The organism is Bacillota bacterium (assembly GCA_040755295.1).
Taxonomy (GTDB): Bacteria; Bacillota; Desulfotomaculia; order Desulfotomaculales; family Ammonificaceae; genus SURF-55.
The window spans coordinates 1-102,029 of record JBFMBK010000011.1 but is presented as its reverse complement, the minus strand read 5'-3'; the positions used below and the strand labels follow the sequence as shown (position 1 = coordinate 102,029).

General features: G+C 53.9%; 77 protein-coding genes, 2 tRNA genes and 2 pseudogenes. 47 read left to right on the top strand and 34 right to left on the bottom strand.

Features of this window, described 5'->3' with window-relative positions:
* Positions 1-117: 117 nt before the first annotated feature.
* The 9 genes from AB1500_09470 to AB1500_09430 form a co-directional block, all read right to left on the bottom strand.
* The gene (locus AB1500_09470) at positions 118-462 is read right to left on the bottom strand and encodes a four helix bundle protein (GenBank protein ID MEW6183384.1); all 345 of its coding nucleotides are present in this window, start codon (positions 460-462) and stop codon (positions 118-120) included.
* Positions 463-573: 111 nt separating this feature from the next.
* The gene (gmd, locus tag AB1500_09465) at positions 574-1,659 is read right to left on the bottom strand and encodes a GDP-mannose 4,6-dehydratase (protein ID MEW6183383.1); all 1,086 of its coding nucleotides are present in this window, start codon (positions 1,657-1,659) and stop codon (positions 574-576) included.
* Between the two features lie 153 nt (positions 1,660-1,812).
* Entirely contained in the window at positions 1,813-2,889 is a 1,077-nt protein-coding gene (locus AB1500_09460; GenBank protein ID MEW6183382.1) for a glycosyltransferase family 4 protein, read from the bottom strand.
* Between the two features lie 26 nt (positions 2,890-2,915).
* A complete protein-coding gene (locus AB1500_09455; protein ID MEW6183381.1) occupies positions 2,916-4,085 on the bottom strand; it encodes a glycosyltransferase in 1,170 nt (389 codons plus the stop codon).
* Position 4,086: 1 nt separating this feature from the next.
* Positions 4,087-4,938: a methyltransferase domain-containing protein gene (locus AB1500_09450; GenBank protein ID MEW6183380.1), complete on the bottom strand. Its 852-nt coding sequence runs from the start codon at positions 4,936-4,938 to the stop codon at positions 4,087-4,089.
* A 98-nt stretch (positions 4,939-5,036) separates the two neighbouring features.
* Positions 5,037-6,191 (bottom strand): glycosyltransferase family 4 protein, encoded by a 1,155-nt coding sequence (locus tag AB1500_09445; GenBank protein MEW6183379.1) that lies wholly within the window; start codon positions 6,189-6,191, stop codon positions 5,037-5,039.
* A gap of 32 nt (positions 6,192-6,223) precedes the next feature.
* Complete coding sequence (locus tag AB1500_09440) at positions 6,224-7,519, bottom strand: nucleotide sugar dehydrogenase (protein ID MEW6183378.1); 1,296 nt, start codon at positions 7,517-7,519, stop codon at positions 6,224-6,226.
* A gap of 3 nt (positions 7,520-7,522) precedes the next feature.
* Positions 7,523-8,551, bottom strand: a complete 1,029-nt coding sequence (locus AB1500_09435; protein ID MEW6183377.1) for a GDP-mannose 4,6-dehydratase — start codon at positions 8,549-8,551, stop codon at positions 7,523-7,525.
* A gap of 149 nt (positions 8,552-8,700) precedes the next feature.
* Positions 8,701-9,465, bottom strand: coding sequence for a 3-oxoacyl-ACP reductase family protein (locus AB1500_09430; protein ID MEW6183376.1), 765 nt, complete (start codon positions 9,463-9,465; stop codon positions 8,701-8,703).
* Between the two features lie 507 nt (positions 9,466-9,972).
* Here AB1500_09430 and AB1500_09425 point away from each other — a divergent pair.
* From AB1500_09425 to AB1500_09390, 8 genes and pseudogenes are all read left to right on the top strand, one after another.
* Entirely contained in the window at positions 9,973-11,100 is a 1,128-nt protein-coding gene (locus tag AB1500_09425) for a tetratricopeptide repeat protein (GenBank protein MEW6183375.1), read from the top strand.
* Positions 11,101-11,544: 444 nt separating this feature from the next.
* Positions 11,545-17,631 carry a discoidin domain-containing protein gene (locus AB1500_09420; protein ID MEW6183374.1) on the top strand — a complete coding sequence of 2,029 codons (6,087 nt, stop codon included), beginning with the start codon at positions 11,545-11,547 and terminating at the stop codon, positions 17,629-17,631.
* A gap of 257 nt (positions 17,632-17,888) precedes the next feature.
* Positions 17,889-18,884, top strand: a complete 996-nt coding sequence (locus AB1500_09415; GenBank protein MEW6183373.1) for a hypothetical protein — start codon at positions 17,889-17,891, stop codon at positions 18,882-18,884.
* A 157-nt stretch (positions 18,885-19,041) separates the two neighbouring features.
* The gene (locus tag AB1500_09410) at positions 19,042-19,425 is read left to right on the top strand and encodes a GxxExxY protein (GenBank protein ID MEW6183372.1); all 384 of its coding nucleotides are present in this window, start codon (positions 19,042-19,044) and stop codon (positions 19,423-19,425) included.
* Positions 19,426-19,574: 149 nt separating this feature from the next.
* Complete coding sequence (locus AB1500_09405; GenBank protein MEW6183371.1) at positions 19,575-25,007, top strand: RHS repeat-associated core domain-containing protein; 5,433 nt, start codon at positions 19,575-19,577, stop codon at positions 25,005-25,007.
* A gap of 4 nt (positions 25,008-25,011) precedes the next feature.
* The gene (locus tag AB1500_09400; GenBank protein ID MEW6183370.1) at positions 25,012-25,467 is read left to right on the top strand and encodes a hypothetical protein; all 456 of its coding nucleotides are present in this window, start codon (positions 25,012-25,014) and stop codon (positions 25,465-25,467) included.
* Between the two features lie 90 nt (positions 25,468-25,557).
* Positions 25,558-25,683: pseudogene (locus AB1500_09395) on the top strand (transposase).
* A 127-nt stretch (positions 25,684-25,810) separates the two neighbouring features.
* A complete protein-coding gene (locus AB1500_09390) occupies positions 25,811-26,026 on the top strand; it encodes a hypothetical protein (GenBank protein MEW6183369.1) in 216 nt (71 codons plus the stop codon).
* A 311-nt stretch (positions 26,027-26,337) separates the two neighbouring features.
* Here AB1500_09390 and AB1500_09385 read toward each other — a convergent pair whose 3' ends face one another.
* The gene (locus AB1500_09385) at positions 26,338-27,258 is read right to left on the bottom strand and encodes a radical SAM protein (protein ID MEW6183368.1); all 921 of its coding nucleotides are present in this window, start codon (positions 27,256-27,258) and stop codon (positions 26,338-26,340) included.
* Between the two features lie 244 nt (positions 27,259-27,502).
* Between AB1500_09385 and AB1500_09380 the strand changes: the two genes are divergently transcribed.
* Positions 27,503-28,165 (top strand): superoxide dismutase, encoded by a 663-nt coding sequence (locus AB1500_09380; protein MEW6183367.1) that lies wholly within the window; start codon positions 27,503-27,505, stop codon positions 28,163-28,165.
* Between the two features lie 381 nt (positions 28,166-28,546).
* Here the strand turns inward: AB1500_09380 and AB1500_09375 are convergent.
* The 4 genes from AB1500_09375 to rph all read right to left on the bottom strand — a co-directional run bounded on the left by AB1500_09375 (position 28,547) and on the right by rph (position 30,602).
* Positions 28,547-28,622, bottom strand: a tRNA-Arg gene (locus tag AB1500_09375).
* Between the two features lie 232 nt (positions 28,623-28,854).
* A tRNA-Gly gene (locus AB1500_09370) sits at positions 28,855-28,928 on the bottom strand.
* Positions 28,929-29,268: 340 nt separating this feature from the next.
* Entirely contained in the window at positions 29,269-29,868 is a 600-nt protein-coding gene (locus AB1500_09365; protein ID MEW6183366.1) for an XTP/dITP diphosphatase, read from the bottom strand.
* Positions 29,868-30,602, bottom strand: coding sequence for a ribonuclease PH (gene rph / locus AB1500_09360; protein ID MEW6183365.1), 735 nt, complete (start codon positions 30,600-30,602; stop codon positions 29,868-29,870). The genes AB1500_09365 and rph overlap by 1 nt, the downstream gene beginning before the upstream one ends.
* A gap of 218 nt (positions 30,603-30,820) precedes the next feature.
* Between rph and AB1500_09355 the strand changes: the two genes are divergently transcribed.
* The 4 genes from AB1500_09355 to uppP all read left to right on the top strand — a co-directional run bounded on the left by AB1500_09355 (position 30,821) and on the right by uppP (position 35,512).
* Positions 30,821-31,303: a hypothetical protein gene (locus AB1500_09355; protein ID MEW6183364.1), complete on the top strand. Its 483-nt coding sequence runs from the start codon at positions 30,821-30,823 to the stop codon at positions 31,301-31,303.
* Between the two features lie 187 nt (positions 31,304-31,490).
* Positions 31,491-32,285: an IclR family transcriptional regulator gene (locus tag AB1500_09350; GenBank protein ID MEW6183363.1), complete on the top strand. Its 795-nt coding sequence runs from the start codon at positions 31,491-31,493 to the stop codon at positions 32,283-32,285.
* Between the two features lie 284 nt (positions 32,286-32,569).
* A complete protein-coding gene (acs, locus tag AB1500_09345; GenBank protein MEW6183362.1) occupies positions 32,570-34,549 on the top strand; it encodes an acetate--CoA ligase in 1,980 nt (659 codons plus the stop codon).
* Positions 34,550-34,729: 180 nt separating this feature from the next.
* Positions 34,730-35,512, top strand: coding sequence for an undecaprenyl-diphosphatase UppP (uppP, locus tag AB1500_09340; protein MEW6183361.1), 783 nt, complete (start codon positions 34,730-34,732; stop codon positions 35,510-35,512).
* A 248-nt stretch (positions 35,513-35,760) separates the two neighbouring features.
* On the opposite strand, the gene AB1500_09335 is transcribed toward uppP, so the two are convergent.
* From AB1500_09335 to bioF, 7 genes are all read right to left on the bottom strand, one after another.
* On the bottom strand, positions 35,761-36,222 hold the full coding sequence (locus tag AB1500_09335) for a bifunctional nuclease family protein (protein MEW6183360.1): 462 nt from the start codon (positions 36,220-36,222) through the stop codon (positions 35,761-35,763).
* A gap of 684 nt (positions 36,223-36,906) precedes the next feature.
* A complete protein-coding gene (gene bioB / locus AB1500_09330) occupies positions 36,907-37,902 on the bottom strand; it encodes a biotin synthase BioB (GenBank protein MEW6183359.1) in 996 nt (331 codons plus the stop codon).
* Entirely contained in the window at positions 37,899-38,669 is a 771-nt protein-coding gene (locus AB1500_09325; GenBank protein MEW6183358.1) for a methyltransferase domain-containing protein, read from the bottom strand. Before AB1500_09325 ends, bioB begins: the two co-directional genes overlap by 4 nt.
* A gap of 257 nt (positions 38,670-38,926) precedes the next feature.
* Positions 38,927-39,586 carry an alpha/beta hydrolase gene (locus AB1500_09320; GenBank protein MEW6183357.1) on the bottom strand — a complete coding sequence of 220 codons (660 nt, stop codon included), beginning with the start codon at positions 39,584-39,586 and terminating at the stop codon, positions 38,927-38,929.
* The gene (gene bioA / locus AB1500_09315) at positions 39,583-40,944 is read right to left on the bottom strand and encodes an adenosylmethionine--8-amino-7-oxononanoate transaminase (GenBank protein MEW6183356.1); all 1,362 of its coding nucleotides are present in this window, start codon (positions 40,942-40,944) and stop codon (positions 39,583-39,585) included. Before bioA ends, AB1500_09320 begins: the two co-directional genes overlap by 4 nt.
* A 268-nt stretch (positions 40,945-41,212) precedes the next feature.
* Complete coding sequence (gene bioD / locus AB1500_09310) at positions 41,213-41,980, bottom strand: dethiobiotin synthase (protein ID MEW6183355.1); 768 nt, start codon at positions 41,978-41,980, stop codon at positions 41,213-41,215.
* A gap of 265 nt (positions 41,981-42,245) precedes the next feature.
* Entirely contained in the window at positions 42,246-43,400 is a 1,155-nt protein-coding gene (bioF, locus tag AB1500_09305) for an 8-amino-7-oxononanoate synthase (GenBank protein MEW6183354.1), read from the bottom strand.
* A gap of 264 nt (positions 43,401-43,664) precedes the next feature.
* Between bioF and AB1500_09300 the strand changes: the two genes are divergently transcribed.
* From AB1500_09300 to rimO, 3 genes are all read left to right on the top strand, one after another.
* Positions 43,665-45,896: a DNA translocase FtsK gene (locus AB1500_09300; GenBank protein ID MEW6183353.1), complete on the top strand. Its 2,232-nt coding sequence runs from the start codon at positions 43,665-43,667 to the stop codon at positions 45,894-45,896.
* 110 nt (positions 45,897-46,006) lie between these two features.
* Positions 46,007-46,972 carry a RodZ domain-containing protein gene (locus AB1500_09295; GenBank protein MEW6183352.1) on the top strand — a complete coding sequence of 322 codons (966 nt, stop codon included), beginning with the start codon at positions 46,007-46,009 and terminating at the stop codon, positions 46,970-46,972.
* Between the two features lie 177 nt (positions 46,973-47,149).
* Positions 47,150-48,496 (top strand): 30S ribosomal protein S12 methylthiotransferase RimO, encoded by a 1,347-nt coding sequence (gene rimO / locus AB1500_09290; protein MEW6183351.1) that lies wholly within the window; start codon positions 47,150-47,152, stop codon positions 48,494-48,496.
* 121 nt (positions 48,497-48,617) lie between these two features.
* Here the strand turns inward: rimO and AB1500_09285 are convergent, their stop codons facing one another.
* A complete protein-coding gene (locus AB1500_09285; GenBank protein MEW6183350.1) occupies positions 48,618-49,160 on the bottom strand; it encodes a DsbA family protein in 543 nt (180 codons plus the stop codon).
* A 160-nt stretch (positions 49,161-49,320) separates the two neighbouring features.
* On the opposite strand from AB1500_09285, the gene AB1500_09280 reads away from it, so the two are divergent.
* The 8 genes from AB1500_09280 (at position 49,321) to recA (ending at position 56,924) form a co-directional block, all read left to right on the top strand.
* Complete coding sequence (locus AB1500_09280; protein MEW6183349.1) at positions 49,321-49,761, top strand: hotdog fold thioesterase; 441 nt, start codon at positions 49,321-49,323, stop codon at positions 49,759-49,761.
* 10 nt (positions 49,762-49,771) lie between these two features.
* Positions 49,772-51,238: an MDR family MFS transporter gene (locus AB1500_09275; GenBank protein ID MEW6183348.1), complete on the top strand. Its 1,467-nt coding sequence runs from the start codon at positions 49,772-49,774 to the stop codon at positions 51,236-51,238.
* A gap of 184 nt (positions 51,239-51,422) precedes the next feature.
* Positions 51,423-51,668, top strand: a complete 246-nt coding sequence (locus tag AB1500_09270) for a DUF1540 domain-containing protein (protein MEW6183347.1) — start codon at positions 51,423-51,425, stop codon at positions 51,666-51,668.
* Between the two features lie 348 nt (positions 51,669-52,016).
* The gene (locus tag AB1500_09265) at positions 52,017-52,574 is read left to right on the top strand and encodes a hypothetical protein (protein ID MEW6183346.1); all 558 of its coding nucleotides are present in this window, start codon (positions 52,017-52,019) and stop codon (positions 52,572-52,574) included.
* Positions 52,567-54,039 (top strand): AAA family ATPase, encoded by a 1,473-nt coding sequence (locus tag AB1500_09260; GenBank protein MEW6183345.1) that lies wholly within the window; start codon positions 52,567-52,569, stop codon positions 54,037-54,039. Before AB1500_09265 ends, AB1500_09260 begins: the two co-directional genes overlap by 8 nt.
* Complete coding sequence (locus AB1500_09255; GenBank protein MEW6183344.1) at positions 54,036-54,215, top strand: hypothetical protein; 180 nt, start codon at positions 54,036-54,038, stop codon at positions 54,213-54,215. The genes AB1500_09260 and AB1500_09255 overlap by 4 nt, the downstream gene beginning before the upstream one ends.
* Positions 54,216-54,365: 150 nt before the next feature.
* A complete protein-coding gene (locus AB1500_09250; protein MEW6183343.1) occupies positions 54,366-55,622 on the top strand; it encodes a competence/damage-inducible protein A in 1,257 nt (418 codons plus the stop codon).
* Between the two features lie 279 nt (positions 55,623-55,901).
* Entirely contained in the window at positions 55,902-56,924 is a 1,023-nt protein-coding gene (recA, locus tag AB1500_09245; protein MEW6183342.1) for a recombinase RecA, read from the top strand.
* Positions 56,925-57,075: 151 nt separating this feature from the next.
* On the opposite strand, the gene AB1500_09240 is transcribed toward recA, so the two are convergent.
* From AB1500_09240 to malQ, 4 genes are all read right to left on the bottom strand, one after another.
* Positions 57,076-57,480, bottom strand: a complete 405-nt coding sequence (locus AB1500_09240; GenBank protein MEW6183341.1) for a hypothetical protein — start codon at positions 57,478-57,480, stop codon at positions 57,076-57,078.
* Between the two features lie 305 nt (positions 57,481-57,785).
* Positions 57,786-58,394 carry a sulfurtransferase-like selenium metabolism protein YedF gene (gene yedF, locus AB1500_09235; GenBank protein ID MEW6183340.1) on the bottom strand — a complete coding sequence of 203 codons (609 nt, stop codon included), beginning with the start codon at positions 58,392-58,394 and terminating at the stop codon, positions 57,786-57,788.
* Positions 58,395-58,617: 223 nt separating this feature from the next.
* A complete protein-coding gene (locus AB1500_09230) occupies positions 58,618-61,059 on the bottom strand; it encodes a DUF3536 domain-containing protein (GenBank protein ID MEW6183339.1) in 2,442 nt (813 codons plus the stop codon).
* 307 nt (positions 61,060-61,366) lie between these two features.
* Positions 61,367-63,400, bottom strand: a complete 2,034-nt coding sequence (gene malQ / locus AB1500_09225) for a 4-alpha-glucanotransferase (GenBank protein ID MEW6183338.1) — start codon at positions 63,398-63,400, stop codon at positions 61,367-61,369.
* A gap of 476 nt (positions 63,401-63,876) precedes the next feature.
* On the opposite strand from malQ, the gene AB1500_09220 reads away from it, so the two are divergent.
* Both AB1500_09220 and AB1500_09215 read left to right on the top strand, forming a co-directional pair.
* A complete protein-coding gene (locus AB1500_09220) occupies positions 63,877-64,338 on the top strand; it encodes a universal stress protein (GenBank protein MEW6183337.1) in 462 nt (153 codons plus the stop codon).
* Positions 64,339-64,477: 139 nt separating this feature from the next.
* Complete coding sequence (locus AB1500_09215; GenBank protein MEW6183336.1) at positions 64,478-64,702, top strand: DUF5652 family protein; 225 nt, start codon at positions 64,478-64,480, stop codon at positions 64,700-64,702.
* Between the two features lie 316 nt (positions 64,703-65,018).
* On the opposite strand, the gene AB1500_09210 is transcribed toward AB1500_09215, so the two are convergent.
* Genes AB1500_09210 through AB1500_09200 form a run of 3 tightly spaced genes read right to left on the bottom strand, consistent with a single transcriptional unit; the run spans position 65,019 to position 65,945 of the window.
* Positions 65,019-65,318 (bottom strand): CopG family antitoxin, encoded by a 300-nt coding sequence (locus tag AB1500_09210; GenBank protein MEW6183335.1) that lies wholly within the window; start codon positions 65,316-65,318, stop codon positions 65,019-65,021.
* A gap of 12 nt (positions 65,319-65,330) precedes the next feature.
* Positions 65,331-65,630: a BrnT family toxin gene (locus AB1500_09205; GenBank protein MEW6183334.1), complete on the bottom strand. Its 300-nt coding sequence runs from the start codon at positions 65,628-65,630 to the stop codon at positions 65,331-65,333.
* Between the two features lie 51 nt (positions 65,631-65,681).
* The gene (locus AB1500_09200; GenBank protein ID MEW6183333.1) at positions 65,682-65,945 is read right to left on the bottom strand and encodes a CopG family antitoxin; all 264 of its coding nucleotides are present in this window, start codon (positions 65,943-65,945) and stop codon (positions 65,682-65,684) included.
* Between the two features lie 176 nt (positions 65,946-66,121).
* Between AB1500_09200 and AB1500_09195 the strand changes: the two genes are divergently transcribed.
* The 5 genes from AB1500_09195 to AB1500_09175 all read left to right on the top strand — a co-directional run bounded on the left by AB1500_09195 (position 66,122) and on the right by AB1500_09175 (position 71,999).
* Positions 66,122-66,364: a DUF433 domain-containing protein gene (locus tag AB1500_09195; protein MEW6183332.1), complete on the top strand. Its 243-nt coding sequence runs from the start codon at positions 66,122-66,124 to the stop codon at positions 66,362-66,364.
* On the top strand, positions 66,361-66,729 hold the full coding sequence (locus AB1500_09190) for a DUF5615 family PIN-like protein (GenBank protein MEW6183331.1): 369 nt from the start codon (positions 66,361-66,363) through the stop codon (positions 66,727-66,729). The genes AB1500_09195 and AB1500_09190 overlap by 4 nt, the downstream gene beginning before the upstream one ends.
* 802 nt (positions 66,730-67,531) lie before the next feature.
* Entirely contained in the window at positions 67,532-69,736 is a 2,205-nt protein-coding gene (locus AB1500_09185) for a copper amine oxidase N-terminal domain-containing protein (protein MEW6183330.1), read from the top strand.
* Between the two features lie 146 nt (positions 69,737-69,882).
* Positions 69,883-70,764 carry a copper amine oxidase N-terminal domain-containing protein gene (locus tag AB1500_09180; protein MEW6183329.1) on the top strand — a complete coding sequence of 294 codons (882 nt, stop codon included), beginning with the start codon at positions 69,883-69,885 and terminating at the stop codon, positions 70,762-70,764.
* Between the two features lie 104 nt (positions 70,765-70,868).
* Positions 70,869-71,999, top strand: a complete 1,131-nt coding sequence (locus tag AB1500_09175; GenBank protein MEW6183328.1) for a TolC family protein — start codon at positions 70,869-70,871, stop codon at positions 71,997-71,999.
* A gap of 85 nt (positions 72,000-72,084) precedes the next feature.
* On the opposite strand, the gene AB1500_09170 is transcribed toward AB1500_09175, so the two are convergent.
* Both AB1500_09170 and AB1500_09165 read right to left on the bottom strand, forming a co-directional pair.
* Positions 72,085-72,438, bottom strand: coding sequence for a spore coat protein (locus tag AB1500_09170; protein ID MEW6183327.1), 354 nt, complete (start codon positions 72,436-72,438; stop codon positions 72,085-72,087).
* 12 nt (positions 72,439-72,450) lie between these two features.
* On the bottom strand, positions 72,451-72,675 hold the full coding sequence (locus AB1500_09165) for a hypothetical protein (protein MEW6183326.1): 225 nt from the start codon (positions 72,673-72,675) through the stop codon (positions 72,451-72,453).
* A 236-nt stretch (positions 72,676-72,911) separates the two neighbouring features.
* Here AB1500_09165 and AB1500_09160 point away from each other — a divergent pair, with 236 nt between their 5' ends.
* The 11 genes and pseudogenes from AB1500_09160 (at position 72,912) to AB1500_09110 (ending at position 85,593) form a co-directional block, all read left to right on the top strand.
* Positions 72,912-73,553: a DUF4013 domain-containing protein gene (locus tag AB1500_09160; GenBank protein MEW6183325.1), complete on the top strand. Its 642-nt coding sequence runs from the start codon at positions 72,912-72,914 to the stop codon at positions 73,551-73,553.
* Positions 73,554-73,814: 261 nt separating this feature from the next.
* A complete protein-coding gene (miaB, locus tag AB1500_09155) occupies positions 73,815-75,128 on the top strand; it encodes a tRNA (N6-isopentenyl adenosine(37)-C2)-methylthiotransferase MiaB (GenBank protein MEW6183324.1) in 1,314 nt (437 codons plus the stop codon).
* Between the two features lie 577 nt (positions 75,129-75,705).
* Complete coding sequence (locus tag AB1500_09150) at positions 75,706-76,089, top strand: YlbF family regulator (GenBank protein ID MEW6183323.1); 384 nt, start codon at positions 75,706-75,708, stop codon at positions 76,087-76,089.
* Positions 76,090-76,378: 289 nt separating this feature from the next.
* The gene (mutS, locus tag AB1500_09145) at positions 76,379-78,994 is read left to right on the top strand and encodes a DNA mismatch repair protein MutS (protein MEW6183322.1); all 2,616 of its coding nucleotides are present in this window, start codon (positions 76,379-76,381) and stop codon (positions 78,992-78,994) included.
* Positions 78,995-78,996: 2 nt separating this feature from the next.
* Positions 78,997-80,748, top strand: coding sequence for a DNA mismatch repair endonuclease MutL (gene mutL, locus AB1500_09140; GenBank protein MEW6183321.1), 1,752 nt, complete (start codon positions 78,997-78,999; stop codon positions 80,746-80,748).
* Positions 80,749-80,766: 18 nt separating this feature from the next.
* On the top strand, positions 80,767-81,642 hold the full coding sequence (locus AB1500_09135) for a class I SAM-dependent methyltransferase (protein ID MEW6183320.1): 876 nt from the start codon (positions 80,767-80,769) through the stop codon (positions 81,640-81,642).
* Positions 81,639-82,577, top strand: coding sequence for a tRNA (adenosine(37)-N6)-dimethylallyltransferase MiaA (gene miaA / locus AB1500_09130; protein ID MEW6183319.1), 939 nt, complete (start codon positions 81,639-81,641; stop codon positions 82,575-82,577). The genes AB1500_09135 and miaA overlap by 4 nt, the downstream gene beginning before the upstream one ends.
* 136 nt (positions 82,578-82,713) lie before the next feature.
* The gene (hfq, locus tag AB1500_09125; protein MEW6183318.1) at positions 82,714-82,953 is read left to right on the top strand and encodes an RNA chaperone Hfq; all 240 of its coding nucleotides are present in this window, start codon (positions 82,714-82,716) and stop codon (positions 82,951-82,953) included.
* Between the two features lie 32 nt (positions 82,954-82,985).
* A complete protein-coding gene (locus tag AB1500_09120) occupies positions 82,986-84,215 on the top strand; it encodes a methionine gamma-lyase family protein (GenBank protein ID MEW6183317.1) in 1,230 nt (409 codons plus the stop codon).
* Between the two features lie 216 nt (positions 84,216-84,431).
* Positions 84,432-85,349: a thioredoxin-disulfide reductase gene (gene trxB / locus AB1500_09115; protein MEW6183316.1), complete on the top strand. Its 918-nt coding sequence runs from the start codon at positions 84,432-84,434 to the stop codon at positions 85,347-85,349.
* A 190-nt stretch (positions 85,350-85,539) separates the two neighbouring features.
* Positions 85,540-85,593: pseudogene (locus tag AB1500_09110) on the top strand (hypothetical protein).
* A 293-nt stretch (positions 85,594-85,886) separates the two neighbouring features.
* Here AB1500_09110 and AB1500_09105 read toward each other — a convergent pair.
* The 3 genes from AB1500_09105 to AB1500_09095 form a co-directional block, all read right to left on the bottom strand.
* Entirely contained in the window at positions 85,887-86,321 is a 435-nt protein-coding gene (locus AB1500_09105; GenBank protein ID MEW6183315.1) for a putative toxin-antitoxin system toxin component, PIN family, read from the bottom strand.
* Entirely contained in the window at positions 86,318-86,605 is a 288-nt protein-coding gene (locus AB1500_09100; protein ID MEW6183314.1) for a type II toxin-antitoxin system Phd/YefM family antitoxin, read from the bottom strand. Before AB1500_09100 ends, AB1500_09105 begins: the two co-directional genes overlap by 4 nt.
* A 94-nt stretch (positions 86,606-86,699) precedes the next feature.
* Positions 86,700-87,584 carry a complex I NDUFA9 subunit family protein gene (locus AB1500_09095; GenBank protein MEW6183313.1) on the bottom strand — a complete coding sequence of 295 codons (885 nt, stop codon included), beginning with the start codon at positions 87,582-87,584 and terminating at the stop codon, positions 86,700-86,702.
* Between the two features lie 394 nt (positions 87,585-87,978).
* Here AB1500_09095 and AB1500_09090 point away from each other — a divergent pair, with 394 nt between their 5' ends.
* The 5 genes from AB1500_09090 to AB1500_09070 form a co-directional block, all read left to right on the top strand.
* The gene (locus AB1500_09090) at positions 87,979-94,800 is read left to right on the top strand and encodes an Ig-like domain-containing protein (protein ID MEW6183312.1); all 6,822 of its coding nucleotides are present in this window, start codon (positions 87,979-87,981) and stop codon (positions 94,798-94,800) included.
* Between the two features lie 91 nt (positions 94,801-94,891).
* Positions 94,892-95,719 carry a hypothetical protein gene (locus AB1500_09085; GenBank protein MEW6183311.1) on the top strand — a complete coding sequence of 276 codons (828 nt, stop codon included), beginning with the start codon at positions 94,892-94,894 and terminating at the stop codon, positions 95,717-95,719.
* Positions 95,716-100,863, top strand: a complete 5,148-nt coding sequence (locus tag AB1500_09080) for an RHS repeat-associated core domain-containing protein (GenBank protein ID MEW6183310.1) — start codon at positions 95,716-95,718, stop codon at positions 100,861-100,863. The genes AB1500_09085 and AB1500_09080 overlap by 4 nt, the downstream gene beginning before the upstream one ends.
* Positions 100,864-101,329: 466 nt before the next feature.
* A complete protein-coding gene (locus tag AB1500_09075; GenBank protein MEW6183309.1) occupies positions 101,330-101,629 on the top strand; it encodes a transposase in 300 nt (99 codons plus the stop codon).
* Positions 101,630-101,686: 57 nt separating this feature from the next.
* A partial coding sequence (locus AB1500_09070; GenBank protein ID MEW6183308.1) for a transposase occupies positions 101,687-102,029 on the top strand: 343 nt, incomplete at its 3' end.

Here is a 102,029-nt window from a genome sequence, read left to right as displayed (position 1 = left end):
TGTTCTCTTTGATAAACTGCTTAAGTTGTTCACGGGATACCAGTTTCTTCTTTTCCATTTGCCTTCCTGCCTTTCCGTTTTATTGTACTTTCGGAAAGAGTAGAAGCACAATTTATTTTACACACTCGCAGCCTTCCTCTGTTTGAGGTATTTGATATACCCGTTCAACATGCGAATAATTTCAAAGACCTGCTTCCTATACCCTTTAAATTTCTCCTCATCGATGTATCCTTCATCATGGACCACTGTAAGGTGGTCCAACAATTCAAACAAGGAGCCTCTCGTTTGTCGGCAGAACTGGATATTCCCCTGATAGTGAAACCTCCCGTATCCTTCGGCTATGTTGGCGGTAACCGACCGTGAAGCCCGCAAAATCTGATCTGCAAGTCGGAACCTCTCGCTTGAGGGAAGTCTCTTGACTAGCTGCGAAAAGTCTTTTCTTAACTCTCTTCCTTTTGCCAGACTTCGAGATCTTCAAAAGTCGATATAGGGTCAACTTGCTGCTGCCCTTTATTGACCACCGTGCGGGACCTTCCTTCTTACCCACTTTACTACAAAACTACTTAACTATTGCTATTCCATTCCACGCCTTACGTTCTCATACACTGCCTTCACGCCTGTCTCCCACTGGTGCCAGCCCGAGAATTTCTCTTGAAGAATGCGCTTCCCTTCACCGGGCGGCGTGAGCCCGGCCGCTTCCATATCAGCGTCGACCATTATCCTTACAAGCTCCTTAAACCGGACCTTGGGATTCCAGCCCAGTCCTCCTCGGGCTTTTGAGGCGTCGGCGAGGAGGAATTCCACCTCTGTCGGCCGGAAGTAACGGGGGTCGGTTTCAACGTGTTGACGCCAGTCAACACCGGCGCAAGAAAACGCTTCTTCCAGAAACTCTCTTACCGAATGTGACTCTCCGGTGCCGATAACGTAATCGTCCGGTCTGTCCTGCTGGAGCATTAACCACATCGCTTCCACGTACTCCGGCGCGTAGCCCCAGTCGCGCCGGGCATCAAGATTCCCGAGGAAAAGCTTTTTCTGCCTGCCGGTAATGATATTGGCCAGCGCCCTTGTGATTTTTCGGGTCACGAATGTTTCCCCGCGCCGGGGGCTTTCGTGATTGAAGAGAATACCGTTGCACGCCCACAGGCCGTACCCCTGTCGGTAGTTGGCAACCATCCAGTAGGAATAAACCTTCGCGGCCGCATACGGGCTGCGGGGATGAAACGGAGTTGACTCGTTTTGCGGCGCAGGTGCGCCTCCGAACATCTCGGAACTCGACGCCTGGTAGAACCTTGTTTTTATCCCGCTCCGCCGGATGGCTTCCAGAAGCCGCGTGGTGCCGAGGCCGGTAATGTCGCCCGTATATTCGGGTATGTCGAAGCTGACTCTGACGTGGCTCTGTGCGCCTAGGTGATATATTTCTTCCGGTTTGAGGTTGTAAATCAGGTTGGTCAGTTGCTCCGAGTTCACCAAGTCCCCGTAATGCAGAAAAAGTCTGGCACCCGTCTCATGGGGGTCACGGTAAAGATGGTCGAGGCGGTCCGTATTAAACGTGCTTGCCCGCCGGATGAGTCCGTGCACCTCATAATCCTTGGAAAGCAATAACTCAGCAAGATAAGAACCGTCCTGCCCGGTAATGCCGGTGATTAAAGCGCGCTTCATCAGGAAACACCAACTTCCTTGTAATGAGCGGTTACATGGTTCAACAACGATACCACTAAGAGTATATAACGAACTTAGATTTCGACCAAAACGAATTTTTTGTCTGTTGAGGCACGGATTAACTATACATTCGCGTCGTGTATCTGTAATTCCCTACGCAATGGATAAACATAACTCTTTGAATAGGTTTACCAGACGGCCGGACAAACCGTCTAAGCTATGATGTTCAATAACATTGTTGCGCAAATAAGCGCCCATCTGTTCGAGTTCAGCCGGGGGAAGTGACAGGATCATCCTAAGTTTGGCTGCCAGGTCTTCGTAGTCCTCGTGGCGGAATAGAAGCCTGTCCGCCAGTTTCCCCAGAGTTTGCTTGAATCCTTCATTAGCCGCCAAACACGGTCTGCCGCAGCTCATCGCCTCCCACGCAACTTTATCCCCAAAGCCGGTAGGGGTCAGGTTAACGTGTACCGTACAGCGCCGGTACCAGACCGGAAGCGACGTGGTCGGAACCGCCGGTTCGAAGCTGGTGGTTTTCTTGAGGCCGAGTTCCTCCACCTGGTTTTGAAGCGACTGCGCGTACGTTTCACCCTGCGGGCCTGCGGGGGTGCCGATGATGACAATGCGAAACGCGCTTTCGGGGTTCCTGTTGAGTAATGCCACCGCCTGAAGCAGGGTCGGGTGGTCCTTCGCTGGGGAGAGGCGCCCCGCGCACAGAATCATCGGAGGTTCATCCGGTGCGGTTCCGTCCGGGCTGAAGAGGTCTGTATCAATCCCTTGGCCAACAACCGTTAGCTTGTCTTGCTTGTAAGGATAAGCCGAAGCCAGGCTCGCGACCATCCGGTCGGATAAGTGGTGGGCGATTTTCAGCCTGCGATTGGCCGTCGGGTGGGCGTACCAGGTGATAATAGGTATCCGTTTTACCCTTAATACCGGCGCAGCAAGGATGCTGAACTCTGGAATCATATGGGAGAAACATGCGTCAATACGGTTTTCTTTAAGAATTCGGGATAAGTGCCGGTAGAATTCAAGCATCCGCCGCGGTTCGCTGTAGCCCTTTTCCTTGCCTACCGAATAAACCTTTACATTATCAGGTACTTCAACGCGTCCCACGCGCATCGTAACAACGTTAATAGACTCAACCCGTTTGGCCAGTGCATGGATCCAACGGGTAGTAAAACCCAGGATCGGATCTTCAACGTCGGTAGCAAGGTTAAACAATAGAAGGTGCATTCTTTTTACCTCTTCAGAATAGCTCATTAATTGCATGCTGCTGCATTCTTCAAGGTTTTCCTTGCTTCTTCAAAAAGCTTTCGGTAACTGTCTACATAAGCTTTGGAAGAAAAAAGCTTCCGTGCAGATTCTCTTGCCTGTTTTCCTATTGTTTCCGCTCCCTCCGGGTGGGTAAGCACCCAGTGCAGCCGTTTCGTGAGGGACTCTATGTCTCCTGGGGGGACCAGGAAACCCGTTTCTTCATCTTGAACGAGCTCGGGTATCCCGCCGACGTTACTGGCGATGACGGGCTTTGCGGCAGCCATAGCCTCAAAGACCACACGTGGAAGCGCTTCAGAAAAAGAAGGCAGTACGAAAACACGGCAACGGGCCATATACCGGGCAAGTTCTTGCTGTGACACCTCTCCCGTGAAATGAATCCTGTCTGCCAGCCCGAGCGCTGCCGCTTTCTCACGAAGCTCGGCGGCGTACTCTTTGTTTTCATCCCGCCCCGCTATCCAGAGCTGCGCTGTGGGCAGTTTCCGGCCTACTTTCGCAAAAGCATCGATTAGAATATGTACACCCTTGAGAGGAGTCAGCACTCCGGCGAAAAGTACATCATCGCCGGCCTGCTCCGGCTGCGTGTTCAGAAACACATCCATATCCGTCCAGGCCGGGAATTGTATGATCGGCTTACCCGGCGACCAGCGCTGGAGTTGCTCGTGTGTAGAGTTGGAGACCGCCCGGAGCAGGTCCGCATGCTTCAATGCGAATTTCGACGTCCACCGCATCAAAGCCCTATATATATCGGGCACCAATACCCGCCGTTGCAAAAAAATGCTTTCCTCGAAGTTACCGTGGCTTTCCACAATTAATGCTGTTTCTAAACCGATGAGCCGGGCCAGTTTTTTGGCTGCCGCACCCGCAAATCCTTCGTAAGGGCTCTGGGCAACCAGGATGCGTACTTTTTGTACGAGTATGAACCACAAAGCCAACAGGGTACCTGACGTGAGCATAAGGAAGTATCTCAATACGGGCAGAGGGAGCTTCGGCATCAAATAAAAATTCGCGTGCTCGGTAAAACGATGCGGCTTTGGGTTTTGCGCGAAGCCGATCACATACAGTTCACCAAGTTGAGACAGTAGACGGAATTTTTTCGCACTGGTTTCGTCCAGCGGCAGGCTATAGCGTGTACCGCCGATAAAGCATATCCGCATCCTAAAGCCTACTGCCTCGTTTCTTTTTACAGACATACATGCACATGTGTCCCGCCAGCTTTCTTGTAAGTAAACCTTCTAATAAAAGAGCGGCGCTTCCCTTTAATAAACTCTTAATCGTTACTGACGGCCTGGGGCTGCTTATTTTAGCTTTTTCTAAATTACTTGCGTTGACGGCGGTTGCTCTCGCCATTATCCGGTCTGTAACCGACCTAAAGCCCGGTATCACTTCCCAAAAAGTTTTAATTGTTGCGTACGGGAAAATTCGGATTACCTCAAAACCTGCTGATTTAAGCGTTGCCTCCATTTCTTCCTTAGTAAAGCTCCATTGGTAAAAGCCGTAACCGGATGTATCTGACATGTTCGGGTCAAAGCGCTCCGTGAACATGATTCGGAGCAAATTTAAATAGGGAACACTGCAAAACAATAAACCGCCTTCTTTTAGTACACGATGGGCCTCTTTTAAAGCCAAGACCGGTCCTTCCAGAAAATGCTCTACTACTCCCAAAGAGACGTAAGCATCAAAAGAGTTGTCCAAGTATTCCAGAGCAAGGACGTTTCCTTCCCTGAGGATATCCTGATTCAGATTGTACAACCGGCGGCCGTTCTCTATACCGACCCTGCTCGTGTCAATACCGACCGCGTTATAGCCGCATTGTCGCAAGGCACAGACCCAATGTCCCAAACCACAACCGGCTTCAACAACTTTAGCTTGGTCGGGTAGATGGTTTGTGATTACTTTAAATACTCGTTGACGTGTAACCCAGGACGTTAACTTCTCCGGTGAAGTCTGCTCCAGCCAAGTATCATCCCATAGCCCGTCTAAGTCGCCTATGGGTTTAAGCCAGAGCAACCTTTTGTACCCTTCTTCAGTCTTTAAGAGCCGTACCATTCCGAATGGCTTCCTGCCCTTTCCTTGTAGTTACCACCACAATTAGTTCGACTCCGTACTCACTTGATCTTGATTTCCCCACTTTTTATGGCTTGCATAAGCGCTTGTTCCGTCTCGACCACCATAAACGGATAGCTGAACTGTTTAAGAACGGTTTTAGCGTTTTCAGCCAGTCGGGTGCGTAGATCGGTGTCCTTGATCAATAGAACAAGCGCCTTGCTTAAAGCATTGTTATCGCCTGGTGGAATAAGTAAACCTGTTTCGCCGTCCTTTATCACTTCCGGCGTGCCTCCCGCCGCTGTGGCCACAACCGGCAGTCCCAACTGCATTGCCTCTACAACAACGTGCGGCAGTCCTTCATAGGAAGAATTCAATACGAAGATGTTGCACGCGGCAATCAGCGATTGTGTTTCGTCCTTGCTACGTTGCCCCGTAAAATAAATACGATCGATAGACCCTTGGGCTTGCGCTATTCTCTCCAATCGCTGTCGTTCCGGGCCGTCACCGACCAAGACCAAACCGGCTTCGGTTAAACTCCTTAGTGAACCGATTATTCCGTCCACATGCTTCCAGGGAACCAGCCGCCCGACCGTAACAAGTTTAACCGGTGTTATCAATGGTATCACAGCCGGCGCGACAGCTTTGGGCGGTTCAACGGCGTTATAAACCACGATACAGTTGCCCTCGGGGACGCCCCAATCGACAACATTGCGCTTGAGATACTCGCTCGGGGCAATTACCCGGTCCGCCCGGCGCGTGACCCAGGAACGCAAGCGTTTATTGAGTTCGGCGGGCCATTTCTGGCGCCTGTTCTGGAAATCGTCGAAACCGTCCGTGGTCCAGCCTTTACGGGTGGCCCTTTCCCAGGCTTCGTCGCCGACGATTTTCATCACCAGCGGCTTGCGTACAAATATATTGGCGAGCACGCATTCAAGATGCATGCCGTTGGCATAGATAACGTCAGCGTCGCGTCCCAGCCGAATAACCCTCCGGGTGAAATCGACCGTCCGCCGCAATAAAGGAAGTCTTCTATTAACTCTTACAACGGGGAAAGGGAAAACGCCGTCATCATGCTTCATATCGTGCGGCTCGCTGGTGGTCAGCACTTTCACCCGGTGTCCGCGCTCACTCAGCGCCCCGGCCATAACCGGTACATAGGTGGCGGGTCCTCCGATATCCGGCGGGAAGATCCCGGTTACAAAGAGAACTTCCATTTCCTTTTTTCCTGCTACTGTCTTTCGATCCGTCATAAGCCCCAATACAGGACGTCCGAATCCGCCAGGTCTTCCTTGGGTATAATCCTGCGGACATCGACGAGTACGCCGGGTCCGCCGTTTTTCCTCAAGAGATCAACGAACTCTATAGTTCTTTTTTTCCGGAAAACCTTGTGCGGTACCGCCACAATAACCGCATCATAGCAGATTTTTTCTTTAAAAGGATCAGGAACGGGAACCAGTCCCATGGCGCTGATTTTTTCGGGTTCCACCAGCGGATCGTGAACGGCGACCTTAATTTCGTACCCTTCAAGTTCCCGGACCAGATCCGTTATCCGCGTATTGCGTACATCCCGCACATTCTCTTTAAACGTAACGCCCAGCACCAGCACATTTGCGTTTCGCACCGTTTTCCCGGCGTTAATCATGAGTCTTACGGTTTCGCGGCTGATATAATATCCCATCTCATCGTTGATCCGGCGTCCTGCAAGGATGACCTCGGGATGGTACCCGGTTGCTTCCGCTTTGAATGTCAGGTAATAAGGATCAACGGGGATGCAGTGCCCTCCGACCAATCCCGGTTGGAAAGGGATAAAATTCCATTTTGTACCCGCCGCTTTAAGAACTTCCTGTGTATCGAGTCCGAGCCGGTGAAAAATCATGGCCAGCTCGTTCATCAGGGCGATGTTCAGGTCTCGCTGAATATTCTCGATCGCCTTCGCCGCTTCCGCCGTCCTGATATCGGGAGCCTTATACACGCCCGCCTTTATGATCAGTTCATAAACACCGGCAACCTGCGCCAGTGTTTCCTCATCTTGAGCCGCCACCACTTTCACTACGTTTGCCAGGGTGTGCTCTGAATCCCCGGGATTAATGCGTTCCGGGGAGTAGCCGATTTTGAAGTCTTTTCCGCCACGTAGTCCCGACTCCCGCTCCAAAATAGGGACGCAGATCTCTTCGGTCACGCCCGGATATACGGTGGATTCGTAAACCACGGTTGTCCCCGGAACCAGGTTTCGTCCCACCAAACGGCTTGCTTCAACCAGATGTTTGAAATCAGGCCTATTGTGGCCGTCTACGGGTGTGGGTACGGCTATGATAATGAATTCAGCCTGGCGCAATTCCACGGGATCGGCAGTAAAAGTAAGATGGGGAGGACGCAGGTCCGCTCCTTTAAGCTCGTCATTATCGTCATATCCTTTGCGGAGTGCTTCAACGCGTTCCGGATTTATGTCAAAGCCGATGGTTTGGAGCGCCTTTCCAAACTCCACGGCAAGCGCGAGCCCCACATAACCTAACCCAACGACGGCGATACACTTAGGATTCATTTCTTACAGTACCCTCACTTCTTTAGCCCAGTTCCGGTTTTCCCGGTACCAGCGGCAGGTTTCTCTAAGGCCTTCCTCGATGGTTACTCCCGGTTCCCAGCCGAGCAGGTTCCGGGCTTTGTTGATGTCGGCCCATGTAGCCGTGACATCCGCCGGTTGGGGGCTTTGAAACTCCAACTTCGCCTTCTTGGCGAGAAGCTCTTCAATGAGCCGCACGGCGTCCAGCAGCACAACGGGTCTGTCCGATCCGAGGTTGATTGTTTCGTAGCCCAGCGGCCGCAGGGCGGCGATTGTGCCGTGCGCTATGTCGTCGACGTAGGTGAAATCGCGGGATTGTTGTCCGTCGCCGTAAATAAGCAGCGGCTTTTCTTCGTTGATCCACTGAATGAACCGGAAGAAGCTCATGTCCGGTCTTCCGGCGGGGCCGTAAACGGTAAAATAGCGCAGCACCGTCACGTCGATGCCGTAAAGATAATGGTAGGTGTAGCAAAGCGCTTCCGCCGCCTTCTTGGAAGCCGCGTACGGCGAGAGGGGATTATCGGTGTTGGCGTCCTCGCGGTAAGGCATGGCGTTGTCCTTGCCGTATAAGCTTGAAGTTGAGGCCTGGATAAATTTCTTAACGCCGAATTCCCGGCAGAGTTCGAGCAGGTTCAGGGTGCCGGTGACGTTGGTGTCGACGTACACCCAGGGATTGGCCACCGATTGCCGCACGCCTGCCCGGGCGGCGAGGTTGATGACGGCGTCGAACGGCGCGCCGACGGCATCTGAGGAGACGTATGCCGTGTTAAAAAGCTGTCTCAATTCTTGGAGACCAGAAATATCCGCCTGATAAAAACGAAATCCGTCAAGTTGTTTTAACCGGTTAAGACGCCATTCTTTCATCGTGACATCATAAGCGTCGTTGAGGCTGTCTATCCCGGAAACGGAGCATCCCTGCGCCAGAAGCAATTCCGTCACCCTGGACGCTATGAATCCGGCGCATCCCGTGACCAGAATTTTCGCGCCCGGTTTAATGGCAAAGTTTTCGTTCATTGCATTCTCCTGTTTATTGCTGCTGTTTTTTGAAAATATACGGGTTTTCTACAAGGTTCACCGGAAAATCTGTTTTTCCTTCTGGTATCTTATCGTTGCCAGTGTTAATTACTATCAGCTTTAGAACATTCCTGGGGAATGAGGATAGGCTACGTGGTCAGCCAGCCGCCGTCGACGCGCAGGACCTGCCCGTTGATGAAGGCTGCGTCCGGAGAGGCGAGGAAGGCGCAGGCGCCGGCGACGTCGCGGGGGGTGCCCAGTCTGCCCGCGGGGATGGAAGCGGCAAGTCCGGCGATTTCTTCGGGGGAAAGTCCTTTCGGGAGCATATCCGTCTGGACGGGGCCGGGGGCTACGGCGTTCACCGTGATTCCGGCGCTGCCCGCCTCGCGCGCCAGCGACTTGGTAAGGGCGATCAAACCTCCCTTGGTGGCGGCGTACGCGGCCTCACAGGAAGCGCCCGTGATTCCGAAGACTGATGTTATGTTAACTATCCGGCCCCAACGGCGGCGGATCATTCCGTCAAGAGCGCGCCGGCAGCAATAAAACGCCCCGGAAAGGTTAACCTCGACAAGCCTCGCCCATTCTTCGTCACCGGTTTCCACAACCAGTTTGCGCAGTCCCAGACCGGCGTTGTTAACCAAAATATCGACGGGGCCCAGCGATTTTTCCGCGGCGTCGAAAAGCTTTTCCACGGATGACGGATCTGCGACATCGGCCCGGAAGGTCATGGCGTTCCCGCCGTACTCCCGGCAGGCCGCCGCTACGTTCTCGGCGTCCCGGGCCGAAGTAAGATAGTTCACAATTACGCTTGCGCCGTGGCGCGCCAACTCCGTGCAGATCGCCGCCCCGATGCCCCTGCCGCCGCCGGTGACGAGCGTCACCTTTCCGCTCAGTGTCTCATTAGAAGTAAGCATCCATTACCCTTACCGGTGTAGATTTTTCTTACAATCATTAAGCATATCACGATTTCCGCAGGTTGCAAGAGATGGGGGCCGGACGTGTTATTTTTCAACAATAGGCGTGAAGGAAGCGGGGTTTTGTCGCACGGTTTATCCCAGTATCTGGAAGGATTTTTCTGGACAACGTACAATATTTCAGCCAGGCATTCATAACGCGGGAGCGTTCCGATCGATCATTCCACACTCATCACTATTATTTGAAGAGTCCTTGAGTATCGTTCACGGCGGAACAACGAAGGAAGATAAAATTATACCCGTAAGCGTGTTGCTCAGAAGCAATAATGTAACAAAAGCGGAACGCCGTGAGAAGTAATGCAGTGCAAGGCAGACCGGTTGAGACGAACCGGAGCGTACTGGGAGGTACGTGAGGATTCGGCTCAGGCGGTCTAACGCCGCAATGCGTTATTTATCGCGGTGTCTAACGAAAGATGTACTATCTATTTTTTGAGGGAGGATTACACTGTGTTTATAATATTCGGCAGCCCATGGGCGGCGTTGAAAAGGCATCTCGTCCGGCCCAGCCTGCTTTTGGGCGGGGCAGGCGCCTGCGAGCGGGCAGGCATGAACGAAGCTGCGCTCCGGTTGGTCAGGCGCGCTCTGAAGGCGGAACCCGGCAGTGTGGACCTGAACTTTCGGGCGGGCCGGCTTTGTTTTAAGCTGGGTAAGCTTGACCAGGCGGTTACGCATCTTCGGGTCGCCTGCCCGGCGGGATGGAAGAAAGGGAAGTTTAATCCGGCGCGTTTTGCGGATAGAGAGACGGGAGTGTCACCGAGAGACCTCGGTTGGGTGCTGGCGGCGGCGGGAAGCTGGCTGCTGAAACGGAATGAGCCGGCGCAGGCGTTGGCGTTTTTCAACCGCGCCCTTTCCGCGGGGTGTTACAACAGCACGGTGCTCAACCAGAAGGCTCTGTGCCTTCTCTCCCTGGGTGAGGCGGCGGAATCGACCCGGATACTTAAGGAAGCCGAAATGGCGGGCGGCGCCGACCTTTCCGTTACGTTGAACACGGCCCACGCGTTAAACCTGCTTGGCCGGTACGGCGAAGCGCTTGATCACTATGAACGCGGGCAGCGCCTAGGCGGGGGCGATAGCGCACACGTGCTCAACAACAAGGGCTTCAGCCTGTTTCACTTGAGGTGCTATGAAGAAGCCGCGGCCTGTTTTCTTCTGGCGCGGGAACTGGCCCCGGATGACGTTGTGGCGGGGACGAACCTGGCGGCCTGTTATTATAAGCTGCGCCGGATAAAAGAGGCGGAGCGGATTATGACCGATCTGGCGGCAAAGAGCGACGACGGGATAATAGTCAACAACCTTGCCGTGATCCAGGAAGCGGCGGGACAAAAGCAGAAAGCCCTGGATGCCTACACGAAAGCCGCGGATTCGGCCGGTCCCGGCAGCGAGGTCTTCCTGCTGAACCGGGCGGCGTGCCTTGCGGAACTGGGACGCTATGAAGAGGCCCTTACCGTATGCACTTGGCTCGACCAGAAACACCCCGCGGACCACCGGGTGTTAAGCCTTAAGGCTAGCATCATGGCGGAACTCGGACGGGAGAGCGAGGCGGTGGACTGCTACCGCCAGGCGCTCGGGATATAAAATAGTTTAGCCCTAATTTGGACGAGCGGGAAACAATATTTAACCACACACAGATGAACACGGATAGGCACGGATTAGGATTGGTTTATATTATCCCTTATCTGTGACCATCTGTGTTAATCCGTGGTTCAGATCCTGCCCCTGCCTCCCTGCCCCCATTCATCATTCCGCATTACTGGATTTTCCATCTGCTTCCGTGGTTCAAATTCTCTCTGTATCCTTTATTTTTCTTGCCATTATACGTATCTTGGCGTCAAAGAACCGGCTCAGAATATGTCGATGAGCGTCGTTATTTAATACCATAAATGGTATTATACTAAAGTATTTCCTAGTACTAAACTTATTGTGACAAATTATTCTTGACAAGCACAGCTAACCAATTATTAAATAAAAATACCCAGATAAATTGCCGGAATATTATGGAATTAGGGGGAGGAACTTTTTATGCGTAAGAGGTTTATAAGTGTTTTTCTTATCGTCCTGATGCTGACAACAATGCTTCCTATTACGGCTTTGGCGCAAACGCCGATAAACTACGCCTTAGGAAAGCCGTACACTACATCCGTAACCTGCCAGAGCAGTTTCGGGAATTCCAGCACTATTGTAACTGACGGCAATAAGTATTCATCGGCGTATATCACAGACAACGGCGCCGGCGGCTCTCCCGTTTCGCTGACCGTCTATTTGAAAAGCGTTTACACCCTTGACAAGATAAAGATATGGCACTATTGGGCCGACGGCAGGACCTGCCACAATACAAAGACCGAGATATCGGAAGACGGCGCCAACTGGACCACTGTTTTCGACTCGGCATCCAGCGGAGAATATAAGGAAAGCGAACAAGGTAAGACCATCACCTTCAACCCTGCCAGGGTCTGCTACATTAGGGACTGGATTAATGGTTCGGATAAAGACAACCAGAACCGCTGGGTAGAGATCCAGGCGTTCGGTCCTCCCCAGACCGGGCAGGACGTAAAACAAAACCTCCCTTTAAATGATCCCTTAGAAAGCACTACCAACATAACCGGATTGAGTCCCGGTACGGTATCCCTGACCCAGGACAAGGTGGGCGGGAACTATGCCGTAAAGGCTGCGGCGGGGGACAATACCACCCAAAACTGGGTTTATTACAACCTTTCCACCTCCGATCCTTTTGACATCACCCAGTATTCTCAGGTCCGGCTTTGGGTGAAACCGGGGCCTGGCGCAAAATGGGTAGAATTCTGGACAAGAGATAATACAGCCGGAGCCGATTGTAAGATTCTCAGCGACCGGGACGGAGACGGAGTCTTTAAAGTGGGTTCGGACTTGCAGAGCGGTAAATGGAATAAAGTGACGCTGGACCTAACCAAAACAACGAGCCCGGCCATGGTTCAGGCGAAAAACCTGTGGGTGCATACGAACGATAGCTCAACCTGGTATTACGATGAAATTTCCTCCATCTACTCACCCGCGTATAATTATGACCTTTCAAAGTTAGTTAATTCGCAAACTCAACTGGTTAACGGACAATTACGCTTTAAGCCAAACGGGGTAAACAATTATGATGCAACCCCGACGGTCCTCGGTTCCCAAAGCCAAGCGTTTTACACCAAGACGGACACCAGCCAGGCCGATTTCCAAACAGGAACGGCAGATGATGTCTATGCGGACAGTAGCGGGACGCTGAGATTGCAAGGTGTCATTGGGTATTCAAATACCGCTACGACAACCGCTGACTTCAACGGGACGCATGTTAATACTGTAGCTGACAACGACGCGGTAAAGTTGCCTGCTGCTCCTGCCTCAACTTTTTCACGCGCTTCGGTTAAGTACAAGAGCGACGGCACGGAAGTCGCTTCGGGGAATCCGTCTTACGAGGCGGGGAAGTTCTCGAACGGGTATCATTCAGTGGAAGGAACAACGAATCGAATGACGGTGAATCAGAGTGACGTAGAGACGGATACGACGGGGTTTCTTATATACAGTGCATCTACCCGAACCCGTGATACAGCGAATTCCTGGCATGGCACGGCCAGTCTGAAGGTAGAGACGCCAGGATATGGATTACAGGAGGGATTCCGTACCACCAGTAATCTCGTAACTGCGTCACAAACCTATACCGCAAGTGTCTGGCTCAAAGGAACCGGTACCATATTCCTGGGACTGAGAGAAATAACTTCGGGGGAGGCACTTGTAGGATATACCGCTAGTGCGCCTATAACACTAACTGGCTCCTGGCAACGCGTTAGTGTTACGCGGACATTTGGATCGACTGGTGCTAGAACGCAATTAATGGTAGTAACTACTGGTAGTGTTCAGGCTGCTACTTTTTATGCTGATGGACTCCAAATCGAACAAAAAGCCTACGCTACACCCTGGCACATCGGCGGCGGCACCCGCAACGCCGACAGCCTTTATTACACCTTAAACAACCCCCTCCCCAATGAGTGGTTTATCTCTGGCTTTTGGAAGACCGATCAGGCGAGTACAATAGCTCGGACAAACGCCCTTGTGCTAGCGGAGCTTTATTATGATGCCAATAACCGGGTTACTATTGAGTATGAGCCTTCGACGGACAAATTAAGGCTCCGAAAATGGTACAGCGGAACTAACGTCAATTTAGAGACAGTGGCAATTTCTTACTCTGCCGGTGATATTGTTGCTTTCGGCGCGGCGCAGTTAAGTAGCGCCCACAATGACCTCCCCGCAGGGATGCAACTTTGGTATAAGATTGGCACTAATCCTATCGTTTATGTTAGCAACATGGACACCAACCTGCCGATAGCCCCGACACGGCTTTACGTTGGTTGCAGCAATGTAGCAAGCTATGAAGCAAACGGCGTACTCGACGCCGTAAAACTCGAAGACATCACCGTCCTGGAAAGCGTTGGCACAACCGTAAATAACGCCTGGGCGGAGGCGCACCTGATGGCAACGAGTGCCCCGGCAAATGATGAAGGTACGCTATTACTCTGTAATTTTAATGATACGCTTGTTTCGTCCAGGGGACCTGGGTGTTACACCCATTCCGCTCAAGACGTATTTGCCGCATCTATAGCCGATAATTTCAAGATCACCTACGCGAAGACCACGCCGGCAAACACCTCAGTTTCGGTAGAGGTAAAGACATCTTCCGACGGCGGTACCACCTGGGGAAATTGGTCCGCGAAAAACAGCGGCGATTTGTTAGTGCCCAACAACACGAACTTGAGTAATTACCGCGTTCAGTGGCAGGCGAACCTATCAACGTCAGATCCGAGTGTTTCACCAAGCCTCGATGACGTAACCATCAGCAACGGCACGCCCAGCACTACAACTTCAACAACCGACTTTAACGGGACGCACAGCAATACCGAAGCGGTCAGTGACGCGGTGAAGCTGGTTAGAGGATCGTTTACCGATGAGTTCACGGGCGCCAGCGGCGCTCCACCTGACACAAATTACTTCAATACTTCCATTGCAGGTTCGGGTAGCGTCACCCGAGACGGCGCGGGCAGATTGACGGTTAACGCGGGGACGGCGGTAACGGGCGCCGGAATGCTTGTGTTTAATAAGAATTTGAATAAGTCTATAGCCCAGACGGTCAAGGTTAAAGGAAAATGTACCAGTGTTAACGCAACCGGTGCGTTCTACTTCTTGGGGGTTGTTCAGAATCCTACTTCGCCTGTATGTGACACGTTCAATAATTTTAACAACCTAAGGAGGCTTATAGTTTGGCAATCCGACACGGGCATATTTCGGTTTGCCTATATGGACAATAGCACTGGATCGTGGTATTACTGGAATAACAGTATCTGGACAACCACCACATCAGATGCTTTTGCAGGGTCGCTCAATACCGATTATGTTATTGTTCTTGAAACAAACGGGACGCAATTCAAGCTCATTTTGAAAAACGCCGACGAGTCGGTAACACATGCCACTTCCGCATGGGTTAATTGGTCGTCGGTAAGAGACTATGGCAACCCGCTTTGGGTAACTGTTGGTGAGCCATACACAGATTATTGGTACGGCTCGATGTCGGTGGATAAATTCATCGGGGATAACTTCGTCTATACCTCTTCCGGCACCTACACCCACACTATTCAGGACGTATCCGGCACGTGGGTGGCCGACAACTTCAAGATCAGCTACTCGAAGACCACGCCGGCGAACACCGCGGTTTCGGTGGAGGCAAGAACCTCATCGGACGGCGGGGCTATCTGGAGCGACTGGGTCGCCAGGAACAGCGGTGAAGTTATCATCCCGGACGGCACGAACCTGAGCAACTACCGTGTCCAATGGCGGGCGAACCTATCAACGTCGGACCAGAATTCTTCACCAAGCCTCGACGATGTAACGATCGGCAACAGCATACAAGGCTCGTACACCTCGCCCGTGATGGACATATCCTCAGGGAGCGCCGTTGCCGGCTCGATAATCAGTTGGAATAAAGCCGACGCGGCCGTGGGAGGCCGGGTCGTAGGTACCGCAAAGGTAGAGACGAAGCTTTCGACGGACGGCGGAACGACCTACGGCTCATGGCAGACCGCCGTTAACGGCGGCACGATCTCCGGCATCACGGCAGCCACGGATCTGAACAACGCGCGACTGCAGTATAGGGTAACTCTCTCCAGCAGCGACGCGATGGTTTCTCCGTTACTTTACGACATCACCCTGAGCATCAACGGGGCAGCTCCGGGGACTCCCGCCCTGCTGCCAAGCGGCAAGATCAGAGGGATAACCATCAACTCCTCATATATTGACAGTTCCGGCCAGTTGAACGCGTTGGTGGCGGAACGGCTCTTGCTGTCCGGTGTCTCTCCCGCCGTCATGGCCATGTCCGGCGACGGCAACTCCCTCTTTTACAAAAACCCTCAGGACGGGAACAAATTGTACCTGCTGAACCTCCTGACCGGTTCGAATACATTGATTTCAAGCATCGTTCCCGGCGACATCAAGCCAAACTATTCGGGCGCCAAAGTCGCCTTTAAAGACTGCTACAGCAACTTGTACCTGTACGACCGGGCGGCGAACAGCACAACCACGGTTTCCGCGTCGGTCGGTGTTTTTGCCTTTCAGGATGACGGAACAATATTCTATTATAGGTCCGACACTAATTATCTCCACCGGTTAGCACCGACAGCGGCGCCGCCCGCTCAGAACCTTGCAGCCGGTCCGTTTAGCTATCTCGACGTTCCCAGAACCGGCAACTTGGCGTTCTTCAGCAACACCACTCAACTATCCAAGCTTATCCCGACCCCGTCCGGTTGGAAGTCCAGCGCCTTAACCACCGCCGCCAAAAACATCACCGGGCTCTGGACAAACGCCGACGGGTCGCTGGTATTCTTCAAAACCGACGACGGCCTGTTTTGCTACCGGGTATCCGCCAGGTCCGTCAGGAAACTGGACGTCACGGCAACCAACGTTGTCAGGGTTACGGACGATAACGAACTGGCTGTCCTTGGTCCGAATTACGAATACCAGTTGTACGACGTCAACACCGATTCCGCCGCGGACATCACGCCCGCGGATGCCGTGGCCAACTATCCCTTCGTGATGGACAGCGCCGGCGCCAGGATGGCTTATGTAACAACCGGGGGTCTTTCTACATACTACCACAGCGATGTTCAGGGCTTGGATCGCTATCTCTTGTCCTTCGACGGAAAAGGCTCCTGGCACACTTACAAATCCGGTAAGTGGGAGCTTGTTACCGACTCGATTCCGACAGTGCAGCAATTCCAGGACGAGGGTATAACGGCGAATGAGATCAATTCCCTGACGGCGGATGATTTCAATAAACTTTACGTTGACGATAAAGAAATTTACAGCCTTGACATCGCCGTATACTTCGCCTCGGTCGACCCGTACACCACCCCATCCATCAAGAGCATAGTGGTTTCCATGCAGGGAAGCCTGAACAGCGGCGGGCTGGAAGAGACACCGCTGCAGAAGCCCCTGTACGCCAAGAAGCAGCAGGACTTCAACGCCTTAGGCTGGCGGCAGATTAAGCGGATTTACACGGTGGAACTGTATCCGAGGGACGGCGAGACCTACTATTTCATCACGACCGACGGTATAAGCTGCAAGTCCTATAAAAACGGTCAGTGGGTAACGGTCGACGCGGGGCTGTTCAACGATCTCGAAACCAACTGGATTACCCTTACCCAGCAGGGGATGACGGCGACCGCGCTCAGATCGGTTCCCGAGGACTTCCTTAACATGCTCCTGCCGGCCGACAACTTCTCCGTGATATATGTGCAGAAGGTGCAGGACGCCTCGACCGAGGGGTATACCAGCGAAGTCGATGTTGACTACGTCGGAACTGAATTCGTGAGCGCCAACCTTGTCTTAAAGGTCACCCTTACCGATGGAACGGTCAAACAGTATCAGGGCTTGACCAAATCGGAAGTGGAAGACTTCATGAGCTGGCTGAGCCAGCGGCAGTACAACAAGGGGCCCATCTTCTACAAACTCGTGATAGGTAGTGCAACTCCGGGTGTCACACAGGTAAACGAATATCTCAACTACTACCTGATCCAGTTCGTAAGCGTAGAGGAAATGCAGTAAAGACAATGCGGAATGATGAGTGATGAATGATGAATAAGAACCACGGATGAACGAGGGATAGAACCACGGATGGACACTGATAGACACGGATTAAGAAAATAAATAAATTGAGAGCTTATACCCTTATCAGTGTGCATCTGTGTTAATCCGTGGTTCATTCTCCCAACCGATGAACCGTTTTTAAAATCATAGGTTTTAGTGTCAGTTTAATTCTGAACTTCAAACGAAGCCAAGCTCGAACGGAAGAGAGTTGCATTATGAATATTTTCAAGAAACTATCCGAGTTAATTCGTGTTAATCTGTGTTTCGTTTCCTTAAAAAAGTGGCCGGTGGCACTGACAGTCTTTCTGCTCTTTCTTTGCTGCACCGGATTTGCGGTATACGCGGTGCAGCATCTCCTCAACCCTATCAGCGCCAATGACCCGAAAATAATACAGCTTTCACATCTGTCCGGGATCGACCGCAAGACGGTCGTGCGCCTTTATAAAGCGGTCGGTGACGAGGACAAACTGATAAAAAACATTATGGTGTATAAGCAGCTACTAGACCTGGTTGAAGGAATACGGGCCGAGAAACAGTTGTTTCATCTCATACCGGAATACGATTCCTCAGACCTTTATGTTGCGTACGATTATCTTGTCAGTGACGGATTGCCGACCGGTAGAATCGAAGAACTTTTGACGCAGCGGGCAAAAGGCGGCGACTGGGACGCAATCCTTGCCGGTTGCAACATCACCAAGGAATACAAGAAATACAAGGTGCTGGGTAAAGACGAGCTGCACCGGCTGCTTGGCCAGGGCTACTCGCCCGACGACATTATTCAAGCCGACAGTATCGCCAAGGCCAAGGACCTCCCTCTGGAAGACGTTTTAAAACGAAAAACACCCGACAAGACCTGGGATGAAGTCGCCAACGCCTTGGGATACAGGGGGCGGGCCTTTCACCAAAAGGCCAACCTTTCCGTGCCCGGGTTAGATAAAAATATCGGTGATAAAGGGTTTGCCGCCCTTGTTGCGGCCGGAAACCGTGACGCGGAAGAACGCAAGCGGGATGACGCAGCCAAAATTAAAGCCGGGTTGGGCCTGACAGATGTACAGATGGAATCATACCTAAATCAGGGATATAGCCCGTGGGATGTGCAAAACGCTTTCAGACTGGCAAAGGCCAACAATACAAGTCCGGAGGATGTCTTGGCCAAGAAAAAGACGGGAATGAGCTGGGAAGAGATATTGGCAGCATACCCGAAGAAATGATGAAAAGCGGGGCAGAACCACGGATGGACACTGATAAACACGGATTAAGAAAAGATATTTATACGGGTTTAAGGTCTGAATCTACAATATGGAGTCATGCACTTAAGATATTATGGCTTATCCAAGTCCATCCGTGTTAATCCGTGGTTTAAAGGATATGAGCATAAATAAACACAGATTGCTGCTTGAGCAAGAAACGCAGCAGATCATCGGCTGTGCAATAGAGGTATTGAACATCCTGGGACACGGTCTGCTGGAAAAACCATATGAAAACGCTTTGGTCGTAGAATTCGATATACAGAACATCCCCTATCGACAGCAGGCGCGTTTTGACGTGGTCTATAAGAGCGTCAAGGTTGGCGAATATGTTCCTGACCTGATCGTCTTCGATCGAATCGTTGTGGATGCGAAGGTGATCGAGCAAATCACCGACCACGACATTGGCCAGGTTCTCAACTATCTCAAGATCACGGGTCTTAAAGTAGGTCTAATTCTAAACTTTAAACGCGCTAGGCTCGAATGGAAGAGGATTGTTTTATGAAAATGATGAATGACAAACCACAGATAGATACTGATAGACACGAATATGGGATAAAACGAAATTTAGTATATAACCCATCCGTGTCCATCCGTGTTAATCCGTGGTTCTGTCTCCGTTCCGCATTCATCATTGGACTTATACTTCTATCTTTGCTTATAGCTACCAAACCCGCTGCGGCGGATACGGCACCTACCACCGTTTCCAACCTGATGTCCGTGCTGAGGGAGGATAAACAGAAGGCGGCTTACAACGTCAATCTAAACGCCCCTTTCGGCAAGGAAAGCTGCGGCATAAATGAAAACATCAGCACTGAGACTGGTGAGTTGAGCATCCTCCAAACGATTCTCGACCTGCCCGGACGGAACGGTATGGACCTTGTGCTCCAGGCGGAATACCGCAACCGGGACGCCAAACTGTTCAACGAAACAACCCGGAGCGCAGCGGTGCCGATCAGTTACGGGCAGACGGTGGTCGCTTATTACGACGTTTTTGACCAGAACGGTTACTGGCTGAAAACCGGGGCGCTGGAATACACCAACTGCGATAGTGTCCTCGCCGAGTGGCAGTATAACCAGGAACGATGGGTTTTCAACGGGTACCTTTCTTACGATGCGGGCGGGACCGTTACCGCTGCCGCGGGCATTTACAACGCCGCGCAAGAAAGGAGCAAAGCCTTAACCGGCAGGTACCTTCTGGGGGAAGGCTGGGCGATCGACCTCCCCTACCTGGATATTGAGGGAGACAGCGTATTTGTCCGCCTGCAGGACGGGTCCGTTTACAAGGCGGATTTCAATCCCGCCAACGGTTTGGAAAAGTACGAGCTGACCGACCTGCTCTTTGCAAGATACACCGATTTCAGCTACGGTAATGAAACCGCCGCATACCGCCTTTACTTTAAAGACGGCGATGAGTTTTTCTTTTCGGCGGACGGCTTCCTGATCGGCCAGCGTGACAGTCACCGCAACACCATCCGTTATTACTACGGGGATGTTTCCGGCATCAAGGCGCTGACCATGGTCGAGGATTCCGTGGGGCGGACCGTTAAGATCGGCTACAACGATACCGCCACGGTCATCAGTTCAGGATCGAAACAGGTCACGCTGATGAAGCGTCCGATCCCCGGCCAGTCCAGCAAGCACTACCTTGCCGGGTTCATCGACGCCGAGGGCCGCGAGGTCAAATACCAGTATTCCTTTGACGCCGCCGAGTTCGACATGGCGGGCGGGAAGCCGCCGGCGTTCAACAACTATGCCAACCTGGTGGAAATCCAGTATCCCACCGGCGCGCGAACGATTTACAGCTATGTCCGGGGGCGCAAAAACATTGGGCAAAGCGGGAGCATGGAATACTTCAAGGTCCGGGAGCGTTACGACCAGGACGGCGACCGTATACTCAACCGGTTGACTTACCGGTACGCCAACGAGCCGGACGGCTACCCGACCTATAAGGCGGACCAGGTACCGGACAACTACCGCTACGAAACATTTGCCCTGAACAGTAAGAACCTGACCGTCGGGTATACCTTCGACGGGCGGCACCTTCCCGTAACGACTAGAGTAACGGGAAAAAGGCTAATGGCGCAAACCGACACCGGCTATCACGAACGGTACAAGCTGCCGGTACGGGTGCGGGAAAGGGTTTTTAACGAAACCGGCAACGCCATGGAGAAGGTCGACCTCTACGATTATGACTCGCGCGGCAACGTAATCGTCGAAAACCACCCCACCAAACGCAGCGAGTATACCTCTTCCGAACGCAAGGTCTTTTACACCTACGACTTCAGATATAATCTTCTGGTAAGCGCCAGGTACAAGCAGAATGCCGACACCACCGTCGAGAAGAAAATGGCTCTTACCCGCGACGGCAAGGAAGTGGCTTCCGAGGCAATCTACGCCAACGGCCGCCTGATGAGCCGGCAAAGCTACCGGTACGACGGCTACGGCAACGTGCTTTCAGCCACTGCCAGGAAAACGTCTTCCGAAGACGTGACCACAAACTTTGAGTACGGGCCGGAGTACGGTTATGCCTACCTGACGAAGAAAAGCGTTGCCAGCAAAGACGCCGACGGCAACAAGTCCGTGGTTACGGTCCATACCGGTTACGATTTCGCCACCGGAAACATAACGAGCGAAACCGACGGCAACGGCAACGTTACGAGATTCAAATATGATTTGGTAGACAGGCTGCTTGAAAAAACCAACCCGGACAAGACCGCACAAACGTATGAATATGACGATTCAAAAAACATTGCCTATGTGACCGATGAGAACAAAAACCAAATTATTTACTACTTCGACGGGTTGGGCAAGCTTACCAGGGCGGTGGATAAGAAACAAAATATCGACCTGGTCAACATTAAGTATGACGACCAGTACAATGTGCTTCAGGAGATCAACCCGAACCGGAACTACGTCGAGTACTCATACGATCAGGCCAACCGGTTGATCAAGGTCGGCCACCGTGACAGCCGGGGTGAAAAATTGGCTGAAACCGGCGTGCAATACGACGAGGCGTTCCAGGACCGGTCGGGAACGGTGATGAAGATAACCGTTACGAAAGAATCGGGAAAAGGCCGGAAAGACCTGGTCGTCAACTATTACTACGACGCCAGGGAGCGGCTTGTAAAACAAGGCCGCGTGCAGGACGGCAAAGAGTATTCTGCTTCAAACACGTACGATTATCTCGATAACCTTATAGAGGAAACCGACTACAAGGACAACCGGACAAAGTACACCCTTGATGGTTTGGGCCGGCTGATAAAGAGGACAAACGCTCTCGGCAAAAGCCGGAAATACGAATACGACTACCTCGGCAACCAGGTGGCCGCCACCGATGAACTCGGCAATACCGCCCGGGTGGAGTACGACGCCTTGGGAAGGGTGATCGTTAAGAAGGCGCCTTTCGAGCCGGAGAAAGAGAGCGTAATTCGCAACTATTACGACGCCGCCGGGAACCTGATCCGGACCGTCGATCCCGAAGGCTATACGACCAGATACCGTTACAATGAGTGCAACCTGCTGACCGTAACGGAAAAGGTTATGGGCGCCGGTAAATCCGAGTTTACCAAGTATGAATACGACGCCGTAGGCAAATGCACCAAGGTTGCTTCGGGAATAAGCGCCATCTTCGGACCGGCCGGGGCCGAAACCCACTTCGAATATGATTCCCTGGGGCGAATCATCGCTTATACCGACCCCTCGGGCAAGAAGGAGACCTACCGTTACGACGCCGGCGGCAACCTGCTCGCGCTGACAGACCGGAACGGGAAAACCTACGACTACGAATACGACGGGCTGGACCGGCTGACCAAGAAGCAGATCGTCTTCGAGGGGCGGCGGGAAACCGTAGAATACAGCTACGATTTTCTGGGAAACCGCACGCAGATGAAGGACGCCGGGGGTCTCACCCGTTACGAATACGACAGCCTGAGCCGCCTGAACAAAATCCGCCAGGACAACGGCATCTCCCTGGCCTACGCCTATGACATTCTTGACCGGAGGGTGGGCATGACCCTCAGCCGGTCAAGCGACAAGCTGATGGACGTCAAATACTCATATAACAACCTGGGGCTGCTGACGCAGGTAAGGGAACAGGGGCGGGCGGTCAGTTACCGGTACGATGCCGCCAACCGCCTGACCGCGGCGATCAATGAAGTCACCGGCGTGACCACCGACTACCGTTACAACCCCGGCGGCATGCTGACCAGCCTGGTAAACCAGAAAGGCGGCGAAGTCCTTTCCAGTTACAAATACTCTTACGACCGGCGCGGCAACCAGACCAGGAAGGTCGATAAAAACGGGACAAGCCGTTACTATTACGACGCCCTTTCCCGCCTCAAGACAGCCGTACTGCCGGACAACCTCACCCAGAACTACACCTACGACAATTTGGGCAACCTCACGGAACTGGCCGAGAACCATGACGGACGCGTTAAGGAGACCTTATACAAATATAACCGGAACAGCGAACTCCTCCTGCAGGAAGAAACCGAAGGCGACGAAACCACCCGCTCCCTGTTCCGTTACGACCACAACGGCAACCAGACCGAAAAGAATAAACTGATCTACCGCGACGGGAAATTAGTAGCCTCCCAGAACTCAAACTACCGGTTTGACGACTGGAACCAGCTTCGCGAAGCTGTAACACCCGACGGCAAGCGCGTCTTTTACGAATATAACGGAAACGGGCTGCGCACAAGCAAAGACGTGGACGGGGAAATCACCAACTTTGCCTATGACGGCGGCAACCCGATTCTCGAGACCGACGAAAGCGGCCTGCCGAAGGCCAGGAACTTTTATGGCCTCGACCTGGTATCCAGGCAGACCGCCGACCATATTTACTATTACCTCTTCAACGGCCACGGCGATGTGACCCAACTGCTTGACAAACGTGGAGAGATTGTTAAAGATTATGAGTATGACCCCTTCGGCAAGGAACTGAATAATGAGCCGCAACTGGTTCCCGGAAAGCCCTTCGCTACGTTGTGGCGCGCCGAGGTGGAGCAGCTTGACAACCCCTTCCGTTACGCCGGGGAATATCTTGACCAGGAAACAGGCTACTATTACCTGAAAGCCCGCTACTACGACCCGCAGATACAGCGGTTCATCTCAGCCGATAGTTTGGCGAAGAACCCAAGCTGGAAACAGCACGCGTATGCTTATTGCGGCTATAATCCGATTAACTTCATTGATCCAAGCGGGCATATAAGCATAGGAACGATTGTAGGAGGAATTATTGGAGGAATTATAGGAGGAACCATAGGTGGACCGGCAGGAGGAGTAATCGGAGGAATTGTAGGAGCGCTTACAGGGGCTGGTGTAAGTGCGGCTGCATCATCCAGTGGTAGCGGCGGAAGTAGTGGTAATAGAAGTGGATCTATTTCAATAGCCTCTACTACGAGAAGCCCGTATAGTTTTGCAGCATTTAATATGGGAAGGCATTATCGAGATGCGAAAAATTATTATGGAGCTTATAAAGATTTCCGTGGCGCGGTAGACAAACTAATAGAAGCAATTATAGCATCACCAAATGGAGTTGCAGCTACTAGACCTGCACAGCGTGAATTTTGGACTCGTATAGCGGATGGTTTCAATAAGATTGATTGGAAAATATCCGAAATATTAGTTAGGGAAGCTTTATCTGATTGGCCACGTAGTTTCAAATGGGGTAATAGTACATGGCAAGCCCAGGAAGTTGCTTTAGATCCAACTTTTCTAGCATTCCATAATAGAATTTGTGAAAAGTATTTATCTAAAAGAGAAGGTCCTATTCTTCCTGATACCGTCGACAAAAATTTATTTTTCCCCCAGTCTGGTAATCCAGATTTGTGGTTTGGATTACATTTGATTACAGAAACGCATATAAATGCTACTAGGGACAATAAAACTCGAATGTGGACGGTCAACTACAAATTGATGGACGAATTTGATTTTACTGAGCTTATAAATCCTCTAAAGAAGGTAGGTATTGGAATAATAGGATGGACAGGAAATGATTTAGGATATATTTCAACGGCTTGCGGTGTACTGCACTCTGTTCCTGTTGAAATAGACATCACCTCATACTACCAACAGCGGTGGTAAAAACATGTTTAATAAAAAGTTATTAATAACTACAACGGTAATTATATTAATATTTCTATGTGCCTCATGCGAACAGCTGAAACATGGAGAGGGCAGGGATACCGTCATGTCTTTTGGGGATGGGACGTATCAGTTTTTTCGTAATGATATTTATTTACAATTATTTAACGTTGAGAAATTTGTTACTATAGAGTTAAAAGCAAAAACATGGAGACTGAAAGACAATAAACTTTACATTTATGGTGGTGTAGGTTATACCATTCTTGACTGTAAAACAAACAAGGTGAAACAATATCTAACTTTTGAAAATTATAATAAACAAGAGAAAGAGAGTTATGAGTACGACAGGTTAAAGATTTTGGCTGGAGAAATCACTGTTTTAGAAAAGTTCGAAGATTTTTCACCAGAAGAACGAGAAATTTTTATTAATTTGAAGAAAGAAAGTATAAAAAAAGAATAAATTGTATAGGGGAATTGGAATTCAATTGGAATTCGGGGGACACTATACAGAATTATTGTGCTGGGAACCGATACCAATTATAATACAGGCATGGCAAGAATAGCGCGGGTAGTGGCGCCCGGTGTACCCTATCATATTACACAGCGGTGTAACAGGCGGCAGCAAACATTCTTTTGCGAAGAGGACTATAGAGCATATTTGCACCTAATGGCGGAATAGAATATCCGAGACTTACAACATCCATGATAAGAATGTTATAATATAAATGGGTCTTTATGGTACAAGAAATGCGTAGGGTTGGTAAATGTAACCGCAAATCAGGACACTAGGGAGGTGCAAAGACGTGACGAAACTTGAAAAAGCATTTGCTGAGGCATCCAAGCTTCCCCTGGAAGAGCAGGATTTGCTTGCGGCTTGGATACTCGAAGAGCTTATTTCGGAAGAACGCTGGGGGGAAGCTTTTGACAAATCAGCTGTCATGCTCTCTAAACTAGCCAAAGAGGCGTTGGAAGAATACCGTGGGGGCCGGACCCAGGAACTTGATCCTGACAAGCTATGATTTCACATACGACAAACCGGTTTCGCAAGGTTTTTGCGGGACTTCCAGAAGATGTTTGCCGCCGGACTAAAGATGCGTATTAGCTATTTAAGCAGAATCCATATCATCCGAGTTTACGGTTCAAACAAGTACATCCGACAGAGCCTATCTTTTCGATACGAGCCGGTCTTGGTTATCGGGCGGTAGGGATTAAGGAAGGCGATATAATAGTCTGGTTTTGGATAGGCACGCATTCTGATTACGACAGATTACTTTCCAACCTGTGAATAACACATTTATTACCATCTACTAACTACCAAATCCACCCCGTCTTACAAAAATCCTTTCTTGCCGGTATAGACCCGGAGGCCGTGTTTCCGAGCGATGAGTACGGCGTCGCGGTATTCGGCGGCGGTCACCCGGCGGTTCAGCGGCGGGAACTCCCGGGCGCGGTAAGCGGGGTAATACTGCGCCATTACGTTGACGAAGCACCTGGGCGAGACCTCGCGGGCAAGGAATTTCATCGCTTCTTCGGTTCCCGCGAGATTTTCCGGCAGCACCAGGTGGCGCACCAGCAGGCCGCGGGTGGCTATTCCCTTTTTGTCGACGGTTAAGTCTCCCACCTGCCGCTGCATCTCTTTCAACGCTTCCTTAACCACCGCCGGGTAATCCCCAACACCGGAATATCTTGCCGCCGCACCGGGATCGGTGTATTTGAAATCCGGCATATATATGTCCACAATACCGTCGAGGAGCTTTAAAGTCTCCAGGCTTTCATAGCCGCTGCTGTTGTAAACAAGGGGAAGGTTGAGCCCTTCTTTGGCTGCCCGTAAGAGCGCCGCCAGGATCTGCCGCACGAAGTGGGTGGGGCTGACGAGGTTGATGTTGTGGCATCCCGTTATTTCGAGCTCGAGCATCATCCGCGCGAGCCGGCCTATGGTCACGACTTCTCCTTCGCCCAGGTGGCTGAGCTCGTAGTTCTGGCAAAATATGCACTCCAGGGTGCAGTATGCGAAGAAAATGGCGCCTGATCCGAAATCGCCCACCAGCGGCGTCTCTTCGCCGAAATGCGGCCCGTAGCTCGAAACAATGACTTCCCGGCCGCTCCGGCATGTGCCCCGTTCGTTTTTCAGGCGGTTGACGCCGCATTCGCGCGGACAGGTATCACAGCTTTTCAGGCGGCGGTAGGCTGCTGCAACGCGGCGCCTCAGTTCTTCCTCCCCCAGACGGCGGTAAGCGGCGGTAAAACCCAAATCCGAACCCCCCTCAGAAAATAAATCAACCGCCAGGACGCCAAGAACGACATGAATCAAGAAAATGATTACATGATAGCAGTTAATCGACGTTTCCACGTCGGTTTAACTCCTTTATATTTTAACCCCGCGCGCTGTATTTTGAATGAATGGTTTACAAAGGGCCAACATTCTTTCCGGTACCCCGGCGTACCGGCCGGCATAATGTGTTAATAACATATTATGTAAACAGGAGGTGGTCCTGATGAGAATCTGGCCCGGCAGTCAGGGAATGGTTCCGCCGGGAGGCCATAAGCTGCCGCCGCTGCCTTATCCATACGATGCCCTGGAACCGGTGATCAGCGCAACCACCCTTCGCGTGCATCACGACAAGCATCACAGTTCCTACGTCGATGGGCTTAACAAGGCCGAGCTGAAGCTTGTGGAAGCCCGCCGGACCGGTGATTTTTCCCTGGTCAAGCATTGGGAGCGGGAACTGGCCTTTCACGGTTCGGGTCATATCCTGCACAGCATTTACTGGACGGTCATGACGCCGTGGGGCGGCGGGGAGCCCGGACCGGTAACCAGGGAGAAGATCGGGAGTTATTTCGGCGGCGTACCGGCTTTTAAGGAGCAGTTTACCATGGCCGCGACAGATGTTGAAGGGTCGGGGTGGGCGCTGCTCGTATGGCAGCCGGCGTGGCGCCGGCTTGAGGTTTTGACGGCCGAGAAGCACCAGGACCTGACCCAGTGGGGGTGTATCCCCGTTCTTGTGGTCGATGTTTGGGAACACGCGTACTACCTGGATTATCAGAACAAACGCCGCGACTACGTGGACGCTTGGTGGGGCCTTGTGAACTGGGACGAGGTGGAGCGGCGGCTTTGTTTGGCCGTGAAGGCGGCGGTACCGCTTGCGTTAAATAAATAACTGTTCAGGACTCTCGTAGGGCGCAGCGATAAGCAACGCATTTTTTGGAGATTAGAGGCCGGAAGTTGGAGGTTAGATTAGAAGGAATTCACTACAGACAATTCCCGCTTCTTTTCCGACTTCCAACCTCTTGCATCCGACTTCCAAAACGGTTCGTCTCCGCTGGTCTTCCTTGCACTGTATTACTTCTCGCCGCGCTCCGTTTAAGTTACTCTTCCGCAGCTAAGCAACACGTTTACGGGTCTACATTTTCGTTCTTCGTTTTGCTGCACCACAGCATGGGCGATTCCCTGGCTCCTTGGCTTTAAAAAGAAAAAGAACCGGTCACCCGGTTCTTTCTTCAAATTCTAACCTCCAACCTCTAACTTTTCACTTCTAAAATGGCGTCCCGGGAGGGATTCGAACCCCCGACCCGCGGCTTAGAAGGCCGCTGCTCTATCCACTGAGCTACCGGGACGTAAATCAGATTCAGAATATAGAAGATAGAAGGTAGAATGCAGAATGTAGAAGTTCTCAGTCAGGGGCAAAATTACGAGTTGCGAGTTTCGCGTTACGTGTTAAAAACAGGAAACCGGGTTTTGAGTTCTAAGTGGTTCCGAATTCTTAATTATTCTATAATCTACATTCTGACCCTTTTAGTCACTGCCAATAGCTTATTCTTGCTTTGAACTTTGAACCTTGAACGTAAATGGAGCGGGTGATGGGAATCGAACCCACGTAGCCGGCTTGGAAGGCCGGTGCTCTGCCACTGAGCTACACCCGCGTTTCGGACGTCGGAAGTTGAAGGTCGGATGTCTCACAAGATGCCGACCGCTAACCAACGACCACGAAAAATTATAGCGCAGAAACCGGTAAAAGTCAAAAGCCCGTTGGGGGGAAAGAACGTTGGAAGGAAGATTAGAGCCAGGAATATAGAATAATATAGAATGTAGAATGTAGAATGTAGAAGGTAGAAGGTAGAAGGCAAGAAGCCGGAAGGCGGAAGTCAGGAGTCAGTAGTCAGAAGGCGGAATATAGAATATAGAATATAGAAGGTGGAATATAGATGGTAAGACTTTCGACTAAGGACTCGGAACTTGAAACTCGCAACCCGTGACTCGTGACTATTTTCCCGTTAGGCCAGCAAGCTTTTCTTTGATCTTCGCCAGCGCTCTCGCGCGGTGGCTGACCCGGTTTTTAACCTCCGGGGGAAGCTCGGCGAAGGTTTTATCGAACTCGGGAAGGTAAAACAGGGGGTCGTAACCAAAACCGCCCGCGCCGCGCAGTTCCGTGAGAATAAATCCTTCGCAGCGGCCGTCGGCGGTGACGACTCCGCCTTCCGGAAACGCCACGGCGATCACGCACCTGAACCGCGCCGCGCGCTGCTCCCGGGGCACTCCGTCAAGGAGCCCCAGAAGCTTGTTGTTGTTTGCCGCGTCGTCTTTGGGTTCACCGGCAAAACGGGCGGAGTAAACCCCGGGAGCGCCGCCGAGATAATCAACCTCAAGCCCGGAGTCATCCGCAAGGGCCGTCTCCCCGGTAAACGCCGCCGTCGCGAGGGCTTTTTCGACGGCGTTGGCCTCGAAGGTCGTCCCGTGTTCTTCTATCTCCGGGAACCCCGGATAGAACTGCGGGGATACGATTTCCCAGTTGAGGGGGGCCAGAATCGCCTCAATTTCCCTCAGTTTTCCCTGGTTTGTTGTCGCCGCCACTAACCGTCTCATCATCCCGCGCCGATGAAGTCGGCGAGGTTGCCCAGCGCTTCTTTCTGCTTTTCGATCAGGGCGGCGACGCCGGTTGACGCAAGGTCCAGCATCGCATCCAGCTCTTGCCGGGTGAAGGTGTCCTCTTCGCCGGTTCCCTGGACCTCCACCAGCTTGCCGCTCCCGGTCATAACCACGTTCATGTCCACGGCGGCCAGGGAATCTTCCGCAAAGGAGAGATCAAGCAGGAGCTCTCCCCCTGCCCGTCCAACACTTACAGCGGCCACAAAATCGTACACCGGAATCAGCGTCAACACGCCTTCGTTCCGGAGCCAGTCAAGGGCGTAGATCAGGGCGACAAAACCGCCGGTGATGGAAGCGGTCCGCGTTCCACCGTCCGCCTGAAGCACGTCGCAGTCGACGGTAACGGTACGCTCACCTATCGTTTCCAAGTCGACCACCGCCCGGAGAGAACGGCCGATCAGACGTTGTATCTCCAGGGTTCTGCCGCCCGGACGTCCCTTCGCCGCTTCCCTCGCATTCCGTGTTTCGGTTGACCGTGGAAGCATTCCGTACTCGGCGGTCACCCAGCCCTTGCCGGTTCCCTTGAGAAACGGCGGCGCCTTATCGTCCACCGACGCGGTACAAATGATCCGCGTATCGCCGACCTCAATATAAGCGGAACCTTCAGCGTATTTGTTCCATTGCGGGATAATTCTTACCGGCCGGATTTCAAACGCACCACGCTCAAGCATGCGCAATAACATTCACCCCGTTGATGTTATGGTAATATAATCCTTGTCTCGCAGACTTAATTCTCATCCTAACATTCTGCCCCGGAAAAGGCAAGTTCCAACGGACGCCGCCCCGGTTTTAAAAATTTTGCTAAAGGTAAAAGGAATAACGGTTCTTAAGAAGAAATTTTAAAAGATACATTTCCATAATGAATTTAAGTAAAGAAGAGAGGGATATAATGCGATTTTGGCTTGTTTTAATTCTCAGCCTGGTCCTCCTGGCAGCCGCCGGATGCGGTAAACAAAAAGAGCCGCCATCCGAGACGCCGCAGGCCCAAGGCCCCGGGCCCATTCAGCCCACCGCCATCGATTTTGACAAGGTCCAGGAGATGGCCCCGACGGGGGACGTTTGTAAAGCGGTTCATGCCGAACTGCAGCCGATTTTCACAAAGGTATTCGGCGGGGCGAAGCTGTCGATGTTTTTTCAGATGGGCGAAGGCGGTAATCACTTGACTTACGCCCTGAAAAGGCAGACCGCCGGAGAAGACGCGGAACCGTTGAAAAAGGAGTTGGAGTCCGGGGGGTACACGTTTGGTCAGGACTCATCAAACGGGGATATGAAGACTTTGAGCTTCGGTAAGAAGATCGCAGGCAAGGACTGCACGGTTACCGTCGGCATGACGGTGTACGACCAGCGACTGGGGGTAGCCGTTTTCTACTAATAATTGCTCAAGGTAAACAGTTCGGCGGTTTAATAGTGAACCGCCTTTTTGCTTTTCAGACTATAGTGCGGCAACGGCTTCTTAAGGGTTTCTTGCGACAAGCGGCGGGGGCTTCCCGCCTGCGACCAATATGACATAACACCTAACGCGGTTCATATATGCAAACGTTATTTCAGGGGTGGCAGCCTTGTCGGAAAACGAAGGAAGGCGTTTCGCCGTCCAGTCGGTTGAGCGCGCGTTGCTCATTTTGGAAGTATTGGGCGCGAACCCTGCGGGGTTGGGCGTGACCGCGATCGGGAAGGAACTCGGACTGCCTAAAAGCACCGTCCACAGGCTGCTTGCCGCCTTAGCAAGCCGCGGTTTTGTTAAGCAGGATGAGGTATCGGAATGCTACCGCCTCGGAATGGGCTACATTTCCCTCGGTTTAACCTACCTCCACAATCTCGACTTACGGCGCGAGGTCTTGCCCTATATCAGCGAATTGGTGGATATTACGGGAGAGATAGTACAGCTCGCCATCTTGGAGAGAGACGAGGTCTTGTTTATCGAAAGGCGCCAGCCGCAGGAGACGATAACCGTCAACCCGGGGCTTCGCGCTCCGGCACACTGCGTCGCGGAGGGAAAGGTCCTTCTCGCTTACTTGCCGGAAGCGGAACTGAGGAAATACCTTCGGACCCAAAGAATAAAACCGCATGCCCTCGACACCGTTATCTCTTCGGAAGAAATGATTTTTCACCTGGAACGGGTAAAGGCTCAGGGATATGCGGTAAGCGCCGGGGAGTTCGCGGATAACCTGCGCGGGGTTGCGTCGCCCATCTTCAACGTGAGCGGGCGAGTCGTGGCGGCGCTCGGGATCATCGGGCCGGCCGGCCGCCTCCCGCTGGAAAGGATCAACAGGCTGGTCAACGTGCTGCAGGAAACATGTTATTCCGTTTCCCTGCTTTTGGGCTGCCGTAAAGGGGATATGGGGCCGCATACTTAGAAGCTGACTTTTGAGGCGTAGTTTTGCAACGCCGCCTGGATAAAATATTTGTTTTTCTTGGTGTCTTGGCGGTTGGGAGAGCTTTTTCAGGGGAGGCTGTCCCAACCCTTTTGTTTTACATTGTGGAACAGGTGCTTAATTTCTCCTGTTAAGAGAAGCTTTTTAACCGGTCATGTCCTTCCTTTAACATCTGACAAAAAATCAGTTCTCATTACCCGCCTCAAGCCTCAAAATCAGAATATAGGCAGTAATATACATACCAGTTTTTCTGAGGAGGGTTTGGCTTGGTACTGGAAAAGACGATCGATATCCTGCTTGAAGAGGAAAGAATCTTTCACCCACCCGGGGATTTTGTCAAACAGGCCAACGTAAGCAGCAAACAGATTTACGCCGATGCGCACGCCAACTACAAGCTTTATTGGGCGATGCAGGCGGAGCGTCTGGACTGGTTCCAGAAATGGGATAAGGTTCTGGAATGGAACCCTCCGTTCGCCAGGTGGTTTGTAAACGGTAAGCTTAACGTCAGTTACAACTGCCTCGACCGGCACCTGGTTACCTGGCGGCGCAACAAGGCGGCAATCATCTTCGAGGGCGAGCCGGGTGACAGCCGCGTCCTTACCTACTGGGACCTTTACCGGGAAGTCACCCGTTTTACCAACGTTTTAAAAGAGTTCGGCGTCAAAACAGGCGACCGGGTGGCGATTTACCTGTCGATGATTCCCGAACTGGTCATCGCCATGCTTGCCTGCGCCCGGATCGGCGCGCCGCACAGCGTGGTTTTCGGCGGTTTCAGTTCAGAGGCGCTCCGCGACCGTATCAACGACGCCGGGGCGAAGGTGCTGGTCACCGCCGACGGCGGGTGGCGCCGGGGTAAGGCGGTGCCGCTTAAGAAGAACGCCGACGTGGCGCTTATGGAAACGCCGACGATAGAAAAAATGATTGTGGTTAAGCGTACGAATCAGGAAGTGAAGATGAAAAACGGCCGTGACGTCTGGTACCACGAGGTAATGGAAAGCGCCCCCATCGGCTGCCCGCCCGAGGAGCTGGACAGCGAGCACATGCTTTACATTCTCTATACAAGCGGAACTACGGGGAAGCCAAAAGGGGTGGTGCACACAACAGGCGGTTACCTGGTCGGCACAAGCACGACTCATTCAATGGTTTTCGACATCAAAGACAACGACGTTTACTGGTGCACCGCCGATATCGGTTGGGTCACGGGTCACAGCTATGTGGTGTACGGGCCGCTCGCAAACGGCGCTACCAGTCTCATTTACGAAGGGGCGCCCGACTGGCCTGATCCGGACCGTAACTGGTCAATTATCGAAAAATACGGTGTATCCGTTTTTTATACCGCACCGACGGCGATCAGGGCGTTCATGAAGTGGGGTCGTAAATGGCCGGCGGGCCGCAATCTTTCGAGTCTCAGACTTATCGGAACGGTCGGCGAACCGATAAATCCGGAGGCATGGATCTGGTGTCACGAGAATATCGGCGGCGAGCGCTGTCCGATCGTGGACACCTGGTGGCAGACGGAGACCGGTATGATTATGATAAGCCCCCTGCCCGGGATAACGCCGTTGAAGCCGGGATCGGCCACAGTACCGCTGCCGGGTATTGACGCCGACGTCCTGGACGCTGCAGGCAAGCCGGTTCCCCTTGGTCAGGGGGGCTTCCTGGTCATAAAGGAGCCGTGGCCGGCAATGCTGCGGACCATATACGGCGACGATCAGCGTTATATCGATACCTACTGGTCCAAATTTCCCGGAAAGTGGATTTACTTCGCCGGGGACGGCGCGAAGCGGGACTATCACAACTACTACTGGATGCTCGGCCGCGTGGATGATGTGATAAATGTCGCCGGACACCGCTTGAGCACGATGGAAATCGAGAGCACCCTTGTCGATCACCCGTCGGTTGCCGAATCAGCGGTGATCAGCAGAGACCACGAAATTAAGGGTCAGGCGGTGGCGGCCTTCGTTACCTTGAGGAGTAGGGCTTTCAACGAACTGAAGTCCGCCAAAAGGAGTTTTAAAGAAATAGAGAACGAGCTTAAAACGCATGTGGCTAAAAAAATCGGTTCAATTGCACGTCCCGACGATGTTTTTCTGACCGCGGAACTGCCCAAGACCCGGAGCGGAAAAATAATGCGGCGGCTGTTGCGGGATATCGCCGAAGGGCGGATCCTCGGCGACACGACCACACTGGCCGACCCGGCGGTTATCTCGGAATTGAAGCAAAAGTATGAGGAACGCGAATCCTGAGCGGAATCATATCCGCACGCGGGTGTTCAAAAGCCTCCGGTTTCTCCCTAACACCTGCCACATGCCCCGCAAGGGGCTTTTTTTTCTATGGCTGTGAACCGTGGGGTGAAGTTCTGGTGTATTCAACGCCGGGTCCGATTATAATTAAGGAGAACGCCTTATTTTCGAGGGGGAGTATCATTGGGCCTGACGGAGGCGGTGGTGTTAGGTATCGTCCAGGGGCTGGGCGAGTTTTTACCGATTTCCAGTACGGCGCACCTGGTTCTGGCGCCCTGGTTTTTTAACTGGCGCGACCCCGGATTGGCGTTTGACGTCGCGCTGCACCTGGGGACCCTTGCGGCAGTAGTGGCTTATTTCTGGCGCGACTGGCTGGGGCTGGTCCGAAACGGGCTTAAGGGTACGAGGACCCGTGAGGGACGGCTCTTCTGGTACCTGGCGCTGGCCACAATCCCCGGCGCTCTGATCGGCATGGCGCTGGAACAGCAGGCGGAAACGGTGTTTCGCTCCCCGATGCTGATCGGGGTGATGCTCATCGCCATGGGCGCGGTGCTTTACGCCGCGGACCACTACGGCGGGAAAGCCCGTGATATCTGGCGTTTGGGCTGGGTCGACGCGCTGCTCATCGGTTTGTCCCAGGCCGTCGCCATCATTCCCGGCGTATCCCGTTCCGGCGCGACGATTTCCGCCGGCCGCTTACTCGGGGTTGAGCGGGAAGCGGCGACCCGGTTTTCTTTCCTGCTCTCTACGCCGATTATTCTCGGGGCCGGGATTTTCGGTCTGAAGGATATCGCCGCCGCCGACATAAACGCTTCTTTCTGGGCGGGCGTTGTTACATCGGCCGTGGCGGGATTCTTCGCCATCGCTTTTCTGTTGCGGTTCGTGACCACGCGGAGTTTCAATGTCTTCGTCTGGTACAGGGTAATCCTCGGATCGCTGGTTATTCTGCTGGCGGCAGCGCGTTAGAAGACAGTAACTATTCAGATATCACGTAGGGCGCGGCGATAGGCTGCGCATAGCTTTGTCGGCGCCACCGGCCGGATGCTCACGTACGTTTCGAGTACGCTCCGCTCCGTCCGGCGTGTCCTTCGCGCTCTGCTTGCATCTTACCGCGTTCCGTCCGTGCAATATGGCTGAATGGTTACGAAGAACTAAGAAAAAGAGAACCTGTTATTTCAGGTTCTCTTTTTCTTAGACCTGCTGCGGATTACTTTTTAATGCAGCTTCCTTTCGTCGGACACTTTAACGATCTTGCTTTCGTCGGATTCCTGGCTGTACAACTCTTCGGGGGTAAGCGCGTAATCCGCGACTTTATCGGACATGAAAATCGGGGTTACGGTCCTCAGCGCCAAGGCGATGGCGTCGCTGGGCCGGGCGTCGATTACCGTCTCATAATCCTTGGTCTTCAGGTGAAGTTCCGCATAATAGGTTCCGTCTTTTACGTCACTGATAATGACGCTTGAAACCGTAACGCCGCTCTGTTCGCAGATCGTCTTTAAGAGATCGTGGGTCAACGGTCGGCCGAGGCTTGCGCCTTCGAGGGCCAAAGCGATTGAATGGGCTTCGAAAGGCCCGATCCAAATCGGCAGCATCTTGAGCTCTTCCTCGTCTGAAAGCAGAACCACAGGGTTCATCGCAAGGTCGAAGGCGATTTCTTTTACCTTGACAGGTACCATTGTGCCTCACCTCCCGGATTAGGGTACTAACCAATTCGACCGGACCTGCCGGGGTTTCCTGCTTAGTTTTATTAAATAAAACTGAAAAGATGCCACTGCATGAAGTCTATTCTCCGGGCGGCCTCTCTGTGAAAACGTCTTGCGCCGGATCAAACCCGCGGGTGGACACCTCCCGAAAGCGCTTGCAGCAACAAAGCGGGCGCGCTTCTCGCCGCTCTTTTTGCGCCGGATGATTCGCGCGCTTATTCCCAAAATATTACTAAGTTTAATTTTACTGCTTTTTTACTTTTTACGCAAACCGTTTCAAAACCATTTAGTCGCATAGTGCTTCGCCAGGGATGAAATGCAGGAAGCGGCGACGGGAAATAAGTTAAAAGTAAGAGCTATACCCTTAATCGTTCCAAATCGGGTCCGGCTTTACTTCCGTCAGGGGAGTTTTCCATACGGCCTCAGGGTCTTTGATGCCAAGATCTACGCAGGATGGTAAAAAACTAACCACAGAGATACAGAGCACACGGAGGGGGACTGTAGAAAGTCACGAGTCACTAGTAGCGAGTCAAGAATTAAGTCCTCAGGCGAAAGTCCCCGGTCCTTTTTCCTGACTTAGTACTTCAATGTGATATTTCTGTTCTCAGTGAACTCCGTGCCTCTGTGGTGAAACATTTTAGTTCCGGCTTGTCCCGGTTAGGGGGTATCTGGGAACAGTCCCAGGTCCCGGGCAAGCTGCAGATCGTGCGCGGTTCCCTGTCCGGAAGTGGTCAGGTAATCGCCGGTGATAAGTCCGTTCACACCGCCGGCGAGCCCCAGCGCCTGTGTGTTCCGAAGGTTGTGTTCACGGCCTCCGGCGTAGCGGATAACGGCCTCCGGCAGGACCAGGCGAAAAACGGCCAGGGTGCGGAGGATTTCAAGCGGAGGGAGCGGCGGCTGCGAGGCCAGCGGGGTCCCGGGAATCGAGTGGAGGAGGTTGACCGGTACCGATTTCACCCGGAGGTCGCGTAGCGCGAGAGCAAGCTCCACTCGTTGTTCCGGGCTTTCCCCCAGGCCGATGATCCCGCCCGCGCATATTTCCAGCCCCGCTTCCCGCGCGGTTTGAATGGTGGCTACCCGGTCGCTGTAACGGTGGGTGGCGCATATCCGGTCGAAGAAGCTTGCCGCCCCTTCGAGGTTGTGGTGGTACCGTTCGACGCCGGTCTTTTTCAATTCCCGGGCTTCTTCGGCCGTCAGGATGCCGAGCGAGGCGCAGAGACGGAGGTCCGGTATTTCTTTTCGTAACCGCCCGAAGGCGGCGATGATTTTATCAAAATCGCCCCCGGGATCACGGCCGCTCGTGACCAGTGAAAAGCGCCCGATTCCGGACGCCCGGGCCGCCTTTGCCCGCCGCAGGATGTCTTCCTCCGGGAGAAGAGGGTGGACCGGCGCCTGCGTGGGATAACGGGCGGCCTGCGCGCAGAAACGACAGTCTTCCGGACAGCGCCCGGCGCGCGCGCTTACTATGGCGCAGAGGTCCAGCCTTGTGCCGTGAATGTGTTTTCTCAGGACATCGGCCCAGCCTAAAAGAAAAGGGGTTGTTTCGTCGGGCATACGGATAAGGGTCACGGCCTCCGCCATGGAAAGGGCGCCGCCGTTAAAAACCCGTAGGGCAAGATCGCTTATCAGCCCGGTTTGCCCGATAAGGTTCATTTGCGGGCCACCACCAGCGCGATGTTCCAGTGAAGGGTGGTTTCGGAAAGCCCCGTGGTTAATCTGTTCCACATGTCTTCGGCAAGCTCCGCCCGGGACCCGAAGAGAAAATCCCAGGAACCGCGGGCGCGCAGCAGGACGCCGAAGAACGCGGGTGAGAGGGTCTCGCGAATCGTTACCGATTCAACGGAGCTTTTTAAACCGGCAAATTCCCGGCGCAGGCGGCTTATGCTCAAAAGGTGCTTGCCGTGGCGGTCGCCGACGCCGATTTCCCGGCAGATGCGGAGCAGGATCAGATTCCCGTCTCCTTTTGCCGGCCCGCTGACGGGCACCGAAAACGCCATCACTCCGCCGGGATCAAGAAGTCCCGCCAAGGTGCGGGCGGTCCCGGGACGGAACCAGTGGTAGCAGATGTTGCCGAAAACAAGGCCGAAACGGTCTTTCGTTTCAGCGGCTGCTTCGGCGGGTAAAAGGGCGAAGGTCGTATTTGTAAGCGGCTTTTTTTTGTTGTAAGCCAGCATTTCATTGCTCGGGTCAGTGGCCAGAATTTCGGCCGCGGGGAACCAGCGCCGCAACACGACCGTGGCCGCGCCGGTACCGGCGCCGACCTCAAGGATGCGTTGCGGATTGAGGGAGACTATCCTGTCCGCCAGCGCGGCGGCGATTCGCATGTAAAAGCGCTCGTTTTCCGGAGACGCGTAAATGTTGCTGTTAACGCTGAACGGTTCAGATACGGAAATCGGAATCGCCCCCTCTTTACAGTTCAAGGTTCAAAACAGAATACAGAAATACCTCTTCCGAGTGGCTAAGATGGTCAGAAGGTAGAATATAGAATAAAAATCCGGAACCGCTTAAAACTCGTAACCAGCAACCTGACGATCGTAACTTGAAACCGGTTTCCGTCCCTAACACGTAACGCGAATCTCGTAACTTTATTTCCGACTGAATATTGAGGACTTTCGACTTGGGACTTGACTCCCGCCTCCTACTTCTCCCCTACTGCTTACTACCTTCTACATTCTATTCACAGATAAGCCCCAACAGCGTTCAATACCTCGGGGGCGGTGATGATATCGAGGTGCCCCACGTTGTTTACGCTGCGGGTCTCCCACCCGATTTCACGGGCGCTTGCCACCGCTGCCAGGCAGGTCGGCAGGTCCCGGAAAGAATGAAACAGCAGTACCGGCGGGGACGGCCAGGGCTCATTGAGAACCGCCAGCGCTTCTTCCAGACCGGTAAAGGGTTTCGACTCCCGCACCCGGCGCGCCCTGAGAACCCGCAGGAGTTCGCTTTTGCGTCCGTCAAACCGGACGTCGAGGGGTATGGAGAGCAGGCAGGTACGTTTAGTTCCCAGCGTCATAGCTATACGCCCGCCCAGGCTGTGTCCTATGGCGGCTGTGAAAGTGTAGGTTTTAAGGGCGGCGGCGAACCTCCGGATGCTCTGCCCCGACAGCGGCTCCGGGTGCGCGCCGTGCCCGGGAAGGTCGGGAAGATACGTTTTCCAACCGGCGCCGGCCGCCGCGATCCCGAGACCCAGGACCTCCTCTTTTACGCCGCCGTACCCGTGCAGGATTATCGCCGCGCCTTTTTGATTCTCGGGCGTCAGCAGGTAGGCCGGCGTTCCGGCGATAACGGTCGGGCTTAAAGCAATCCCTTTTCCATTCAAACCGACGGTCGGGGTCAATTCGTTGCCTCCATGATGCTTTCCGTAACTACCCCGCAGAGGTCCGACAACTCCGGGTCGCTGATCGCCAGCGGCGGCATCAGCACAACAACGTCACCCAGGGGACGGATGATTACACCCTTCTCGCGCGCCTTAAGAACCACCTGCCGTCCTTTCCGGTCGACAAGCGGGAAGGGTTCCCTCGTTTCTTTGTTCCGGACCAACTCTATACCGACCATAAAACCGGCCTGGCGGACATCTCCGACGTGGGGAAGCCCCCGGAGGTTGTCGAGCAGTGTACGGAGGTGCTCTATCTTCGGTTGCAGCCTGTCCATGACCGCTTCGTTTTCGAACAGGTCGAGATTGGCCATAGAAGCGGCGCATGCCAGCGGGTTTCCGGTGTAGGTGTGGCCGTGATAAAACGTTTTCTGTTCGGGGTAGTCGGCATAGAAAGCCTCGTAGATCGTTTCGGTGGTAAGCGTCGCCGCGAGCGGCAGGTAGCCGCCGGTAATGCCCTTGGCCATTATCATGATGTCGGGGCTGACCTGCTCGTGTTCGCAAGCGAACATCTTGCCGGTACGGCCGAACCCCGTCGCAACCTCGTCGGCTATCAGCAGGACCCGGTGGGTGTCGCATAAGCGGCGGAGGCGCCGCAGGAACCCCTCGGGCCAGATAATCATCCCCGCTGCGCCCTGGATCACCGGCTCGACAATGACCGCGGCCAGTTCGTCACGGTACTCTTCTATGATACGTTCGAATGCGGTGAAACAATCACGGCCGCATCCCGACAGTTCGCTGTACCCGTAAGGACAGCGGTAGCAGTAGGCCGAAGGCGTTTTCAACGAAGCCACCACGAGGGGGCCGTAAACCTGATGAAAGAGTTCCATCCCGCCTACGCCGACCGCTCCCAGGGTATCTCCGTGGTACGCGTTATAGAAGGAAAGAAACTTGTTTTTGCCGGTTATGCCGATATTCCGCCAGTACTGAAAGGCTATTTTAAGGGCGATCTCCACACCGGCGGACCCGCTGTCCGAGTAAAAGACCCGTTTGAGGCCCGCAGGGGCGATGGCTGTCAAACGCTCGGCAAGAAGCACGGAAGGAACGTTTGCCAGCCCCAAAAGGGTGGAGTGCGCGACCTTCTCGAGCTGCTCTTTGATCGCATCGTTAAGCGCCGCTTTCCGGTGGCCGTGAACGGTGACCCAGAGAGAGCTTACGCCGTCGAGGTAGCGCCGTCCGTGAATATCAATCAGGTAACAACCTTCACCGGCGGCGATCACCGGGGCGTTTTCGGAAACGTACTCCTTCATCTGGGTAAAAGGGTGCCAGATCGTCGTGCGGTCAAGGTTTTCCAGGCGTTCTATCTCCTCACCGCTGTACATCCGTATACTCCTCCTAAAAGAAATCTCACCGCCAATCCAGTACTCAGTCCCTGAGTGCTGGCCAAGAACGCCAAGAATTAAGAAAACAAATATAACAACAAGTAAATCGCTATTTCCAGCGCCGATTTTTATTATTTGTTGTGCCGCTGAATACGGCAGGTGGGACTCCATTGAAAATAGGTCCGGCGTCCGACGTCCAAGTTCCGACGTCGAGAAAAAGTAGAAACCGGTCTTCCCCTGAATTGACAAACCGCACGGGCCATCAGAATTACACCAGTTTGGCGAGGGCCTCGTCCAACCGGTAAAGCCGGTTGAGCTCCAGCGCCGCTTTTTCCAGCAAGGCGCGCCCGGGTTCTCCGGCGTCAAGGCCGTCCAGTTCGGGAACCCGCGCCAGGACCGGCAGACCGGAGAGTTTGGCAATCGCCCTCGGGTTGTCCTTGACGACAGGGTCGGGGTCTTCGGGGTAGCGGTTTACAACCACGCCCGCCACCTTCAGTTCGACCTGCAGGGCCGCGGCGATCGTCAACAGGGTGTGATTAATGGTGCCGAGCCCGGGCCGCGCCGTTATAACCACGGGCAGCCCGAGGTCTCTCGCCAGGTCGGCGACCATGTATTTTTCGGAAAGGGGTACCAGAAGGCCTCCCGCGCCTTCCACGATCACGGCGTCATAAAATTTCTCGAGGTATTTGAAGCACTCCTGGACCACCTGCGGTTTGAACTCCTTTTTTCCCATGCGCCCCGCCAGATGAGGCGAAACCGGGTGTTCGAAACGGTATGGGCAAAGCACATCAATGGATTCCTCCAGGCCCAGAACGTCGGAAACAAACCTGGTATCCCCCGGCACGAGGCCGTCCGGCCCTTTGACGGCGCCGGTTTCCACAGGTTTGAGGTAGGCGGTTTTCAGGCCGGCCGACTGGTAAATCAACCCCAGAAGGGCGCTCAAGACCGTTTTACCGACACCGGTGTCGGTGCCCGTTATGAACAGCGACGGCAGTGTCGGTCTTGCCGCTTCGTTTCCGGTTTGTGTTTCAGTCACATCTAATGCCTCCATCTAAAGAATATAGAATACAGAATATAGAATACAGAATATTTAAGCAAGAGTTTTAAAAAAGAGTTATTATCCAGAATTTAAAATAGCTATAGTATAGGCATTCGTCTATAGAACCTTGGGCATGTTCATGAATCGAGCTTTGTCGGCTCGACCATCAAGTCTTAAAATGTTTTTGCCGCTAATCCCTTCTTCATGTTTCCCCCTTTCCCCTTTGCCACCTTCTTACCTTCTACCTTCTGTCTTCTATATTCTAAATTCCGTCTTCCATCGCTTCACTGAAAGCGGCCAAAAAACCGTCAATCTCACCGCAGGTATGCGCGGCGCTAACGGTTATTCTGAGCCGTGCCGTTCCATGCGGCACCGATGGCGGGCGGATGGCCGGTACGAAATAGCCCCGCTCGAGTAATCGTTCCGAAAGGCTCAAAGCCCTTGCCGGATCTCCTACTATTACAGGCATTATAGGCGAGGTCCCGGCCGTAAAAAAACAGCGGGCCGCCAGCCCGTCGCGCATCCGGCCAACGTTTTCCCAGAGCCGGCCGAGCAGCAACGGCTCCTCCAGGAGTAATTCAAAGGCGGTAAGAGCCGCGGCGGCCGAGGCCGGAGGCAGGGCCGTGGTGAAAATGAACGGGCGGGCGCTGTTGAGGACGAAATCGACGAGCACGTCCGATCCTGCTACGAACCCTCCCAGAGAGGCCAGGGCCTTGGAAAGCGTTCCGGTGAGCACGACGTCGTTGACCGGTATACCCTGGGCGGCAAGCGTACCGCGGCCTCCAGGGCCGAGGACGCCGGTGCCGTGGGCATCGTCTACAATAAGGATAAGGGAGTCCTCCCGTGCCACTGCGTACAACTCCGCCAGCGGCGCGGTGTCACCGTCCATCGAGAAAACGCCTTCGGTGACCAGAAGGCGCCGTCGCCCGCGATGCTGCGCGACGAGACGGCGGAGCGACGCGATGTCGTTGTGCGCGAAACGGAGAATCTTCGCGCCGCTCAAGCGGCAGCCGTCGAGCAGCGAGGCGTGGCAGAGCCGGTCGCAGAAGACCACGTCACCACGCCCGGCGAGGGCGCTGATCACGGCGATGTTGGCCATATAACCCGCGGGAAACACGAGCGCCCGCGCGCAACCCTTGAACCGGGCGATGCTCTCCTCCAATTCATTGTGTAAGGGAAAGTGACCGCTCACCAGACGTGAGGCGCCGCTTCCGGCGCCGTAAGTTCGTAAAGCCTCCGCGGCACTCGCGATAACCCGGGGGTGGTGTGTGAGCCCCAGGTAGTTGTTGGTGCAGAAAAGGGTTACCTCCCGACCGTTCAAAAGCGCCCGGGTGGGGCTGTACGGCGTTAATGAGCGCAGGGTGCGTCTCAATCCTGCGTTTTCTGCATCGTGCAGGGTCTGACCGAGAAACTCCACCTTATTAGGGTCCTCTCTTAAAATTGTAAACCTGGTAGGCATTTCTGGTTAACAATATAGACGTCCTCTGTTCCCATGTCAATATTAATCCGCAGGAATCTGTTCAGGCCCGTCTCAAATTCCAACTTCACACTTCTCACTTTCCAATTACTCTGCTTACATCCTGCCGCGTTCCATCAGCGAAACGCTAAGCGGCTGAATGGTACTCCGGCAGGAGAATTAAGTTTAGCGCCGAATGTAGTACGCGAAGAAAAGGAGACACTTATGGCGAGAAAAAGGCAGAATGAAAGAATATCTCTAAAGAGCAAGGTTAACGAAGCCGGGATGAGGGATATTAAGGCGGAACTTCTCGGTTTGGGCTTGCTTGCTTTGGCCGTCCTGAGCTTGATCGGCCTTACGAACGGCTCGGCGGGCGCGGTAGGGTCGTTCGAACGGCGTATTCTTTCGGGGTTGGCGGGCGAAGGCCGGTACCTGATTCCGGCCGCGGCCGGACTTTTCGGGATAGGCCTCCTGCGGGACGGACGAAGGGAAGACTTGAGGCTCAGGGCTTACGGCGGCGCCAGCCTGGTGCTGGTAGTCCTCGTGCTCCTTGATCTATGGCTTTTGCCGCGGGACGTGGCCTTTAAGGAAGCGCTGAATAACGGCCTTGCCGGTGACGGCGGGGGAGTGGTGGGCGCCTTCGTATCTTTTATCCTGTGCCGGGCTTTTGGAATTTCGGGGACTTACGTTATTCTCGGGAGCGTCACCCTTGCCTGTCTTGCCCTGACCACAAGCATGTCTCCGGGAGAACTCGGCAAGAAGGTGACAAGAAGGGTCTCCCGTTTCATTCATAGATTATCCCGGATGTTCGGGGACTTTATTTACACCGAAGTTAAAGAAGAGAAAGAAGAACCGGAACAGGAAGAAGAACCGCCGGCATCATTCCCTGTGATTATAGACGGTAACGAACCTGCGCATTCGAGAACGGAACCGCCGCCTCGCATGGAAACTCAAGTGTCAGCGCCTCGTCCGTTGTCGATGGACGAGAAATCCGCGGACCGGGTCAGTCAGATATCCCTCGAAGAGGTGGTCGCCTACAAGCCTCCGCCCATCACGCTGCTTACCCGTATCCCGAAGACGCGCGACGGTTCGGGTTCACGGGACATAGCAGAAAGCATCAAAATCCTCGAAGAAACCCTTGACAGCTTCAGCGTCAAGGCGAAGGTTGTGCAGGTTACCCGCGGACCCGCAGTTACCCGCTATGAGGTGCAGCCTGCCCCCGGTGTGAAAGTCAGCCGCATAGTAAGTCTGGCCGATGATATCGCATTGACGATGGCCGCGTCGGATGTCCGGATCGAGGCTCCCATTCCGGGTAAGGCGGCTATCGGCATCGAAGTGCCGAACAAGACGATTTCCCTGGTACATTTACGCGAGCTTCTTGAGACCAAGGAGTTCGTGCAGAATCCTTCGCCCCTTACGATGGTTCTGGGCAAGGGCATAGCCGGTCATGTAGCGGTGGCGGACCTTTCCCAGATGCCGCACCTGCTTATCGCGGGAGCGACGGGAGCGGGCAAAAGCGTCTGCCTGAACACGCTGATAATCAGCATTTTGTTCAAATCCGGGCCGGACGTGGTAAAGCTCGTGTTGATAGATCCAAAGATGGTGGAGCTCACCACCTACAACGATATTCCCCATCTTGCCTGTCCCGTGGTCACGGACGCCAAGAAAGCGGCCGCCACGCTCCGTTGGCTGGTGCGGGAAATGGAGCGCCGCTATGAGGCTCTGGCAATGGTGGGGGTCAGGGATATAAACCGCTACAACAGCATATTACAATTAAATGACGAGAAGAAAGCGAGGCTGCCTTACATCGTGGTGGTGATAGACGAGTTGGCCGACCTGATGATGGTCGCTCCGGTGGATGTTGAGGACGCGATATGCCGGCTTGCCCAGATGGCGCGCGCGGCCGGCATTCATCTTGTCGTTGCCACACAACGGCCGTCGGTAGACGTTATCACCGGATTGATTAAGGCAAATATTCCTTCACGGGTGTCGTTTGCGGTTTCATCACAGGTCGATTCGCGTACGATCCTGGACATGTCCGGCGCAGAAAAGCTTCTTGGCCGCGGCGATATGCTGTTTTCACCTGTCGGCAGCAGCAAGCCTCTCAGACTGCAGGGCGCCTACTTGTCCGACCGCGAGGTTGAAGCCGTAGTGGAATACTTGAAGAAGCAGGGGCTGCCGTCGACGGAGGAGATTCCCGTAGAGGTGCCGGAATACGAAGAAACGCCGGAGGAGGATGACGAACTCTTCCCTCAGGCGGTGGAAATCCTTGTGCGTGCGGGCCACGCCTCCATCTCCCTGCTTCAACGACGGATGAAAATCGGTTACGCCCGGGCCGCCCGCTTAATCGATATCATGGAGCGCCGGGGTATAGTCGGTCCTTTTGAAGGAAGCAAGCCGCGAACCCTCCTGATGACCCTCGAACAATACCGCGCAACCATAGACCGCCGAAAATAGTCAAATCATGTCTAATATTGACTATTAATTGCCCGGTGTGATATAGTTAAAAACGGGAAAACTTTATCGTTTTTCCGCGAAAATAGTCTTAATCTTTATGGGGTGGTAGAGTGATCGGAGAAAAACTTTCCAAGGCCCGGGAAGAGAAAGGAATAACCATTTCGACGGCCGAAGAAGCGACCAAGATTCGCGCGAAGTTCTTGGAAGCAATGGAAAACGACCGGTTCAATGCTTTACCCGGAAGGGTTTACGCCAAGGCGTTTCTCCGCACTTATGCCCGCTACCTGGAATTAGACGAAGCTGTTCTGGCCGCGGAACTTGACCGGTTCTTCGAAGCGGAACAGGGACACAGTTCCGGGAGCAAACCGCACAAGGAGGAGAAACCCCGTCCTCCTTTCAACTGGCAGCGCTACCGCAGCATTTTCCTGATAGTGGCCGTTGTCGGGTTGCTTCTTGCTTTCAACGGCATCTATGAGGCGGTTTACAGCGGCCCGGCCGAAAACGCACCGGCCCTGCCACATGAGGATACAACGCAAACCCCGGCAAAACCGCCAGTTAACGAGAACAAGACCCCGCCTTCCACGGGCGAGCAGTCTTATTCACCGGTGCCTGAGCCTGAAGGGGATGCCGGGGGTCAAGACCGGGAGGATCCTGCGGAAGAAAGCACGCAGGATCAGCAAGGCCATGAAGGTGAAAACAACCAAACCGGCCAATCCGGCGACACCACTCCCGAGGAGCAGACGGGGCAGACAGGCGGTTCTACTCCTGCCGGCCAGACGGGGCAAACAGGCGGTACACCCGGGACGGGTCAGGCCGGACAAGAGGAACAGAAGAGTCAGGGAGTCACGTTGTCTTTAAACGCGACCAGGGATAAGTGCTGGACGCAGGTAAACGTCGACGGTGTGCCTGCTTTTGAAGGGATGCTTTGGGCCGGTGACGCGCGCAGCTTCAGCGCTCAGAACTCTATAACCGTCATACTGGGCAACGCCGGGGCCGTCGAGGTTATCTCCAACGAGCAGAACCACGGTTACCTCGGCGGTATAGGACAGATTGTAACGAGGGAGTTCACTCCTTAAGAGTGATGAATGCGGAATGGTGAAATGATGAAATAATGAAAAAGAGAAACCGGTTTAGTTGCGGATGCAGGGTTTAAAGGATTAAAGTATAATGTAACCACGAGCAAGAGTGAGAGGTTTTCTATGATTACTTCTCACTCTTGTTTCAATTAGGTCCGATTTCGCGGGGGTATGGTTGTGATTTTTGTCTGTGCTCTAAGTCTGGGATGCGCAAAAAACCGGGTGGATACCGAGGTTATGCTCGGGCTTTTGGGGACGGCCGGGTATGGTGTTACCTCCGACCCGCAGGCGGCGGACGTTATACTGGTCAATACCTGCGCCTTCATAGCTGCGGCGCAGCGGGAATCAATAATCACCCTCCTTGAAGCGACCGGGTACAAACAAGAGGGAAGACTTAGGGCGCTTATCGCGGCAGGCTGCCTGGCCGAGCGGCACGGCGCGGCTCTGCTGCGGGAGATACCGGAGATCGACGCGGTTTTGGGTACCGGGAAGCTGGACCGGGTGGTCGAGGTGGTGGAAGGGGCGCTTGAAGGACGGAAACCTGTTGTCACCGGTGATCCGGGGTTCCTTCACTCAACGGAGCCGCGCCTTTTAACCACGCCTTCTTATACGGCTTACATCAAGATCGCCGAGGGATGCGGCAACCGTTGCAGTTTCTGCGTTATCCCGGCGCTGCGCGGGCGTTTCAGAAGCCGCAGCCGGGAGGATATTGTAACTGAAGCCGGGTTATTGGCGGCCGGAGGGGTAAAAGAACTTATCCTTGTAGCGCAGGATACCACCAAATGGGGAACAGACCTTTACGGCCGGCCCGGTTTGCCCGGACTTCTGCAGGAACTCGCGCATCTTGACGGAGTGCGCTGGATCCGGCTGCTTTACGCGTACCCCACGGGTATTTCCGAGGAATTACTGAGAGTCATGGCGGAAGAAGAAAGGATCTGCAGGTACCTCGATATTCCTTTGCAGCACGTGAGTCCGCACCTTCTGAAATCGATGAACCGGCCGGTAACGGACGCAAAGGAACTCGTCCGTAAGGTGCGGGCGGCGGTACCGGGTGTGGCGCTGCGGACCACGTTTATTGTCGGGTTTCCGGGCGAAACGGAGACCGATTTTACCGCCTTGAAAGAAGCCGTACGGGAATTGAAGTTTGAGCACGTGGGGGTCTTCGCCTACTCCCGTGAGGACGGCACACCGGCCGCTGCAATGTCCGGAAGGGTATCCGGGAAGGTGAGGGAAAAGCGGGCGAGGGATCTAAAAAAAGTCACCCGGGAGCTGTCATTTTCGCGAAATCAGTCGCGGGTCGGCCAGGAGATTCCGGTGCTGGCGGAAGGAAAGCAGGGGCGCTTCTTTCGCGGGCGAAGTGAATCCGACGCGCCCGATGTCGACGGTACGGTCTGTTTTGATGCGGTCCGGCCGGTGGAGCCGGGTGATTTTGTAAAGGTGAGGGTAACCGCCGCGAAGGCTTACGACCTGATCGGTGAAGCGGTACAGTTACAGGACCCTACGCAAAATGGCAGGGAAAATTAACTACAGGGACACAGAGCACTCGGAGGGGAAGACAGAAATATAAGATTCCATTTTGTTATTGAGTATGATATTTTTATTCTCTGCGAACTCTCTGCCTCTGTGGTGAAACATTTTGGTTAGTTTAAAGCTCTTGGAGCGTGCGCTGAAAAACGGCGTAAGGCTGTGCGCCGACAATTGTTTGTTTCTCGTTAACGATAAAGGTGGGGACGGCGGTAATGCCGTAACCCCTGCCTGACGCCAGAGCTTCCTGCAGCCGCGGGGTGTACAGCCCGCGGCCGAGCGCGTCGTCTAATTCATTGGCGTCAAGACCGATTTCTTTAAGGAGTTCAATAATCACCGGTTTTGCCCCGATGTTTTGACCCTCAAGGAAATAACCCCGGAAAAGCCGGTCGTGGGCCTGACCGAACCTTCCCCTGTCGCGGGCGAACTCACCGGCTTCCAGGGCGAGCCGGGAATTTGCGATTACGGTTATTTTACTAAAACTTACGCCGTAGGGGGCGCCGGCCGATCGCAAGCCCCGGATCATCCGGTCCGCGTCGAACCCCGGCCCGATGCTCTCCAGAAGCTTGCCCTCCGGGGGTGTCTCAGGGTGAAGCTCATAACCCACCCATTTAACGGCGATGTCGAATTCCTGCCCCAACTTTTCGACAATGCCCTTGCCGATGTAGCAGAAGGGTCACACGTAATCGGAAAAAACGGTCAGGTTGATACTCATGCTTTCACCCCAAAGTATTTTACCACATTTGAGGGGTCAAGGGTTCCGGCCAGCGGCTGAATTATTATCAACAAGGAATTCCGTAAAACACCGGCGAATATATTCACGTATGTCTGAGAAGAACTCTTCCGTACCGCAAAACGAGGGTAACCGGGTTCCTACCGGTCTGCTTGAAAACGACGTCTTCCCCAAGTGGCTGGGCATCCGTTTCGGGCGCGTGACTCCGGGATACGCGGAGGCTACCCTGACCGTCGCGGAGCACATGCTTAATTTCGCCGGGGTTACCCACGGCGGGGTTGTCTTCGCCCTGGCAGACACCGTGTTCGGCCTTTCCAGCAATGCTTACGGCGGAACCGCCCTGGCCATCCACGCCAATATAAGCTACCTTAAGGCAACCACAGCGGGGGATGTACTCACCGCCCGGGCGGTCGAGGAATCGCGTAAGGGGCGCCTGACCCACATCCGCGTCACGGTGGAAGACGCAGGGGGCGAACCGGTCGCCCTTTTCCACGGCGTCGCCTACATTAAAAACCACCCTCCGGCCCCTTAGGGGTAAAACCATGTACACCAACCGCACCATCGTGACCGTCGCCGTGATGCTGGCGACCTTTCTGGCCGCCCTGGATATGACCATCGTGGGCACCGCAATGCCCACGATTATCGGCCGTCTCGGCGGCATGTCGCTCTTCGCCTGGGTCTTTTCCGTGTATCTGTTGACCTCGGCGGTCACGACGCCCGTTTACGGCAAACTTGCCGACCTTTTCGGGCGCAGGCTGGTCTTTGCCTGGGGAACCGGGATCTTTTTACTCGGCTCGGCGCTTTGCGGTCTGTCCCAGGATATGGTCCAGCTTGTGCTCTTCCGGGCTGTTCAGGGTCTCGGCGCCGGGGCGGTGCTTCCGGTGACCATCACCATTATCGGCGACATCTTTACCATGGAACAGCGCGCCCGCATGCAGGGCCTCTTCAGCAGCGTGTGGGGCATATCGGCCATAATCGGTCCGGCGCTGGGGGGCTTGATTGTTGACTACCTCGACTGGCGCTGGGTATTTTATGTAAACATACCTCTGGGCGTAGTTTCAATCATACTGCTGCTGGTGTTTTTGCAGGAAGAGAAGCATCACGTCAAACCAAAACTCGATTACCACGGGGCTTTAACCCTGACCATGGGGGTGGGCGCACTGCTCTTTGCCTTGCTTCAGGGCGGTGTTTACCTGCCGTGGCGGTCGCCGGTCATTCTGGGGCTTTTCGCGCTTGCGGCGGTTTCCCTCGCAGGATTTATCCGGGCGGAGCGCCGGGCGGTGGAGCCAATGCTGCCCCTCAGCCTTTTTAACGAGCGTATCATAACCGTGGCGGTGGTCGGGAATTTCCTGGCCGGGGCGGTTATGATCGGCGCCTCTTCGTATATCCCGCTCTTTATGCAGGGGGTGTTGGGCGGTACGGCCATCAACGCCGGCGCCGCGCTTGCCCCGATGTCCATAGGCTGGCCTCTCGGCAGCGTGATTTGCGGGCGTCTGCTTCTAAGGGTGGGATACAAGCGCATGGTGGTCCTCGGAATGATTTTTCAGGTGGCGGCCGCGCTGATGATGCTTTCTCTCGGTGTTGCGACCCCTCACTACTTCGTTCTGGCCGTCAGCTTTGTTATGGGGCTCGGGCTCGGCTTTTGCTCCACCGCGTTCATCGTTTTCGTACAGGCAGCCGTCGAATGGAGACGGCGCGGCGTCGCCACAGCCGCCGTGCAGTTTATGCGCACCTTGGGCTCTACGGTGGGTGTCGCCGTCACCGGCGCGGCGTTAAACGCGTTTCTGGCCGTAAAGACAACGGCTGCAGGTAATGCCGCTTCCTCCACCGTTACCATAAACAGGCTCATGGACCCTTCCCAGCGTCATCTCATCCCCACGGACCAGATGATACCGCTGCGCGAGGCGCTCGCCGGGGCGTTGCACGGCACCTTCTGGATCGTGCTGGTGTTCGCCGTAATCGGGCTTCTAACCGTTTTCCTGTTCCCCGGCCATTCACGGGATAAATAGCACCGGTCTTCCTTGCACTGCATCACTTCCGCCGCGTTCCGTTTTGTTACGTTACTGCTTCTATGTAACCGGCTTAAGAGCCCCTATTTTCATTCATCAAGGTGCGCAATGCGCGGGCACCGCTAATAATTCCGCTGACCCCCGGGAATTAATAAAAATAAATAATTTTACGGAGGTCTAAAAGGTGCAACAACACATTCACTGCCTTGTTAACAGTTGTCACTACTGGAAGGACGGGAACATGTGCGTCGCCAACGAGATTCTGGTTACTTCGGATGACTTCGAGGCGGACAATCCGGATTCCGTTGACGCCCCTATGGCTTCGCGGATTGAGCCCACACCCGTAAACACGTGTATGGAAACGTGCTGTAAAACTTTTGTGGACAAAGGTTCTAAGGACATCAAGGCCGACGGGGTCTTTCGGGGCTGATAAGCGTAAAAGGTAAAAAGGGAGGCTTAGCCTCCCTTTTTTATGTAAACATTCAGCGCTGGTGTTTCGCTGACGGGACGCCTGAAGACGCTTGTTGATTCTCACGCCCAACCGCTCCTCATTTCCCACCTTGACTTGCGACAAGCCGCAAACAATGCTCTATGGTTCCAATAGTTACATAGGGAAAAGGCATTCAACCCGTGCTATAATCTACGGGTGGTCTTTTTCTTTAGTTAGGAAGTTTTGTATGACGCCGGATACGGCTTTATTTATGTAGATAGTTAGGGTAAGTCCTGAATCCCGGACTAAGGACTCAGGACTGAGGACCGAGGACTTTTTTCGGAGGGAGTGGGTGCGGTGGTTTGGTATGGTTTTCGAATCAAAGCGATCCTCATATCGCTGGTGATCGGCTTGATTTGTCTTTTTGGCGGGCAATGGCTGTACAATAAATACGGTTACCAGCAGTCGCTCCAGCAGGTTCTTGAGCGGCAGCCACAGGTGGCGGAGTTTAAGACGGAAGAGCAGGGGGACCGTCTTGCGATTAAGGTGAGGCTCAAATCCGCCGGGAATCTGATGGTTACGTACCAGCAATTGGAGGGCGCGTTAGACAACGCCCTTGGTAAGAGGTCCTTTGTCCTGGAATTGATGGATAACCGTGACGCAAGTCTTGAAGAGGCTTATTACCGGAGCCAGTTTGCCCTTTACCAGGCACTGGCGCAGGGATCGTTTGAAGAAATGGAAGCCGAAATCAACAGGCAGGCCGGAGCGGTCGGCGCCACGGCGCGGGTTTACATCGACGGTGACAACGTTTACCTGGCGCTGATCAAAGGGGACCGGTTTTTAGCGAAGGTGATACCCCGGAATCCTCCTCAAGAAGTGACGGGAGGTGTAGGCCCGTATGCATAAGGAACTCGGAATAGGCTTCGGCGTATCTTTATTGGTTTTTCTGGCGGTCAGCGGTTACAACATCGGGCCCCTGGTTCTTCTCGGCGCTGTTGCCGGCGCCCTTTACTATCTTATGAAGGTAAAGGGGCTGGTAAAAAACTTTGCGGGGAGCGGCATCAGCGGGGAAACGACGGTTTCCTTCAAGGATATCGGCGGACAGACTTCCGCCATCAAGGAATTGAGCGAGGCGCTCGATTTCATTAAAAACTATCATTTCATGCGTCATCTTGGGATCAGACCGCTCAAGGGTATCCTCCTGACCGGCCCGCCGGGTACCGGCAAGACTTTAATGGCGCGGGCGGCGGCCGGTTATACCGATGCGGCGTTCGTGTCGGCGAGCGGTTCGGAGTTTGTGGAGATGTATGCCGGCGTGGGGGCGCAACGGGTAAGGCGGTTGTTTCAGTCGGTACGCGAGAAGGCGGTGCAGGCACAGAAGAACAACGCCATCGTCTTCATCGACGAGATCGACGTTGTAGGCGGCCGCCGGGGTAAGGTAACCAACCACCTCGAATACGACCAGACCCTCAACCAGCTCCTGGTTGAAATGGACGGGATAAAAATCGACGATGCGGTCAATCTCCTGGTTATAGCGGCGACCAACCGGGCGGATCTCTTAGACCCGGCATTGTTGAGGCCGGGGCGGTTTGACCGTCAGGTGCGTGTTGAACTCCCGGATCAGGAAGGCAGGATGGAGATTCTAAAGCTGCATACTAAAGGCAAACCGCTTGCCGCCGATGTGGACCTAGCGGCAATAGCCAGGGAAACATTCGGCTTCTCGGGGGCGCACCTGGAAAGCCTGGCAAACGAGGCGGCCATCCTTGCGATGCGTGAAAACCTGCGGGAAATCTTTCACCGCCACCTGGCCGAGGCCGTTGAAAAAGTGCTTTTAGGCAACAAGCTCGACCGGCGGCCCGTGCGCGAGGAACTCTGGCGTGTAGCGGTTCACGAAACCGGGCACGCTCTAATTAGTGAGTTCACCCGGCCCGGTTCGGTCACGGCGCTTACCGTAACGCCCCGGGGGAGTGCCCTTGGGTATTTCCGGCAGAAAAGTGAAAATGATAACTATCTTTATACCCAGGAACAGCTTGAAAACCAGCTCTCCGTTTTGCTGGCGGGCTCGGTGGCGGAAGCGGTTGTGCTTGGGAGCCGCAGCACCGGGGCAACGAACGACTTTGAGCAGGCCATCGGGGTTGCCGAAACGATAATCAGGGCGGGCATGTCCGAACTCGGCGTGGTCGCGGTGGACGAGCTTCCGGACGACATCCGGCACCAGGCTGTTTCCCAAATCCTAAAGTGCCAGGAAGAACGGGTTCAGGAGTACTTGCATTCCAGGCGGGCGTTGCTGATCCGCATCGCGGAGTGCGTTCTTGAAGAAGAACGCCTGTCGAGTGAGAGGTTTCAATCCCTTCTTGAGGAGGCGGCTTGAGTTCTTGCCAAAATTTTGCCCGGGGCGAAGGGATTCGGATTCTTGCGGCGAATAGTGAAATCAAGTACGAGAAAGTGCTGGAAGGCATAGACTGGATGGAGATCAGCGTTTTATCCGTTGATGAAACCTCTGCCCTGCGTTTGCCGAATAAGGTGAACCATAACTCAACAAGGTGAGTTGTGGTTCAGGAATAAAGCATCGGCTTTTCGGAGGAATTCACGCGGTGGATTCCTCCTTTTGAAATAATCAACCTTAACATTTGGACGGTTGTTAAACATAATAGTGAAAACCGGCAGGCGGAGAGTTCAGACGTTAGGTGGATTCTAATGCGTGCAGAGATTATTTTTACCGGAACGGAATTACTCCTGGGGCAGATCATCAATACCCATGCCCAGTGCCTCGGACAGGAGCTTGCGGGACTGGGGATCGAGGTTGTCCGGCATACCACGGTGGGTGACGACTGGGAAACACTGACCCTGGCTATCCGGGAGGCACTCGAGCGTACCGACCTGGTTATGACCACGGGAGGGCTCGGCCCGACAACCGATGATCTGACGATGGGCGCGGTGGCCGACGTTCTTAATCTGCCTCTGGTAATGGAAGAGTCGGTTCTTGGGTGGATAAGAGAATTCTTTGTGAAGCGCGGCAAGCCTGTACCCGATAACGTTGTCCGGCAGGCTTATTTCCCCGAGGGGGCAACCATTTTACCCAACGCCATGGGTACCGCGCCGGGTTGCATTATTGAGAAAGCGGGGAAGATCGTGGTGGCTTTACCCGGGCCGCCCCGGGAATTGACCCCGATGTTCGAGGACCATGTTGTTCCTTTCCTCAGTAGGCGGATTGTACAGGAAAGCGTCTTCGGTTTCCGGGTTTTAAGGGTTACCGGTATCGCCGAGTACGACGTTCAGGAGCGGTTGCAGGACCTTGGGGGCCAGGGGAATCCGGGCATCGGATACATCGCCAAGCCCGGGGAGGTTCACGTCCGGATTACGGCTAAAGGCGGGAGCGCCGCTGAGACCGAACGTCTGATCAACGGGGTGATTTCACAGGTCGAGATGCGCTTGAGGGATTATATCTTCGCCGTGGACGACGAGGACATCGAGGCGGTTGTGGGAAGACTCTTGGGAACGGCGGGTTACACCATTGCGCTGGCGGAATCTTGCACCGGCGGTCAGATAGCCTCCAGGTTGACCGATGTTCCCGGCAGTTCGGCATATTTTAAAGGGGGGATTGTGGCTTACGCAAACGCCGTTAAGGAGAGTGTGCTCGGGGTTCCCGCAGCGGTGCTCGAGCGGAACGGCGCTGTAAGCCCGGAAACGGCTGCGGCCATGGCCGAAGGGGTTAAAAGGATTATCGGCGCGGATATCGGTGTCGGTGTCACCGGGATCGCCGGGCCGACCGGGGCGACACCCGAGAAACCGGTTGGACTGGTTTATATCGCAGTGGCTACGCCTGCAGGCACAGGGTCAAAACGCTTCAATTTTCCCGGAGGGCGCTTTGCCGTTCGGCTTGGCGCCGCAAACGCCTCTTTTAAAATGGTGCGTGATTTCCTCGAGCATGACCTTAAGAAGAGTCCGGACTAACCCGGACTTTTTTTGAATACAGAAGCCAGAAGGTAGTAGGTAGAAGATGTTCAATTGACTAAATACTTTACCAATATATACTTTGTAAGTTCTTAATTCTATATTCTATAAAAATTAGGGGTTTGCGCAATAAAATTTTCCAATTAAAATAAATATAACTATTAAGGTATCAGGAGCCAAGAGCAAGAGCCAGAAACCGGAAACCGGAAACCGGAACAGACTTCTGTCTACTGACTACTGAATTCTGACAAATAAAGAAAATAGCAGGAGGGGATGGTTTTGAGCGACCGGCAGAAGATGCTGGATACTGCGCTCCTTCAAATCGAGCGACAGTTCGGGAAGGGTGCGATCATGCGCCTGGGGGAGGTGGCCGGGCGTTATCAGGTTGATGTTATCCCCACCGGGTCCATCGCCTTGGACCTGGCCCTCGGTATCGGCGGGCTGCCGCGCGGGCGGGTGGTGGAGATTTTCGGGCCGGAGTCTTCCGGCAAGACCACAGTCGCGCTTCACGCTGTCGCCGAAGCGCAGCGCGAGGGCGGTGTGGCCGCGTTTATCGACGCCGAGCATGCTTTGGACCCGAGTTACGCGCGGCGTCTCGGTGTTGATGTGGACAACCTTCTGGTGGCCCAGCCGGATACCGGGGAACAGGCGCTGGAGATCGCCGAGGCACTGGTCCGGAGCAGCGCGGTCGATATCGTTGTGATAGACAGTGTTGCGGCTCTGGTGCCGCGGGCGGAACTTGAAGGCGAAATGGGGGATATTCACGTCGGGCTGCAGGCAAGGCTGATGTCCCAGGCCCTTCGCAAACTGACGGGGGCTATCAGTAAATCCCGGACGACCGCCATATTCATCAACCAGATCCGCGAAAAGGTAGGGGTGATGTTCGGGAACCCCGAGACCACACCCGGCGGTCGGGCACTTAAGTTTTACGCCTCTGTCAGGCTCGAGATACGCAAGATTGAAGACCTCAAACAGGGCGCGGAAAGGATAGGCGGCCGCGTCAGGGCGAAGGTGGTTAAGAATAAAATGGCGCCGCCTTTCAGGCAGGCGGAGTTCGATGTCCTTTATGGCGAAGGGATATCAAAGGAGGGGAGCCTCCTTGATGCCGCCGTAGAGCTTAAACTGGTAACAAAAAGCGGCACCTGGTATTCTTACGGAGAGGAAAGGCTGGGGCAGGGCAGGGACAACGTCCGGGAATATCTGAAGGAACACCGGGATGTCTGCAGGGAAATCGAGGAGAAGGTGCGGCAGGGGTTTAGTATAGTACGGCCTCAGCATGCGGAAACGCCATCCGACACCTAGGGAGACCGTTGCAAACCGGGCCTGACTATTTCAGAAGTTAGATACCAGAAGTGGAAGTCGGGAATCAGAAAATTTAGGGGGATTCGTACAACGAATCCCCCTATAAATTCTTGGTTCTGAAATCTTGCATCCGACATCCGTTATCGGCCTTCTAAGGGTTTGCGTTTTCTCTGCTCAAGGATTTCCAACTGATGATATCGTTTTCGAGAAAACGAAAGAGAAGAATCTCGCCTTCTGTCACCACACCGTCGAGATAAAGGGCGTATAACTGTTTGTGGGGGTACCCCACGACCTGGCCGTTTTCGAGGCGTACTCTGATTATGCCGGGCGCGCCTACCCCGAAGAAAGTGACTTTCACGTCTTCGAGCGGGGTACAGCCCAGTTTGAGGCCGAGGGTAATTCCGGGAAAAAGGACGAGCGCGGCCAGAAACGACACGATAAAATAGATGCGGGGCCATTGGGGATGCGTTACGGCAAACAAGGCTATCAGAAGCGCCACCGCCATCGGCACAACGAGCGTAGTGAAATAACTCATACGACTGAAAGATCTTCGCATATAACCCTCCCAACCACCTGTTTCGCCGTAAGAGGTCTAATTTCCTTTAGGAGTATCGGCGAAAGCTATCTAATAGCATATTCAAATTAACCATAGAGACACAGAGCACACGGAGGGGGACCAATAGAGGTCACGAGTTACGAGTCACGAGTCACAAGTAAGGCGTCATTTAGGCAGGGTGGGCAAAGCTGGTCTACGACTTAGAACTTGATTTTGGTTATTTAATCTTGTTCTTTTCTCTGTGAACTCTGTGCCTCTGTGGTGAAATATTATCCGTGGTTCGGTTACTCTGTAGGTTCGCCCCTCTAGCCCAGAATCAGGGACGTGTTTTCCAGCATGATATTTACGATTTCGTAAGCATCCGCCGTCCGGCCGACGCGCAGGGAATGATTGAGTTTATAGAAGTTAAGGCAGGTTCCGCAGGCCAGGATCTCAACCCCCTTTTTTTCGATGTCGCCCATCGCCTCCAGCACCGCCGATCCTTCGCAGGCCAGTTTAACGCCGGCATTCATCAGGACGATTTTCCTCGGCTGTGCCTTGTTAACCGCCAGGGTGCTGATGAATATGTTCGTCAGCATTCGGCCGAGTTCTTCGTTGTCGCGCCCAAGGGTTTCGGACATGAGGATGAGCACCGGCGACGGTTTCCCGGATCCCTGCTGTGCCGCTGACATACGGGGTTGCGCATCATCTCCGGTTTGGGCGACGGCCGTTTTTTCCCCGGTAATGCGCCAGTGTCCTTCGAGTTCCTCCACCGCAGTGCTGTATCCGGATTTTTCACCGTAGCGTTTTACGTTCTCGACTGCAGCGCGGTTGTCGACCAAAACGGCAAACCTCTCTTCACCGGCATCGGCCTTTTGTTTGACCAGTAGTACCGGTTGGGGGCAGGGTTTACCCCGTGCATCGATTTCGGGCATATTTGCGCCTCCTGAATTACAGCGCGATTAACTACACACTTAGGATACTTTCTGTAGTGTTTTAAGTCAAATAACATAATGGAATAAAAGGCGACATGATAATAAGGAATATAGAAGGTAGAATATAGAAGTCGGAATCAGAGACTTGTAATCCGCGACTTGCATCCCGGTTTCTCGTTTCTGATCCCGGACTCAGGACTTTCGACTCGGGACTTAATTCTGTCTACTGGTTGTACCGTTTCACGCGCAGGTTATCGCCGAGGACGGTGAAATGGTCAAGCCACTCTTGCGCGTTCTCGTTTCCTTGTTCCGCCTTTTTCTTGAAATCGCTGCACACCGTTTGCAGCAGTTCATAGTAGATGTTCTGGACCTTCCAGAAGTCGATTTCAAAAGGCAGAGAACCGGCAAGTCCTGTAGCCGCTTCGAGATCGTGAAGAAGCGCCGGATTGTCCGGCGCGGCGCGCAGCTTCACCGCAATGCGCTCAATGTTTTTTTTAAGGGCGTATCCGAGGCCGAGGCGGTCAAGCGGCACGTTCCATCTCTTAGCCTCGCTCATTAAGGTATTGACGCGCTCAAGGTTCAACGGCGCGGTTGCGAGGGCGCGGCGAAGGTTTGTATTCAGCACGAATTCGGCCGCCGTGTGAAGCGCTCTGGGCTGGGGAGCGCCCAAGTCTTTTAAGAACCGCATCAGTGAGGCGTGTTTTTCGTAGGTACGCTGGTAATCGGCTTCGACCTCATCCAAAGTGGAGTCCATGATAAGGCTCAGGATTTTACGCTGCTTATCCCGGAAAAGCTGTTTTAAAGAGTAGGTGATGCCCTTGAAATAAAGGTCAAGCTGCCGGATCACCTCCGGAAGGTCGGCCCGGTCGAAGGCTGCGGTGACTTCGAGCACCATCTTTCGGAAGGATTCCTCATCCGCCTCCCGGTAAAGCCGGATGCCGCAGTGTACGTTATGATAACCGAAGTAAAGCGCCGCAAAGCACAGCGAGGCCGATTCCCTCGTGATTTCCGAGGTAATACGCGCCCTACCCACCATCAGCTTTGCATTACCCGCAACCAAATTGCGGTAGTCCTGGCGTTCCACGGTATAACAGAAGATCCGGGCTTTTGCCCCGTATGGCTCAAAGAGTGAGCTGATGGCGTAATGGGCACCGACCTTCGGCAGGTCGACCATAGAAGGCCGGATGCGTTTTTCGTATATAACCGCGCCGTTCTGGTACGCGGGGACGTTGCTTTTCGCCTGTTCGAGCATCTCTAGAAAGCGCGATTCCAGTTTCGTCCTGAACAGCTCCTGCGCGAGTTGGATCACGCGGCCGGCGTACCGGATAACCTGTATCGTTTCAATTCCCGACACGTCGTCGAAGAACCAGCCGCAGCTTGTGTACATCAACATCGCGTGCCGTTGCAGTTCCAACAGTTTTAACGTCTTAACCTGTTCCGAAGGATTAAGCGCCCGCAAGGCATGCTCTTCCAGGAACCGGTCCATGTTTTTTGGTGAGCGGTCGAGAACAACCGCGATATATTCGTTTCGCGCCGCCCACGGGTCTTTTAGGAGGAGTCCCGCCTGTTTTTCGAATTTAGGGATCAGGGTGTCCCGGAGCCAATTAAGCGCCTCCCGCAGCGGCGTCCGCCACGCCTGGCTCCAGCCCGGCCGGACGCCGGAGTTGCAGCCGCAGTTGTTACGCCACCGTTCCGTCCCGTGGGCGCAGCTCCAGGAGGTGTTTTCAATTATTTCAACCTCATGGGTGGGCGGGTTTTGTTCGAGGTATTCAGCATAGTTGGTAAGCCGCGCGAGCCTATTGGTTTCGATGTAATTAAGGGCGTAGGCGAGCGCCATATCGCCGTGCCGGTGGTGGTGCCCGTATGTCTCGCCGTCGGTGGCGATGTTTACGAGTTGTGACCCGGCCCCTCCCGTCCTGAAGCTGCCCAGCAGCCTGCGGGCAAAGAATTCTCCGTTGCTGAGAAGGTTTTCGAAGGCAACGGCGCTTGATACCGGTCCGTTGTAAAAGAAAATGCTCATATGCCGGCCTGATGTTTGCAGTCGGATTTTATAAGGCATCGTCGTATCGATGCACCCGTGGTCCAGTTCCTCCCAGGTCCTGGTTCCGGCCTTGCGTACCCGCCGTGCCTGAGAAGGGGCGAGGATGGTAAAAAGGATTCCCTGTTCGGCCATTATATCCAGGGTTTCAAGGTCGACCGCGGTTTCGGGAAGCCACATTCCCTCAGGTCGCCGGTCGAAACGGGACTCAAAATCCCGTATTCCCCATATTATTTGGGTATACTTGTCGCGCCGGTTTGCCTGTGGCATGATTATGTGGTTGTAAGCCTGGGCTATGGCCGAACCGTGACCCGAAAAGTTTTTCCGGCTTTCCCGGTCGGCTTCAATAATCATCCGGTAGACTTCCGGTTCTGCGGTTTCCAGCCAGTCGAGCAGAGTAGGGCCGAAATTGAAGCTGATTTTACTGTAATTATTGACAATATTCTTAATACGGCCCCTGTCGTCGAGGATGCGTGACGCGCTGTTTTGCATATAGCACTCGGCGGTGATCCGCTCGTTCCAGTCGTGGTAGGGGTACGCGGAGTCCTGGATCTCGATGTCCTCGAGCCACGGGTTCTCCCGCGGCGGCTGATAAAAGTGGCCGTGAATACAAACGCACCGGTTCACTTCGGTCCATTTCCCCCATTCTATTTCCTGGCGAGTGCGTGAGCCCGCCGTCTTTTTGCTTCGTTAAAAAGCCCCCTGATTAAGTCTTTCCCGGTACGCGGTTCTGAAACACCTTTCTTTACTTGTAACTATTCAGTCGTTTACCCTAACACTTACGGAACACGGCGAGAAGTCATGCAGTGCAAGGAAGACCGGCGAGACGAACCGGAGCGTACTGAGTACGTACGTGAGGATTCGGCTTCGCCGGGCTGACGCAGCAATGCGTTGCTTATCGCCGCGCCCATCGGGAGCGCCTGAATAGTTGGCTTCACTTCCTCAGGCGGCTTATCTCTCGAAGTATCGCCGATACTTCCGGCATCCGGGCAAACTCATCCAGGGCGTAAAGCACCTTGCGCCGCCAGTTGGGAGCATCCGCGCCCGTACCGGGAATGTTCTGGGGGGCTCTTTCCAGCCATAAGTCCTCCAGGTTTACCATGAGAATCGGCGCCGGGCTGGCGGCAAGGTAAAACAGGCAGGCCTTCAGCACGGCCGCGGCGTCGTCGGTGGGCGCTTCAAGCAGGCCTTTTTCGTTCAGAAAGGCGAATAGGGCCGAGCGGCTTTCCGCGTCGAGCGATTCCCAGAAGGCCGCGAACGGCGGCATATCGTGGGTGTTGAGGCTCGCTATGGCGCGGGCGGGAACGGGGCGCAGCGCCTTGCGGTCGTCGGTGAACTCGAACGGCAGCACGTACATCGTCAGCAGGCGGTGCCGGAACATCGCGGCGCGGACGTAGCGCGGCACGGTGCCCAGGTCTTCCCCTACGATGATGGTGCGGTAACGGCTGGATTCAAGCGCCAGTATGGCGTAGAATTCTTCCGAGTGGTAGCGCACGTAAACACCTTCTTGCGCCGGCAGGCCGGAGGGTATCCAGAAAAGGTGGTGCAGCCCCATCACGTGGTCCAGACGCAGGATGCCGGCGTGCCGGAAGTGGTGGCGGAGGCAGTCGATGTAATAACGGTACCCCTGTTCCCTCAGGCGTTCCGGGTGGAAGGGCGGGAATCCCCAGTCCTGCCCCCCGGTGAAAAGGTTGTCCGGCGGCGCGCCCGTACTTGCGTTCAGCGCAAAAACGCTTCGCTCCCGCCAGACGTCATATCCCGCGCCGTGAACCCCAAGAGGAAAGTCGAGGTACAACCCCGGGCCGCGCCTTTTTTCCATCGAAAGGGCTTTAAACTGACGGTACGCCAGCCACTGGACGAACAGGTGATAGCGCTCGACTTCCGGGTCGTACTCTCCTTCCTGGATCACACCTTTCCGCATCCGTTCGGGCCATGACGGCCAGCCTGCGCGCCGCTGCTCGGTCGCAGCCCGGAAACGGGCGTAATCCTGCACGGCGGGGTACTCGGATACCCATCGTTCCAGGGCGGCTTGCCGGCGGGGGGGGCCGGAAAAGTGCCAGCGTGCCAGGCGCTCAAGGACGCTGCGCTTAAGCGTCATACCGCGGCGGTAATCCGCGTCCGCGGTTTCCCGCAACGACGCCGCATCCGCCTGCAGCGGCGCTGATTCAATTATTTCGCGCGCCGGCGCGCAGTGTCTGATTTCAGGAATCGCGGCGACGTCCAGATAAAACTCGTTCCAGAAGAGGCGGCTGACAGGCGCGTACGGACTCGGGTCGAAGGGTTCGTCCAGAAAGGCGGACAGCAGCGGCAGGGTGGCTACGAAGCCTCCGCCAAGTGTTTGCACCCAACGCTGCAGATTCCTCAAATCGGTTAGGTCACCGGCGCCCCAGCTCTTTCCGGAGCGCAGGGCGTAGACCGGGGAAAAGACCCCCCAGATGAGGCCGTTCCCGCCCGGCAGGAAGCAAGCCTGGCGCGGGGCGGCGATGACCAGAGTTTCGCAGGTCCGGCCGGGAAGGGCTAACGAAAAACGGTGGTATCCAAAGGGCAGTTTGGGGAGGGTTAACGCTCTGATCACATAGCCGACGCCCTCAACTACGGCCCCGCGTAGCACAGGTAAATGTGAAAGACGGCAGTTCCAACTCCGCGTCTTCCCTTTTTCCGGCGATAGCCGGCATGTAACGGTAACGTCCGTGTGGGCGGCGGGAAGGCGCAGTTCGAGACGGGCAGGCTCCTTGTCCCAGGCGATAACCACCGGGTTCAGGCAGCGCCGCCACATGGCCTGTTTGTATTCCCGCAGGACGCCGGGGACATCAACCATGCCGTCCACCGGCATACCCAGCGCCCGAAGGGCGGCAAGCAGCGCATCCGGTGACGCCTGCCGCCGGTTGTTCGTGTAATCACGGTAACCGGCCTCTACGCGGTTAAGCCGGGCCAGGTGGCGGAGCAGGCGGTATTCGGTATCCGACAAAGGCATCATCTCCGTTTTATAGTCCATTTATTTGGTTCATACAAGCACTGTCGTTAGATTGAAGAAACGCCCAGATCCTTCAATTTTGACCGTTAGCGTAGAAAATTGTATATTAACGTTAAGTTTATACACTTATTTCAGGGTGGTTTCCTGCAAAGAATGTACCATGCCGGGCTGTATTATCCAGCGCTGCCTTCTATTAACGCATTTATTATTCCCCATTGTATCGATTACGAAAGGAATTTAAAGAGCCGGATGGTATTTTAATAACTATTCAGACGTCACCTTTCATTTACGGAACGCGGCGAGAAGTCATGCAGTGCAAGGAAGACCGGCGGAGACGAACCGGGGCGTACTAAGTACGTACGTGAGGATTCGGGTTCGCCGAGCTGACGCAGCAATGCGTTGCTTATCGCCGCGCCCTTCGGGAGTACCTGGATAGTTATGTATTTTAATACTCGTGGAGGTGTGAACACATGTACAATAGAATCCTTGTTGCGGTGGATGGGTCCGAAAACGCCTTAAGGGCGGTCCGGGAGGCTGTTCGGATGGCCCAGGGAAATCCTGACGCGCAAATTTCTATGATTACCGCTGTGCCTTTGGCCAATCCTGTTTTCGGGTACACACCGTTGATCACGCCCCAGCAGGTAGAAGACGCGGAAAGGAAGGCGGAGGCGGAGGTTCTCAAGAAAGCCGAAGAGGTGATAAACCAGACCAAACAAGCCGCGGAGCTGGCGAAAAAAGAGGGACTAAACGTTCAAAGTCTGGTGCAGGTCGGTGATCCCGCCCAGACGATTATAGAATATGCCGCGAAAGAGAACCAGGAGGTGATTGTAATGGGCCGTCGGGGTATGGGCGTGCTGAAGGAGCTGCTGTTAGGCAGCGTAAGCGGCAAGGTGCTGCAATCGGCGCCGTGCCCCGTACTTCTGGTCCACTGAAATCATACCGCGGCAGATGGTCGTTTAAGGAATTCAAACGGTTAATAATATACAGAGCACAAGATTGTATCAGGTGTTCCTGCTTTAGCATTGGATTGCTTCCCGTCTGGGCATCTTAAAAAGGGAAGGGGGACGCTGAATGATCGAAGTAGTGACGCAGCAGTTGAAAAATCCTTGGATCCTGGCCGCCGTCGTGGTATGGTCGCTTTTCTGGAAGGGGCTGGCGCTCTGGCGTGCCGCGCGCAACGATCACCGGGGTTGGTTCGTGGTTCTGCTGTTGATCAATACCCTCGGGATACTGGAAATGCTCTACCTGGGGATCTGGGGCAAGCGGCGCCTGACCTGGGGTCGACGGATATGGTAGTCCGGCAGGCATAGAAGGCGAACAGGGTAAAATGTCGCGCAACCGGCGGACCAGGCCGTTTCCTTTTGTCCCCGGTGCGACCTGAAAAGTTCATTCTTCGATGTCTTACGGTATTTTAATACAATACCTGGCTAATACGGGTATTTGAGTTTGAACACGCATCCGAACGAGTATGTTACGGCTGGTGGCATGAGCAGAGATCGGTACTATAAAATCGAAGAGCCTTTCAGTATTTCTTGAAACGTTACTCCTTGCATCACAAGAGCCATCCACGATGAATCCGCGTCCCGCAGGTGATGGGAGCTGAAAGAAGACCTCAACTGCTTCTATATTCCTTCTCCAGCGCCTCAGCAAGCCAGAATTGGATCAGCGTCTGGTATGGGATTCCTTTTCTTTGCGCGACCCGCCTGATCTTCGCCAGATGAGGCGCGGAGATGCGGATCGTGATCACTTCCTTACGCTCCCGGCGCTTACGCAGCTTTTCTGCGAGTTCCGGAGCGAGCACAAGTTCCTCGGGTTCGGTCTCTTTCAGCAGTTCCACCGTGTTATGTTCATCAAAGAAATCACGAGCTTCTTCCTCGTTCTTAAATTCCGGAATCTGTTGTTTTTCGGTCACGCTACTTCACCTCTATATTTTTATTTGGGAGCGGTAATAACGCCGCTCGATCTCCTTCATGTCCCGCGCGGTAATCACACGGACTAAGCCACTTTTTTTCAAGAGAAATACAACTAACAGGTACCTCCCGGCAACCGTTCGTCCGAATGCCAGGCGGTAACCCTGGCGCGTCTTTCGGATCAGTGCCTCCTCGGGAAACTCAAGGATTTCTTCAGCTTCTTCCGGGGAAACGTTATGTTTCATAATGTGTTGTACATTTCCGTTTGGCTGCTCTTTCGGAGCCCATTCGAATTCCTGGATGACGAGGTTCATCGCGAATCACCTTAAGAATATTCTAAACACCCGTAAATACAATGTCAATACTCAGCCCCGGCTGCTGTGCCGCTTTCCGAGGAACTGTTTAACCGCCATCCGGACAAGTGTTGAACGGTCCATTCCCAAACGGCGGGCTTCCCGGCTGATGGCCAGCATATCACCGGCGTCAAATCGCACGGTAAGAACCACTCGCTTGGGTTTATATTCTATTTCTTCAATTTCTCCCTCTTCGAAATCGCTTGAATCGTGGTTATCCCAGAACTCGGCCATTTCATCAATGGTTTTAAATTCGGGCAGCTCTTTCTTGGTCATCCTATTCACCTCGCTTGATTTTTTTAAGGTAATAATCTCGCTCTTTGGGTTTCATTTCCCTTACGGTAACCGGCATGAATACGTTTTTCAATGGCGGCTTGCTGAAGTGATATTAACGCCTGTAGCTGTTGTGATATAATTTTAGCAATAATATTGCAGTTGAAGGAGTGTAATCTATGAACCCTCTTTTAAAGAGGATTACCGTTAATCCAAATATCTGTTTTGGTAAGCCCTGTATCCGGGGAACAAGAATCTGGGTATCGTTGATACTGGATTTTTTAGCCAACGGGATGACCATCGAAGAAATTATAACGGAATATCCACATCTCCAAAAAGAAGATATCTACGCCGCGATAGCATACGGAGCGGAGATGTCAAGGGAACGTTATGTGGAAATCTCAACGGAGGTCACCGGATGAGGTTTAAGCTTGATGAGAATCTGGGGAGGCAGGTCCAGCAGCTTTTTCGAGATGCCGGCCACGAAGTGGAAACTGTATGGGATGAAGGGCTTCAGGGTAGTTCAGATCAAACCATCTACAACACGTGTTATGCTGAAAACCGCTGTCTCGTGACCTTTGATTTGGATTTCAGTAACGTGATTCGGTTTCCGCCGGGAAAAACGGGAGGCATCGTAATATTTCGGTTACCCCAAAACCCTAAATTATCTTTGTTAGAGAATTTGGTCAGGCAGTTTTTACGGAAAATAAAGCAACTGCCTGTTGATAAACAACTATGGATCGTTGAACCGGCGCGAATTCGTATTCATGAGAGACCAGATGACTGAGTAAAAATAAATCCGCCACCAATCCAGCACTCAGTTTCTGAGTTCTGGACAAAAATACTATGTATCAAGAAAATGAAAATTCACAACACAGTTAAATCGCTATTTCTACGCCAATTTTCAGATTTTTTTGTGCCGCAACGCGGCATGAGTTACTCCCCTACAATTATAACAGATAAGAGGTGGCCTCGGAAATAAACCCAACGGTTATTTCCCATTCTGAAAAGCAGTAGTTAACTATGACGCCGGCGGCACCATCAGATAATGAAAATAGCTTCGACGTGAAAGGGTCATTAGATTCGGGATTTGCACTTTATCTCCGTATTCCCTGTTCCCTACGTTGGACGTCGGACCTCGGACTATTTTCACGACGGTTTTCTTGGTGGTCTTGGCGTCTTGGCGGTTATAATCTTTGTGTTCAATGAACCATAAAAAATTTTTTCATTCTCCGGAACTTTTTTTACCCCGACGATGTCTAACCAGACAAGTAACTGAGAAAAAACACGCAACTCCGGCAGGAATCTGCTTAAGAAAGAAGAATAATCCTTTCTCGGTTACCTTATTTGGTTGTACGGGCGCCTCCGGCGTCCGTGCGCAGGGCGACGGAGCACCGAAAGCGGTTTGAAAGGCACAGTGAACGTCGCAGAAAACAGGAAGGGAGGGTTTGCTGGCAGTAAAGGCCGCCAGGCCGCAGTCAAGGGAAAGGCGGGAAATTCCGCCGGGTCCCGGAATACCTCTTAAGAAGCTCTTTTAACAACCGATTAACCAGAGATCATTATCGACACTAATTCAGGAGGGAAAAAGCTTGATAAAAATTCGCAGAAAATGGCTCAGCATCCTGCTGACGCTGGCGATGCTCTCGACGCTGCTGCTCCCGCTGGCGGGACCGGCATTTGCAGCGACGACTTACGGGGCTCTGACCACCCCCACCGTCGTGCCGCCCGCTACGGCCGACCTCGGCACAATAACAATTACGGTCGACAACCTGGGCACCGGCACCCACTCGGTTTTGGTGTCGCTGCCGACCACGGACTGGGATATCGTAACGGATCAACTTCCCCAAGCGAATGTTTCCCAGACGACCCCCGCCGGCGGTGCGGTCACCACAGATGTGGTTTATGCACCTTTCGGCGCGAATGAGTTGAGGTTAGACGTAACAGCCGCCGCCGTTTACACCGACGTCCTGATTACGCTGACCCTGCCGCACGTTTACGTTCCGAGTGACGCGAGCGGCGACATCGTGGCAACCCTGACCGGTCTGGCCGGACAGTTCACTTCCAATACCGTGGTGGTCGGCAAGGCCAGTTCGGGTGCGGTAACGGTTTCCACGCCCGACGTTCCGAGCATCAACGAGTCGGGCAGCACCGGGCAGGCCTTCAAGATCAACATGAGCGAGAATGCCGCAGGTGCGATCAAGAAGGAAAACGAAACCATGAAGTTCACCCTTCCCAACGGCTTCACCTGGAACACCGCCGGCGCGACCCTGATCCGCGTGAATGACGGCGATAACTGTCTTGCTGCGCCGGCCTGGTCAATAAGTGGCAACGGCGAGCGCACGCTGGTAATCAACCGTAACGCGGCCTGTGCCCGGTTAAAGGGTATTTTCAGGGTAGCGGCCGACATTTCCGTTGATTCCTCCACCGCCAAGCTCGGTGATATCGAAGTCACCGTGGGCGGTACCAGCAGCTACTCTCCGGGTACGCTTATTATCGGTAAGTATGTCGATTTCGGTGTAACCGTGACCGCTGCGACCGTAAAAGAAGACATCAAACCTGGTCGCGTAGCGCAGAAGCTCGGCAAGCTGGAGATCAAGGAAACAGCCGCCGACAGCCTGCTTTCCGGACGCACGCTCAGTATGAGCCTGCCGGCCGGATGCAAGTGGGCGACGATTCCGGCGCCGACCGTGAGCGGCGGCGGCGTGACCCTGACCGGACCTGTCCGCGTGGGCAGCGAAGGCCGTGAGGTGAAGTACACCGTTACCAACACTGCCGGTGGCGGGAAAGCAACACTAACCTGGGAAAACATGACGATAGACATGGCCGCAGACTTCAGCGGCGATGTGAAAGTCACCGTAGCCGGCAGCGCGGGCGCGGCGGGAGAAGCAGTCCTGGGCAAGGCCACTGCGGCTCTTACCGCGACGGCGGAAACACCGGACCTTAAGATCGGTGTTCAGAGCCAGGCTGCAGGCAAGATCACGATTGCTGAAGGCTTCAAGGAAGCCTTGAAAAACGGTCAGAACCTGACCCTGACGGCGCCGGTCGGCGTGACATGGGCTGAACTGCCGACGGTTTCCGTATCCGCCGGTGACGTAGAGGTCGATACGAACGCCATTGCCGGCAAGGGCGGAAGGACGCTGACCGTGCCGATTAAGGCGCAGAGTTCGGTTGCAGGCACCATCTATATCTCTGACATCCTGTTCACGATTGACAGGACCGTTCCGGAAGGTCCGATTCAGGTAAATATCGGCGGGGACGCCATCGACGAGGTCAACGATGCTGATGTCGGCGGAGCCCTTGTGGCTGCAGACCGTCCGTACTACCCTGCCACCTTCGCCTTTGCTAACGGGCTCTTCCCGCAGAACACCACGGCTGCTGAAGCCATTAACGGCACCTGCATCACCCCGGCTCCCGGTGAGACCAAGCAGACCGCGGTCTTTAAGATCGGCGATGCGAAGTACACCATAAACGGCGTGGAGCAGACCATGGACGCGGCCGCGTACATCGAGAACGGCCGGACCTTCGTGCCGCTCCGTTACGTGGCCTACGCGGCGGGTGTTTCGGCGGACAACATCCTGTACGCCAACGGCAAGGTTACCGTTATCAAGGGCGACAAGGTCGTCCAGCTCACCATCGGTTCCACCACGATGGTCATCAACGGCATCTCGATCACCATGGACGTGCCGGCTGTGGTTAAGAGCGGGCGGACCATGCTCCCGGTTCGCTGGGTTGCCCAGGCGCTTGGATGCACTGTGGTATACAACGAAACGGACCAGACCGTGACCGTTAACTAACACCGTTCTCCAATAAAGGACCCGGGGCAGGAATGCCTCGGGTCCTTTTTATATTAAACCACAGCAGGGAAAAACAAAAAGGGCGCCGAAGATTGTATAGTCTTGGTTTTACCGGATGATAATTCTTGCCTTGGGGAGGTATACTCATGGTTCGGCGCTTGAGAGCGTGTACTATTTCGGCCTTTGTAGCTATCCTAATACTGTTTGCGGGTGGGATCGCTCCCGCCGCGGCGGCCATCACCGTTAAAATTGACGGTCAGCGGCTAAGTTTTGGGCTTGACCCATCGCCTCAAATAATTCAAGGGCGCACGCTTGTTCCTTTACGCGCCATTTTTGAGGCGTTGGGAGCTGAAGTCCAATGGCAGGCAACTACACAAACCGTTATTGCGACTAAAGGCAGTACGACAATAACGCTTTGTGTCGGGCAACGCGAAGCTTTAAGAAATACGGAAAAGATTACACTTGATGTTCCGGCGATGATAATCAAAGGAAGAACGATGGTGCCGCTCCGCTTCGTCAGCGAAGCCCTGGGTACCAACGTGAGCTGGGACGGAGAGAGCCAGACGGTGCGCATTTCCACCCGGGAGGAGCAGCAACCGAGCGGGAATCCGGATGCGGAAGGCAGCTTTACTCCGGGTCAAAGACTGGAGTTGACGGTAAATATAAATACCAAAGTTGATTTCCAGGTCATATTCGAACCCGATGCACTGGCTAAGGCGGGGTCCGTTAAGGTGTATGCGGACAGCGGGACCTCCTGCCGGTTGGTTTTGGGCGCGGATGTCAACACCGCAAGCCTTCCGGGTAAAAAAGGTTTCGACGGGGCCAGGGTAAAATTCAAATACATCGAAAAGTGGCCTTTCGGCGTTGAACGTCCCGTGATTTTGGCCAACGGCGACATGACCGGCAATAAATGCTGGATGGGTAAGGAAGAGATAGTGGCCGGAGTTAAAATATTGGAACGGGACAGTATCTTAAGGGTCATGAATGCAACGGACGCTCAGTGGTCTCAGGTCCAAATCGCCTATTAGATCTCTGGCGCTTACCGAATTTTGCGTCTTTTATTGACATAGCTTTTCAAGCCGGTCTATACTGGTATTAGTTAATCTAGTTAACTAATTTAGGGGGTTCCATCGTGGGTACTAGGCGTTTGGTATCTTTACTGACTATAATCGTTGTATTGTCAGTTAATCTGGCACTGGCGGCCTCTCCGGGTTGGGCTGCGGCGGAAAAAGGCCCGCTGAATCTTACATTAAACCAGGCGGTCAGCGCGGCTCTCGGCAACAGCGAGAGCTTAAAGAAGGCGGAGAAGGAAACCGAGCGCACGGAGGAACTTCGGGATTACCGGGCCCAGCAAATCGACTTCACGCCAACCGAACCCGCCGGCAGCGCCTTGGTGGAAGTTCCCTGGTCGAACCTGTTAATGGCGGACTTGACCTGGCGGATGAGCAAGAAGTCGTTAACCAGCGAGCAGGACAGCTTGGCGCTGGATACCTGCAAAAAGTATTGGGACGTTTTAACGGCGTACGAGAAGATAAAAGCGGCCGAAGCCTCGTTGTCCAGCGCGCAACGGCAACTGCGCAGATCTAGGGCGGGGTACCAGGTGGGGCTGGTTACGCGCACGGCGCTCATCGCGGCAGAGGTGCAGTACAGCAATGCTCAAAGTAATTTGAACAGTGCGAAGAATGACTTGGATAAAGCTTATGCTGCTTTAAACACACTTGTAGGTCTTAAGCCTGAAGACCGCCCGGTGCTCACCGATGAGATTACGTTCACTCCTTTAAAAGTCGATAACCTTGACACCGAAGTGGCTAAGGTTTTGGAAAACGCTCCCACGGTTTGGCTCGCCAATGAAAACGTTACTTTGCAGAAGTACCTTGAAGATATGTCGTTTTACACCGGGGAGTACCGCCCTTATCTCGCCCGCAAAATTGAGGTGGAACAGAAGGAACTCGATGCTGCAAGCACCAAGAAAGCGTATAAGCAGTTGACACGTTCCCTGTATTACGGGATAAAGAGCCTTGAAGAGGCTTACGCCGGGGCGCAGGAAGGGACTCGCGTCGCCGAGGAGAACCTGCGCGTGGCCAAAGTCAAATTAACGGTTGGGATGGCGACACCGGCGGATGTAACCGCAGCCGAGAAGGCGCTCGCGGAAGCGAAGGCGGCAAGTTACGATCTCGCCTGCCAGCACGCCTACATGAAGCTGGCCTTCGCCAAGCCCTGGGCCTACCTCTCCGCCCTCAGCAGTTCTGCTACAGACGGGTAAACGCTATTGACACGCATTGCAGACCCATGCTTCGTTAAAAGCTCATGCACATAAGTTAAAACCACCCCGGCGGGGTGGTTTCTTGTTACCAGCGGTTGGTCGGGTCTCCCTCCGGCCTTTGGAAGCTTGTTTCGGGCCGGGGGTGGAATCCTTGCGTCTGCATTCCGGGGTAATCGGGGCGAATCCCTCCGGCGGGGTTGGCGTACTGCGCCTGCGCCCCGGGCGCCGTCGCCCGCGCCATATCGACCTGGTACCAGCCGCGTTGGTGCATTGCGTCGAAGATCATCTTCGCGGTCGCCATTTCGTCGTTCATCATCCTGAGGAACGTGTTCCTTATCTGGTCGTTTGTCGACTCCAGGGTGGCCACGTGATAGGATTCGGAGAAAAACTTGGCGTCCTTTAGACAGTCGGCCAGGATGTCCTTGTCATCGAGCCTCATGCTTATCACCTCCTAATAGTATGCCGGTGTTTGAGGAATGCCGGCCTGTCCGAGGATGTTGTTCAGGACATTCACGTGCTGCTGGCTTACCTGCTGCATCTGGTTTAAAAGCCCTTTCAGCGCCGGATCTTGAATCGCGTCCATGTAGACCGCAAGCTTTTTGACCCGTACCTGTTCCGTCCTCAACGTTTCCCCGATCTGAAGCTTTTCCATTTCGCTGATATTCGTCTGCGGCATTTTGTACACCTCCTAAGCCTATTGTGATACAATTTGTTGCTGTCTATCCAGGCAGGGGGAAAATTGTACCCTGTCCGGCGCCGAGTGCAATAGAAATAGCAAATGAGGGTCAATTCTCATTTATATCCGGCTGAACGGCAAGTTTAAAATTTATCAGAAACCATATAACCTTGAAAGGAATATCTTGTAGAAAAGCGAAATGGTAAGTGAAGAAACTGCTCGAAGGGAGGTGAAACATGGTGAATATTGAACGGGCTCTGCGGCTTCCACTGGTTGACGGCGGCTTTGTCAAGGTGATAATCGGCGCGGTTCTAAACATGATTCCCATCGTTAATTTCCTTTCGATGGGGTACCTGTTGCAGCTTGCCCATGACGCCGTTAACGAAAAGGGCGAGATGCCGACCTGGGAAAACTGGGGCGAGAAATTCGTCAACGGGTTCCTTGTCTTCATCGCCTGCTTTGTATACATGCTGATTCCCATAATAGTGATGATGGCGACCGGCGGGTTGGGGAGCTTCCAAGACGGTTACTCCGGGTTGTTCGCCGGGGGGATGGCGCTGGCCACGCTGGTTGCGCTGATAATCGGGTTCTTCGTGCCCATGGCCCTCACGCATTACGCGGCCACGGGAAGTTTCGCCGCGGCTTTCAGCTTCGGCACTATTTTTTCGTATATCGGAAAGGTTTTTGGCAGTTATATCCTGGCCTATATCTTAGTGATCGCGCTGGGTATTGTATTGATGTTTTTATCTGTGATCCCTCTCCTCGGAGTAATTATAAGCATCCTCGGCGGCTTTTATATCAGCTGTGTCAGTTGTATTCTCTTTGCGGATGTTTACCGGCAGGCCACACAGGCAAAACTGCAGCAACCGGTCTCTTAGGAGAGTGTTGCAGGCGCCGTTTTGCGGCAGCTCCTTAGGATAAGGGCTTCAAGAACTTACAATTTATCGGTATATGAAACCCTTCCCGAAAGGGCGGGGTTTTTCCTTTGTTTTTGGTCCGGCAGGCTTCATGGGGGACCGCTTTCCCGGCTGTTTCTGTAAAACGAGCTCCTGACGGTTTTGCGTGCGGTTCGAGAGTTGATATAATTGTGACAACTTCGCTTAAATCGATAACGCGAAAGAACGGGAAGAATAAAAACCTTGAAAAATTATTATATCTATTCTTACGGCTGTCAGATGAACGATTGGGACAGCGAGGTAATGGCGGGTATCGCGGAGGGGATGGGTTACAGCAGGGCGTTCGGAGCGGAGGATGCCGACCTTGTTCTTATCAACACGTGCTGCGTCCGGCAGACCGCGGAAAACAAGGTGTGGGGACTGCTCGGGAACCTCGGCCGTCTCAAGGAGCGCCGCCCGGGCATGATAATCGGCGTTACGGGGTGCATGCCGCAGCAGGACGGAGTGGCGGCGGAGATGCGGCGGCGTTTCCCGGCGGTCGACCTGGTTATCGGCACTCACAACCGGCATGAACTCGCGCGTCTTCTTGCGCGGGTGCAGGCGGAGGGGCCGCTGGTCGAGGTTTTGCCGGAGGCCTGCTGCGTGCCGGAAGGTCTGCCCGTAAAACGGGAGAGTTCTTTGCGGGCATGGGTGCCGATAATGTACGGGTGCAACAACTTTTGTTCCTATTGTGTTGTCCCATTCGTGCGCGGGCGGGAACGCAGCCGTGTGCCGGATGAAATAGTAGGGGAGGTCGCGGCACTTGCGGCGGAAGGTTACCGGGAGGCGGTGCTTCTGGGGCAGAACGTGAACTCTTACGGCAAGGGGTTGTCGCCGGGGGTTTCCTTCGCCGGTCTGCTCACCACGCTCAACGGGGTGCGGGGACTTTGGCGTATCAGGTACACCACCTCCCACCCCAGGGACTTCGGGGACGAGCTCATCGAGGCGGTGGCCGGACTCGACAAGGTTTGCGAGAACTTTCATCTTCCGGTACAGGCCGGTTCGGACCGGGTTCTCGGAATGATGCGCCGGGGTTACACCAGCGGTGATTATCTGAATCTTATCCGAAAGATACGCGCGGCTGTGCCCGAAGCAGGCATCACCACCGATATTATGGTCGGTTTTCCCGGGGAAACCGAAGCGGACTTTGCCGCTACCCTTGACCTGATCCGTGAGGTGCGGTTTGATCAGGCTTTTACGTTCGTGTACAACCCGCGCCGGGGTACGCCGGCGGCTTCTTTCAGCGATCAGGTGCCCCAAGAGATTAAGTCCCTGCGGGTCCAGGAGCTTATCGCCCTGCAGCAGGTGATTGGCCGTGAACTCAACCGGGCGGAAGAGGGGAAGGTGCGCGAGGTCTTGGTGGAAGGGCCGAGCGCCGCCGACCGGGAAAAACTGACCGGCCGGACCCGCACGAACAAAACGGTCGTCTTCAGGGGCGACCCCGCCCTTATTGGGAGCCTCGTGCCGGTGCGTATAACCGCGGGCAAACTGACCTACCTTGAGGGGGAGATAAATTAAGTCCTCAGTCGAAAGTCCCTGGTCCTCAGTACGGGAACGAGAGGAAATCGAAGTCGAAAGTCCCAGGTTCCTTTTCCGGACTTAGGACGCAGGACATAGGATTTCGAACTTTAGAAAGCGTCCTAAGTCCGGGGAGTAGCAGAGGAGCTGCGATTGCAGGTTGAGGTTTAAAGGTTGCGGCTTCGACTTAGGACTTAATGATCTGCCTCCGTGTCCCAGAGTATTTGGTTCCGGTTTGTCCGGGCTGGGCTACTTGTTAAAGCGCGTTCAATAGCTTATAATTATCCTGATTTGTCTCCGGGTGGTCTCAAGATCTTAGCAAACGGGCTGAGTTTTGGCAGGGCTGTCCGGATAACGGCGTTAGAGAACAGCCTGTAGAAAGAACCCTGAAAGTTTTTGTACATAATAAGGGAAGGTCTACGGAGGTTGCGAAAAACGATGTGGCGGAAGGCAAAGGCGGCGCGGAGCATACGCTGAAGTGCATAAGCGCCCGGCACTCTGTACTTGTGCTGATTTCCGGGCGAGCCTGACAAAGCCTGACGAAGTTTTGGCAGCCTTCCCAAAGGGGGGTGAAAAGGTGTCGATATTGACCAAGGCATGGGAATTAGGCGCGGCAATCAGCGAGAGTGCGGAACTGCTGGCGGTGCGGGAGGCCGAACAGGCGATGTTCGCGGATTCGGACGCCCGCGCGCTGATCGAAGAGTTTCAACGCTATAGGCAGGAACTTGAGTCTGCGCAGGCGCAGGGGGTACAGCCTTCCTCGGAACAGCAGGAGTCTTTCGCATCGGTCCGGGGCCGCATGAATGCAAACCAATTGATAAGCCACTTCATGGAGGCGCAGGATAGTTTTGACCGCATACTTCGACAGATCAACCAGATTTTGAACCAGGCGATAACCGGCGGCGCGGGCTGCAGTTCCGAAGGTTGTTCGGGCTGCGGCGGCGGCTGCGGCGAGGGTTAGGTTTAAAAGCCGTGTAGGGGACATATTTCGACTAACCGGTCTCTATTCTGGATTCTGACTACTTCCAGCACTCAGGTGTTAAATCGATCGTTAGTACGCGGAGTGCAAGTCGGCTAATAGATTACTATCAATGGGTGCAATTATTCCGCTGAGTGCTGGATGAATTCGGGCTTGAACCCTGTGTCTAAATGGTTATAAAGCTTTCGGCGCCCCCGGTTTCCGGGGGTTATTTTTTTTGTCCGGAGGGTTTGGTATAATAGGGGAGATATATGGCGGGGGGTTCTTCCCTTTGAGTCTTACTCCGATGATGCAGCAGTATACAGAGATAAAGAAGCAGTACCCGGATGCGATCCTTCTTTTCCACCTCGGTGACTTCTACGAAATGTTTTACGACGACGCCCAAAAGGCTGCTCCTGTCCTTGAGGTGGCCCTTACCGGGCGGTCCTCCGGAAAACTGGGCCGCGTCCCCATGTGCGGGGTTCCCTGCCACAGCGTGGACGGGTATATCGCGCGGCTGGTTGCCCACGGATTCAAGGTCGCTATCTGCGAGCAGTTGGAGGATGCCGCACAGGCCAAAGGGCTGGTGGAACGGGGGGTCACCCGGGTGGTCACGCCCGGAACCTTCTTTGAGGGTCAGGCTCAGGACCACTGCCATAACAACTATATAATAGCCGTCGCGACGTATGGTCCGGACGGGTACGGTCTTGCGGCGGCGGACGTGGGGACCGGCGACTTCCGGGTTACGGAATTCAGCGGTCCGGGAGCGCGGGAGCAGCTTTATAACGAAATTTATCGTCTGCAGCCGGTGGAGGCCGTGCTTCCGGAAGGGGCCCGCGAACTGGCCGGCCTGGTGAGGGCTGCGGTTTCGACGGCGGTCAGTTTTTATCCCGCGGACCTATTCCGGCCCAGCACTCAACTTGGTGTACATGCAGCGTCAGATGAGAGTGTATTCTCCCAAGAGGGAGGAGATCAGCTAGGGGTAAACGGACAAAGAGTTGAGTGCTGGGCGGCCGCCGGCGGGCTTATCGCCTATCTGAGAGAGACACAGAAACGCGACCTGGCGCACATGACAAGGATACTTTTTTACACCCCCGGCGGGTTTATGGTGCTTGACGCCGCCACCCGCCGGAACCTCGAACTGACGCGCTCGCTGCAGGACGGCGGCAGGAAGGGAACGCTTCTCGACGTGCTGGATTACACGCTTACCGGCATGGGCGGCAGAAGGCTGCGCAGTTGGCTGGACCAGCCCCTGCTGGCGTCCGGGGCGATCAATGAGCGTCTTGAAGCCGTTGCCACACTGGTGGAAGACGGCGCATTAAGAGAAAAAATGAGAGCGATTTTCAAACAGGTGAACGACCTGGAGCGTCTTGCGGGGCGGTTGGCATACGGGGTGGCCGGCGCGCGCGATCTCCTGTCCGTCAAGGAATCGCTAGTAAAAATAGAAGAACTTAAGGAAAACCTGGCTTCGGCGGAGGGGCTGCTCGGCGCTCTGACCGGGCGGCTTGTGGATTTGAGCGACGTGATTTCACTCATTTCGAACGCCGTTGCGCCCGAACCGCCTGCGGTTCTCGACCAGGGCGGGGTCATTCGCGAGGGTTACAACGCCGAAGTGGATAAACTCCGGTCGATACGGCGCGACGCCCGGGGGTTCATCGCCGGCCTCGAGGCGAAGGAACGGGAGCGCACGGGCATCAAGTCTCTAAAGGTAGGATACAACCGGGTTTTCGGATACTACATCGAGGTGACGAAACCAAACCTTTCGCTTGTGCCGCAGGACTACGAGCGGCGGCAGACGCTGGCTTACGCCGAGCGTTATATAACCCCCGAGTTGAAAGAATATGAGGAGATGGTCTTCAGCGCCGAGGAAAGATTAAACGCTCTTGAATTCAAACTCTTCTGCTCGGTGCGGGAGGAGGTGGCCGGCGCCATCGACCGCATCCTGAGGAGCGCCCGCGCCGCCGGCGAACTGGATGCTCTGCAGTCGCTGGCGACCGCGGCGGTGAAAGGGAATTACAGCCGCCCGGCGGTTAATGAGAGCGGCGCGATCGTCATCCGTGAAGGGCGGCATCCGGTGGTGGAGCGTTTCCTGGGACCGGGCGGTTTCGTGCCGAACGACACCGACATTGACGATGCTTCCCGGCGGGTGGCGATTATCACGGGACCGAACATGGCGGGGAAGAGCACCTTCATGCGCCAGACGGCCCTCATCGTACTGATGGCCCAGACCGGGAGTTTCGTGCCCGCCGCCGGTGCGGAAATCGGGGTAGTGGACCGGATATTTACCCGGGTAGGGGCCGCCGACAACCTGGCGGGGGGGCAGAGCACCTTTATGGTGGAGATGAGCGAGTGCCGCACAATCCTTGCCGGGGCCACCCGTCGCAGCCTCGTTATCATGGACGAGGTGGGGCGGGGCACCAGCACCTACGACGGGATGAGCATCGCCCGGGCCGTAATAGAGTACATCGCCACCGAAACCGGCGCGAAGACGCTTTTCTCCACCCACTACCATGAACTGACGGACCTGGACCGCATCGGCGGTGTTTTCAACCTTAACGTGGCCGTGCAGGAGGGAGCGTCGGGAATCGCGTTCCTTTACCGGGTGGTTCCCGGGAAGGCGGACAAAAGCTACGGGATTCAGGTGGCGGCGCTCGCCGGACTGCCGGAAGAGGTGCTGCAGCGGGCGCGCCAGGTGCTGAACGAACTTGAAGCCCGGACGGCCGATCAATCGAAGGTGGTTCAACTGGAGATGTTTCCCCGGCCGGAGGAGCACCCGGTATTGGACGAGCTCTTGAAGGTTGATATAAATAACATAACACCCGTTGAGGCGTTAAACCTGTTGGTTAAACTGAAGGGGTCGGTGGAGGCGAAGCCCCACCGGCGCCGGGGAAGACGGGGCGGGAGTTGAGCATGGGCCGGATAAAGGTACTGGATCCGGAAACGGTGAACAGGGTTGCGGCCGGAGAGGTGGTGCAGCGTCCGGCGTCGGTGGTCAAAGAGTTGGTGGAGAACGCTTTTGACGCCGGGGCTGCGACGGTGAAGGTGGCGTTGTCCGGAAAGGAACTGGAATCGGTAACGGTTTCGGACAACGGCTGCGGGATCGCCGGGGAGGATGTTCCGCTCGCCTTCGAGCGGCACGCGACGAGCAAAATCTCGTCCGGTGCCGACCTCGAGCGGATAGAAACCCTCGGTTTCCGGGGGGAGGCGCTGCCGAGCATTGCGGCGGTTTCCCGCATGACCCTGAAAACAAAGGTTAAAGGCGCGCTGGCGGGAACGCTGTTGGAGATTGACGGGGGAAAGGTCGTTAAATTTGAGGCTACCGGGGCGCCGTCCGGTACCACGATTACGGTTCGCGACCTTTTCTACAACACCCCTGCCCGCCGCAAGTTCCTAAGTTCCTGGAAAACAGAAAACACGGCGGTTACGGATACCGCGGTCCGCCTGGCCCTCGGGCGGCCCGACGTCTCCTTAAGCCTGTCGTACGGGGAGCGTGAGGTCTTCCGGACCACAGGCGCCGGTCTTCTGTCCGCCATAAACACCATTTACGGCGAGACGGTCGCCGGCGCGCTGGTCCCGGTAAGCGCCGAAACAGAGGGCATGCGGCTGGAGGGTTTTGTCGGCCGCCCGGCGCTTTCGCGGACCACCAGGCGGTCGCAGACTTTGCTGGTCAACAGCCGCTATGTTAAGCACGCCGGTCTGAACACAGCGGTTTACCTGGCATACGGAACGCTGCTGCCCACGGGGAAACACCCCTTTTTCGTGCTCCACCTGACGGTCGATCCGGGTGTGGTGGATGTCAACGTACACCCCCAGAAGTCCGCGGTCCGGTTCAGCCGGGAACGGGAGGTGGCGGATTTCATCCGCGGGGCGGTAAAATCGGCGCTTTTCGGCAGGACCGGTCTGATTCCGGGCGCCCGCTCCAATCCCGTACGAATGCCCGTACAACAAAGATCGCTGCCGGAATGGAGCGACGTTTTACGCCGCCTGGGCGGGCGGGAAGACCCCGCCGGGGCCGGGTGGCAGCCGGCTCAAGGAGAGACCGCCGCGGGTGCGGCGACAGAGGGCGTCCTGGCAAAAGAGGAAAGGGCGTTGTACGGAGAGAGGTTCCCCGCTCTCAGCTACCTGGGTTTTATACGGCCGACGTACCTGCTGGCCGCCGGACCGGAAGGACTGTATATCGTGGACCAGCATGCCGCCCACGAAAGGGTGCTTTTCGAGAAGTATGCGTCCGCGCTCGCCCGCGGCGGGATTACCAGCCAGATGCTCGTAGAGCCGGTGGTGCTCGATACGGTTTCGGTGGAACTGCGGGCGGTGGCGGAAGAAATAGAGAGGTACGGCTTTATGGTCGAGCCGTTCGGCGAGGGGACCGGCCTTCTCAGGGCAATTCCCGCGGGATCGGACCTCGACGGCGCGCTGTTGTTACTGGCCGACCTCACGGCCTGCCTCGCCGCAGGCGATCCTCTCGACCATGAAAGGAGCGCGCTGGCCTCAATGGCTTGTCACAACGCCGTAAAAGCCGGTGAATCCATGGCTGCGGCGGCGGTCACGGCGCTTTTTGACAGGCTTGCCGCCTGCAAAGAGCCGTTGACCTGCCCGCACGGCCGCCCGACGGTTATCTGTCTCAGCCGCGAAGAGCTTGAACGGCGTTTCGGCCGGAGGTAACGATAAGCCTTGAGGGTTGTGGTTACGACAACGCTGCGCGGGGGGCCCGGTGTCGGGGTTGAGGCGCTGGAATGCGCGGCCGAGCTGGGCGCTGTTTATGTCCCGCGCGAAGGGTACTGCATCGAGGACCTGATAACGGCGTACGGGGTTCAGGGTGTACTGGCGGTCGGAACGAAACGGGTAAGCCTTTTCTACGTTCAGAGCGGCGCCGGGAGGCTGAGAACGCCTTTTCCCAAAGGGGAAGAGGAATCAGGCGCGGAATCGGATGGCGGCGCGGAAATAAACAGCGGTGTGACGGTTCTTAAGGAGTTCTATTTCCATCCGGGGACCGCCAAACTCCGCATAAAGAATGTCCTGTATGGGAAACCTGACCAAATGGTACAGGCGATGGGTTTACGGCCGGGGGACTCCGTACTGGACTGTACGCTGGGCCTCGGCGCGGATGCGTACGTGGCCGGTTTCGTTACCGGACCGGACGGCAGGGTCCTGGGCCTGGAAAAGTCCGCGGTGCTTGCCGCGGTGGTCGGGCACGGCCTGCGGCGGTGGTTCCTGGAACCGGAGCCGCTTTTGCAGGCGACGATGCGCCGTATCGAGGTGAAGGCGGCGGACCACCTTGATTATCTGAGTAAGGCGCCGGCGGGTGGTTTTGACGTTGTTTACTTCGATCCGTTTTTCGGTACCCCCGTAAAGGGTGCCTTTCAGGTGGTCCCGCTCCGTGCTATAGGAGAAACGTCCCCCCTCACCTCCGAGGCGGTAAAGGAGGCCGTGCGGGTGGCCCGCCGGCGGGTGGTAATGAAGGAAAGGCGTGGCGGCGGGGAATGCGCTCGCTTGGGGTTTGAGCGGGTTGTCGGTGGGCGGTATGCCCGTGTCGCCTACGGTGTGATCGAAAAATGACGGAACGGCTGCCGCTGCTCGTGATAACCGGCCCGACGGCGACCGGTAAGACGGCGGTCGCGGTTGAGGTCGCGCTTAGGGTAAACGCGGAGATAATATCGGCCGACTCGATGATGGTCTACCGGGGAATGGATATCGGCACCGCCAAGCCCACCGGTGACGAGCGCAAAGGCGTGCCGCACCACCTGATTGACGTTGTGGATCCGGGAGAAGACTTCAGCGTGGCGGCCTTTCAGGCGCTGACGGTGGGACTCATCCGCGCAATAAACGCGCGCGGCCGCCTGCCGATTCTGACGGGCGGTACGGGCCTGTACATCCGGGCGGTGCTGGACGGGTACCGGTTTGCCGGCGGCGTGGACAAGGATTTGCGCCACCGCCTCATGGAGGAAGCCAGGCGGTTCGGCCCGGTGTCCCTTCATGACCGCCTGCGCGCCGTAGACCCGGAAACGGCGGAGCGCCTTCACCCCAACGATTCCAAACGCATCATCCGGGCGCTGGAGATCTTCAACCAGGCGGGGGCGCCCGTTTCGAAAGCGGTGTCTGTTCCGGCGGGACCGCAATACAATAGTATGGTATACGGACTTCTTATGGAAAGGCAGGAGTTGTACCGGCGGATTGAAGCCAGGGTGGAAGCGATGCTTGCCGCCGGGCTCGTAGAAGAAGTCAGAGGACTTTTGAAGGGGGGACTTAAACGGTGCGCCGTATCGATGCAGGCTTTGGGTTATAAGGAGATTGCGGCCTATGTGGCGGGCGAGACAAGTCTGGATGAGGCGGTTTATCTTTTGAAGCGCAATACCCGTCGCTTCGCGAAACGGCAGTTGACCTGGTTCCGGCGTGATGAGCGTATCTGTTGGCTTGGCGTCTCCAAGTTTTCCGGTGCGGAAACGTTGGCCGAAGAAATTGCCGCGGGTGTGAAGGAGTATCTCCGGCGGTAGCGAAAAGAAAAGGGGAAGCGCCTGGAGGCGTAAATCGAGGTTTTCGCGGCGGGGAGTGTGTCTAACGGGCCAGGATTTATGCCTTTTCCAGGATTCTATTAAGAAAGAGAAAAAGTGTTTTACGGAGGAATTAGTTGTGACGAAGACACAGATCAACTTACAGGACGCTTTTCTTAACCAGGTACGGAAAGAGAGTATTTCCGTCACTATTTTTCTGGTTAATGGGTTTCAATTGAAGGGTATGGTGCGGGGCTTCGATAATTTTACGGTAATCCTGGAGAGCGAAGGACGTCAGATGATGGTCTACAAGCACGCCATCTCGACGATAAGCCCGGTAAGGCCCGTAAGCACTTCGGTGCAGGAACCGCCTAAATAAGGCCGGGCTGCCGTTTGTATACCGGTACAAGAATTATTGTGGACAGGTTTGGACTGCTTGCGGATGAAGTGATAGCGGAGGTTGAGTCGCTGTGGCGCCGCGTTGATGCCTTGGCTCTGGCTAACCAGCGCCGGGTTCTCGATGCTTATCAATCGGCGCGCGTCAGCGGCTTTCATTTATACGGGTCGACCGGTTACGGCTACGGCGATACCGGACGTGATGCGCTCGATTCGGTTTACGCGCGCGTTTTCGGGGCGGATGCAGCCCTGGTGCGGCCCCAGATCGTTTCCGGTACCCACGCCCTGGCCCTTTGCCTCTTCGGTGTGCTGCGTTCCGGCGACGAACTCCTCGCGGTGCAGGGTAACCCGTACGACACCCTGGAGAAGGTCATCGCGGGAGAAGAGCCGGGTTCTCTGGCAGATTTTGGGGTAGAATACACGCAGGTGGAGCCGCTTCCCGACGGCCGGCCGGATATGGAGTCCATCGGCGTTCATCTGAAACGCAAGCCGCGTATGATGCTCATCCAGAGGTCAGCCGGGTATGCCTGGCGGTGCGGTCTGGGGATAGACGAGATAAAATCGCTTACGGCTTACGCCAAAGCCGTAAGCCCGGAGACGCTGGTGCTTGTGGACAACTGCTACGGTGAATTCGTGGATCTTGTGGAGCCGCCTGCAGTGGGGGTCGACCTTTGCGCCGGTTCCCTGATCAAGAATCCGGGCGGCGGGATCGCGCCTACCGGTGGTTATGTAACCGGCAAGAAGGAACTGGTGAGGATGGCCGCAAACAGGCTAACCGCCCCCGGGTTGGGGGAATCGGTGGCGCCGACCGGCGGCTATCTGCGGTTGTTTTTTCAGGGGTTTTTCCTCGCGCCGCATTTTGTGGCCGAAGCGCTCAAAGGGGCGGTTTTCGCCGCGCGTTTTTTCGAACGTCTCGGCTTCGAGGTGCTACCCTGCTATGACCGACCGCGGAGCGATATAGTTCAGGGCATCCGGATCGGTTCCAAAAAGAGGTTGTTGGCTTTTTGCCGGGCGATACAGGCGTCTTCTCCGGTGGACGCCTACGTCAGGCCCGAAGGCGGATTTCTCCCCGGTTACAGGGATGACGTTGTGATGGCCGCGGGGACTTTCGTTCAGGGGGCCTCGCTCGAATTCACCGCGGATGCCCCGCTGCGGGAGCCGTTTGCGGCCTACCTCCAGGGGGGACTTTCGAAGGAGCACGTTATGCTCGGGGTGATCGAGGCGGCGAGAGCGGTATGTTCATAGTATAGTAGCCAGTAGCCAGAAGTCAGAAGTCAGAAGGTTGTAGAGGCGAAATAAAGAATATAGAAGCGGAAAACGGAAGGGTCAGGGACATCAGGGAAAAGATAAGCCTCGGATCCCATCCTAAGTGCGGAATGTATACAGTTAATTTTTATTCTGGATACTGACTACTGGATACTGAATTCTGACCCTGGATTAATCCTGTTAGGAGTGGAAAACGTGGTTTATGATTTGGCGATAATCGGCGCCGGGCCGACGGGCTTAACGGCGGGTATTTATGCGGCCCGTGCCAGAATGAAAGCGGTCATCATCGAGAGGGGCGCCTCGGGGGGGAAGGTCCTAACAGCCGATAAAATAGAGAACTACCCGGGATTTCCGGAACCCATTCCCGGGGCGGAGCTGGTCGAGAAGATGGAATCGCAGACCAGGCGGCTGGGCGTGGAATTCAAGTCGCTGGATGTCGCCGGAATCCGTCGCGAAGGGGACCGGTTTATCCTCCGGACGATACAGGGCGACGTCGAAGCGAAGACGATAATCCTGGCCACGGGCAGCGGGCCGAGTCCGCTCGGTGTGCCGGGAGAGGACCGGTTGCGCGGCAAGGGTGTTTCTTACTGCGCCATTTGCGACGGCTTCTTTTTCCGGGACCAGAAGGTTGCGGTCATAGGCGGCGGGGACGCTGCCGTCCACGAGGCCTTATACCTCACGCGGTTCGTGGAAAAGGTGTATCTTATCCATAAGCGGGACGCCCTGCGGGCGACCAAGATCATTCAGGAACAACTGCGTGCCGATCCCAAGGTTGAAGTGCTGCTGAACACGGACGTCAAGGAGATTCTGGGCGAGAACGAGGTCACCGGGATTAAGGTGCAGGACACGGTTACCGGTAACCAGAGAGACATCGCGGTAAACGGCGTCTTTGTCTACGTCGGGGTTAAACCGGCCTCGTACCTGGTTAAGGACCTGGTCGACCTCGACCCGCGGGGGTACGTCGTTACCGACGAGAACATGGCGACAAAGACCCCCGGTCTCTTCGCCGCCGGCGACGTAAGGGTGAAGTCCCTGCGTCAGATAGTGACGGCGGTTTCGGACGGCGCTGTGGCTGCCGTGGCGGCCGACAGATTCCTGCGCGGCCGGGCGTGACGCGTCAGCGGGACTAAAATGAAGTACAAAACCCGTGGAACACTCAGATTCACGGGTTTTTTATTACCAGAGTTATACATGAATAACGGCAGGTTGAAATATCAGGTTTCCAGGTTATACTGGGGGTAAAAATTTTTTACAGGTAGTATACCATGGCTTACGAAATTATACGTATAACGAGCAAAGGGCAGTGACGATTCCGGTTGGGATACGTCGGAAGCTGGGTATTGACGAAAATGATTCCCTTATGGTGATAGTGGAGGGAAATGAAATCCGCCTCCGGAAGCTTGAGCCCTTCGTGCCGTTGAACGATAACGATCCCATTTGGAAGTTTTGGTCGGCATTGCGGAAAGCGGGCGTTCAAATGTATCTGAAAAATACGACCATTACTTGGCGGACGGGGAGACGGACCGGTGGAAAAAGTAACCCTAAAACCTTTTTTTATACGGACGCCACGACGTTTGCGGTAATGGAACGAACAGGGATTAAAAAGCAGCGTTCGCGTTCGACAGTCATTTTACTCAGTTTGGGGTTACGTTATATAGCTGAATCAGTTAAGTCTTGCCGGTGGCGCCGCGCCAAGCAGCGAATGAATTCCGCCGGGCTCATAATCCGGACTCTACCAGATGCGGCCAGGGGGAAATGTTTCTTGTTGCCCGTATTGAGAATGGCATCTATTGCCCAGGATGCTTCCAAGAAAGGTTCGTCATCAGGATCAGGGAGGCTTTCAGGAAGGGGTTCCGGAACAACCAAGATCCCGTCTTCCCTTATTTGGGCAAGTAAGGATTCGATTAGGGTTTTTTCGAAACCGAATTTAGGACGAAGTAAAACTTCTCGATACTCGGTAACTATGCGCATATCGTAAACCACTTGAACTAAACCCCCGGCGACCAGCCGCAAGATCATCCCGGCGTTGCTATAACCCTTTAGCAAACCGGACACCAAAACGTTAGTATCAAGTACGACCTTCATCGCGGGCGGTTTTGCCGCACGGATTGGATTTCTTTCTCTATTTCATCGGCCGAGATTTCCTCTTTGCCATTCCGCCGCGACTGTTCCTGGATTTTATTAACCGCCAGCATCGCACGTGCGCGGCGCAAAGTTGATAGATATTCGATTGCGTCTTCTCCCTCGACGCCTGCGAGAATGGCTACCGGTTTGCCATTGGAAGTAATAACCATTTCCTTTTCCAGTTGTAACTGGCGCCAGATCTCTGCCGACCGCAGCCTTAATTCGCGTACCGAAATAAACCTCATTACTCTTACGCCTCCTTCACTGACCTTACCATAAGTGTACACAATCGTGCTACGGTTTTCAACTAAAACTGCCTAATGACGATGCATCCCAAAGTCAGGCGATGCATGCCAGCCCGTCGCGCAACCTTACCGGCTCGAAGCCGAAGTTCTTCTTGACGGCGTCCGGGTCGGTGATTACATCGATGTCCATCTGTTTGAGTTCCACGGAGGTTACCGGTGGGTCGGGGAGGAGCTTTTCCATCAGGGGAACCGCAAGACGTAAAAGGAAAAGCGGGACCGGCAGCTTGATGCGCCTGATCCTGTTGACGTCGAGATAAATCCCAAACATCTGTGCGTAAGTCAGGTGTTCCGGGCCGCCTATTTCGTAAACCCGCCGGACGGCGTCCGGGTTTTTCAAGGCGGAGACCACGCAGCGGGCGACATCACGCGCCGCTATCGGCTGAAAACGGGTTTTGCCCGCCGGGTAAGCGACGAAAGGCGGCGGGGAAGTCCGGACGGACTGGGCCATCCGGTCGAAGAAGCCGAAACCCGGGCCGTAGATCAGGGAAGGTTTGATTATCGTCCATTCCAGACCGCTGTTGCGGACCGCCTCTTCTCCCTGCCATTTCGAGTGGGCATACCGGTACGCGGGCCCCTCCCTTACGCCGATGGCGCTCATGTGGATGAAGCGTTTCACACCCGCGTCGACCGCCGTCCGCGCGGTATTGACCGTGCCTTCCACGTTTATCCGTTTAAAAGTCCGTTCTCCCTGCTCGCGGATGGTCGCCACCAGGTGTATCACCGCCTCTGCGCCGGAAGCGGCCTTAAGGAGCGACGCGAGGTCCATCACATCCCCGGGCATGTACTCGGAGGCATCGCCCAGCAAGAGACGCGCCTTTTCCGGGTCCCGCACCAGGCATCTTACCGCAAATCCGTTATCGAGGAGTTCCTTCACTACCGCCCTGCCGACAAGCCCCGTACCGCCGGTTACAAGGATCATCACACTCACCTCTTTAGAAATGGTTTAAAGTTCAAGGTTCAAAGTTCATGCGGCAGCGTACGTTTGCCCAAACGATACATCGACGGAATGCTCCCTTTGCGCTTGTCGCCGCGGCCGATAGGACTATTTTAGCATATTCGCGCACCACCGGATAAGGGTACGTGTTATTCAGCGGCGGTTGCGTAAAGCAATCCTGTGTGGGTGTAAATGACCTTAGCTTTGATGAGGCCGGATGGTCTTGCTGTAAATTTTATTTCCATTTTACATGCTATTTTACAACATATACATGTATTTATCTATAATATACTGACAATATATATCAAAATAACCCCCTTGACAAACATTACCTGAGTGATTAATATGGGAACAATCCTGCGACAAATTATGCCATAACATGTTAGATGGAACCACAATAACTTCTTCGGTCTACAAAAAGAATATTGATTTGTCACTAAATCCAAGCAAGATACGGTATGGGGAGGGGACCACGATTAAAAAGAGATTTTTCACTATGATCGCTTTTTGTCTGTTACTACTGATACAGTTGAACTTTCCGGCCAATGCCACGATTTACAAGTATAACGTTTCGGGCCGATTATCATCCGTTACTTACGATAATGGTCTTAAGGTTACGTATGAATACGATGCGAACGGTAACTTGCGCAGAGTCACCAAAGCGACTGTCTTGTGCGTATACAGAACAGATCCGGCTGACGGCGTGAGCAATATGCCGGTGGATAAGACCGTTTATGTGACCTTCAGCAAGAATATAAGACCGGGTGACAGTTATAGCGGCATATGTGTTAAAACCGGCGCCACGGTAGTAGACATCACCTACAACATAAGCGGAAGTCTGCTGGTTGTCGACCCAATTCAAGACTTAAGTTACAGCACCACTTACGCCGTTTATATTCCGGCAGGCGCCGTGAAGGACGAAGCGGAAAACAGCCTGGAACAGGCTTATAGTTTCGACTTTACCACGATAAAGCAGGATGTTTACGGGCCGGTGGTGAGTGAATTGACCCCGGCTGACAACAGTCTGGTCAACAACCCCAGCCCGGAGATAAGTGCGTTAGTCAGTGATCCTGAGGGGATAGATGCGGCAAGTATTACATTTAAGTTGGACGGGAGTGTGGTGAAGCATGCTTATGATTCCGCGACGGGTAAAGTAAGCTATACTCCCCCAGGCATTTTAACTCAAACCGCCCATACGGTCGATCTTTCGGTAAAAGACATTTCGGGCAATGTAACGATAAAAGGCTGGGGTTTCTCGGTTAAATATCAATCGCCTGTGATAGTCAATACCGATCCGGTCAATAACGATACGAACGTTGCGTTGGACAAGACCATCACCGTAAATTTCGATGAAAACGTGCAACAAGGGAGTGCTTTTAACAGCATAACGTTGAAGGACGTTAATCTAAATTTAATACCGGCGGCTACGAATCTGAACGGTTCCGTGCTTACCATTGACCCGAATGCCGATTTATCCCTTAACACCGCTTACTTTGTTTCCATCCCGGCAGGCGCCGTAAAGGACAGCTATAACAATGATTGCTTGGGCTATACTTTTACCTTTACTACGGCTTATACGATGTTCGGCAGGACTGAACGGGCCAGTGTATCGAGCAGCGGCGCGCAGGCAGACAGCGCAAGCATATATGCCGCTGTCAGCAGAGACGGACGCTATGTTGCCTTCAGCTCTTGGGCTACGAACCTCGTCTCCGGTGATACGAATGGATGGGCCGACGCGTTTGTCCGTGATTTGCAGGCAGGTTCGACAGTACGTGTGAGTGTTGGCGCTTCCGGTGTTCAGGCGAATAATAACTGTGTGGCACCTTCCATAAGCGCCGGTCAGCAGTACGTAACCTTTATCTCGTTAGCCGACAATTTAATCGAACCTGACACAAATTCCAAAATGGATGTTTTTCTCTACGATCAACAAGTGCATAGTGTATCGGAGATAGTGAGCGGTTACTCGACAACTAATCGGAGTAACGACACAAGTTCCACATCTTCTGTCACTGTCAACGGTGAAGGTGTGGTTGCAGCTTTTCAATCTTATGCAAGCAACCTTGTAAGTGACGATACAAACGGTAAATCGGATATTTTTGTATACCAACGGAACATGGTGAATTACGAACGCGCGAGTGTCGCGGGTGCTGGAATACAAGCGAATGGTGACAGCCTGGATCCTTTTATCAGCGCGGACGGGAAATACGTAGCGTTCTACTCAAGCGCGAGTAACCTTGTATCCGGTGATACCAACGGATTAGACGACGTCTTTGTGCGTGACCGGCAGGCGGGGCGGACCGAGCGTGTAAGCGTTTCGGGAACAGGCGCGCAGGCTAACGGCAGCAGTCGTTATCCTTCCATCAGCGCGGACGGCCGTTACGTTGTTTTTAACTCCGGCGCGAGTAATCTTGTGTTAGGTGACACTAATGGCAGAACGGATGTTTTTATTCACGACCGTCAGACCGGGCAGACCGAGCGTGTAAGCATATCGACCGCCGGCGCGGAGGCTGACAATGACTCTACCAATGCCTCCGTTAGCGATGACGGACGCTATGTGGCATTTCACTCCGTCGCAAGCAATCTGGTACCGGGCGATACGAACGGAAAAACCGACGTTTTTGTGCGGGACCGCCGTATTGGTCAAACAATACGCGTTAGTGTGTCCAATACTGAAGAACAGGGGAACGACAGCAGCTACAATGCATGTATTAGCAGCGACGGGAGCCGCGTAGCGTTCGAATCGTCGGCAACTAATCTGGTTCCGGGCGATACCAACAACGCTGATGATATCTTTGTCCGTTTCCTTGCCCCCAGTGATAGTTCTTTACCTGTGATAAGCGGCACCGATCCCGTTGATGGTGCAACCGGTGTTCCGGTGGAGAGGGCCATTAACGTAACGTTTAATAAAAACATACAGCAAGGGAGCACGTTCAGCAGTATTTCATTAAAAGATGCCGGTAGTTCCGTCGTTCCAGCCGCAAACAGCATCAACGGCAGTGTATTGACAATTGGCCCGGATGCAAGTCTGGCCGACAACAACACTTATACGGTTACTATTCCTGCAGGGGCGGTGACGGACAACGCGGGCAACGTACTTGCGCAGGTTTACGAATTCAGTTTTACCACGTCTGATGCAAACGGGTCTGCAGTAAGCAGTCTCACGCCGGTTGATGAAAGCCAAATCAATAATGCTAGACCTGAAATCAGCGCGGTAACAACCGACCCTTCGGGTATAGATACGGCAAGTATCGTGTTAAAGGTCGACGGAATTGCCGTAGGGCATACGTTCAACCTATCGACCGGTAAACTAAGCTACACACCCGCAAGCGCTTTGGCCGACGGCCGGCATACCGTTGGTTTATCGGTATATGACGGAACCGGCAATTGTACAGCCAGAACCTGGAGTTTCACGGTTGACACCGTCCCGCCGGCAGTGAGCGGCACAAACCCGGCTGACAACGCAACAAACGTTCTGGCAAACAAGATTATTACCGTTGCCTTCGCGGAAAACGTGCAGGAGGGTCTTGCTTTCGACAGTATTACACTAAAAGATGCTGACAACAGCCCGGTAGAGTCCGTTAAAAACCTCAGCGGCAATTCACTTGCCATCGACCCGGTAGCTGATCTTGGTTCCAGCATGATTTACACCGTTAGTATCCCCCAAGACGGAGTGAAAGACGAAGCCGGAAACAGCTTCCTTAACGGATTCATCTTTACATTTACAACAACAATGAATACTTCAAAGTTGATAATATCGTCTCAGCCCGACTGGCAGGCCGGAACAGTAAAGACTCATATCGATACAACCACCAGCCCGGGCGACATCAAAATAGCTCAAGCTGGTACGAATTTCTCCGAAACCGACACGCTAACCGCCGATTTCAACGGGACGCACAGCAACACGCAGGCGGTTGGCGACGCGGTGAAATTGCCTGCTTCACCAGTAATTTCGGGCTACGGGATAACTGCACTTGGAACACCTTGGGATGCAGCATCGAGTAATACTTTTGAATACGGATGGAAGTTCACGGTCGGTTCTGTTGCTTTACCTGTTACCAAACTCCGTCTTTGGATGGGTAATTCCACTGGTTCTTCAATCGAACCTTTTCCGGTTCATATTTGGGATAGTAGCAGTGGAACAAAACTAGCCGAAGTCAATATTACGCCATGCGGTGTTAATTGTACTTACTGGGTAGAGGCTTCGTTAATGAGCCCCATTATATTACAGGCAAATACTTCCTATGTTATCTCTGTACAGTCAGGTCCTCCGTACTCATATATTCCGAAAAGTACTCCCATATATAGTAATTATATTACCTGCAACGAAGGAAGAACCGGCCCGGGTGGTAGTATGCCAACCAATGTAGACACTTGGGCTATATGGGGTATTGTTGACTTTTATTATAATACCGCAGATGTTTCGTCTTACGGCACTTATACCCATAACGTACAGGACATATCCTGCGCAGGCATAGCCGGTAATACTACCATCACTTATAACAAAACTACCCCCACGGGAACCGACTTGACGGTAGAGGTCAGAACCTCCCCCGACGGCGGCTCGACCTGGGGCGCATGGACGGCCAAGAACAGCGGCGACATTATTATACCGGAAGGAACCGATTTAACCGGCTACAAGGTACAGTGGCGGGCTAATCTGTCAACTACCGACAGCTCCCAGACCCCGTCGCTGGATGACGTGAACGTAACGGTTTCGGCGGGTTATTACAGTTCCGCGGAATGGATCTCTCCGGTCTATGACCTGGGTGAAACGCCAACGGCGGCCACTTTAACATGGACAGAGACAAGACTGGCCAACACCAGTGTTGCCTGGAAGGTGCAGGCTTCGGTAGATAATCTGACTTGGGGCGGTTGGCAGGATGTGATTTCTCCCGGCGACAGTATGCCATTAGGCCGCTATATACAGGTTAAGACTGTACTATCCACCACGGAAGCGAACGCGACCCCTGTGGTACGCGACTTCACTGTGGCTTATTATATTAACGACAGTGAAGCGCCGGCTGTGAGCGGTACGGATCCTGCAGACGGCGCGGTTGACGTCCCAATCAGCAAAACTATTAATTTAGACTTCAATGAAACAATTAGAGCAGGCAATAACTACGAAGGTATTGCGGTAACGGACGTAAGCGACAACAACGTCTCAGTTACCAAGAGCATCAGCGGCAATACCTTAACTATTGATCATATTGAGAATTTTAATTACAGCACGACCTATACGGTAACCATTCCCTCGGGGGCGATACAAGACGTAGCCGGGAACGCAATGAATACGTCATATACCTTCGGTTTTACTACTTTGGCGCCGCTAGATACAACAGTGCCGGTTGTCGTCGGTACGAACCCGGCCAACCAATCGACAAATGTTCCTAACACTCAGACCATCATAGTAACCTTTAGCGAGAACGTAACAACCGGCGGGAGCTTTGACAGTATCACGATTAAAGACGAAAGTAATAATACGGTGCCGATGTCAAAGAGCGTGGGCGGCAGTACTTTGACTGTTGATCCCGATGGGGACTTGAGTTATAACATGACTTACACGGTAACCATCCCCGCGGGAGCGGTCGAAGACGCAGCCGGTAACGCCTTGTACGCTCCCTACACCTTCAGTTTTACGACTGTGGCACCACCCGATGTTCCCCCTACCGTTATTAGTACAGACCCGGCAAATGGAGCAGTCAATGTTCCCATTAATAAAACGATTGTTGTCACCTTCAGCGAAAATATTCAGTCGGGGCCTAACTACGGCAATATTGCATTGAAAAACGGCACACTCACAGTGGCCGTCAACTGCAGCATAAACGGCGCTTTGCTCAGTATTGATCCCGTGCAGGACCTGGATCAGCCTACTGCTTATAGTGTATATGTTCCGGCAGGAGCGGTACGGGATTATGCGGGAAACGGCTTGGTAGCGGATTATATCTTCAGCTTTACCAAGGTCTCTGAAGCAAAGACGGTTCTTGTCAGCTTGTCCAGCGGAGGTTCGCAGGGGGACGCTGACAGTGCTAATCCTTCGATAAGCGCCGATGGGCGGTATGTCGCGTTTGATTCCGTTACAAGACTGGTTTCAGAAGACAGCGCTTCCTACAAAGACATCTTTGTTCGAAACCTTCAAACAAACCAGACAGAGCGTGTGAGTGTTTCAAACGGCGGTTCGCAGTCCCAGGGTGCCAGCTGGAACGCCTCAATTAATCAAGACGGCCGTTACGTGGCGTTCGCATCAAATGCCAACAATTTAGTATCTAACGATACGAACGGTATTACGGATGTTTTCGTCAGGGACAGGCAGGCAGCGACCACGGAGCGGGTGAGCGTTGCAAGCAGCGGGACCCAAGCGAACGACGGTTCCTATTTATATTATTTGCCGTCGATCAGCGGAGACGGGCGTTATGTAGCTTTTTACTCTTTGGCTTCAAACCTGGTGTCCGGAGATACTAACGGACAGAGCGATGTATTTGTTCGCGACCGGCAGACAGGACAAACTTATAGGGTAAGTAAATCCAGCGCAGGTACCCAAGGGAATGGCGGCAGCGACTGCCCTTCAATCAGTTCCGACGGAAGATATGTGGTGTTTAACTCGTATGCCTCCAATTTAGTGTCCGGTGACACCAATAATACCGTGGACGTTTTTATCCATGACCGGCAAACCGGCCAGACAGAACGTGTCAGTGTTACCAGCGGCGGCGCGCAGCTTAATTATGGAGGTTTGGAACCATCCGTCAGTGCGGATGGGCGTTACGTAGCGTTTATTACATCAGATGGCAACCTTGTTTCGGGCGATACAAATAATTATGCGGATGTGTTTGTCCGCGACCGGCAGACGGGTTTGGTGGAACGCATGAGTGTTTCCACCGTCGGCGCGCAGGCGAATAACTGGAGTGATGCGCCTTGCATCAGCCCGGACGGGCGTTACGTAACGTTTTGGTCGAACGCGAGCAACTTGGTATCCGGTGACACAAACGGAATAACAGATGTTTTCGTTCATGACCGGCAGACGGGGAACACGGAACGAGTGAGTATTTCAAGCGCTGGTGTACAAGCAAATCAACACAATGGGTCCACTAGTTATCCCTCAATAAGCCAAGGTGGGCGTTATGTGGCGTTTCAGTCGTCTGCCACGAATTTGGCGGCGGGAGATACAAACGGCAAGGTTGATATATTCGTTCGTACCAGATGGTAAACCCGTTTGTTAACTAACATTAAAGCAAGTGCTTCTGGGTTTTTCTCGGGAAAGGATGTACAGTTTTGCAGGGTATTAGGGGGAGAAGAGAATGAAAGCTAAAAAGTCAGCACTAATTATCTTGGTCATTCTTATTGCCGCAAGCTTAAGTATCGCCTTGGTCAGCTTTGCTCAAGAAGACCAGAGTAAGAACGACGTTAGTAATTCGGACAGTTTATTAAGCAGTGACTTGCAGAAAAACGAGGAAGCGGCGAATAAACCACCCGATGTAACTACGACGGCTGTCGACGCTTCGAGCGAAAAAGCCGATCGTCCCTATGAAAGAACGCGTATTAATGACCCTCGCCGGCGTGACATTTATAATTTCAAGCCGGAAGACGTGGAAGAACTGCTTGAAGAGGGATATTCCCTGCAAGACATCCTCAAAGCGGATGAGATCGGCAACAGGATTTATGAGGACCCCAAGATTTTGTTACAAAGAAAGAAAGATGAGAATAAAGATCTTGAGGAAATTGAAAAGGATATTCGAAGCGAGAGACGGCAGAGTTCTTTGAAGGTCTTGAAAGAAAAGTATCCCGAAGAATATCAGAAGCTTTTGGACGAGCAGTTTAACGAGGAAGACCAGTTTCTTATTCTTGCTTTTGAGGATATATACGGGACTGAATCCTTTGAGGGCTTAATAGACGGGTACAAACAAAAAGGGCGTCTTGTTTTTAAAGAAAAGGCGACGAAGATGCACTCCGGTGTTTCTAAAGAAAAGATGGAACAATACGGTTTATCGGAAGAAGAGACGGCAGGTCTTTCAAAAGCAACCATGGACCAAATAATCAGAAACTGCGAACAACACAATCTCCCGGTAAAAGAAACACTGCAAAAAATTCAGGCCGCCGGACAAAGCCAAAGGAGCAGTGAACAATGAATAAGAAAATAATCTTTTGGCTTAATATAGTTTTCTTCGGCACAATCGTATATTTATTCCCGGGCGCCGCCGCCTATGCGGAAGTGCAGGGATTGGAAGGAGTCCTGAACGGCAGGGTCGCTCTCCAACAGGTTAACCAGACCAGAAAACCGCAATATGCCGACCGGTTCAATGCAGGTGAGATGGTGGACCCTGTATCCGGTTCTCTAACGCTTAAGGTTACGGACGTCAATTTGCCCGGGAAGGACGGGCTGGACCTTTCCATCGGAAGGATTTACTGCTCGTCCCAGGCCGAATCCGGGACAAAAGAAGTGACTATTGATTGTACAACCCAGTTGGTGGCAAGTATGCTTTTTGTGGACGTCTATATCCAATCAAAAACCGACGGGTCGCTATATATCAGGCGTTACTATTTTGATTCTGAAGCGTTGGCGTATGAGTTTTATGATTTGTTTAAAAACGGTTATGAAGATGAATACGAGATATTCCTTGCCGTTTGCGAACCCGACTATTCAACGGTGCCGGTAACAATATGCAATTACAAAAGCATCAAGGACATACCAAACTACTACCTGTCAAGGTACGACTTGGGGGTCGGCTGGTCTTTTGCCTTCCCGTCCGTGCAGATCTATACTTATGACGACGGCACTAAATACATGTATTTCCACGAGGGCACGGGATCAGTCTACCGCGTGGCCTTTACCCCGGACACCAGCGATAGCAACCTGGTGAATTACCAGGGCAAGGAGGTTCAATTCCTCGAAGACAGCGGCTCGTACAGCAATGGGCAGGTTTCTTCGAAATACAAGTTCGTTGGTGCGGATCAGCGAACGTCATTTTTTGCGGAGGACGGCAGGCTGCTCGGGATAAAGGACCGCTTCGGGAACGAAATTAGGTTTACGCATATAATCAGAAATGCTTCCCCTTGTATATCCCAGATAACGGACAGCATAGGGAGGACCGTAAGCTTTAACTACGAGGGTAGTCTGACCGATTCCGGCGGCGGAACGATAACGCTTTCCGTGTACGACCCCGGAAACGTTGAGAACCTTCAGTTTCAGTACATTAAGGGCTCGGCCAGGGTGGCATTGAACTGGCCGTCGTATTACGAATACCTGGTTCCGACGCTGGCCTGCGTGAAAGGCCCGACGGGAAAGGAATGTTATTACGAGTATTCGCAAAGCGGATTAAAGTTTGATTTCATGAACAAGAATACGGACGAGTCAAGCGCGGACAGCGATATCGCATTTCTCTTAACCCGGGTCAAGTACGGGGAATCCGCCAGTTGCTATGAATATGAAAAGGTCATGAGAAACCTGGGCAGTATGGGCGTGACCGAAACTTACCGGGTAAAAGAAAGGTACGACCAGGAACGCAAATCAGGTGGTTATGAAGGAAGGTTGAATGATACCCTTTATTCATACACCGGAGATTATACCGGATACCCCGAAGAGGATTCTGAAGAAACCACCGAACGAAGCGGGACATACGGTTTTTCATCTCAGTACAACATAACCGGCGGACTTCAGTGCAAGACATCATTCCAAGGTTCCAAACAGCAAATAGAGGTGGAAACAACCGCGAGCAACGGTGAGAAAGAAAAAGTACAGAACTTGCGGTTTGACGCTAATTTTAAATATCTACCCACGCTGGTTAAGGTTATCAAACCGGGGAGAGATGATTCTGCGGTCGATAATTACTACATCGAAAAGTCTTATTACGATTGGGGTGGGCTGAAGACCGTCACCCAGTTGCTGACCTACGCCCAAAAAGAAGATGCGGGCTTGAAAGCGAAATATACGACTACTTACGAATACGATCCCACGTATAAATTTATCACCAGGAAGCAGTGGTACCGGAACGAGCAGACGTTGTTGTCGGAGACGTTCAGCTATAACGCCGAAGGAAGAATAATCTCGGAAACGAACGCGAAGGGAGAGACCGCGAACTACAGTTATTCGACCACCTCGGAAGGCGAGGTAACGGAGGTCACCAAACAGCTGGAGGGCGGGAAAACGGCGAGGACGGTAAGCGTCCGCGGCCCTGAGGCCGCATATGCCTTCCCGACCGTCGTAAAAACCTTCTACACGGATGACGGCGGCGCTTCCGTTGAGACCAGGACTACAAACACTTACGACCTGTTGCTGGGGCTGGTCAAAACCTCGGCGGACAACGAAGGACGCACAACCGCTTACGAGTACGACCTTCTTGGAATGCCTACCTCGGTGAAGTACCCCGATTTTGTCAACATCGACGGTACTCAGTATTCGGTGGAGCAGAAGACATACATCGATGATTCCGGCGCGCAGACAATCGGTTCCGATGCGGGGATTATCCCGGAAAACGCGGGGCTTTCCGTTACGCTCGTCGAGTCGGAGACCGTCTTCACCAACACCGGCAGCGGCAGTTCCAGGACCTATAACAAGGTATCCGGCTATTATGACGGTTTCGGCAATCCGCGGCTTGAGAAACTGTGGGACGACCAACGGGGTGAATGGGTGTACAAGGCGCAGTACAACTACGACGCATTGGGACGTCCTGTTTATTCCGTCGACGCGGCGGGCAACTCAAGCAGCTATGCGTATGACCCGTGGGGCGCGCTGTGCGAGATGACCGATCCTTTCGGCAACCTGCAGAAGAGCGATTACGACAGAACGACGGATAAGATCACCGGCTACTTCGTATCTTCGGCGAACGTGGCCAACCACCAGGCCGACCCGGCGAACAACAGTTACAAAGAAGACGTCGTCGAGGCCTATCTGGACCAGTGGGACAGGACCATCGAGAGGAGGGCCTATCCGAACTGGCCGGACACCTCCGGGGCTATATCCGAGACCTATGCCTACGATATCGCCGGGAACCTTAAATCTTACACCGATCCGAAGAGGAACCTTAACGAAGACGGATTCAGCAAAGAATATTCCTACGATCCGTTAAACCGGGTCGTCAGGGTCAAAGACGCCGCCAACCAGCTCGAGGAGGTCAGCTACACGGCGTTGGGCGGCATATCCGGCATCTGCCTCAAGGAAAACAGCACCGCGCCGGCCGCGGTGGTCTTCAACAAGTCGTTCGACGAACTGGGGCAGATGACGACCAAAACGGACCCGGAATCACAGAGCGAGCGTTACGCGTTCAATAGCCTCGGGCTGAACACCCGGAGAACGGACCGGATAGGCAACGTCTTCAATTACGGGTATGACGAGCAGAAACGCTTAATATCGGACAAAGGTACACCCGCAGGCGGCGGGACGACCGACGAGTACAAGTATCTGTACGACAATCCGTTCGGCGCCTCCGATACGCGCGCGTACGTCGCCGATTCTCCCGACGGCCATACGGCTTTCGGCTTCAATCCGGCCGGGCAGGTTACAGACAAAAACAACGAGTTCACCGGTTACTCTTCCTTCAATAGAAATTCCTACGATCCGGCGGGCAGAATGACCGCCGCGGCGATCGGCAGGGACGCCTCTTCTTACTTCTACACCAACTACGGATACGACAAGACGAGGCTCGCCAAGGTCCAGACCAACGGCGCGCAGGCGGAAGACGTTTCCGGGTTGTCCTGCGCGAACTACGAGTATTACCCGGACGGCAAGTTAAAGTCCATCACCTACCCGCAGCTCGCCGGCGGCATTTACCTGACCACGTCCTACGAGTACGACAAGCTCGGCCGGCTGGAGAGCGTGACCAACAAAAAAGGGACAGAGGTACTGTCGCAGTACACCTATACCCACGATAACAACGGTAACATCGAGTCCGTCAAGGAGGGTGTTTACGATCCTACCGTCTATACCTACGATAAGTTGAACAGGCTCGTTAGCATTACCCGCCCGGACGGGACGCAGACCGGTTACAGTTACGACCTGCGCGGGAACCGCAAAACGCTGGAGGGCAGTCAGCCCGCCGTGGACGGCGAAAACTTCGGCGCCGTTTTCGACCTGAGAAACCGGTTGACGGAAGTGACCAAAGGCGCGGTCACCACGAGCTTCAAGTACCGCCCAGACGGGCTGCGGTACGAGAAGAACTCGTCGGGAACGACCGTGCAGTACCACTACAACCTGGACGGTAAGGTCGTTGCGGAGTCGGACGGCTCCGGGAACATCACGGCCTATTACATCTGGGGGCCGGACCGGGTGCTGGCGAAGAAGGACGCAAACACCGGACAGTATTACTACTACATCTGCAACGGGCACGGCGATATTGTCCAGCTAGTTGACCAAAGCGGCAACGTGGTGAATAGTTATGAGTACGACGAGTGGGGCAACATTACAAGCCGGACGGAGGGGATAAGCAACCCGTTCAAGTACGCCGGCGAGATCTACGACCAGGAAACCGGACTCTATTACCTGCGCGCCCGCTACTACGACCCCGTCACCGGAAGATTCATCAGCGAAGATTCTCTGGAGGGGCAGGTAAACAACCCGCTGAGCTTGAATCTATATACGTACTGCGAGAATGATCCGGTTGATAATGTGGATCCGAGCGGCCTCACCCCGGAAATGCTTAGAAAGTTATTTGAAAATTATATGGATAGGTACAATGTAGGCGGATCAATAGGGTGGAATGGCGCGAGTAGAACGGCTACTGTGAAATTAGGCGATATAACAAGATATTATAAAGTTGATGATATGGCGATCAGATATATAAACGGTCGGGTATGGGTTCCGGACAGCCTGTTTTACAGCGATTTCGCCGGTCTTGCTAAGACTAAGACTTTACAAAGCAGCACATCACCGAAGTTGAATCCACCTACTGGTCCCTATGTCCCCCATGGTCCTTTTGTTGAAGGACCGAAACCGACTGTTAGGTTGGTACCACTTGACATATATGCTGATAAAAAGGCGGGTATTCTTGATATTCCTGAATATAGGGATAATGGAACAGCGAACATCAGGTTGTTAGGGGTTCAAGGTAACGCTGCATTGTCGTTTAAGAAACAGCATATTGGGCTTGGTGTTAAGGGTTATTTTGTAGAAGCAGAAAGAACCTTTATCTGCGAAGTATTTGGCAACAAGCTTAAATTAAAGGGTGCAGCAGACTTTGGAGCTATTGGTGGTGTTGCAGAAATTCGCCGTATACCCCCTTCAATAAGATTAGGATTAGCGCGTATTATAGGGCTAGAATTTTCAGTAGAGGTTGAATGAGTTATTACGAGGTGATAATCGATTATTAAGCCTTATAATCCTAAATGGATATACCCTTTGGTTTTATTCACCTTCATTGGCACGGGTCTTTTATTAGCTATTAATTATGTGTTACTTAAAGAACCACGATCTGCACGAATGCAGATCTACAAAGTGCAATTATGGGTAATAATTCTCTTTTTGATCGATATGATTACACTATTGCTAGGGAAAAAAGAAATTTTGTTTCAAGAACCTATTTATGGTTGGATGTATTTATGGTTAGTGAGTCTCATACTAACTTATTTTTGGATTAAAGAACAATATTCAAAGTATTATGAGTTCATTAATGGGTAGCGGTAGTGCCAGGAAGCGTAGCCGGGGAAAATTGCCGCATACAGCGGGTGTGGCGGTCTGAGAGTGTGTAAAATAAATTGTGCTTCTGTCCTTTCCGAAAGTACAATAATACGGAAAGGCAGGAAGGCAAATGGAAAAGAAGAAACTGGTATCCCGCGAACAACTCAAGCAGTTCATCAAAGAGAACAACCTCAAGACCACCGATGATGTCCAGGATATGCTGCGGGACCTGTTCTCCGAGACCCTCCAGGAAATGCTGGAGGCCGAAATGGATCATACCCTGGGCTACGAAAAGAACGACGACGAAAAGAACGACGCCAAAAACAAAGAGACCGACAATCGGCGAAACGGCCACAGCCGTAAGACCGTCCGCAGCGAATACGGAGATATCGAACTTGGGGCAGGTGGTGCCAGGCACCTAACATATTAACTTATTTATTGAAAATAACAAGGACCTCCTGTTACAATGGCATGGGAGGTTTTTCTTATGGGCAGGAAGCCAAGGATCGAATATGAAGATGCCGTGTACCACGTCATCCAGCGGGGGAACAACAGGGAGCACATCTTTGAAAAGGATCACGACAAGCAGTACATTGTCAAGCAGATAGAACAGTCTAAACGAGGTCTGGGGTTCAGGCTGTTCGGTTACGTCGTGATGGGTAACCATTATCATCTTCTCCTACAGACCCAGCAGAAACCCTTGAACAACATCATGCACCGGATCAACGGCAACTATGGACGGTATTACAACCTCAAGTACCGGCGTTCCGGGCATGTTTTCCAGGGGCGCTATAAGGCGATCCTGGTTCAGGACGAACGCTACGTGCTGG

Bases quoted from the DNA above. Each gene is read 5' to 3' on its own strand.
- AB1500_09435 (MEW6183377.1), bottom strand. From the start codon at position 8,551: ATGAACGAAAACTTTGCCATTAAACCGGGCGCGAAAATTCTGGTCACG.
- AB1500_09380 (MEW6183367.1), top strand. From the start codon at position 27,503: ATGAGAATCTGGCCCGGCAGTCAGGGAATGGTTCCGCCGGGAGGCCAT.
- AB1500_09180 (MEW6183329.1), top strand. From the start codon at position 69,883: ATGGTTCGGCGCTTGAGAGCGTGTACTATTTCGGCCTTTGTAGCTATC.
- mutL (MEW6183321.1), top strand. From the start codon at position 78,997: ATGGGCCGGATAAAGGTACTGGATCCGGAAACGGTGAACAGGGTTGCG.
- AB1500_09195 (MEW6183332.1), top strand. From the start codon at position 66,122: ATGAACCCTCTTTTAAAGAGGATTACCGTTAATCCAAATATCTGTTTT.
- AB1500_09205 (MEW6183334.1), bottom strand. From the start codon at position 65,630: ATGAACCTCGTCATCCAGGAATTCGAATGGGCTCCGAAAGAGCAGCCA.
- AB1500_09090 (MEW6183312.1), top strand. From the start codon at position 87,979: ATGTTAGATGGAACCACAATAACTTCTTCGGTCTACAAAAAGAATATT.
- AB1500_09335 (MEW6183360.1), bottom strand. From the start codon at position 36,222: ATGGTACCTGTCAAGGTAAAAGAAATCGCCTTCGACCTTGCGATGAAC.
- AB1500_09160 (MEW6183325.1), top strand. From the start codon at position 72,912: ATGGTGAATATTGAACGGGCTCTGCGGCTTCCACTGGTTGACGGCGGC.
- yedF (MEW6183340.1), bottom strand. From the start codon at position 58,394: ATGCCCGAAATCGATGCACGGGGTAAACCCTGCCCCCAACCGGTACTA.
- AB1500_09165 (MEW6183326.1), bottom strand. From the start codon at position 72,675: ATGCCGCAGACGAATATCAGCGAAATGGAAAAGCTTCAGATCGGGGAA.
- AB1500_09280 (MEW6183349.1), top strand. From the start codon at position 49,321: ATGTCTGAGAAGAACTCTTCCGTACCGCAAAACGAGGGTAACCGGGTT.
- AB1500_09275 (MEW6183348.1), top strand. From the start codon at position 49,772: ATGTACACCAACCGCACCATCGTGACCGTCGCCGTGATGCTGGCGACC.
- AB1500_09365 (MEW6183366.1), bottom strand. From the start codon at position 29,868: ATGAGACGGTTAGTGGCGGCGACAACAAACCAGGGAAAACTGAGGGAA.
- AB1500_09105 (MEW6183315.1), bottom strand. From the start codon at position 86,321: ATGAAGGTCGTACTTGATACTAACGTTTTGGTGTCCGGTTTGCTAAAG.
- AB1500_09095 (MEW6183313.1), bottom strand. From the start codon at position 87,584: ATGATCCTTGTAACCGGCGGTACGGGGCTTGTCGGCAGGGCGGTAGTG.
- AB1500_09420 (MEW6183374.1), top strand. From the start codon at position 11,545: ATGCGTAAGAGGTTTATAAGTGTTTTTCTTATCGTCCTGATGCTGACA.
- AB1500_09260 (MEW6183345.1), top strand. From the start codon at position 52,567: ATGCATAAGGAACTCGGAATAGGCTTCGGCGTATCTTTATTGGTTTTT.
- AB1500_09220 (MEW6183337.1), top strand. From the start codon at position 63,877: ATGTACAATAGAATCCTTGTTGCGGTGGATGGGTCCGAAAACGCCTTA.
- AB1500_09415 (MEW6183373.1), top strand. From the start codon at position 17,889: ATGAATATTTTCAAGAAACTATCCGAGTTAATTCGTGTTAATCTGTGT.
- AB1500_09085 (MEW6183311.1), top strand. From the start codon at position 94,892: ATGAAAGCTAAAAAGTCAGCACTAATTATCTTGGTCATTCTTATTGCC.
- bioA (MEW6183356.1), bottom strand. From the start codon at position 40,944: ATGTACAGCGGTGAGGAGATAGAACGCCTGGAAAACCTTGACCGCACG.
- miaA (MEW6183319.1), top strand. From the start codon at position 81,639: ATGACGGAACGGCTGCCGCTGCTCGTGATAACCGGCCCGACGGCGACC.
- AB1500_09200 (MEW6183333.1), bottom strand. From the start codon at position 65,945: ATGACCAAGAAAGAGCTGCCCGAATTTAAAACCATTGATGAAATGGCC.
- AB1500_09455 (MEW6183381.1), bottom strand. From the start codon at position 4,085: ATGCGGATATGCTTTATCGGCGGTACACGCTATAGCCTGCCGCTGGAC.
- AB1500_09080 (MEW6183310.1), top strand. From the start codon at position 95,716: ATGAATAAGAAAATAATCTTTTGGCTTAATATAGTTTTCTTCGGCACA.
- AB1500_09100 (MEW6183314.1), bottom strand. From the start codon at position 86,605: ATGAGGTTTATTTCGGTACGCGAATTAAGGCTGCGGTCGGCAGAGATC.
- AB1500_09075 (MEW6183309.1), top strand. From the start codon at position 101,330: ATGGAAAAGAAGAAACTGGTATCCCGCGAACAACTCAAGCAGTTCATC.
- AB1500_09250 (MEW6183343.1), top strand. From the start codon at position 54,366: ATGCGTGCAGAGATTATTTTTACCGGAACGGAATTACTCCTGGGGCAG.
- AB1500_09430 (MEW6183376.1), bottom strand. From the start codon at position 9,465: ATGCTTACTTCTAATGAGACACTGAGCGGAAAGGTGACGCTCGTCACC.
- AB1500_09355 (MEW6183364.1), top strand. From the start codon at position 30,821: ATGCGATTTTGGCTTGTTTTAATTCTCAGCCTGGTCCTCCTGGCAGCC.
- bioB (MEW6183359.1), bottom strand. From the start codon at position 37,902: ATGAACCTTATCGGGCAAACCGGGCTGATAAGCGATCTTGCCCTACGG.
- rph (MEW6183365.1), bottom strand. From the start codon at position 30,602: ATGCTTGAGCGTGGTGCGTTTGAAATCCGGCCGGTAAGAATTATCCCG.
- AB1500_09190 (MEW6183331.1), top strand. From the start codon at position 66,361: ATGAGGTTTAAGCTTGATGAGAATCTGGGGAGGCAGGTCCAGCAGCTT.
- gmd (MEW6183383.1), bottom strand. From the start codon at position 1,659: ATGAAGCGCGCTTTAATCACCGGCATTACCGGGCAGGACGGTTCTTAT.
- AB1500_09170 (MEW6183327.1), bottom strand. From the start codon at position 72,438: ATGAGGCTCGATGACAAGGACATCCTGGCCGACTGTCTAAAGGACGCC.
- AB1500_09400 (MEW6183370.1), top strand. From the start codon at position 25,012: ATGTTTAATAAAAAGTTATTAATAACTACAACGGTAATTATATTAATA.
- AB1500_09460 (MEW6183382.1), bottom strand. From the start codon at position 2,889: ATGCACCTTCTATTGTTTAACCTTGCTACCGACGTTGAAGATCCGATC.
- AB1500_09445 (MEW6183379.1), bottom strand. From the start codon at position 6,191: ATGGAAGTTCTCTTTGTAACCGGGATCTTCCCGCCGGATATCGGAGGA.
- AB1500_09215 (MEW6183336.1), top strand. From the start codon at position 64,478: ATGATCGAAGTAGTGACGCAGCAGTTGAAAAATCCTTGGATCCTGGCC.
- AB1500_09240 (MEW6183341.1), bottom strand. From the start codon at position 57,480: ATGCGAAGATCTTTCAGTCGTATGAGTTATTTCACTACGCTCGTTGTG.
- AB1500_09410 (MEW6183372.1), top strand. From the start codon at position 19,042: ATGAGCATAAATAAACACAGATTGCTGCTTGAGCAAGAAACGCAGCAG.
- AB1500_09440 (MEW6183378.1), bottom strand. From the start codon at position 7,519: ATGAATCCTAAGTGTATCGCCGTCGTTGGGTTAGGTTATGTGGGGCTC.
- AB1500_09300 (MEW6183353.1), top strand. From the start codon at position 43,665: ATGGCGAGAAAAAGGCAGAATGAAAGAATATCTCTAAAGAGCAAGGTT.